Raw genomic sequence first — 115,343 nt, forward strand, 5'->3', positions numbered from 1 at the left:
GCCCCTCCGCTCCTCTGCTGACCACAACGCAAAGTTTCCTTTGCAGACTACTAGCCCCTATTTCCCAAATTGAGCAATTTTTAATAATATCCTGTTACAGATTCTCGGAAGTCGAAGGTAGAGTATAGGTCTTAATCATCTATATTTTGTAACTCTCCATGTTTCGACAACCTGCTTTTGGCATCGCTTTAAGTACGCTTGTCCTTGCTAGTGGATTCATTACCACTCCAATTCCCAGCCACTCGTCTACCAACAACACAACTCAGCAGTTTGCTTCAAGTCAGTTGGCCTCATCAACTACTACCTTTAACACGGCTGCATTAGAGAAATCAGTTTTTGAACAAATAAATCGCTATCGATCTGCTAAAAAACTGCCCAAGTTAACTCTAAATGCCAATATCTCTCGACAAGCCAGGATTCACAGTCAAAATATGGCTAAGGGGAAAGTTCCTTTTAGCCATCACGGATTTGAAAAGCGTGTCATGGGTACTTCAATTCGCTTCAATAGTGCAGGCGAAAATGTTGCAGTGAACCAGGGATACAGCAATCCTGCTAGTCAGGCTGTGATTGGTTGGTTAGATAGTCCTGGACATTTAAAGAATATCAAGGGTAAATACAACCTAACTGGGGTTGGTGTGGCGACTAATCAGCAAGGCGAAGTCTACTTAACGCAAATTTTTATTCTAACTAGATAAATTTACTGGCTGAAATTATGTAGTGTCTAAGGGTATTCTTTTGTGGAAGACACTGCATTTATTGTTGAGTAATTCATGACATTACCAGATTTTCAGGTTTGCGATCGCGATATTAATGACTCTACCCTCAGTGAGTACTTAAAAGCCGAGGCGATCGCTGTTGATACAGAAACTATGGGATTATTACCACAGCGCGATCGCTTGTGTCTCGTGCAGCTGTGCAACTCGGATGGTAAAGTCACAGCCATTCGCATCGCTAGAGGACAAACCGAATCACCCAATTTAAAACAACTCCTCGAAGCAAAGAATGTGCTGAAGATATTTCACTTTGCTCGTTTTGACGTTGCTACTTTACGCCACAACTTAGGGATTTACGTCCAGCCTGTTTTTTGTACTAAAATTGCCAGTAAATTAGCCCGGACTTACACCAACCGTCACGGACTTAAAGAGGTAGTACAAGAATTAGAACAAGTAGAACTTGATAAAAGCGCCCAAAGTTCTGATTGGGGTAATGCGGCTAATTTAACTGAAGCACAATTAAGTTATGCTGCCAATGATGTCCGCTATTTAATTAATGTCCAGGATAAACTACGTGAAATGCTCCAACGAGAAGAACGTTGGGAACTTGCACAACAATGCTTTCAAGTTCTACCAACAATCGTTGCATTAGATTTATTACAGTTCAAAGATTTATTTGAGCATTAAACTAAAAGTCAATAGTCAAAAGTCCACAGTAAAAGCTACCTTAGCACCTTTGTCTACATATTAGGCTACCGTGTACACACAAGTCGGAAATTTGCAGTCTGAAACCGTATCCCGCCTAGAACTAAAGTTCCAGGCTCATAGCCAAAGTCCACAAAGCGTGGACTAGAAGACATTTTTGGTTGAGTCATCTTCAGATGACTTGCGCTATGAGACTCGGAATTCATTCCGAGGTGGAACAGATGCACTACACAAATATTTCTGTGTACACTATAGACATATTAGGAGGCAAGGTACTTAAGGTATCAGTAAATGATCAAACTTAGACAGCACAAGTCTCTTAACTCTGTCACCTGCTTATACCATTGACCATTGACTATTGACCAAAACCTATACTTCTTTTTGCTGATTTTCTGCGTGGTTTTTCAGACGAGAAACCACATTATAGTCATCTGCACCTGCGGGAGTTCTAGATTCAACGATACCTTCTGTGGGGCCGCCGATCGCTTTCCATGCACCTAGACCACCCTTAAGTTGAGATATATGCTCAAAACCAGCAGAACGCAGAACTTGTGCAGCTTGAGCAGATTCTTCATCATTACCGCCGTAAACATAAATATCACGGCTTTTATCTAAAGATGGTACTGCGCGGTCTGCTAATTCATCAATAGGCATGGGCATTGCTCCCATGATATGCCCTTCGTTATATGTGGGGCGATCGCGCACATCTAAAATTGTAAAAGCTGGTTCGCCCCATTCCAACCGAGACTTAAGAACATGAGCTTCAGATACAGGCTCGATTGGTGGCTGTTGAGGAATAATACCGCCTACTAAATTATTCATAAATATCCTTAACTGACTTTGCTAACAGCAATTTAACGAGATTAAGCTGTTTAATTGCTCTTTCTCTGGTATGAATATTATGAAAGTCTTTCTTATGGCATATTAATTAATTTTTTAGGGTTTAAATCTAGAATAACAACTCAAGATTTACTCCCTACTAAATACATATAATTTATTCTTTTATCTGGGCGATAGCTAATAACAATTTTTCTTCAATTTCTTGTCTAATTGCTGGTGAAATATTATTGGCAACATTTAGACAATTTATCAGTAACTTATTAGCAATATAATATTGCTGAATTAATTCTATTTGCTGTTTACTAAACTGCCAGTCGTGACAAATATTGCGATATTTAACTAAGAGTTCTCTAAAGTTTTCATTCCAGAATTTACCATGTTCTATCCACCATTTACGAAATTTATGGTGATGACTGTGTGCATTTGGCAATTGTTTTTTCAGATTTTGGAGAAATTGCTTAAACTTAGATTCAACCACTAAATTCAAAGCTTTATCAAAGGCAATATTTAAAGCATGAGCATAGTCAAAAACAATACCATCATTCAAGATATAGTTACAGGCAAATTCTAATTCACCAGCACAGGCAAAAGTACTAGTGAGAAACTCATCAATAGCTAGGTCTGGGTTAAATGCTAAGTTGCCAATCATAGCACGCTCCAGACCATAGCTAGATGAATGGCAGAATACTTGGTGTTGAGGAAAATTACTACCTTTGAGAAACACCTCTAATGAACGACCAACACAAACGATATAAAAAGCACGAATAGCGCCTGGTTTATATTGAGTAGGAACTGAGCTTGATTTTTGTTGCAGCCATAAAAGAAAATCTTGGATTTTCTGGTCATTAGCAACTAAAAAATCTATTTCTTGTTTCATTAAAATTATCATTTCTTCAGCATCTGGCAAGATACTTACAGTTAGTAAGAAAACATTTTGCCAGCGTTTATCAGTGATATGACTAATTAATTTATTTACAGCCTGTTCTTGGTAATTTAAAACAATATTTTTTGCTGTTAGATATTCTTGTAAAGTCAGGTGAGAGAAAGAATAAATTCCTTGCGATCGCTCCACCAATAAACCATACTCTAGCTCAAGTAATTTTAATAATTTTTCCTCATCTGGAATCAATTTTGAATTATTTGGACAATAGTAATTGTATTGAATTAAATACTGGGATATTAACGAATGTATTTTTTCTGGCTCAAAAAAATAATCCCCTTGCTCAAAAGTAACAGCAGCAATTTGAGCAAGTAACTTCTTTACATTTGCTAAGTTCAGATTCCAGTCAATTGAATGCCTCTCAATACCTCTGATTTCATCCCATCTACTTAGCAAAACATTTAATGCCTGCTCATATAACTTAGCCGGCTTAAATGTAAATTCAGATTTTGCTTGAAAGAATAAACAAATTAAATGTAGCAATATCGGTGTTATAGCTAATTCTCGCAGGTGCTGATTTTTTGGTAAATGTAGTTGATGAATAAATAAATTTCCGATAGCTTCCCCATCCTCCCTAGACTTATGAGCAACCGCTACAAACCAGTTTTTTACAAAAGCTTCGGCTTGTTGCATATCAAAGTCAGCAATTTCGATTTCTGTAAACCCCGAAAGTTTATACTTTTGAGCCGCTATTCGACAGCTAATCACAAACTTATTTTTGTAATAATTCTGACAAAAGCGACGAATTTCTTGATTAATCTGATCGATATTTTCTGCTTGTACTTCATCTAATCCATCCAATAAAATTAACGCTTTTCCTTCAATTAACACACTTAATGTTGATTCTGCTTCAATCCCACAACTCAGAAAATCTTGGCTAATATACTTCAACAAACTAAAATCACTATTACCTTTAAAGTCTTCAGCAAAGTCTTTGAGGTTGATAAAAATAACTACATGATTCGGTTGTAATTCCCCTTTATTACACTGAAGCGCTAAGTATTTTAAAAAAGTTGTTTTACCTGCACCTGGTTTACCCAACACCATTAATTTGGCGTAAAGCGATGCTGCTTCTAACCCATGAATTTTTTTGCTCAACTGATTTTGTCCCAGTCGGTTAAAGCCTGATGCAAAACAAAAGTTTTTTAACAAATCCTCAATATCTAGCCATTGTTGGCTAGTCATATTTTTTAAGACATAAACGGTAGTATAGATATCAACTAATGGAACTATCTGAGCAATATCTAACATTTGCAAGGTACCGCATTGGTCTTGAATTTTGTCTTGACGCTTTTGACGTATTTCCTGCACCAATATAGTTAAATCTTTATTATTAGGATGTGATTTAGCAGTTGCATCTGAAGATATATCTTCTGGTAGACCAGCAATCTTTTGCCAAGATAATTCTAAATGTTGACAAATTTGGACAAAGCAACTGCGAGAAACTGGCTCACCTGCAAAAAACTTAGATACGGGTTGACGCGTAATACCTAAAGCTATTGCTAATTTATGTTGGCTTAAAGTTTTGTCAGTTAAAGCTGTTTTTGCAGCTCTAATACCTTCTAAGGAAGCTCTTAGTCCTTGGCTTGTCATACAATCAGCTTTTAAAGTGTTCTTGGTTACATAGATGAATGTAGCTGCACGTAGACACACCCTGGACAGATAGCTGTACTTCTCCTAAACAAATAGTTGGGGAAAGTTGAGAGTTAATTATCTTACCAGATTTCTACCTGCAATCAGTTGAGGCTGGCTTGGTGAGCAATTTACTTTCTGTCTGACGGGTATTTGTTCTTGGAAAATAATCAAAAAATTTAACTTATTTTGAATCTAGCAGTATTAAATGATACTGTGCTTTTCTAAAACATACAAAAATCATACAAAACTCATACATTCGGTATGCACTATGATAGCTGAACTTTTCGGAAATTTAATAGAAAATTAAGTGTATCTCAGTAGAATAGTGCCAATGCCTGACTAACATCTGTTTTATGTCTAAGTACTCAACTTAGGTAAATGTCAATAAAATTTAAAAAATTTTTGTAATCCAAACTTCTTTCGAGTGGCTTCTCGTATTGTCAAAAAGTTATCTCAACTGCGAGTTGCCAGATGAATAATAGGCTAGAACTGTATGGTTATGCTTCCTGCTACAAATCCCAAAATTCTTGTTGTAGATGATGACTTTGGTGTCCGTAATCTTATTTATCGTTTTCTGAGTCGAAAATATCAAATAGAGTCGGCGGCGGATGGCAAAACTGCTCTATCTTTGTTTGAGCAATTTAATCCAGCTTTAGTAATTTTAGATTGGAATTTGCCAGATATCAGCGGCTACAATTTGTGCGAAGAAATGCAGAGCCGGAATAATGTCTTAGTAATGATGCTGACAAGTAGAAATGCGGAAGAAGATAAAATTAAAATTCTTTCTGCGGGTGCTGATGACTTTATAACTAAACCGTTTAGTTTAGCAGAGGTGGAAGTCAGAGTACAAGCGCTTTTACGACGTGTCCGTTGCATCAATCCTTCTCCTGTACAGCGTTTGGTATTCAAACAACTAGCAATTAACCCAGAAGGTAGAGAAGTTACACTCAATGACAAACCACTGAATTTAACAGCATTAGAGTTCAATATTTTACATTTTTTAGCGAGTCATCCTGGTCAAGCTTGGAGTCGTTCGCAACTCATCCAAAAAGTTTGGGGTTGTGACTATGTAGGCGATGGACGCGTTGTAGATGTACACATTGGTCAATTACGTAAGAAATTAGAAGTTGATCACAATGTACCTGAGTTTATTAAGACGGTTCGCGGCTACGGTTATAAATTTGAAATGCCAGAAGTAACAACTGTTTAAGAAAAAGTTAGTCATTTATCATTTGTATTGATCGAGGTGTGCTAGTAGCTAGTGGTTTGGTTGGAAGAAAAACATAACAAGCACAATATTTTGTTGGGTTTTGCGTAGGCAAAGCCAGTCGTTCGCGGATCGTCTCGTAGAGAAGACATCGCTCTACCCAACCTATAATTATTCTCTTATCTCACCTTAATTTTTCAAATTTAAATCTCCTTTGAATAAACTGTATTCATCATTGTTGAAAATGATATGAAAGTCGATTGATGATGAATAAAAAACCTGTAATAACGCAAAATTTCACGTTCATACAGGTTTTTAAGTGATTTACTGGCAAATTTTGTTAACTTGCTGCTTCTGGGGATACTTCTGATTTTTCTGGCTTGAGTAAGGGGAAAGCGATGACATCCCGAATACTGGCAGAGTCAGTCAATAACATGACTAACCGATCAATCCCAATACCTAAACCGCCTGTAGGTGGCATTCCATATTCCAAGGCGGTGAGAAAATCTTCGTCTACGCCTTGGGCTTCTAAATCACCAGCGGCTTTGCGGGCGGCTTGGTCTTCTAGGCGTTCTCGTTGGTCGATGGGATCTGTTAATTCTGAGAAGCTGTTAGCGGTTTCCCGTCCCACAATAAATAACTCGAATCGTTCTACCAACCCAGCTTGAGAACGGTGAGGTTTTGCGAGTGGCGAAATTTCTACGGGATAGTCAATGACAAAAGTAGGTTGAATTAAGTTTTTCTCTACCTTCTCTTCAAAAGCTAAACTGAGTAACTTACCAATTGATTGGGTCTCATCTACTCCAGGAATCCCCTCATTTTTAGCTACGGCTTTGGCTTCTGCCAAACTTGGGAAAGAATTAAAGTCTAAGCCTGTGCTTTCTTTGACGACATCGTGCATTGTCACCCGCCGCCAAGGTGGTGTTAAATCTACGGTTTCACCTTGATAGGTGATTTGCAATGTGCCGAGTACATCTTGGGCGACGGTGGTAATAATTCCTTCCGTCAGCGCCATCATATCGTTGTAGTCGGCGTAGGCTTGGTAAACTTCGATAGAGGTAAATTCTGGGTTGTGACGGGTGGAAATTCCTTCATTGCGGAAAATCCGTCCCAATTCAAACACTTTTTCAAAGCCACCAACAATCAACCGCTTGAGATGGAGTTCTGTGGCAATCCGCAGATACAATTCCATTTCGAGAGTGTTGTGGTAGGTGACAAAGGGACGCGCATCTGCACCGCCAGCCTCACTTTGCAAAACAGGTGTTTCAATTTCGAGAAAATCTCGCTGTTCTAAATAGCGGCGAATACCCGCCGTGATTTGGGCGCGACGGCGAAAAGTTTGCCGGACTTCGGGGTTAACAATCAAGTCAACGTAACGCTGACGGTAGCGTTTGGCAACATCTGTCAATCCATGCCACTTGTCGGGTAGGGGCAGTAGGGATTTTGTGAGGATGGTGTATTGTTTGACGTAGACTGATAATTCGCCCTTTTCAGTCCGTTTAATCGTGCCTTTAACTCCCAGAATATCGCCTGCATCTGTGAGTTGCTTGAGGTGGTTGAAAGCTTCAGCATCAATTTCTGCCATGCTTTCTTGAATGCGATTTTTCTCCAGATAAAGCTGTATGTTGCCGGTTTCGTCTTGCAAAGTGAAGAATGCCAACTTACCAAAAACACGCCGCGCCATAATCCGACCGGCGATCGCCACTTCTAAATCAACTTCTTCACCACTGGCTAAATCAGCAAATTTTTCTTGCAATTGGGCGGCGTGATGGGTGGATTCCCAACGATAGGCGTATGGATTACCGCCTAACTGCTTAATCTGGTCTACTTTTTCCAGCCTTGCAGCACGGATATCTTCTTCCGACATGGTAACGAACTAAATAGGGCAAGATTAATTATAGATGCTGTAAAAGTAGACAGTGAGAGATTTTTCCGAGTGGCAAACCGGAATTACGCATCAAGATTGTCTGTGAAGAATGGGTGTAAGGGTTTTGAAAGAGTAAGATGCGATCGCCAACGGAATCCCAGAGGACAAAAACCAATAAAGCAATTAATTAAATCCGCGAATAACGCAGACGTACTCTCAAAAGACGCAACCATCGCAGCCAAACTTGTGCAGGTTGCTCAAAGAAAGTAAAAATATCGCCAAAGCCCAGGTTAGTTTTATGATGGTGTAACCAGTGTCTTTCGGGAGTTGTAATGAATAGAAATTGGCAAATAATATTGATGATATTTGGAGTTTGCCAACCTAAAATACTAACGTGTCTCCACCACACATGAAACTGACCTAATAACAATCCAGAAATCACCCCAATGGGAGAAAAAGGCCAAAGAATAACTGCCATAATTAAATAAGGCAAAGCTCCCAAAATACCATCTAATAGTACCTGAAGATTTAACGTCAATATGGCATAGTGGCGAAAGTCTTTCTTCCAAGAGTGATGTGTTCTCAAGTGGAGGCTACCAAAAACATGCTCAGGTATGTGATAAACAAATGTCGATAAAAAATCACCAAAAAACAATAATAGCCAAGCAACAACGATAGCCTCAAACATTTATACTCCTCACATTCAATCAAAAAATCCACACAAAAAATCTCAAGATGATGGTTGATGCTGTGCAGCATCTTGTCATTTTATTGGTCTAGACTTCAGTATTTGAAAGTTTTAGTAATGTGCGATTTTTAATTGATTCAACCGCATGATTATCTCCCATTTAACTTCTGTCTGAAATTAATTCGATAAATACAACTAAATGTTGATATATTTAGTGTATTTTAGCTTTGTTACCCCATTATCTTCTGATGAAGACAGACAGTATGAGCAAAGGATGAGTTAAAATTAGTACAAATTTAGGTTAAGATTTTCCGCAAGATTATTCAGTAAAGATTAACTGTGAATAATCGGGATTTTGCGGAGATTTAGCCAGTAAAAAACTATGAAGTTACAGAATTTATTTATACAGTGTAACTAGGGACAAATTACTTGTACGGTAAAGTGAAAAATATCAGATTTATTTGGATTTAACTAAGATATATCTAAAATTTGATGTGTCTAATATTACAGCAAAAATCAAGTTATGAACATTACACAAATTGGAGATGACGGACAGCAGCAGATTCCGATTATCGATATCAGTGCCTTAGTGACAGGAAGTAGCGATCGCCATCTTACCGCAGATCAAATTGGTCAAGCCTGTCGGGAATATGGGTTTTTCTATATTGTCGGACATGGTGTAGATGAGGATTTGCAAGCAAGATTAGAGGATCTCAGCCGGGAATTTTTTGCCCAAGATTTAGCAACCAAACAGCAAATCCCTATGGCTTTAGGGGGAAAAGCATGGCGAGGTTACTTTCCCGTCGGCGGTGAACTGACATCAGGTAAGCCTGACTTAAAAGAGGGGATTTATTTTGGTACTGAATTGGGAGAAGAACACCCACAGGTAAAAGCTGGTACACCGATGCACGGTACAAATCTTTTTCCACCTGATATGCCACTATTTCGTGAGACAGTGCTGGAGTATATGACAGCCATGACCAAGCTTGGACATATTTTGATGAGGGGTATTGCCTTAAGCTTGGGATTAGAAGCATCTTACTTTAGCGATCGCTACACTGGTGATCCATTAATCTTATTTCGTATTTTTAATTACCCCCCGGACGAATTACCAAGTAATGGCGAAATGAGATGGGGAGTTGGGGAACACACAGATTACGGCGTGTTGACAATTCTCAAGCAAGATAACTTAGGTGGCTTGCAAATCAAATCAAAGTCATGCTGGATTGATGCACCGCCTATAGCTAATTCCTTTGTCTGTAATATTGGCGATATGCTTGATCGCATGACAGGCGGACTATATAAATCTACACCGCACCGTGTACAGAATGTTGCTGGACGCGATCGCTTGTCTTTTCCCTTCTTTTTTGATCCCAACTTTGATGTGGAAGTTCAGCCAATTAAATTAGATCAGGTAGTACAAGAAGATTGGCAAGAACGTTGGGATAAAGCCAGTGTTCACAATTTTCAGGGAACCTACGGTGACTATGTACTGAGTAAAGTATCTAGAGTTTTTCCAGAGTTGCGGCGTACCGTTTTGTAAATCCAGCCGTTGAAACTTTACAAATGACAAATGACAACCAAAATACATGAAAGCGTTACCCTAGATGGTGAAGCTACAATCTAGACTATGACACCTGAAGAAATTGCGGTAACACTGACAGAATTATTTGGTGCAGAAACAGTGAATGCGATCGCACCTGGATCTTGGCAAATAGACTCATCGAGTTTTCGGCTGTTAGTGTTGCTGTCAGAAGACCAAACTTGGCTGCGAGTGTTATTGCCGATTGTGCCTTTACAAGAAGCTGAAACATTTTTAAAACAATTTTTAGAAGCTAACTTTGATGAAACTCAGGAAACCCGCTACGCCATCTATGACGGGGTAGTTTGGGGAGTATATCACCACAACAGCGGTACATTAGCAAGTGCAGATTTAGCAAATGCGATCGCCAGATTATTATCTCTACATAAAACTGGCTTAAATGATGTCTTCAATCACTTTATTGAAAACCGCCTCCGCCAAATTATCCAAGCAGCAAAACAGCAAGGACAATCTCTACAAGCCACAATGCAAAACTTAGATAGATTTTATGCCGAAGGCGTAATGGGGGAAATTAATCAATCTGTTGATGATAGAGAACAAGTATTAGCTACTTGGCGCTATCAACTAGAACGGCTTTGGAATGAAGTGTGAAGTCTGAAGTCTGAAGTGTGAAGTCTGAAAGTCTGAATTTAGTCTCCTGCCTTATCTCTACAGCAAATATTACAATAAAGTGCTTATTGATTATGGATATTATCGAAATTCTCAAAGATGACTATCAAAGATTTCCTGAAAATCAAACATATTCAATTTACGCTGAAAATGTTTATTTCCAAGACAAGGTTTTTAAATTTCGTGGGATCAAACTTTATCAGTGGATGATTAAATTTATCAAGACTTTCTTCTTCAATCCCCAAATGGATTTGCACAACATTCAACGTTTAGGAGACACCATCAAAACTGAGTGGACACTAAGTTGGAATAGTCCCTTACCTTGGAAGCCCCGCATTTCTATTTCTGGCTGGAGTGAATTACTGCTCAATGCTGATAATTTAATTATTTCTCACATTGATTATTGGAATTGTTCACAGATAGACGTACTCAAACAGCATTTTTTTCCCCAGTAAAAAAGTAGAGATGCGATCGCATCTCTACCAAAATAAATCCAAAACTAACTAAGCACTCATTTCTAACATTCGTTGCATTGGACGCAGCGCCGCCAGACGAATATCCTCTGACATAGTAATTTCAGGAGCGCGGTTTTTCATTGCTAAATACAGTTTTTCTAATGTATTGAGGCGCATAAAAGGACACTCATTACAGTTACAGTTATTTGTCGGTGGCGCAGGAATAAACTGCTTATTAGGAGCAAGTTTTTGCATTTGGTGAATGATTCCCGGTTCTGTCGCCACAATAAATTCTTGAGACGCGCTGGTTTGACAATATTTGAGTAAAGCTGCTGTCGAGCCAATGTAGCTGGCGTGGCGCAAAACGCTAGTTTCACATTCTGGGTGAGCGATCGCCTCGGCTTGGGGATGTGCTATTTTTAACTGGACTATTTTCTTTTCCGAAAAGGTTTCATGCACAATGCAGCTACCTTGCCACAGTACCAAATCTCTACCAGTTTGTTCCATTACATAGCGCCCTAAATTCCGGTCTGGCGCAAAAATAATCGGCTGGTCTTTTGGTATCTGCTGCACAATTTTAACCGCATTAGAACTAGTGCAGATAATATCGCTCATAGCTTTAATTTGAGCCGAGCAGTTGATATAGGAAATCACCAGATGATTGGGATGCGCTGCTTTAAAAGCCGCAAATTCTTTTGGTGGACAACTATCGGCTAAAGAACAACCAGCCGCTAAATCAGGCAACAGTACTAATTTATCAGGATTGAGTATTTTGGCGGTTTCAGCCATGAAATGTACACCCGCAAAGACAATTACATCTGCATTTGTCTCTGCTGCGGCTTTCGCTAGTTGTAATGAATCACCAATAAAGTCTGCAATATCTTGAATGTCTGGTTCTTGATAGTAATGCGCTAAAATGACCGCGTTGAGTTCCTGTTTGAGATGCTCAATAGCCGCAAATAAATCGCGTGGTAGTTCACCCAGTTGGGTTTTGTCTGTTGGTGCAAATGCAGTTGTAAACACAGTTAGGAGTTACTTTCAGTTGCAAATGTTTTGTCCTGTGGATTCAATTATAGTAGTTTTTACCAAAAATGTGAGGCAAAAAGATTAAAGACTATATGAGGCTGTAAGGGTATAGGGGAGAAGATATGTAATTATTGACTATAATTGCCAATTTACCAATCTGGCATAAACGTAGGCGATCGCTTCACTGATGACTACCCGCACGCCTTGGCTAGAATTCCACCATTTTTGCAGCTCATAATCTTGGGGTTTGGCAGAAATAATCCCGACTTGAATTTTGGGAGCAAATATCTTCTTAAATATCAACCAGCTTCTACGAGCATGAGCATCAGTTGTAAATAAATTAATTGACTCTATCGGCAAATTTTTATCTGATATATACTGCAATAATGCTACAGCAGAAGCATTAGTTCTATCCCTCACTACATTAATAGCAGGAACAACAATCAATTTCTCTTCGGGTACGCCTAATTTAGATAATGTACTAGCCGCAATTTCAGCAAAATTCTTGTATTCAGACAGATAAAATCCTTGTTCTATTTTTGAGCCAATAGTAAATATTTGGCGATAAGAACCAGTCTTAAATTCGGCGGCTGCTTGTTCTAAAGCGTAATCTGATATCCAGCCATCAATAACTAACACATCGGCTGATTTAATTGGAGAATTTACAGCCAGGAATGGGTACAAATTATGAATGATAAAAAATATTGCAGCAGCCGAAACTGCTAACAATAAAGACCATCCCTGCGCCGTAAGTGTCCAAATTTCTTGGCGTTGAATTAACCGCATTAAACCTTAGCTGAACCTTGGGCTTTTAAATAGGCAAACACAGATTTATCACCAATATCTGCGGGAATTGCTTGGAAGGTTTTCCGCAAAGCAAATACTAAAAATAAAGTTGCCCAAACTCCTAAGAAAACCTGTTCTAACTGAATTGGTAAAACTCCGACAAGGTGTCCTAACAAAAGTATGGGAACTGTAAAAGTTAAAGCTTTAGTTTCTAAACGGTTAAAGCAAAATGCTTCTTTAAAATAAATACCTGTCAATGCGGCAAAAGTGAAACCTATACCTAAAATAGTCACCGGGTTTGTGTAGATAGTCAAAGCAAAAGGTTGACTGTCAAAATGAGCAAATATAAACGCCGAAATACTCCCAATTAACCAAAAAACTTGTAAAATTCGGTGCAGAGTAACCATGTATATATGAATAGTTAGCAAACTGACACCGAGAGCTAAACTAAAGCAGGTATATAAAGGGGTAATTGCTTGGATGGTAGCTGGGTTATTGTAGAACAATGCCAAAACTGTACCCGCAGCAAAGCTAAGTGCAGCTACCATTAACCCAGCGCGATAAATAATTACACCAGTGCGATCGCTTTGATTAATGGTAAATTCGCCAAATTGGCCTTGATACACTGGTGATGGAGATAGAGTTTGCGTAGTCATAGTAAGCAAAAATATTTAAACTAAGACAAGAACATCTTAACAAAAGTGTCACTGAGAGCGATCGCACTTTGTTGTCTGTTGTGTAATCTCAACTTGTGTAATTTTAAGAATTAATATAACTTATAAAATTTTATAACTGAAATTTGCTAAATCTTGCAATCTTCTAGCTGAGGGCCATTGTTTTGATATAAACTACCTCTGTATAATATCTTACAGAGATTTTTTGGCTGATTATGGTTTCTACTTCACAGAATGTTTGGCCGATTGGCAGGACATTAAATAGCATCTATACTGTTGTCCAAACCTTGAAAAAGAATGATTTCATTAACACTTATCTTGCCGTAGATGGGAATCAACATAATGTAGTCATCAAAATATTAAATGGTTCGGATTTTCAAGACTTAAAGCAAAATAAACCAGAGGCAAGTATTGATATAGAAAGAAAGTTTCAGGAATTAGGAAATACTTTATACCGATGTCAAAATCTTCATATTGTTAGGGCTTTAACCCAACCATTTTCAACATCTGATGAATATAACCAGCAGTGGTGGTGTATACCATTTATATTTGTCCAAGGCTCTAATCTAAAAGATTATGTGCAAACACCTTTATCTGAAAATGAGGCAATAAAATACATCAAGCAAATTGCTAGAGGACTGAGTGAGATTCACTCTCAAGGAATACTACACCTAAATGTAAATCCAGAAAATGTCATTATACAGAATAATAGTAGGGACGCTGTTTTAATTGGCTTTGGTTTTATAAACGGAATTAGAATAGAGCATACTTTGCCTGATTTTAAGAATGATGACGCAAAATTTTACCCTATGAATTATTCACACAAAAGCAAATACCAACGCCTAGAAGTGATATTTATTCCTTAGCAGCCACACTGTATTTTTTACTGACAAAAGAAAAGCCAAATTTGTCTACAGATAGAATAGGTAATATTGTTAATAAACAAAATGATCCCTTACGTCCATCGAGAGAAATAAATCATCATATTACTTCTCATATAGATGCAGCAATTTGGCAAGGAATGTCAATAAATGCTAATGATAGACCAGAATCAATTCATAAATGGTTAGATTTGTTGGAACCGTCATCACAAAATCCACCGAACACATCCTTTTGGATAAAGTTATGGAACTCTTGGGATAGATTAGGTCTTGACAAAAAAATAGCTATACTAACAGTAGTTGCATTAATTCTAGGAAGTGTTGGGAGTTTCCTCCAAGGAATAGGAGGTATTGCACCTATTTTTAAACCTAGCACTACCTCTTCTCCTGTTGCATCACCTAGCAAAAGTCCATAGAAAGTCAAAGCTACTAACTAAAGACAAATAGTTATAGCAGGAAAGTGAATTAAGACTGTTCTATTGAAATTAATCGCAATGGTTACAAGATTATGGTTTGGGATGCTGGGCAACACTTAGAAGATGGTAAATATACAATAGTCAAAACACTAGGTGTAGGTGGTTTTGGTACAACTTATCTTGCTCAAAAGTATCAAAGTTATTTTGTTGTCATTAAAACCTTAAATGAAAGATTAAAATTTGATCCTAATTTTGAGAAGTTTCAGCAGTATTTCTTAAAAGAAGCATCCGCTTTAGCTAGATGTAGCCATCCTCATATTGTCCAATTTTATGAAGTTATCAAAGTAGATGATTTTCCCTGCATAGTTATGGAATATGTTCCTGGTGAAAATTTATATGCAATTGTCACTAAAAATGGGGCATTACTTGAAACTGAAGCAGTGCAAATTATCACCCAAATCGGAGATGCTTTATCAACACTTCACCAGCAAGGATTGTTGCATGGGGATGTCACACCTCACAACATAATTTTGCGTTCAAATAAATTAGAAGCCGTTTTAGTTGACTTTGGTATTAGTCGCAAATTTATATCAAATACTACAGATAACAGTGTAGGATTATCTATTGGCTATTCTCCACCTGAGCAATATACAACGAACTTACGCCAAGGCCCGTATACCGATGTTTATGCTTTAGCAGCAACGTTGTATTTTTTATTAACAGGAATTTCCCCTATCTCTTCTCTAGATAGAATAGCTTGCAAGCTTCCATTAACCCCACCAAATGATATAAATAAACATATATCTTATGGTATCAATTTTGCAATTTTGAAAGGGATGGAATTAACTGTAGAACATCGCCCTAAATCAATAAAGTCTTGGATTAAATTGTTCAACTGTAAACCTACTAATACTAATAAGTTTACGAATACTTCGCACAAAGAACTTCAAAGAGTTATTGATAAAATTGCTATATTACTTGTAATATTCATTTTTATAGGTATTACAATACGTACGATAATATCGTTCATAGTTGCAGTGATGCGCTAGTTTTATTTGTAGCATTATAGTGGCGAATACTGATTGATTTCATTAACAAATACAAATTAATGAATACATAACAACAAACTCCGCATAACAAAATGTTCTAGAAAATCTACAAAAATAAAATTTCTAAAGTATCTTGCCAGTTGATCTGCAACTGTGAATGTGCATTTCCGCCATTGATGGCAATTTCTACCCAGCCATGACTACCAACTAAGGCGACAGCTGCGCCAACTTCGCCATCACTGTACGTTTCAACCCCTGGTATTGTCAATCCCGCAATTTGCACTAGCCAAGTTTTACCTTCTGCATAATTGCCGGGAATATTGCTGATTAAGTTACCAAAGTGATCTATATATTGAATATGTCCCAAAACACCACGGCTAGTTTTTTGATATTTGCCCATACCTAGCTGTAATAAAGTTGCAGGATTGATTTCTTTTCCCAGATATTTCAAGGGAACACCATTAGCTAGGTTTGCTCCTACTGGTGCAAAAATATCTCTACCGTGAAAGGTGCGGCTAGGTTGGGGAGTTCGCCAATATTCAGAGTTTGTCAGTTCCACGGCTGCGACTGCGGGAGTTTGACTGAGTACACCGCTAAATATGCCATTATCGGGGCCGACTAAAAACCCACCTGCAAATTCTACAGCGATCGCTCTCCGGTTTCCACCCACTCCCGGATCAACCACGGCTATATGTACTGTTCCATTGGGAAAGTAGGGATAAGCATTCATTAGGCAAAATCTAGCAGCCGCAATATTTTGTGGTGGAATTTGGTGTGTTAAGTCTACAACCCTTAACAGCGGGTTGATTTGGGCAATTATACCTTTCATCACCCCAACATAAACATCGCGATCGCCAAAATCGCTGAGTAACGTTAGGAGTGACGCTTGATTGAGTTGACTCTTTAACATCGGAAATTTATTAAAATATATATAAAGACATAATTTTCTGTAGCAACAGCTACAAAATATATGTTATGTTAGGAGAAATAGACATAAAAAAGCTTAAAGAGGTAATCACTATGAGTCAAAATAGATTGCAAGCTGTGAGACAAACCAAAGAAGTCCACAGACAAAACCTGAGAAAAAATCTAGAACATCGCTTAGAAGTAGCTAGATCTCAAGGTGATGAAAGGTTGATTAACCAACTAGAAGCAGAAATGAAATACCTTGGCTAAATCCCGAAAGCAAGAGTTGATTGTTTATAGTTTTGTTGTGTGGAAATCCCCGCTTCGGCGGGTTTTTTGTTGAGTACTGAGTTTTGAATGCTGAGTTGTCAGTCTTCCCTCTCTCCCTGTTATGTATGGATAATATTCAAAATATATTTAATAAATGGTTTGCTCGATGGCAAATCACCTTACCAGAAAACAATTTACAAGAGCGTCAGAAAGGTTCAAGTTTTCAAGCTGGTTGGAGAATAAATTTTATTTTTGGAATTGAAAATAATTTTGAATATCTTGAATTCTACGCCATGCACCGCAGGACTAATGACCGTCACACTGTAATTTATGAAAATGGAGAAATCAAACACTTAGAATGTTTAAATCCTCCTTTAGAATACAGTTCACCTATTGATAAAAACCAAAGGGAGCATAATGAAAAAAATCGAAAAGTTAAAGAAGAATTAATTAATAAAGGCTTACTTTAACTTTCTCTACTCCCTTGGGCTTCGTTATGACTTTGGCTTGTATGTTGAAGCAACGTGCAATTCTTTCAATTGCTTCCCATCTACCCCAGAAGGTGCATCTGTTAACAAGCAACGGGCTTGTTGTGTCTTGGGAAAAGCAATGACATCACGGATAGATTCTTCCCCAGCCAGCAACATCACCAAACGATCTAAACCGTAGGCGATACCACCATGTGGCGGTGTACCGTATTCAAAAGCTTCTAAGAGGAAACCAAATTTACTTTGCGCTTCTTCTGGAGACAAGCCAATGGTTTCAAACACCTGTTCTTGAATTTCCCGTTGATAAATTCGCAGACTACCACCGCCAACTTCAAAGCCGTTGAATACCAAGTCGTAAGCTTGGGCGCGGGCGGTTTTTAAGTCGTGTATGTCGTCGGGATGGGGTGCGGTGAAGGGGTGGTGTAATGCTTCCAGGCGCTTTTCGTCAGCATTCCACTCAAACATCGGGAAATCAACAATCCATAACAAATTGAGTTTTTCTGGATTGATTAAGCCAAATTCTCTGGCGGTAAATTGCCGTAATCTATCTAACGTTTTATTAACAGTCGCAACATCACCAGCAGCAAACAATAACAAATGTCCGGCTTTTGCACCTGTGCGGCGGAGAAGTTCGGCTTTTTGTTCGGCGGTGAGGTTGTCTTTAATTGCACCGATGGTATCAATTTCGCCATCTTCCCTGACACGAATGTAAGCTAAACCTTTTGCCCCGGCTTCACTAGCTTCTCTGAAAATGTCGCCACCTGGTTTAATACGGACGTTAGAAATTTTGTCGTTACCGTTGGGGATGGGAAGAATTTTGACAATACCACCATGAGCAACAGCATCCTTAAAGACTTTGAAACCAGAGTCTTTGAGGATATCGGAAACATCGACTAATTCTAAATCATAGCGAGTGTCGGGTTTATCGCTACCGTAACGTTCCATCGCTTCGGCGTAGGTTAAACGGGGGAAGGGATGGGTTAACTCAATCCCTTTAACGGTTTTGAAAATCTGACAAACTAATTTTTCGTTGAGTTCGATAATTTCTTCTTGAGACATGAAACTCATTTCCATGTCTAATTGGGTGAACTCTGGTTGTCTGTCGGCACGTAAATCTTCATCCCGGAAGCAACGGGCAATCTGATAGTATCTATCCATACCAGATACCATCAAGATTTGTTTAAATAGTTGCGGTGACTGAGGTAAAGCAAACCATTCGCCAGGGTTGACGCGACTGGGTAGAACATAATCCCGCGCACCTTCGGGAGTAGAACGTGTAAGAACTGGGGTTTCCACTTCGATGAAATTTTCCCCATCTTCTAAATAGCGACGCATCGCTTTGACGACTTGATGACGCAGCTGCATATTTTGCGCCATGCGATCGCGCCGTAAATCCAAATAACGGTATTTTAGTCTTAAGTCTTCCCGTACCGATTCGGTGTCAGCACTGGAAACCTGGAATGGTAGTTGCTTACGGACAGCATTTAACAAGGAAATTTTATCCGCGTAAATTTCCACTTCACCTGTAGGAATGCGGGTATTGAGGGATTCTTCGGGACGTTGCGTTACCCTACCTGTAATTTCGACGACGTATTCATTCCGCAAAGCATTGGCTTGCTCGTAAGAATTGGGGGTGCGTTGCGGATCGCTGACAATTTGGACTGTGCCAGAGCGATCGCGTAAATCTAAAAATATCACGCCCCCATGATCGCGGCGACGGTCTACCCATCCGTACAAGGTAACAGTTTCTCCAATATCTTCTTTTCGGAGTTCGCCGCAATAGTGAGTTCGCATAGTAGTTAATCTGTTCTTCCGGGCTAGATGGGTCAATAAAAGTCAAAGCTTTCCCATTATCTAGCATCAATAGTATCTAATAGAAGAACCAATGACACAATATCTTAGCAGAAGGCTAGGGGTAAGCGGCAGATTGCTTGTGTTTCGCCCGGTTCTAGGGCTGAAATGCTTTATCGGTGAAGGTTACAGATTTAAACGTTCTAAGTTTTATAGCCATAACCCAACAAATCTAAAATTTCATTGCAAGTTTCCTGTAGTGCCTTATCTTTTGTGTATACCGTAAACTTTGCCAGAAGATAATTTGAGGGATGACGAAGAAAGTGTTCATTAATGTTGGGACTGCCATCAGTTACATATTCGTTGCGATCGTTCAAAATTTGCAGCGACTCATGTAAATCAGGTGATGGTAGCAAAAGAATAACATAAGGTAATGGTTCTAAAACTTTTTGTACTCTTTGAAATAAGGACGTATCTTCGTAAACAGAAGGACCTGCGCCAAAATCTATCACACAGTCTTTATATTCCGATACTAATCTTTCTACTGCATGAGCTTCAAAAGGTTTCCAATATTGGTAAACACTATATAAGCCTTCAGTTTCGCGTTTTTGTTGTGCTAATTTTTCATCATATCCAATTTCTTGGTAGTAGCCCCATCGTAATTCATCCATTGAACATTGGGGAATACCAAGGTGATTAGCTAATAATTCGCCAATAGTAGATTTACCAGCACCTATAGGGCCAATCAAGATAATATTTGATACCATATTTTTTTGATTTTGGGTTAACAAAAAAACGGGTAGGCTTTCCGGCCTACCCTACAATAAATTTATCAATGAACAAAATTAATTAATGATGATCACGAGGGGCGTTGAAAGCTTCCCAGGCAGCTTTAGCTGCACTTTGGAAGCGATCGCCAAAATCAGCAAATTCTTTCCACAATAAGTGCCAGTTTTTCTCAGCTTCTTCTTGGATGACAGCCCAAGCATTTTCCAGGCGATCGCGTTCAATGAGTTTTTCGCCTTCAATGGCTTCTCTTGCTTGGCGCACAGCATTTAAATAAGTTTCGCGGGTGAGGGTTCCGGCTGATTCTGCTTCAGCTTGGGCGCGTCGTTTGAGTGCTTCAATTAAAGCTTTGGTTTCGTTCTTCACTTCATCAGTCTCCCCAGCCATTTCCGCTTCTACCATTTCGTTAGTTTGAGAACTGATTTGTACAACTAAAGTAGATTCAATGGATTCAAAATTATTACCAGTCATAGTTACAATATCCTCTCAATTCAGTTTCCCACAAAGGAATAATGATTAATATTTTGTAGACAGTTGCTGTTCTAATTTCAGCAATTGTTCAACCCGTGATTCTGTGTCAGGATGACTCGAAAACAAGTTACCTAAAAACTTGCCAGAGATAGGATTGATAATTAATAAAGGTTCAAAAGCTGGATTCGCATCTAAAGGTAACTGTCGTGCTGTGGCTTCTAATCTTTGCAAAGCGCGGGCTAAAGCGCGGGGATTCCCGGTTAATTTTGCCGAACCAGCATCAGCAGAAAATTCGCGAGTACGAGAAATGCCTAGTTGAATTACTGTTGCAGCTACTGGTGCTAACAATACAGTTAACAATATTCCTAACGGATTACCACCTCTGTCATCATCTCGTGAACCACCGCTAAACCACAGGCTGTAACTCACCATTTGTGCCAAGAAAGAAATTGCACCGGCGATCGTCGCAGCTACAGCTTGGGTTAAGGTATCACGATTAATAATGTGGGTTAATTCGTGGGCAATCACACCTTCTAATTCATCTTCTGGCAGAATACTTAAAATACCTTCAGTCACAGCCACAGCAGCGTGTTCTGGATCGCGTCCTGTGGCAAAAGCGTTAGCCGTTTGACCGGGAACAATATAAACTGCGGGCATAGGGATGTTAGCGCGTGCAGCTAATTTCTCCACCGTCCGATAAAGTCCTGGTGCTTCTGCGGCACTCACTGGCTGGGCGCGATACACTGCTAAGGCAATTTTATCTGATTGATACCAGGAAAATAGATTAGTTACTGCTGCTAAACCAATTCCTATAATTAAGCCACTAGTGCCACCAAGTACCCAGTAACTTATAGAAATTAATAACCCACTGAGTGCAGCCAGCAAAGCAACTGTTTTAAATTGATTTCCCATATTTATGCTCTCCTATTAATGCTGTATGGAACGTTTTTCAGCTTTTCTCAATCACAGCATTACTTAAGCTACACATAAATTTTAGCTATCCAAACACATATCTATCAGGTAGCAATTGCGCCCCAATTCAGTACGGTTTTCCCACTCAAGTTAGCAAATAATGACTAGCTGGAAAATAGAGGCTAGAAATTAGGGCTAGGGATGAAAAAAGAGTGTTTTTTATGTTTGGTTACGAGATTTTCTTGTGATTAGCTGACTGAAAAAATAAATCAAGAATTTAGCAGTTAGTTAGGATGCGATGGGAATCATATTTGATTTGGAGAAAAAACTCAGTATACCTCTGTTACTTCTTTTCCTGTTCCCTGTTCCCTGCCTATCGCGCTTGTGGTGCGCGAAGCGCACCACACAAGTAATTTCAATAATCAAGTCGGATTCCTATAGTACAGTGCGCGACTTTAACGAGTTAGCTTTATTTGTACAAACCTACTTAGTTTTCCTTTTAGTACTATTGAGAAGATTGTGTCCAAATTTGGCTGAGTTTCCTATGCTGGAGATAGACAGCAAGGAAAGCGGCATGACCAGTCAGAAAAAACAATCAAAAACTCTCAAAATTGCTGTAGTTGGAGATATTCACGACCAATGGGAAGTGGAAGATGCCCTTGCACTCAAGCAATTGGGTGTTGATTTGGTGCTATTTGTGGGAGATTTTGGTAATGAATCAGTGGAAGTGGTGAAAGCGATCGCTTCCCTGAATATCCCCAAAGCAGCAATCATGGGCAACCACGACGCTTGGTACACTGCTACAGAATGGGGACGAAAGAAATGTCCCTACGATCGCTCTCAAGAAGACTGGGTACAAGAACAACTTGATTTACTGGGTGCAGCCCATGTTGGTTACAGCAAGTTGGAGTTTCCCGAATGGAATTTAACCGTAGTTGGTGGTCGTCCTTTTAGTTGGGGTGGCCCAGAATGGAGATTTGCAGACATCTGCAAAGAACGTTACGGTGTCACAGACATGGAAGAATCAGCAGCTAAAATTACGGCTGCGGTCAAAACTGCTGCTGGCGATGCAATTATTTTTCTCGGACACAACGGGCCGAGTGGCTTAGGCGATCGCCCCGAAGACCCCTGTGGTAAAGATTGGCATCCCATCGGCGGCGATTTTGGCGATCCAGATTTTGCCGAAGCTATTTCTCAGACGATCAACCTTGGTAAAACCATTCCTCTAGTTACCTTTGGACATATGCACCACACTCTGCGGCACACCAAAAAAGTGTTACGCACATCAGTGTTTAGAAATCCACAAGGCACAATTTACTTAAATGCAGCCAGCGTCCCCAGAATTATCGAACATGATGGATACAAGCAACGGAATTTCTCTATTGTCCACTTAGAGGCAGGTGTAGTCACACAAGCTGCCTTAGTTTGGGTAGGCAAAGATTTACAGGCGATCTCAGAGGAAATTTTGTATGAGCTTTCCCCTAGTAAGTTGTAGATATTTACTTTCAGTAGTGCAACCTGCGTAGATGTAAGATATATTATTATCTGTCAGCTTTGTTGCTCACCAAAGAATATAGGGTAAGCAGTTGCTCGACAGTTTTACTGGAGAGGTGGCAGAGTGGTCGAATGCGTCCGACTTGAAATCGGATGAACCGAAAGGTTCCGGGAGTTCGAATCTCCCCTTCTCCGTTGTGACATTAAACTAGCCGAAAAAAAGATTAGGGTAGCAACCAGTATCATGTTCGCTACCCTAAAATTTATTTATATTACTTAATTACTACAAACAATTACTTAACTTCGTTAGCAGGAAACTTCTCAACCTTGCCTTTTTTCACAGCTACAACTACATCAAAAGTAGAACAGTAAGAAAATGTCACATCGTTAGCTTTGTTGTAGAGATTAACTACATGACCTGCACCACCGGGTTGAATTCCGATAGGTTCAAGGTCGCCAAAGAAGAAACGACGCAGCTGATCACCATTACCAAAAACACCCTTGTTCTTAGTGATCAAATCAATTTTTTGTTGAGCAGACAAACCTGTAGCATCCGCCGCTGAGGCTGGAAGTAGTGAGATTGAAGGTTTTACAGCCTGAAATGTAACATTTCCAACTGACAATAAACCAGCTATGGCAACACCTGTAAGTAATGAAGAGGCGAATTTCATGGGTTAATTCCTTATGTTTGAGCTTCGTAGCTATTCAGAGCATCTCAGATACTACTGAAGCTCATCTGAAACTTAGCCATAAATTGTCTGAATTTATTCCTTAATAAGATTCAGTTTAAACTCAGCATTTTCTCAGGTAATTGTGATGTCAAAAATATCAGCTAATTTTTAAGGCTGTTTCAGCTTGTTCTCACCTGGACTTAAGCTAAGATTTTTAGTATTGTTGACGTGACTTCTATTGCAACTGCAAGTGGTATTGCTGTGACTAGCCTGAGAAGATGGCATCGTTTCATTGACAGAATTCCTCACCAAGCCTATCTCTGGGTAGCAATCCTCATTTTTGGCGCATCAGGTGCAGTTACGCGCAAGTTAACAGAAATTGGTTCGCAAAACTTAATAAATGGGAGAAATCCCATTTCTCTGTGTAATGTTTTGTTCGTTGGCAATATCTGTGCATTGCTGGTGCTGATTATCATCTATCGGCAACAGTGGAACAAAACAGCATTGAAGCAAATATCAGTGAATAATTGGCTAGTGTTGTCGGTAGTATCAATCTTATCAGGGGCGTTGGCTCCTGGGTTAATTTTTCAGGCACTAGCACTCACCAATGTCAACAATGTGATTTTAGTTGGTAGATTAGAACCGCCACTGGCTTTAGCTTTATCAATTTGGTTATTAAAAGAACGGGTAAATATTTGGGAAATTATTGGGGCGATCGCAGCTTTTGTGGGTGTCGCACTGACTGTCTTACTCCAACCAGCAGGACATACCATAATGAATACGCCAGGGTTTCATTTGGGTACAGGCGAAATTCTGACAGCAGCCGCATCAGTAGCCGCAGCAGTAGCTACAGTTCTAGGTAAAAAATATGTCTTCCATATTCCTTTAGGAATTTTTACAATCTATCGCACTGCTGTAGGAACTATAGTATTTTTCTTTCTGGCTTTACGGCTATATGGTCAACATCATTTTGCCGAAGTATTTTCGCCTTTTTTGTGGCGGTGGATGTTGCTTTATAGTGTGGTGATTGTAGTTTTAGGTCAGTCGTTTTGGTTTAAAGGTTTGAGAGCTACTACGGTATCTGTCGCTTCCTTAGTTGGCTCATTTACTCCCATTGCAGGTATTGTGGCTGCTTATTTTATCTTAGATGAAGCCCCAACCCTACCTCAATATATAGGTGGTAGTTTGATTATCGTGGGGATATTAATTAGCCAACTGGGAGTTATGCGTCACACTCGTCTTACCGCAGCGGCCGATCAGGTAAACTCTACACAAGTACAACAAGTAGAAAGCGAGATGGGATTTAAAGGCATTTAATATTTTCAACCTACCCAGATGTAGATTCTTGTGGAAGCATTTCTCCCTCTTCACCTGCAACCGCAGTATTATCATCATTAGATACAGCAAAACCATCGGCAACATCTTTAATAAAACCAGCCACTGGTACAGCAATAATTAATCCCAACACTCCACCAATATAAGTTCCCACCAATAAAGAAATTAACACCCAGATTGGTCTTAACCCTGTGAAACTGCCTAACAATCGCGGTGCGATCGCTTGGTCAATCAACTGATCAATAATCACAGCTACTGCCAGCACTTTTACTGCTAACCAAAAATCATGGGTAGCTATAATTAAAGTGATAACAATCAAACTCAACACATCTCCAAAGGGAATCAAGCTTAAAATTCCCACTCCCAAACCAAAAAGCAAGCCAAACTGGACTTGAAACAACAAAAACATTAATGTTTGGGCAAGTCCCATCAGTAAAGCTAATGTTCCTTGTCCAATCAAGTAATTTTGAAAGTTTTGTTGAATAGATTTACTAATTGGTTGGGCGAAAGCCCAAGGAAACTTTTTAAATATTCCCTCCCACAGTCTTGGCCCATCTAACAACAAGTAAAAACTTAAAACTACTGTAATTAATGCTCCTGAAACACTATCAATTGTATCGACAATAATGCTTAAAAGCTTATCGGAAAGATACTCCAATTCATCAGGAATTTTATCAGTAACTTTAGTAAAAATTTGACTGAAATCTATTCTACTACTCTGGCTAAAAGCCCAATCATTTAAACCCTGTAATTTTGCCTCACTAGAATCAATCCATTGAGGCAGTAATTTAACCATTTCATTAAATTGCTCGGAAACTATGGGTAATAATGTAATTCCCAAAGTCACCAGAATAAAAGTAGCTAAGATAAAAACTAGTGTGACTCCATAGTTACGTTTAACGCCTTGTCGCTCCAGTAACGAAACAGGGTAGTTTAAAATAAAAGCAAACAAAGAGGCTAGGACAAGAATAGCCACTAAAGGTTGAAAATATTGAAAAAATCGCAATAATAACCATCCATTAAGAAAAAATAGGGGAAATAACAACGTTAACACTAGCCATTTTAGAAGTCGATTAACTGATAAATTCATAATTATTCCTAGCTTTCAGTAAAAGCTAAAAGTTGCTCATCATTGATTCTTCCTGCTTGGTACAAAGTTTTGACGATTTGGGAAATAGTGAAAACTGCATAACTTCGATAACCATTTTCTCTGAGTCTGGCTTGCACTCCTTGTTCATGGTCAATTAAAACCACAATATCATGCACATTTAAGCCAGCAGATTTCAGTTTTTCTGCTCCTTCCATCACACTTTTACCACTGATGAGAATATCATCTACTACTACTACTATTTCACCAGCCAAGAAATTGCCTTCAATTACCTTACGTGTTCCATGTGCTTTCACTTCTTTACGGGGAAAAACCATTGGACAATTCAACCGCAAAGCTAAACCAGTCGCAGTTGGTAAAGAACCGTAAGGGATACCTGCCAATCTATCAAAATTCAGGTTTCTTAAGATTTTTTCATAGGCACTCAGAACTTGATTAAAAACTTGCGGATTAGAAATAATTTTGCGTAAATCTATGTAATAGGGAAATATCGCTCCTGACGCTTGCACAAATTTACCAAACATAATGCAACCAATATCATAAAGTTGCAAAATTAAATCATTCTGGAGTTGCTGATCCTCAAAACGAACATCAGGTAGCCATACAGAACAGCTAGAAGCATCAGCAGTAATTTGACTTTTTGTTTGATTAATTTCTGCGCGTAAAGACTGGATTTCTTGTGATAAGTTTGAGTTTGCCAACATATCTTGAGGTACAGGAATTAGCAACCCATCACCATTACTATTTAACCCAGCTTCTAAGATTTGCTTGAGGTTACTACCCTCAGCCCAAATGCTACGTGCCATTATGGTTCGTTCTGGTGCAACTGCCCGAATTAAACCCAAAACGTCAGGATTAGTAGTTCCTACTTCTAAACCTAATTCTTCTGGAGTCCCCCAGTTTTTGGCTTCTTTGACCACCTGCAAATAAAGGGGTGAATCATTAGCAGGATATTGTTGTATGGTTTCGGCTCCGGGATTAGAAGTACAGCATAAAATAAACACAGCCTTATCAGGATAAACCAAAAACGGTGCCACATGATCTTGCCCTGGATATGGGCTGAGAGTAATTGCATCCACATCCCATTCTGTAAATACAGTATGGGCAAAAATACTACTAGTATTTAAATCGCTATGTTTGGCATCTAAAATAATTGGAATATGACTGGGGATAGCAGCTAAAGTTGTGTACAAAAGTTCTAAACCAGGAATGCCTAAAGCCTGATAAAAGCCGAGTGTTGGCTTATAGGCACAAACAAAATCCGCAGTTTCGGCAATAATAAATTGCAACCAATTTTCTAGACCAGTAATGATATCTTGAGAGCGATAACCGCTAGGCATCATCTCTGGGTTAGGGTCAAGACCTGCAAATAATAAGCTTTGGTTTTGTGCAATATTTAGATATAATTTATCAAAAAAATGCATAATCTATTTGTCAAGATTTAAAATAGGAGGTTGTTGGCAAAGTCTAATGTATTACTTACCTTTAAAACATCCTCTAAAATAGACAAGTAAATCAATAAAATTAATCACTAAATATATCAATTCGTTAAATTAGGGTTACACATCTATATTTTTGGAGAAATTGTAAATAGGCAGATATTAATATCTGATTTTCATCTTGCTCAAGTATAAAACAGTTATGCTCAAGCCTATCTCTAGGTAGAGAAATTTAATTTGCCGCTAGAAAATATGAGTTATTTTTCCGGCTGCTGATATTTAATGGTACACATATTTAGGGGCGCAATATATTGCGCCCCTATTAGTTGTCACCCAGTCCTCAAAATATTCAAGAATAGGAGTATTAACAAAGAGAGGTCAGTGGTACACCTAACCAACCAGCAAAATTTTCTTTTTGAGTAGTATTTGGATTGTTAACTAGAACTACCTGATACTTGCTGGGACGTGGTGCTGCGAGGGTGACAGAACAAGTGCGGAGTTCATCTTGATGAAAAACTGTTACCTGAATAGTGTCGTTTGCTTGGTAATCTTTTAAGCGATCGCTTAAAAGATGAGATGTTACACGTATACCAGCAATAGCCAGCAATTCATCACCTGCATCAATTCCTGCTAACTGCGCGGGTGAACCAAATTCGACAAACTTCACTATTTCCCGTCCATTCTCGGTATTTAACCTCAAACCAAAGTAAGGTTCTTCTTCTCTATCCGCAATTACTTGTAAGCCAAAAGGTTCGAGGTACTGATTAAAAGGCAATTCTTCAGTGCCATTAATGTAGCGATTGAAGAAGTCAGTCAAATCCATTTCGGCTACAGATTCAATTACTTCCTGTAATTCTTCTGGTGTGTAACCAATTTCTTGTTTACCAAATTTACGCCACATCAGCCGCATCACATCATCCAGAGAACGCTGATTTCTAGACCGCTCTCTAATCAGCAAATCTAGCAATAAAGAAACCATTTCCCCCTTCAAATAGTAGGAAACTTGAGAATTATTGCTATTGGCATCGGGGCGATAAAGTTTAATCCAAGCATCAAAACTTGACTCGGCCAGTGATTGCACTTTCCGTCCTGGCGTGGTTAAAAACCGCGAAATTTCCTTACTCCAATTATGAAAATATGACTTGGCATCATAAATTCCTGCCCGTAAGGGAATCAACAAATCGTAATAACTTGTAGTACCTTCACAGAACCACAAAGAAGAGGTATAATTTTCTCGGTCGTAATCAAAAACTTCTAAAGCTTTTGGGCGAATTCGTTTAACATTCCACAAGTGAAAGAATTCGTGCGCCACCAGTTGGATGAAGCGATCGTATTTATCTGGTGAACTAAACCCAAAACGCTGATAAATGAGGGAGCAACAGTTTTTATGCTCCAAACCACCATAAGCTTGGGCAAATAAATGCAGTAGAAACACATATTTTTCGTAAGGCAACCCGCCAAACATCTGAGCTTCTACATGAATGATTTTTTGAATATCGGCAATGATTTGTTGTGCTTGGTAATTTCCCTGCCCCCAAATAGCCAGTTCATGAGGTTTTCCCAAAACCTCAAAGTGATATAACTCGTGATAACCAATTTCAAAGGGACTATCTACAAGAGTATCAAAATCGTCTGCATAAAAGGTAGAAGACTGTCCATCAACTGAGTCCAAGGCAGTAGTCACCCGCCATTCAGGATGCGGCGGTATAATAGTCACCTGAATTGGCAACCCTTCACAGCCTCGTAATCTAAAAAACAGGGCTGCACCGTTGAAATAACCGTGGGTGCTATCCAGATGGTTTGTTCGTACCGATAGCTCATTGGCAAATATCCGGTAACGCACCGTTAATTCCGAGATCCCGTTTGTGTTTACCTGCCAGTGGTTTTTGCTGATTTTCCGCCAAGGCAATGGCTGTTCTCCAGCAAAAGCGGCAAAATCTTGTAAATTCTTGGCATATTCCCTGACTAAGTAGGAGCCTGGTGTCCAGACGGGCATTTTCAAGTCAAGTGTTGGGGATGAGTGATTAACCAGCTGCAAGCTCACCTCAAACAGATGGGTTTCTGGTTGGGGCATTGCTACCAGGTAATGAATCGCCGGTACGGTTTCCTTAACGCCAATTTCGAGACGAGGTGCTGTTGCTTCAGTCATTTGTAGTAGTAGACAGGAGTGATAAGTTATGAGTTTATAGTTATTAGTCAATAATTAATAGTCAATGGAGGGAGTTTGTAAAGAACTAGGAATAAAGTAGTCTGAACGTGAGATTGGAAAAAGATTTACAATTAATTAATATTTTATAGTTGATGTCAAAGTTTCAGGTCTTTTTATCCATAATTAATTAATTTTTACTCCCAAGTGTGTGTTTCCAGCATTTTTCATGCTCATAGGTTTTTCATGCACTATAGTCAATAGAGCTGGTTTCCAAACTTGTAGCTCAACATCTTAATGCTCAACACCATTGCTGAGAGTTGCATCTGCGGTCTCCTCTGTTTGTAACTTCGTAAAGGCTTTCTGACAAAGGCATCAGCCCTTAGCGAGTCACTGACTTGGAGAATTGATGACATTAATTACCGCAGCAGCTGAATTTTGGCGACCTTACACTCAACCCACACTTAGACTTTGCCTGCCAAATTCATCAATTGCTTGAAGTTAAGCAAGTGAATGATGTTATTAACATTATCAATTGTGATCCATCCCTTTTCATGTAATTTTTCCATGATTTTGGTGGTTTCTTCAACTCCGATTTCTGTCACTTCTGCCAAATCTTTAAAGGGAATATTAAAAATTTCTTTACCTTGTTCTGATTCTTGTCCATAGCTTTCACCTAAGCTGACTAAGGTGTGAGCCAGTTTTACAGCGGGTGGTGAAGAGCGAATCTGTAATCGCTGGTTAAATTGCCGGATTCTTCGCACCATAAGTTGCAGCATCCGATGATGCAATTGTGGATCTTTAAACAAGATTTGAATAAAACGCTCACGAGAAATGCTGAGTAACTTCACAGGCGAAAGGGCAATTACATCAGTTGAACGAGGGGATTCATCTAAAATCGCCATTTCGCCAAAAAAATCACCCCGACCTAAAATTGCGATCGCCACAGAATCTTCTCCTGAAGTACGGCGGACTTTCACCCACCCAGATACCACAAAGTAAACTGCGTTACCCCAGGCATCTTCCATCAATACGGCTCTTCCTACGGGATATTCGTGATCAATTGCAACATTGAGCAGCCATTCTAAAGTTTGTGGGTTGGCTGTACTCAGCAAGGGGAAAAGTTCACTAAAAACCTCAGTCTGCATGAAATATCTGTAAAAAATGAATTCAATAATGGAAATTTAAGTTGACTACTATAAGTTTTAAAACCGCCACCATAGTATTAATACATAGTAAATAGTAATATTTTACACTAACAGCCTATGGTTTTTCGGTCTGATGTTCCTTTACAACATAACAATTATGTCAGGGATCGAAATCAGCGGTTTTACTGACAGAATTGTGATTTATTATTTGCTCATTGAATCGCTATTTGCTGTGAGTATTTTGACTTGTTGGTCTAAATTTTCGACTAGGCGATTTAAAGTATCTAAAGCATCTGATTGCTCTGGTGTAAGGCTAGAGTTGAGTATGAGTCGTTGATTTAGTTCCTGTAACTTATAGCTGAGTTGTTGCGAAATACCTAAGACATCACGGCTAAGGCGCGCTAATTGTTGTTGTTGATGAAACTTTAAGGCGGCTCCGCGCAATACTTGAAGTGTAGCTTCTTCACCGTAAATTCCTGGCATTACTCGCAGGCGTAATAATACACGGTTTTGTTGATATACACATTCTTTTTCTATTTGTTTGGGTTCTGTAATTGTGGTGATAGGTAAGCTGGCAAATCGCTTTAATTCATTAAGTACGCCTTGAAAAACTGACAGCGGTAAATTGTCTAATACCGATTGCACAACACCATTATCACTCCAGAGTATTCTACCTTTGTAAGGTTGTCTTTCTAAATACAAGCGACCAATTCCGCCTCCTAGAACTCGACCGAGTAATTCTTCTAGGAGTTTTTTGGGTGGGAGTAATGCAAGCACTTCTACCGGAGTAGATAGTTCTGGTGCAGGGACTGGCAGGATAGTTAAATTATTGGTGAGTACTGCTTCGGTGATCTCTTCCTTGAGCTTTTTAGCTAAAGCCGAAAGGTTGGGTTCTGGAAGTGGGGGAAAATCTGTTAATTTTTGAGTATTTTTAGGAGTTTCCATGTTCGCCACCATTGATGCTGGCGGTTGCTGCTGATTTTGAGATGAGGTGATGTCAGAATGATTGACTGTTTTAGTATTTGAGTTAAGGGTATTTTTATAGTTGAGGTAGGCTGAGAGGATGCTGCGGTGGGTGTCAGTGGCAAGTTCTTGAGTCACCATCGTGCAGTTGACATAACATAAGATCCGATTCACGTAATCTAGTGCGCTGCTGTCTTGTGGATGCACCATACCTAGGCGTAATTGCTTCCCTTCTTCTAATCTAAAAGGCAAAATTTGGTGGTACAGACAAGCTTCAAAGGACAGGAGATGATCAATTAGCTGAAATATTTGTAGACGATCGCTTTCTTGCTCTAAGTTGATCGATATGTTTGATAGTACCTGTGGCCTACTGGCTTCGGTATCATTTGCTTTGTCCTCGGAAGACAACATAATTTTTGATTATTTAAAGTTTCCTTATATTTTATTTTGCTCTAAGTTAGTTGGCAGTAAATAAAGATACTTTGTTATCTTGGTAAAAATTAAATTAATTACTCTCAGTAAGATGATACTTAGTTGAATGGATAAGGGAGCAGGGGAAAGGTTGCTAGGTTGAAAAACCCTCCCAATTGCGTCCAGCAAAGTCCCCAATTTATTTAGGGGTAGGAATTGCGGCGATCGCTGATTATGCTCCTGATTCTTCGGTTCTCAACGATTGGGCTAGGAGATAAATTTTTGTCCATTCTCCCATTGCCTGATGGCTTTTGATATTTAACTTTTGGGCGATCGCTTCCAGGGAATTACCTGCTTTGCGTAAATCTAGTACCTGCTGCCCCAATGGTGTTAATTTTTGATAAAGTAGCTGCCATTGGTTAGGTGTAAGTCCCAAATTATGTTCTTCTAAGGAAATTGATAGCCAGCTATTGACGAGTTCTGGTTTACCTTTGAGGGCAAAGACACGAACTGCATGGTAGCTGACTTTTTCCCGCAGGCGGTAGATTTCCCGAATTGGCTTTTGCAGTTGCTTGGCAATTTCATCTTGAGATTTGCCTTGGAGATACAACTTCAGCCAATCGACAGCTTCTTGTCCAAGATTTTCTTGTAAGTAGTTGGCAAATTCTGTTTGCACCGATTGGCGCAGTGATTGTTGTTCTTCTAGTTGTTGTGCTTCTTGATATTCGGCGATCGCTTGCGTATCTACCAAGTTGACGCGATTATCATTGTCATCAGTGAGAATTTCTTCAGAAACTAGTCTCACCATGTCACTACCGGGTACTTGAGTTAAGCCACCACGCTGAGTCCGACGCAAGTAGTTGACAAATCTATAAACGAGTAAGGGTTGATTGCGGACTGGGCGCAAAGCATACTCTTCTACACTGGCAAACAGGAGTGTATCTTGTAGTCGTCTGTCGTTAGTAAATTCGACAATACAAGCCATTTGCTGCTGCATATAGGTGTCGCTTTGCAGTAATTCTTGGATCACTTCTTGTAATACATCCATGACACTGCGTTGGCGATCGCGGCTCAGTGCGACCCAAGTTTGAATTTTATGGCGTAAGCTAACTAAACTCCCTAATCGAGTGAGCAAGTTGCGATAAGCACGTTCTCGGCCAATACCTAAGTAACGTTGACGTAAAATTTTCCAGCGATATTCCATCGCTTGTTTAGCAATTTCCAGTTCTTTGGGATCTAATAGTTCAAATCGGTTTACGTCTTTTCCCAAGAGCCACAGAACAATACTCTCCCTCACAGATACACTTTGTTCTGGAATCTCTACAGCTAGGCGTTTATGCCAATACTGCGCTAGTTTTTCTCCATCTTTTGCCATAGTGAGATTGTATTCTTCAAAACCTTGCCGTAAAGTTTGCATCACAACCCCCGTTTATCGTCAATCACTCTTAACATCTTGGCTGGCAGTTGTCCATGAATCCGTCGCTTTCATGAAGACATTTCAGCGATTCTATTGTTATTACGTTTTTATTCCTAAACTTTATGCAGAAGTTTTCACATTGTGGTGTTGGCTTTTATTCTCTGAATAATATAAATTTCAGTATGAAGAAGTTTTGTTTCTATTCCTGAAAAGGTTTAATTTTTGTAAATCTATCATCAAGACACCCAAAAAGCCTATTTATCCAAAACCGAACTGATCAGGAGAAATTGCGATTAAAGTTCTTGAGTTAGTCAAAGCGAGAAAGTTTACGCTTCTGCAAAAGAACTAGTGAGATTTACCCATGTCAAAGACGTTATCTTAGGTAGATAAGTTTCACCTTATAAAGTCTTTTTTTAGGCATGGGGAATATGCTATTTGTTTTTATTAATTTCTACTAGTTTGTCTATAGCTTACAGACGTAAAAGCTATAGTTTACAGTTAACTCCTTAGTTTTTTTGGCTCTTGGCAAGTTTTTTAAGGTAGGGAAGCGATCGCTAACACTACAATTTTCTTAAAATTTAATACTCTTCGTAAGGAAATTTTTTTTAATTATATGCATATTTGACAACTAGTCGTACAAGTAATTTATTTCTCTTAAGAGTTACTTGTCGGCCGAGTCAAGGTGATGGTTTTGATTAACATCTATCTCAATTAAATCGGAACAACACATCTAGCAAAAAGTCAATAGTCTAGTCTCAATTATTAATCATCGATTAGCAATTAGACTGAGAACTTTTGACTTTAGCTGTTGGATGAATATGCTAATGAATCTAAATCTATCGTCCGTTACGAGACCTACCAATAATGGGATTTTCTACAGAGTCTCGATACTCTTGCACTTCTTCAGTATAAGCAATTGGTAAAACAGCCTCAACGTTTTCATGCGGACGGGCAATGATTACCCAAGATTCTAATGTTCCACCATAAACATTTTCTGCTGCTTCTACACCGGCAGCCATCGCGGTTTTGACTTCCGATACATCTCCGCGAATATTTACTGTAAAACGTGCGCTACCAACTCTGATATAACCAACGAGAGTAACTCGTCCAGCTTTTACCATTGCGTCTGCTGCTGCAAGCACAGCAGGAAAACCTTTAGTTTCCAGCGAACCAACGGCTTGTAATGACATTAGCAATCTCCTGTATAAATAAACGTATGTGGTAACGCTACAAGTTAATTGTAGAAAGCTCCGTTACAGATTTTAATGGCAAAATCTTTTAGAAGATACGGAAAGGTTCTGATTTGGCGGTGAAGTTGATTGGTAGTATTGTTTCCACGTTTTCCGGGGGATTAGGAACTATATAATGGGTGATTACTGTTTCAGCCTTTACTTGCTCCCCAGCATTTATACCTTGTTCAACAGCTCTGTTTACTTCAGCAACATGTCCTCGGACAGCAACAATAAAGCGGCCACTTTCCGCTAGGCCATAATACACTAGCGTGACTGCGGCAGATTTCACCATTGCATCTGCCGCGGCTAACACAGATGGAAAACCTAAAGTTTCGATTACGCCAACAGCCATTGGCATGGCATTAGCTCCTGAGACACTAAAATAAGTAATCTTTATTTTACGAGGGTTTGGCTCCAATTGTGACATTCAGTACTGTTTTTTCAGTACACTAAGTCATCAGCAGGCAAATCAGTATTATTTTGGTAATGGGGTGCTGTAAATTATCAGTTATGTTTCCCAGCTTTTTACCTGTCGCAGTTAGTCAATTAACAGAGATAGAATCGATCGCCCTAGCGCGGAGTATTCAAAGTCAAGCGATCGCTACGCCTTTATCTGAGCAAGCAATTACCACTACCTATGCACAGCAAGGTAGTGGTGGTACACCAATTTTATTAATTCATGGCTTTGATAGTTCTGTATTAGAATTTCGCCGACTGTTGCCACTGTTGGCAGAAAATAATGAAACTTGGGCAGTGGATTTGCTGGGTTTTGGCTTTACCGACAGACTCGCAGGCATACCATTTAGCCCTGTCGCCATTAAAACCCATCTATATTACTTCTGGAAAACCTTAATTAACCAACCTGTCATTTTGGTAGGTGCATCAATGGGAGGTGCAGCCGCCCTAGATTTTACCCTCACTTACCCAGAAGTTGTTAAAAAATTGGTATTAATTGATAGTGCTGGGTTAAAAGCGGGTTCACCTTTAGCGAAATTCATGTTTCCGCCCTTAGATAATTGGGCGACGCAATTTTTGCGGAATCCTAAAATCCGCGATCGCATTTCTCGGACTGCTTATAAAAATCCTAGTCTGATTTCCCTTGATGCGGCATATTGTGGCGGATTGCATCTAGAAATGCCTAGTTGGCATTTAGCTTTAATTGCTTTTACCAAAAGTGGTGGTTACAGTGCTTTTAGATTTAAGCAACTGGCACAAATTTTGCAACCGACATTAATTCTTTGGGGCGACTCAGATAAAATTTTAGGCACGACAGATGCTAAAAGATTTAAACGGGCAATTCCCAACAGTAAACTGATTTGGATTCAAGATTCAGGCCATATCCCGCATTTAGAACAACCACAAGTCACGGCTAAACGCATTCTAGAATTTCGAGAGGAATCATAAAAGCATAAAAATAAGGTGAAAGGAATTCTACAAACATATCCTTTCACCCCAACATTGCTAACAAACCTAGATAAACGATCGCCTAGACGTTAACTTTTTCCTTTGACCAAACACCGTTTTGATCTTCATCAAAGCGCTGATGTACAGCTTCCCAAGCAGCTTGTTCAGCATTAAACTCATCACTGGTTTCATTCAATACAGTGTTATAACGCTCAATGAATGTCCGTTGAGCTTCTTCAGACAGATGTGAACGGACTTCAGGAGACAAATCTTCTGGACTGTTACATGGGCCAGGACAAGGATGAGCTAATGTTTTATCAGTTGTGTGAATTTCTTCAGCACCAGCACTTTCTAAAAGTAATTGAAATTCCCCAGTGCGATCGCTGGGGATTTCTGCCATTAAGAGAAATTCGCCAGCTTGTAAGCGGGTTTGGTAGATTGCAGCTTTATCTTCAGGCATTCCCCAGGCTGTGAGAGCCGAGACTAAACCAGCACCAGCACTACCAGCGATCGCACCACTCGCAGCACCTAATAGTAATGCACTGATTGGCCCCGCCGCGACAATTGGGCCAACAAAGGGAATAAACAGTACACCTACACCTGTAAGCAAACTGAGGAAAGAGCCAAACAGAGAACCAAAAATCGCCCCTGTTCGCAACCCACCTAAAATTACATCCCTCTTAGTAATGAAGCCCGCAATTCGCGTTTCCGACTGAAAATTTCGTCCCATAACCGAAATATGATCTCTGGGTACGCCTCTGTCTAGTAAACGTCGAATTACATCATCAATTTGCTTCTGTTCTTTAATTACAGCCGAGATAGTACGTTCTGCTTGATAGACTTCTGGCACTTGAATACTCCTGAAAATTTGCTTTTTTATAGTTGACTAGCAAAGAGACAAAGGCGGGAGATAAGTTCTTCCCCCAGCCTAGGATGTTCAGTCAGACTCTAAATTTAGGGATAAATCTGCGTTTAACTACACACCCACAGGAGTTTTTGCTCCTGCTCCTGGCTTATTTCCATCTGGCTGCAATTCTTGTCCTTCAATAAAAGAGCGCAGCATCCAAGCCATCTCTTCATGTTCTTCCATAAGTCCAGTTAAAAAGTCAGCAGTTCCTTCATCATGAAACTCTTCACTGGACTGATCTATATGCTCTCTAAGATTGCGAATAACTTGCTCATGATCTTCCACAAGATTGGCTACCATACCTGTGGCTGTGGGAACATCACCTGAATGTTCTTTGAGGGTAGCAATTTGTAGAAATCCTTCCATTGTCCCAATAGGGTAACAACCCAAAGCACGAACCCGTTCGGCTAGTGCATCAATATTGAGAGTCAGTTTTTCGTAGTGTTCTTCCCAAAGCTGGTGCAGACTGCGAAACTGAGGGCCGACGACATCCCAATGATACTTTTTGGTTTTTACTAAAAGTAAATAGGCATCTGCTAAATCTTGATTTAACAGGTTTGCTACACCTTGACGCTGTTCTTCAGTCAAACCAATATTGATCGCACGCATTGAGCTTAATTCCTAAATAGACTTATTTATAAGTTCACAAAATTCAACCATCATTTACATCAACCAGAGGAAAGATTAACAGAGGAAGATTATTTATAACTTAAGGTTAGAGGGTGTTTGAAAACTAGTTAACTGTAATTTTAAGCACTAGTTAATTCCGCGTAGCTCCAGGGCAAACGTATCTAAATTACTTTTGAGCAAAACCAAATTTGATTTTATTTCCAAGATACCGCTTTCTTTTTAATCTAGGCGATCGCTTTATAATAGGATATGAAAAACCAATCTCCATTATGTAAAAAATATGACACACTCTTCACCCGAAAGAATTGTCAGACGCGGAAGAGTATTCCCGGAAATTCAGTGGACAGAAGCCCAAAAAGTTGAAGATAGAGCCAGAAGACAAGCGTTTTATGAGCGTTCTTGGGCGATTTTTGAGCGTTTAAAACCAGAAATCCTAGATAAATATTATGGCTGGTATATTGCCATTGAACCTGATAGCGGCGATTATTTTATTGACCAGGATCAAGAAATAGCTAGTAAAATGGCAAGAGAAAAACACCCTCATGTGATTCATCATATTTTTGGCATTAATGAAACAGGTGTAAGTGGCAGAGTATGATTGAGGGAAGGTCTGGAGATAAAGGCCAAGTTTACTTTGAAATAGACTTGATTGGCGGGGATGGTTTGGGTTTTCCTGTAGAAACAATCTTAGATACAGGATTTACTGAGTTTTTAGCCATGAACAAGCAAGATGTACAAAGTCTTGATTGGTCTTTTTTGCGCCAGAATAAATTAAGAACTGCTCAGGGAGAAACTGAATTTGATGTTTATAGTGGTAGAGTTATCGTAGATAATCAAGAATGGGAAGCTCCTGTATTTGCTGGAGATGAAATACAGGAAGTTTTATTAGGTTCTCGATGGATGAAATTATTTATTTTAGTTGCTGATTATAGTCAAAATAGAGTCACATTAGATTACATATAAAATATGTGGCGTTGCTGAATAAAAGGATGAATTAATTTATTTAGTGTGATTCTGTGAATCGCTTCCACGGTTATAGTCTTAAATGCGATCGCTCTTTTGGTCAGTGATGGCAAGAAAAAACTACATCACCTAAATTGCCAAGCTTAATAATTGCCTTTTTACCGAAAAAATACTCCCCAGAACCAGTTAAAACATACGGAACAATTTTCAGACATTTCTCTTTGGATATCTCAAATTTTTGGAATTCTTGGAAAGCTTTGATTACTCTTTGACTACCGACAAAACCTGGAGTAAGAGGGGAAATACTTTGCTTCTGATAATTAATAGATGCTTCTCTCATACGAGAGTAACTTAAAAGGAATATACCTGTTGATCTAGCTGGTATAGTGCCAGGTACGCCTACACATTCAAGAGTTCCTACTGCACTTTTATGACCTCTCATATGTAAATATGATTCAGGTAAATCAACCAAATTTATTAATTTAAATTTCCACCAACACTTGTGGGGAATTTTAATTCCTACTTCATTAATAACAACAGGAGAAATGCCTTGGTTATATACCTCAAAAAGCAAAAACTCTTCTTGAGGGTGTTGAAGTATGAGAGGCCCATTTTGAGCGCGTTTGACAACTACACTTACTCTCGTGGTATCTTTCTTGAGATTTTTCCAGCCGACTATTAACCCACCAATTGCAGCAGATGCACTAATAATCGCAGCAAATGCAGTAATTGACTTAATTGGATCACTCGACAGAGCAGACAAAATCGAATCGGATGTATTGAGCAAAGAACTTATACTCCTGTTATGAATCTATCTTTATACCAATTCCCAATACTAACAATTCTTTCAATTAATGTGGTTATCCTCGGTTAATCTACAACAATTGACCAGTATAAATTCTTAATATCAATTTACAAACGAAAAATTGAGCGCAGGAAACCAACGCTCAAGACTTTTCAAAACCGAGTTTTTCCTATTGGATGGATTTACAATAACTTGGAGCCAAAGTTATTGAGAGTATCACGTAAGTTTTTACATCCTTTGAGATAGCCTAGGGTGGCAATTCTCTCGGCAGAGTGTTCTAACCAATCACCAGCGACATTGATGTTTTGTTCGGTGTAGAACTGTTTAAAAGGAATTTCACCATAGCGCGATCGCAGGCAAAATTAATTGTATCCCGTAGTTTACCTAAGATTAACTGTTATTGTCCTTGAAAATTAATGGCTATTTGAATTAGCGATCGCCTGACTTTCCTCTCTTGACGTTTCTTTAGAGACAGCCTCTAAGCGATTAGATATTGATGGAAAATTTCTGATGATATTCACCAATAAAAATAGACACCTTGATCAAGATAATCAAACAAGGTGTCCAGATTGAGTAGAAAATATAAAGAAGGGAGGAGGAGTATTTGTCCTAACTAGCAGTCAAAGTATTTAATTGGTAAATAATTCTCATTCAATATGAATCGGAACTACCAAATATGCTTACTTGAATTACTTTTGAAGCTGCTCATCAGTCTCATTAAATTCTTACTTCTTATTACCTGTGACTTTTTCTAACAAATTTTCAACTTCATCTTCAACAGTAGTTGCTGCTTGAGAATTTTCAGGACGCTTCATTTTATCAATGTCAGCATCTCCTTGAACTTCGTTGAGTCCTTTATTAGACTCTTCTTGCACCTTTTTCAGTCCCGGAGGTGCGGATCTACCAATTTCATCAGTTTTCTTTTGTGTTTCTAGTAATTGTGTTGTAGCTTCTGTAGGGTCACTTTTATAGCTTTCAATTGCAAAAGCCGGGAAAGCATTAGACACTAACACTAATGCACAGGTAAAAGCTACAATTAAAAAACGGACTGGACGCAGTAGAGATAAAACAGAAGTCATATTCTTCATTTGAATTCCTCAAAAACAACGTTAACAACACATAAGTTATATTTTTCCAACAAAGCTAGACTGAGCCATCATCAGAGAAAATGGTGGCAGAAAAAATTAGTCCATGCTTTACTAGTAAGTTATTTTTAGGTAGATATTTGCTGGGAATTATTGTGATGAATTAATCTCACTGTGGCCACATAAAATTTCATATAGCCATCAATTATGGTTACTTTCTTCACAACAATTTTTCTAGCGCATTTCACCTAACTTATATTTAATGCGAATCATCCTACTTTGGGATCGACCTGTAGAGTGAAGTTTATCGCTTATGAGTTAGAGATAAAATCAACCTGTAGGTAGAGTGGCTGAATATAAGGAAATTTGGCTGTTTATTGCTTTTATCTGGCATTGATGAGGTGCAGCCGTTAGATTTGCCTGTGTTATTGGTATAGGAATCCGATTTGATTACTGTTTCCAGAGATAACAAAAAATAGCAAAAATAAAAAGTAAGAAAGATTTATCTGAGCGTGCTATTGATAAATGATTAAATAACTCTCATAAAATCAGCGATGTCTAACGACAAGCCGCTTTGCGTCTACGCACCCATTAAACTAGATTTTTCTCTCCATATATTATGAAGATTTATCAACCTCATACTTGGCCTCAAACCCTAGAGGAAGCTATCAATATTCAAGAAAGTTTGCGTGACCAAGTAATTACAGAAGATAAATTGACAGAACCTATCAGTTATGTTGCTGGTGTCGATATGGGTTTTGCCGCTGATGGGACAATTAGTCGTGCAGCTGTGGCGGTGCTGAGTTTTCCTGATTTACAAGTCGTAGAAACAACCCTCGCACACCGTCCGACTTCATTTCCTTATATTCCTGGGTTCCTGTCTTTTCGAGAAATTCCGGCTGTACTGGATGCTTTAGCAAAAATTCAAACAGTACCAGATATTATCCTTTGTGATGGACAAGGCATTGCCCATCCCCGCAGATTTGGGATAGCCAGCCATTTAGGGGTAATTTTAGATATGCCGACAATTGGTGTAGCTAAATCACTGTTTATTGGCAAACATCAGGAATTGCCAGAAACTAGAGGGAGTTGGCAACCACTCATACATCAAGGTGACACCATTGGTGCAGTTTTACGGACTCGTGTTGGCGTTAAACCTCTGTATATTTCTAGTGGTCACAAAATTAGCTTGACTACAGCCATTGATTATGTGTTGCGCTGTACACCAAAATACAGGCTACCAGAAACTACCCGTGTGGCTGATAAGTTAGCCTCTAACAGATAATCAGCATTAATAGTGTTTAGCCCTGTGAAACATTCTAAAAAGCCAACATTGCAACATGAATGACAAAAAAGATACGCTGGAATAGTGTAGAAATGTATAGAATCTTGTAAAGATATAAAATATAGTCTTTTTTAAGATGCAAACATTACAAGCTCTTTCTTCAATGCAACTGTCTTTAGCCCCAAATCAATGTCAGTCTTTGAAGATTGTCGCTCTTGGAGACAGCATAGTTTACGGTTTTGGTGATCCTGAACATGGTGGTTGGGTAGAACAACTGCGACGATGGTGGATGTTGCCTAGTAGTGCGGGTCATGTTTTATATAATTTAGGTGTTAGAGGCGATCGCACACAACAGGTAGCCCAAAGACTAGAAGTAGAATTTCGCCATCGAGGCGAACTCCGCAACCGCGTTCCCGATTTAATTATTCTTTCCGTCGGGTTGAATGATTCAGCGCGGTTAGGTCGCCCCAATGGCAAAAATTACACAGATTTTGCCACTTTTGAAGCAGATATCGCCCATCTGCTAGATTTGGCGCAACAACTTTGCCCAGTTTTATTTGTGGGGATGACACCCGTAGATGAAACCAAGATGCCATTTCTTGATTGTTTTTACTTTAATCACAGTGACCAATATCGTTACAAAGAAGCTACGCGCCTAGCTTGTAACCAACGCCAAATTCCTTACTTGGATATTTTCGACCAATGGATGGGACGCGGTGAAACTTGGTTACACCAACGGATGAATACTGATGGTCTACATCCCAATACATTAGGCTATCAAGCTTTATTAGACGATGTGCTGAAATGGGATGCTTTAGCACCATATCATTCCCAACCAGAATATCAACTGAGATAATGTTAGTGTGATAAGTTAAGCGCGATTTCGGAGAAAGGTATTTTAGCAATAAGTCGCACATTGCGTTATTTAAAAATCCTAAATAATTTGTGAACAACTAGAAGCCTAACTTCTTGAAGAGTCGGGCTTCTGAAGTTATTAGTGTTTACAAATCAAATAGGAAAGTTTTCTATCAGTAATGACCTGTTATTTCCATAGTATTAATCACATTAACATTAAGTAAATTTCTAGAGAATATTTCTGATCTGGTTGTCAAATTGCATTTATCAACGCTTAAGCAATAATCTCAAAGATATTAGGAATAATATTTGATTTGGAGAAAAAAATCAGTACACCTCTGTTACTTCTTCTCCTATTCCCTGTTCTCTCTTCCCTATTACCTACCTACACAAGCAATTTCAATAATCAAGTCGGATTCCTATACGTCTAATAACTGTTAACTAATCACTAATATTTATACTGCTATTTTGCTAATTATTCTCTGAATATCTCTTAAATTTAAGCAATTAACTGCTGATTAAGATGATTATGTTGTAACAAGAATTAATATCCTAATCGAGCATATATTTATATGGAATATGCTGAATAAGGTTGACAATTTACCATTCCGTAAAGAATTATCTTAGGGAAACCAGATAGTCATTTAGAGGAAACCATGCACACAGTTATTCTCGTTCTGATCGAGGTGCTGATTGTTATTGGACTGTCCCGGCTCATAGGTCTGGCATTCAAATCAATTAAGCAACCTTTAGTAATTGGTGAGATTGTTGCCGGGATTATGCTTGGCCCATCTTTATTCGGCTTGCTTGCTCCCCATGTAGCAGCTAGTTTATTCCCCCCAGAAACTATTCCATTTCTCAATGTTTTGTCTCAGGTGGGATTAATATTTTTCATGTTTTTGATTGGGTTAGAACTTAATCCCAAATATCTCAGCGGAAACATACAAGCAGCGATTCTCACCTCTAACGTCAGCATAATTGTGCCGTTTTCTCTGGCGGCTATTTTATCTTTAATGCTGTATCCTCTGGTTTCTAATGCTAGTGTCTCGTTTACGGCTTTTGCCTTATTTTTAGGCGCAGCAATGTCGATTACGGCTTTTCCAGTATTGGCACGAATTATTACAGAAAATAATTTGCAAGGAACACGCTTGGGAACCTTGGCATTAACTTGTGCAGCCGTAGATGATGTAACCGCATGGTGTATTTTAGCAGTAGCGATCGCAGTAGCACGAACTGGTAACATCGCTGGTGCTATACCCACAATTATCGAGAGCATAGTCTACATTGGCTTTATGCTGACAGTGGGGCGCTGGTTTCTCAAAAGATTAGCCACTTACTACCGTCGGACTGGGCGTTTAAGTCAGTTACTTCTAGCTGTAATTTACATGGCGGTAGTTGGTTCCGCACTAATTACCGAACTTATTGGGATTCACCTAATTTTTGGGGCATTTTTATTGGGTGCAGCAATGCCCAAGAATGCAGATTTAGTTCGAGAATTAGCGGTTAAAACCGAAGATTTTGTCCTGATATTTCTGCTACCAATATTTTTTGCCTATAGTGGCTTGCGGACGCAGATAGGTTTACTCAACCGTCCTGAATTGTGGTTGTTATGTGGATTGATATTGCTAGTAGCGATCGCCGGTAAGTATTTTGGCACATATATTGCCGCTCGTGTCAGTGGCATTAATCAACGAGAAGCCTCAGCCCTCGGTTGGTTAATGAATACACGCGGTTTAACCGAACTAATTGTTCTCAACATTGGTTTAGAGTTAGGTGTAATTTCCCCCTTAGTCTTTACCATGCTGGTGATTATGGCATTGGTGACAACATTTATGACCTCACCACTGCTGGAGTGGACATATCCCAAACGTCTCATCAAGTTGGATGTAGTCGAACCAAACTTAGACACAGAAACAACTACAGAAACTACTACATCTGCGGCTGAATCTGCGCCTAACTACCGAATTTTAGTGCCAGTGGCAAATCCTAGCACGCAAAAAGGGTTGCTGCAATTGGCAGTAACCTTAGCAATGAACTACAGACAACCTGCTGTAGTCAATCCTCTTAGCTTAATTGAACTGCAAGAAGATTATGCTTTTGAGAGTACCCCAGTAGAAGCGGAACGATTAATTCTTCAGCGTCGCCAGCAACTAGAAGAATTGATTAACACATTAGAACCGCCAATTGCTCGTTCCTATGTGCATCCCATTATTCGCATATCGAGCAATGTCGCACGGGAAACAGCCCAAATCGCCCAAATTGAGCAACCTGATTTAATTCTTGTGGGATGGCACCGTCCAGCTTTTAGTAACAATCGTTTAGGTGGCAGAGTTGGGCAAATTCTCAGCATCGCACCAGTAGATGTTGCCGTATTTGTAGACCGGGGATCAGAACGCTTAGAAAGCTTATTGGTTCCTTACTCAGCAAACATCCATGATGATTTAGCCTTGATTTTAGCTTTGAGACTATTGATTAACCGTGATACCTGTATGTTGCAGATTTTACAGGTACTTAGGGAAAACCATAACCAAGATGAGTTGAGTTATGAATTGCACAAAATGATGGAGCAACTACCAGCTAGTGTACGCGATCGCATTGAAATTAAAACTGTCGAATCCCCAGAACCCATTCAAGCTGTGGTTGCAGCTTCCGAAACAGTTGACCTGACAATTGCTGGCACCAGTCGCGTTTGGGGAATTGAGCGTCAAACCCTAGGCAGATACACAGATGCGCTGGCTATTCAATGCCGTTCCTCGCTCCTTATTACCCGCCGTTACAGTCAAGTTACCTCTCATCTGGCTTCTGTACTGCCGGAAATTAGCAACTCAGAATCAACAGTCAAACAATTTTAGATTTTGACTTTTAGGTTGACCTCTCAGATTTATCTGAGAGCTTCTACCATCAAGAAATTATTGGTCACTAGTTAAATCAATGAATCATTTTAATCTCAAGTCTTTGACTTTCTATGGAGTAGCTATAGCTTCAGTGTTAGTGTTATTTAAAACTGTCACAGCTTATGGAGAAAGCAACCTTAAAGCACCTCCTGTAGTTGACGGCCGCTACATTCTCACTCTAGGGACAAACTTACCCATCTGTGAAAAAGCAGACTCTCTGATATTAAATATCCAACAATCCGGCATTTATTTAAATGCCTCTTTATTGCCCGTAAATCCCAATGCAGAGACTGAACAACAGCTTTCGCTCACAGGAATCTTCAAAAATCAACAGATAAACTTTTCTGGAAAAATCGCTCCAGAAATTCTTTGTCATCATCCAAACTCGCAACTTGACTCAAGTAAATCAGTTGCAATGCAAATACAGCTGATAGATCAAGATAAAATGACAGGCAAAATAGCAGTCAATGGCATTCCCCAACCTCTCAGATTTACTGCCACCAAACAATCAACTCCAGAAAAATCACAAAAGTTAAATAGCCATTGAAATATGGGCAAATTATATCATTCAGGAATTCGATCAAGACTTATACCAATTTTCTGAGAAGCTGCATTCAATAAATTATGTAGAGACGTTGTATACAACATCTCTACATCAAGCTATAAATTGCATCTTTATCAAGAAACGGTATAAGGTACAAAAACCAAAAATCAAGGGTTTAGCTGGTGAAAGGGTATAGTGTTCAAAACCCTTACACCTTCCCTAAATAAATAGTCTTGTTGCATCAGCTTTTTTAGCAATTTCGCAAAACTCACTGATGTCTAAATATACAAGGAATAAAAATAATGTACACAAGCCCAAGACTTAAATGGTTTTTTTTCTGGAGCCAGCGTCTATTTAGTATCAGCTTGCTGGGATTTTATGCAGCAATTACTTTAGAAACTGGTAGTAGTAATGCAGCACCAATCGCTAAATTGAATGATTGGCGATTTTATCCAGAAGCAGCACAACTTGAATTTACGTTGTCAGCAGGTACAAAGCCGCAATACTTTTACCTTTCTCAACCGCCACGTCTGGTTATTGACCTGCCAGATACTAAGTTAGGTTATGTTGTTACCAAGCAAAGTTATCCTGGCGCAATTCAACGAGTTCGGGTTTCGCAATTGAACGCCACCATCACTCGTATTGTCCTAGATTTAGCCGCCGGAACATTTATCGACCCCAAACAGGTAAAACTGCAACCTGTATCGAGAAATAATTCCACACGCTGGGTATTACGCCCTTTTACTTCAAGTAAGAATCTCTCTATTCAACCAGCAAACATCCAGCCTAGGATCAATAGCCTACCGCCAAATTCATATAACTCCTATCCTCAAACACCCACTAACTTAAATCCCAACCCCAATTCTCTCCAGTTACCTAGCACTCTACCGCCCATCACGACTAACCAACAGCAGCCATATATCACTGTACCTCCTCTAACTTCTAATAACCCTGATAAAATCCAAGGCTCGATTCTTCCTCCAGCTAACTTTCCCAATCAACCTGGTAATTTAAATAATTTTCCGCCCGTAGCAAGTCCTAATTTTCCCATTCCCACAATCCCCAGCACACCCAATTATCAATCTAATGAAGTCCAAATCCCAGTGATTGAGTTTGGACAACCTCTGCCTAAACCATAAGTTAAAAGTGCTGAGTGCTGAGTGCTGAGTAACAATGCTAGTCCCTAGCCTCTAAGGCTATAGCTTCTCTTTCTTCTCACACTAAAATCTGTCTGTGTCTTGAGGTGATCCCACGGCTCCTGGTTGAGAGGTGAAAAAGTTTTGCGCTGCGTCGTTTTGATAAATACATCTAATATCCGGTTTTTCGCTATCTAAACTACCTGTAAAACCAAAGGTATTGAGACGATTTTTACATTCTCTTACTTGGTCAGAGGTTACAAGTTTGCGCTGTTCTAAAATTGCCCAGTTATTTTGACGCAATACACAGCCTGGACGCATACTTGGTTGGGCAACATAAACATTAAATGGGTTGAGTGTGACAAATAATCTGGCATCCATCACCATTGCACTAGCACCGTACTGTACACAAATCTCTGGGTTTGGCGCTCTTGTATCAATAAATTCCCGCGAAGCCACGTTTGATGGCGATAAAGTGGTTGTGGAGCTAAAAGCAATCCCAATCCCAATACCCAAAACTAGCACCCCTCCCAAAACAGCGATCGTGGTGAGGTTGAACAGAGAAGGCTGAAAAGCCGTAGGCTTAGATGTTGTAGCTGATCTACCTGTCGATTTACGTCTCATTTTTACTTGACACCTTCACATTTTGGAAAGCAGGGAGCTTTCTAAACTGCTCTCCCTATTTCAGTATGCCGATTCTTGACGATGATTGTCTGCAAAATTTAGCAAAGCGATTATTTTATATTTAGTGATAAATAATACATTGAGTGAAAAAAGAGTATTTTTTATTACTAGCATTAATTGAGTCAATTAAAATTGTAAAGTATTCTTACAAAAACTTTGATCAGTAATTGCAATAAAGTGATATCTCAAAAAGTATTTCTCTGGGGAAAAAGGTTTCAAACTACACAACTTCCACTTCTACTTGCGGATAGTCTGACGATTTTCTGGGGAGAGTGGTTGAAATTACGTGCCAGAATTACACAAGTTGCCGCAACGGGTTTAATATCTCCATTAATATATATTTTGGCTTTTGGCTTAGGACTGGGTAGCTCAATTAGACCAGGCTCAGGTATTACCGGGAACTATGATGGTTATTTAGAATTTATTCTGCCGGGGATGGTGGCTTTATCGTCGATGACCATTAGCTTTGGCGGGACAACATTTTCAATTTGTGGAGAAAGGCTGTTTAGCAAAACTTTTGAAGAGATGTTACTGGCTCCCATACATCCTCTAGCACTACACGTCGGTAAAATGTTGACGGGAGTTGTGCGAGGTTTAATGACATCCGGTTCTGTGATTTTGGTAGCAATACTGTTTACCGGGAACTGGAATTTTCTTCATCCATTATTTTTGCTGTTGCTGGTGCTGAATTGTGCCGTATTTGCAGGTTTGGGAGTAATTGTCGGGTTAAGTGTGCGATCGCTCGAATCGGTGGGACTATATAACAACTTTGTGATTGTGCCGATGTCGTTCTTAGGTGCAACCTTTTTTGACCCCAGTACCTTACCAGTCGCCTTGAAATGTGTAGTTTACTTGTTACCTTTAACTTACGCCAGCACTGGTTTACGGGCAGTTGTTTACTCCCCTTTATCGGAGTTTCCTTGGTACAGTATACCGATTTTATTAGTAGTGGCGATCGCGCTCTCTGTATGGGGTAGTTACAAATTTTCTCGGCAACAGGATTGATAGGACATATTTTGAGGATAGTCATTTGATAAATCACAGCAACTCTGATTATCTGGGGCAGTTTTAGATTTGTGCCAAGTTCGGTAGAAAATTAAGTTTCAAGGTGTGATTAAGAACATACATTGTGGGCAAACTAACCTAGTCGTCAAATTCTATCTGCATTACTAGGGCAAAATTCAATGGAGAATACCACAATGTACGCATCTATTAATCTTGATGAACAAAGAAATCATAACCTTGCTTCCGAAACACCTTTTCAACACCAAATCGAGGCATTTGCAGCCCTAAGTAAAACCTTTAAGATTGGTGGTGAAAAACCGGGTAGTGGAATTTTAGTACTGCCTACAGGTGCAGGCAAAACATTTACGGCTGTCAGGTGGTTGTCCAACCATGTAATTCCTAAAAATATTAAAATTCTTTGGTTGGCTCCTTCGTTTTACTTATTAGATCAAGCATTCGATACATTTAGAAAAAATGCTAGAGATATTCCCGAACCTAAAAAAACATTAAATATTCGCTGTGTTTCTAGTCATCCTTCCCATGCTAAAGCCTCATCCATAGAACTAACAGATGATATTGTCATTATGACAATCCAAACAGCTATTAAGAATTTACACACTGATGCTCAAGATAGATTTGGTGATAAATTTGAGACGGCTTTTAGAAAATTTATAGATTTTTGTAGAGAAACAGGTGTCTTTGTAGTAGTTGATGAAGCCCATCATTCACCTGCATATGGTTGTAGAAACTTATTGATTGGTGAAAAAGATTCTGCTTTAGGTCTTCGAGGGTTACTTCCAGAATTAAATCTGCTTGGGTTAACAGCTACACCAACCCACAACAATAATGCTATCAAAGGATGGCTGTGGAAAATATTTGAAAACGGAATTATTTATGAGGCTAATAAAGAGAGTTTAATATTACAAAAAATATTAGCTAGACCTAACTATATTGAAATATCAACTGGTAAAGAATTGGAAGTTGATGACAAATTATATAATCGATTAGTTAAACAACATCAAGATCTGCCTGAATACATTATTGAAAAACTTGCTAATGATAAAGTCAGAAACAATTTTATAGTAAATACTTATTTATCAAATAAAGCAGCTTATGGCAAAACCATTATATTTGCTGACCGTTGGTTTCAATGCGTCTACATAAAAGAAAAGCTTCGTGATAAAGGAATTAAAGCAGACGCAATTTATTCACATATAGATGCAGATCCTGGCTCTGCTGAGGCACGTAATAAACGTACTCAAGATGATAACACAAAGATTTTGAAGGAATTTAAAAACGGACAAATCGATGTTTTAATCAATGTAAGAATGTTAACTGAGGGTGCTGACGTTCCAAATGTTCAGAGTGTATTTATTACTCGTCAAACAACAAGCTCTATATTGATGACTCAAATGATTGGTAGAGCATTAAGGGGCGAAAAAGTAGGAGGTAGTAGTGAAGCGAATGTTGTCTTATTCTTCGATAATTGGAAACGGTTAGTTGATTGGGCTAATCCAAAAGATGGCGATACTCTAGATTCAAAAATAATTTCTGTAAAAGGTTACTACCCACTTGAGTATATTTCAATTCGTCTAGTAGAAGAACTGTCTAAGTCGATGGAATGTGGTGGAGATTATTCAATCCCTGAATTTTCCAAAATTATTCCTACTGGTTGGTATAAAACTGAAATTGTCTATACTGACTCTGATCAAGAAAATGAAACAATGGAAGCGTTTACTGAATTTGTAATGGTATATGAACAGACAGCAGTAAAATTTAATGCTTTTATTAACCTCTTACTTTCTACAAAATTACCGGATGAATGGTCTAAGGAATATCTTGAAGATAAATGGATGCCGCCTCAAGTTGAACAATGGATAAATAAATATTTTGACCTAAAATCTGATGATATTGGACAAAGGCTTCAGTCAGATTTAATTAAGATTATACGTCACATTGCCCAAAACCAGTCAGCACCTACGTTTCATGCGTTTGAGGAACGGGGAATTTATGATTTAGATAAAATGGCGGAAAAGGTAATTAATTTCCCATCTCCTGAAAAATATGAATACTTAAATAAAGAGTTTTCTAAACCGGGGACACTATGGAAAACTTTTTACAGTAACTTGAATCGATTTGAAACAGCAGTAGATCAAGTTATTAAAAATATTATTCATAATCAAAGATTTGCCAAAGAAGAAATTGATTCTATTCCTGATACTGTTATTCCAGAGAAGAGAGAAGCAACCGAAGAAGAAAAAAAAGAAATTAAAGCACGAGATGGCAATGCTTGCCTATGTTGTGGAGTAAATAGTAGAGAAGGTTACTTACAGATTGATCATATTCTTCCATTTTCTATGGGAGGAAAAACATCTGTGGAAAATTTACAAACTTTATGTAATATCTGCAACAGATGTAAGAGCAATAATGAAATTGATTTTAAATCGAAGAAAACACAATTAAAAGAACCCAAGAACCTTGACTTATCATTTCCATATCAAAGTCAGAATATTAAAAGAGTTCTAACAAGAATAGTAAACTTTTTTTACCATTGTAAAGCAGTTTACAAAGTTAATTTAGGTATTGACTTAACTTGGGAAATACATTTGTATTCTGGTAATGATCCTAAATGGTTACTGAAACATAAAACAAAACTTCTCAAGTTCCTTCAGAATGAACTTGGTTATCATGTGTATAAGATTAAGATTATGGTTATCAATGAAAGTTAAGCAGATTTACACTCTGCGCCTTTGCGTCTCTAGGTGAAATCATTACCCATACATAAAAAAGCGGGCTAACCGCTATAGTGTGGTTAACCCGTGCAGCTTTGGGAACGCGCAGAGAAATTACTATTGCAATACCAACTTAACGTTAGCGTTTTGCAAACCGCGCTGTTTTACTTCAGCCAAAGTTTTGTTAACTGCATATTTTTGATTGATGGAGTTGATTAACTCGGTTTGGTTGTGCTTTTTAGCAACGCCCCACAGGTCAGCGATGAGGTCAAAAGAACCATCGCTATTGCGAGACCAACCTAGATCATATTCGCCTTCCAAAACAGCAACGATGTCGGAACGAACACGCTGACCGTTATAACCGCGTACATCAGCTTCTGTCTTTACGGTAATACCCAAGTCGCGCAGAGAAGCTTTGAGGATTTCTGCATCGGTGATTTTGGTGCGAAGAGTGCTAAAGTGAGACATTTGGGTTTCCTCCAATGAGAAGATTGAGAAAAAAACAACGGTTTATCTTCAGCAAGCCGCGCTTATAGAGAGGCGGCTTTTTCTTTTAACTGCTAGTTTTTGGGACTAGCCTTTCCCCCTGGGTTAGCAAGGGAAAGCTTTTAGAACTCCATACGCTGGTATTCAGCAACGGAGGCTGCGGCTGGTCTTGCCCGCTGTCTAGCCCAGTCTCTGAGGGCTGTGACCTGTTCTTGCATCGTGCGAGACAGGGGCAATGTGGCCTTCAATGCAGCAATAATATCTAGTTGTGTGAACTCGCGCTCTTGGGCAAAAGCTTCGTACATTGCCGCAATAATCGCTTGTTCAATTTCTGCGCCAGAAAAACCATCAGACATCTTGGCTAGTTGCTCTAAATCAAACCGAGCAATGTCTTCAGGACGACGCTTAGTTAAATGGATATTGAAAATATCGCGCCGTTCTTCAGGAGTAGGCAGATCCACAAAGAAAATTTCATCAAACCGACCTTTCCTCAAGAATTCTCCAGGTAAGCGTTCGACTCGGTTGGCTGTCGCCATCACGAACACTGGAGATTTCTTTTCTTGCATCCATGTGAGGAAAGAACCAAAGATCCGGCTGGATGTCCCACCATCGGAATCACCCGAACCCCCGCTTCCCGCAAAGGATTTATCTAACTCGTCAATAAACAGAATCGCTGGAGAGATAGATTCTGCTGTTTTGAGGGCGTTACGCAGATTTGCCTCACTTCGTCCCACCATTGAGCCGTCGTATACGCGTCCCATATCTAGGCGTAACAGCGGTAAACCCCAAAGCCGGGATGTTGTTTTGGCTATCAATGACTTACCACAGCCAGGAACTCCTAAAATCAGCATCCCTTTTGGTTGGGGCAAACCATACTCTCTTGCTCTTTCGGTAAAGGCATTTGAGCGTTGCTTTAGCCATTTTTTTAACTCTTCTAAGCCACCTATTGCGTCAATGGTTTCATCTTCTTCGATGTATTCTAATATCCCATTCCGCCGAATTAGCTGCTTTTTCTCTGATAAAACTATATCAACTTCTTCTTCTGTCAGCCGCCCTGTGGTGACTTGTGCCTTGCGATATACTTTCTCAGACTCATCTTTGGTTAAACCTAAAGCGGCTCTGAGAAGCTTTTCTCTCGCTTCTGTGGTTAAACGTCGCCCACGGTTATTATCTAAATGAGAAGTTAAAACTTTATTCAATTCCGCCATATCTGGTAGTTGGAAGTCTAAAACTACTACTTCCTTCTCCAGTTCTATGGGGACTTGGTGCATCGGCGACATTAAAATAATATTTTTTTGTTGCCCTTTAAAACTGGCGATCGCATCTCGCAACGATCTTGTTGTTGCAGGCGCATCGATAAATGGGTGTAAATCTTTAAGAATAAAAATACCAGGCTCTTTTTGCCGAATTATCCAATCAATCGCCGCCTCTGGGGACACTGTGTTGTGTTGGCTAACATTCCGGGGTTGACCATATTCCACGATGCCATGAGTTACTGTCCATACATAAACCCGGCGCTGGGGTTTCAAGACTTGCGCGATGGTGGAGATTGCTTGCTCTGCCCGCTCTTCCTCGGAGGTCACAAGGTAGATTAGAGGGTATTGAGCTTGAATTAGAATATTGAGCTCTTCTTTCATACAATCGACCTACTTGAGACCTTATACAGTAAAGAACAGACTTCGTTTGTAACGATGGCTAAAATTATGAATTAAGTGATTCATAATTCTTATCTAGCAAGGGACTAGCTCTTCCTCACTCTTGGGATGGGTTTCTACTGGCTCCATTTCATCAATGGATAGAGGCTCTTGCCCAATTAATCCAGGTTGATTGCCTAAAGCAATTAATTCCCCATCACGTAATGCTAGTGAACTTTCACAAGCGGGACAGGCGTAAACTCTATGAGTTCTCCCATAAGCAGAAGCTTCTAATTCTTCTACTAATTCTGAATTCGCCAAGTAAAAGTAGAGGGCGCGTTCGGCAAGCTCTGACATTGGCTCAGAATCAATTGCTGAACGAATTTTCAACCTTTTGTGCAGTTCTGGCGATATATAAAAAGTAACCTTTTGCTTAGTTTGCGTTTGCATATAACTCTTTGGCGGTCTTACCCGGGTATGTATAACACGTTATCGGCTCCTTCATTTGTTGTCAAGCCATTAAAACGGTTTGACGGCAGTTTTGTTACATTTATTCACATATTTTGGCTATCAATAAAATACGCTAAGTTATATTTAAAACATAAGCGAACTTTGAGTAAATACGAGTTATTCACAGAATAAATCTGCAAAAACTTTCGTCAAAGCCAAATGTTATAGATACTTTTATAAACTTAGCAAGATTAAACAAAAAGATGTAATTATGTCTGCCACTTCAGTGAAAACTTGTAGTTATACCAAAAGAAATTATACAAAATATTCGGGTGTGGTAGGTGCGATCGCTTTATCCTTGCTGTTGTGGGGATGCAGCAAACCGTTTAGCGTCTCCGATACCCAATGGAAGACTTATAGTAATTCTCGTTATAGCTTTGAATTTCCTTATCCCAGCAATTGGACTGTTGTAGCAGCACCAGAAAATGATGACGGGATTGCTTTAGTTTCACCACGCAGCCAAAATGTAGAAATTAGAGCATGGGCAAGTAATCGTCTGCCAGATGTTGCAAATGCAATCCAGCCTAACTTTCAGACAACTCAAGGGATATCTGGGGTTTTGTTAGTAGAAGTTGATCAGCACGTTGGTTTGATGAAACTGACCTTAACTCAAGGTCAAGTTACATATTACTGGCAGGGAAAAAGCCCCAGTCAAGAATTTTCTAAATATTACCCGTTGTTTTATTACATCGCCCAGCAATATCGGATAAAAGTATGAAGTCTGTAGACGCGCAGCGTCACCCGAAGGGCTTGCCGCAGGCTAGTGTAAAGTATAAAATTTCCCTTCTGCCTCCTGTCTCTTGCCTCCTGCCTTTTAACCAATGACCAATGACTATTGACTGATCACTACTTTTGATGGTTGAGCAGGTACAGAAACCTGATAGATTTAGCTATCAGCGAGTAAAAACTGGTGAAAATGAAAGTCCTGGTTATTGGTGGCGATGGGTATTGTGGTTGGGCAACCGCACTTTACCTCTCCAATCGAGGTTACGATGTTGGAATTTTAGATAATTTGGTGCGGCGGCACTGGGATAACGAACTAGGTATCGCAACTCTGACTCCGATCGCACCTATTCAGCAACGTATCCAGCGCTGGCAAGATTTGACCGGCAAATCGATCGACCTATTCGTAGGCGATATCACTAATTACGAATTTCTGCAAAAAGCTTTACATCAATTTGAGCCAAATGCGATCGTGCATTTTGGTGAACAGCGCTCCGCGCCATTCTCGATGATTGACCGCGAACATGCAGTTCTTACACAGGTCAACAACGTTGTTGGCACACTGAACTTACTGTATGCCATGCGTGAAGATTTCCCAGACTGTCACTTAGTCAAGCTGGGAACAATGGGCGAATATGGTACACCCAACATCGATATTGAAGAAGGGTATATCACCATTGAACACAACGGGCGCAAGGATACCTTACCTTATCCTAAGCAGCCCGGTTCAATGTACCACTTAAGCAAAGTGCATGATAGCCACAATATCCACTTTGCTTGCCGAATTTGGGGATTACGTGCCACAGACTTAAATCAAGGGGTTGTTTATGGTGTCTTAACCGAAGAAACGGGAATGGACGAACTGTTGATTAATCGCCTAGATTACGATGGCGTTTTTGGTACAGCATTAAACCGATTCTGTATTCAAGCTGCTATTGGCCATCCCCTAACTGTATATGGTAAAGGTGGACAAACCCGTGGCTTCTTGGATATTCGAGATACAGTCCGCTGTATGGAATTAGCGATCGCCAATCCGGCTGAACCTGGAGAATTCCGCGTCTTCAACCAATTTACCGAACTATTTAGTGTTGGTGACTTGGCATTGATGGTGAAAAAAGCAGGTAACTCGTTAGGATTGAATGTCGAAATCAACAACATAGATAACCCTAGAGTCGAAAAAGAAGAACATTACTTCAACGCTAAAAATACTAAACTGCTAGACCTCGGTTTGCAGCCACACTACCTCTCAGATTCATTACTTGATTCACTGCTGAACTTTGCCGTCAAGTATCAGCAACGAGTTGATAAAAAGCAAATTTTGCCAAAGGTTTCCTGGCATAGAAAGTAGGTGAAAACTCTAAGGGGCTGGTGAAACAACCAGATTTCCATCTTGTCAATCACTAGCCTCAAATGATCTGCCGTTACGATGTCAAACAACAAAAACAAAATCTAAATTGTAACTACGCAGAATTGATCACAGTACAGGAGAAGGTTTACCCTGTTTTTGATAGCGAAATCCAAAAAAAGCTGGGATTAACTGCCTGGACTAATTTTTTATGAGAATAGCCCTATTCACCGAAACCTTTTTGCCAAAAGTTGATGGCATAGTTACACGCCTACGCCATACAGTTGATCATCTCCAACGTCATGGAAATCAAGTTTTAGTCATCGCCCCTGAAGGTGGTATCACAGAACACAAAGGAGCAAAAGTTTACGGCATTAGTGGCTTTCCTTTGCCTCTGTATCCAGAGTTGAAAATGGCACTACCTCGCCCAGCAATTGGTTATGCCTTAGAAGAATTCCAGCCAGATGTGATTCATGTTGTGAATCCAGCCGTTCTTGGATTATCAGGCATTTTTTATAGCAAAGTTTTAAAACTTCCCTTAGTTGCTTCTTACCATACCCATCTACCGCAATATCTCCAACATTACGGTTTAGGAATGTTAGAAGGCTTATTGTGGGAATTGCTCAAAGGCGCTCATAATCAAGCATTGTTGAATCTTTGCACCTCTACAGCCATGATGACAGAACTGTCATCACATGGCATCGAACGAGTAGACTTGTGGCAGAGGGGAGTGGATACAGAATTATTTCAGCCAGATTTAGCCAGTTGGGAAATGCGATCGCGTCTTTCACAAAATCACCCTAAAAGCCCTTTGCTGCTTTATGTTGGTCGCCTATCAGCCGAAAAAGAAATTGAACGCATTAAACCAATTTTAGAAGCAATCCCCCAAGCGCGATTGGCTTTGGTAGGAGATGGCCCCCATCGTCAAGCACTCTTAAAACACTTTGCTGGCACAAACACTAATTTTGTTGGCTACCTTATGGGGCGTGAGTTAGGTTCAGCCTTTGCTAGTGCAGATGCTTTTATCTTTCCTTCCCGCACAGAAACCCTAGGTTTAGTCTTATTAGAAGCAATGGCCGCTGGGTGTCCGGTAGTTGCTGCCCGTTCTGGCGGCATCCCTGATATCGTGACAGATGGTGTCAATGGATATCTTTTTGACCCCAAAGCTGACATTCAAGATGCCATTTCTGCCACAATTCGCCTCTTGGAAAATCAACAAGAACGAGATATCATTCGTCAAAATGCTCGCAAAGAAGCAGAAAAGTGGGGATGGGCAGCTGCCACACGCCAGCTGCAAGATTACTATCAAAAAATAATCTTGGCAAAACAGCCAACAGCAGTAGTTTAAATAGAGGCTTTGAATTGTGGGGCAGTTTTGCTCCACAATTACAGGAATAACGATTTAATGATCAGTAGGTCGTCATAAATATTTATAGTCAAGATCAGGCACAAGGCAGTGGTTTGACTTCGATCACCAACCAGACAGGAGGTAGAAGTGATGAGAGTTTTAGCCTAGTTTATTGTGATTCTCATAGTTCTTTTTTCCCGATGTTCTACTTAGATAAAAGCGAAATTTCAGCTTTAAAATCTAAAATCTAAAATCTAAAATCTAAAATTCCATGACTCTTCCCAATCCTGGTAGCGTCTTGGCTACATTAACCGAACTTACGCAAGTTAATCGCACCCACGCTTTACTGCGCCGTGTTAAAGACCTTTCTGTTAACGAATTTGTTTGTTTGCTTGATTTTATAACAGCTGAGTTCCAACAATTTCTCAGAGCAATTGAATTAATCAATAATGAAGCTCTAGAAACAATGTTGGAGAAGGTACTAGAAGCAATCACCCTGAAAATTGGTCAAATTCTGCAAGCCGAACACACAGCTATTTTTTTAGTTGACTATGACAAAGGTCAATTGTGGTCAAAAGTTCCCCAAGATAATAGTCAAAAATTTTTAGAAATTAGAACGCCGATTAATGTAGGAATTCCTGGTCATGTGGCGAGTACAGGCCAATACTTAAATATTTCCGAAACTGCGACTCATCCTTTATTTAGCCCAGATTTGGAAAAGCAAATGGGCTACAGAATTCGTAATATTTTATGTATGCCTGTTGTCAGTAGTAAAAGTCAAACTGTCGCTGTAGTCCAACTAGCAAATAAAGAAGGCGATATTCCTTTTAATTATGAAGATGAAAACTGTTTTCGGGATTTTGCTGCTTCTATTGGGATTATTTTAGAAACCTGTCAGTCTTTTTATGTCGCAGCCCGGAATCAACGGGGCGCAACAGCATTATTACGGGCAACTCAGACACTAGGGCAAAGTTTAGATTTAGAAGCAACTTTGCAAATAGTCATGGAGCAAGCGCGAATTTTAATGCAAGCAGACCGCAGTACGCTGTTTTTGTATCGCAAAGAAATGGGCGAACTCTGGACAAAAGTAGCCGCTGCTGCTGCTCAAACAGACGTTTTAGAAATTCGGATACCGGCAAATCGTGGTATTGCCGGCTATGTGGCATCGACAGGGGACGCATTAAATATTCCTGATGCTTATAAAGACCCTCGTTTTGACCCTAGTACAGATAGAAAAACTGGCTATGTAACTCGAAATATTTTATGTTTGCCAGTATTTAATTCTGCCAATGAATTAATTGGAGTAACCCAGTTAATTAATAAGCAAAAAGGGAGTTTTACTGCTTCTGATGAAGAGTTTATGCGGGCTTTTAATATTCAGGCAGGAATAGCATTAGAAAATGCACGATTGTTTGAAAATGTCCTGTTAGAAAAACAGTACCAAAAAGATATTTTACAAAGTCTTTCAGATGCAGTAATTTCTACTGATATGATTGGGAGAATTGTCACAATTAATGATGCTGCCCTAGAATTATTAGGTTGTCCGTTAGGAGATACTAATAACAAAAGTAATAAATTACTATGGGAACAAAATTTAATTGGGCGCTTTGTTTGGGAAGTGGTACCAATTGAAAATTTACAAATGCGTTTAGAAGACAGTTTGACATCTGGGGCGAGACATTATGTGCCAGAGCAAAGTCTGATAGTGGGTTTATATCAAGCATTGACTTTAGACCCTCAAGATGGGTTAAACGCTCCGTTACCGCTAACAGCACTGAACGAGAAGTTGCAAAACGGGTTTTCCTCTGGGCAAACGGCGATGACTCACCAGTTAATTTTGGCAGTGTGCGATCGCACTAACCCTGATGTTTTCATTCCCTGGAATTTACTGTTAACTCCCCCATCCCAGTTAATCCCTACTAGTCAGGTAGAACAGTTAGAACGCAGTATTAACCTGACAGTTAATCCCCTCACTAACCCAGAAGGCGGAGTTAGAGGTGGTTTGGTAGTTTTAGAAGATATTAGTCAAGAAAAACGCCTGAAAACTACAATGTATCGTTACCTCACTCCCCATGTAGCCGAACAAGTGATGGCTTTAGGGGAAGATGCCTTGATGGTGGGTGAGCGTAAGGATGTCACAATCTTATTTTCTGATATTCGCGGTTATACAACCTTGACAGAGAATTTTGGAGCAGCGGAGGTGGTATCGCTGCTAAACCAGTATTTTGAAACAATGGTAGAGGCGGTTTTTAATTATGAAGGCACTTTAGATAAATTTATTGGCGATGCCTTAATGGCTGTATTTGGTGCGCCGCTACCACTCACCGAAAACCATGCTTGGCAAGCGGTACAGTCAGCCTTGGAGATGCGCCAACGTCTGGAAGAATTTAACCAACGGCGAATCATTCAGGAACAACCACAAATTCGCATTGGGATTGGAATTAGTTCTGGGGATGTGGTGTCTGGAAACATTGGTTCTCACAAACGTATGGACTATACAGTGATTGGTGATAGTGTCAACTTAAGCGCCCGCTTAGAAGCCGTCACCAAAGAATATGGCTGTGATATTATTTTGAGCGAATTTACCTATCAACTGTGCAGCGATCGCATTTGGGTGCGTGAGTTAGACCAAATTCGCGTTAAGGGTAAACACCAAGCAGTCAATATCTACGAGTTAATTAGCGATCGTCAAACTCCCCTTGATGCTAATACCCAAGAGTTTTTATTTCACTACCATCATGGCCGAGCTGCTTATTTAGCCAGGGATTTTGCCGGTGCGATCGCTTGTTTTACCGCCGCTAAACATCTTCGCCCTAAAGACCAAGCCGTAGACATTCATTTAGAACGCGCTCATAATTATCATCAAACACCACCGCCAGATTCCTGGGATGGTGTTTGGACGATTGTCAGCAAATAAAACCAGATTTTTCTGTATTTTTGGCTACGAAATATTGGCAAGCAGCAAAGAAAATCTCCAATAATCAGTAAAAATTAATTTTTACGCTTTTTACTATTTATTGCTGTTAATATTTTTCTTTATTCCGCCGCTTCTCCCCCTTCATCTTGAAAAGGATTTTCACCAATTTGTAGCTGTTTTTTACTATGCTTTAACTGTTTCCACAATACTCTAATTTGCTCATAAGCTGCTTCTGGGGGGATTTTACCGCCTGTTTCTAAGCTACAAACATAACTAACTTTCTGAGCAAATTCCTGAAGATTTGCATTAAATACTAAATTTTCTGGTTTGACTTGACCATAATAGCGGCCATGAGGGTAAAGAAAATCATCTTTGTCCACTATCCGATGCTCCACTTATGAAACTCCGTTATTGTTTTTATATCTGAATTTCAGCCATCACTTATGCACATATCCTAATGTCTAAAGGTAAAAGGGCTTGATCAGCATTTATCTAGAAATAATAGTTTTGCAGAAATTTCTTATAGTTTACCCTTATGCTAATTGTGAATTGACATTCTGCCAAATTAAATACCTATCAAATTTACCAGGTTTTTACTGGGTCATATTTTATACCTTATATTTATTTTCTAGAAAAAAATTAGGTTGATTGGTAAAAAAATCTACATTTTACTGTAATAATTTCCTAGGCAATTTACCTCTACTAGAGGTCATATACTATATATCCGAGAATCAGCTTTAGGTAATTAATCTTAACCAAAAGTTGCTGCGTCTAGCTAGTAGAAGTTAATTAACCAAAAGCTGCTTTCCTCTAGCTGTCTAGAGGTTATAAACAATTTTATGAGGGATTTTTTACTTTTAAGGAGGTCTAAGTACACAAGCTTTTATAGCAATAAATTTAGTTATAGAGATAATAAAAAATTTCCGGGTAAATACCCAGCAATATTTAGATAAAGCTACTGTAGAAAACCCGTAAACATTATGTAATCAGTTATGTTGAATCCTATTGATTGCTCACTCACGATTGATTGGCTAATCTTTGTTAACTAAAGATAAAATGGTTAAGCCCGAAAGGACACAAGTCTCCCATTGCTGAAAACTTTACCTCCTACCATGTCTGTTCATTCCAAAATCTACGAAGGCAAAGCAAAAATACTCTATACAACAGATAATCCAGAAATCTTGTTGGCTGATTTTAAAGATGATGCGACTGCTTTTAATGCCCAAAAGCGTGGCAACATCATTGGCAAGGGAAAAATTAACTGTAGTATTTCTAGCCAGTTATTTAAACAATTGGAAGTAAACGGTATAAGAACTCACTTTATTGACAGCCCAGCCCCAAATCAAATGCGGGTGAAAGCAGTTAAGATTTTACCATTAGAAGTAGTTATCAGAAATATTGCAGCTGGTAGCCTCAGTCAACAAACAGGTTTACCAGTAGGTACAGTTTTAAAACAGCCTTTGGTTGAGTTTTATTACAAAAATGATCAATTAGGCGACCCGCTGTTGACAAGCGATCGCCTACTCTTGCTAGAACTAGCTACCACGGAACAAGTAGACCTAATTAAGAATCTAGCATTGCAAATCAATGAGTTTCTGCAAAGCTTTTGGCAGCAATGTGGCATTACCCTAGTAGACTTCAAATTAGAATTCGGCTTGGACTCACAACAGCAGATAATCTTGGCAGATGAAATTAGTCCAGATACCTGTCGTTTGTGGGACACAGCAGAAACTGACCCTAACCGTCGAGTCATGGATAAAGACCGCTTCCGCCGAGATTTAGGCAATGTAGAAGACGCTTACCAAGAGGTTTTACAACGAGTGCTACAAACAGTAGACAGTAAAAATTAAACTGATGTACCTTGTCATTGGTTATTGGTATTGACAAAGGACAAATGACCAATGACTAATGACTATTAACTAGTGTGTGATTGTGTGCGGAAGTGAAGAGGAATATAAAATGCGTTTATCTCCTATATTAGTAGCAGCTGTAGCAATTGCAGCGCCATTAAGTGGCTCTCTCAGAGCGAATGCCCAAACTGCTGAAGGGTTGTTACAACAGACAGCTAAAGTTGTCGAACCCTCGACAAGTCAGCCACAAGAGAAGGACGCAGGCCAAAGTTCAGCCAGGGAAAGTTTAAAATCTGCGATCAACTCCCCAGAAGCTAAGGTACTGGAAGATACTCAACCCAAATCTGTGAAAGTTTTGCCAACGCAGTCAGCCGCAAAACTAAAACAGCAAGTGATAGTACCCACATTAACAGTACCAACAATTGCCCAAACTCCAGAAACAATTCCCAATCCTGATACTCAACAGCCTAATACCGTTCCTGATAGTTCATCTCCAGCTACGCAACCAACCCCTGAACCAGAGAACACCACCCCGCCAACGACAGAACCCGCATTTCCCACAACTCCTGGTAACACTCAACCAGGAAATAACATTCCATCGACGATAGAACCTGCTTTTCCGACAACGCCTGGTAATACTCAACCAGGAAATACCATCCCATCGACGATAGAACCCGCATCTCCGGGGAATACTCAACCAAGTAACACTCAACCAGAGAATACCACTCCGCCAACGATAGAACCTGCATTTCCCACATCTCCTGGTAACACTCAACCTAATGGCGCTGCCGAAACAACAGAACCAAGGGTGTTAGTCTCAGAAGTAGTTGTCAGACCCCAGACAGGACAATTAACACCAGAACTAGAAGAAAAAGTTTATCAAGTTATTCGGACTCAACCAGGCCGGACAACCACCCGTACACAGTTGCAAGAAGATATTAATTCTATCTTTGGCACTGGTTTCTTTTCCAACGTTCAAGCATTGCCAGAAGATACACCCTTGGGCGTGCGGGTTAGCTTTGTTGTCCAGCCTAACCCCGTACTGACAAAAGTAGAAATCCAAGCTAATCCTGGTACTAGTGTCGCTTCTGTTCTTCCTGCTAATACAGCAGATGAAGTGTTTAAGGATCAGTATGGCAAAATTCTCAACTTGCGGGATTTGCAAGAAGGCATAAAAACTTTAACCAAACGTTATCAAGACCAAGGTTATGTGTTAGCCAACGTGATTGGTGCGCCCCAAGTTGGGGAAAATGGAGTTGTAACTCTGCAAGTAGCAGAAGGCGTAGTTGAAAATATTAAAGTCCGGTTCCGTAACAAAGAAGGTCAAGAAACCGACGATCAAGGTAGACCAATTCGCGGACGGACACAAGAGTATATTATTAAACGCGAAGTAGAATTAAAGCCAGGACAAGTATTTAATCGAAATACAGTCCAAAAAGACCTGCAACGGGTATATGGACTGGGATTATTTGAAGATGTGAATGTTTCTTTAGATCCTGGTACTGACCCCAGCAAAGTTGATGTGGTAGTGAATGTAGCCGAACGGAGTAGCGGTTCTATTGCCGCCGGGGCTGGGATTAGTTCTGCCAGTGGATTATTTGGTACGGTGAGTTATCAACAGCAAAACCTCAACGGGAGAAACCAAAAATTAGGTGCAGAAGTGCAGGTGGGAACCAGAGAATTACTGTTTGATTTGCGCTACACCGACCCCTGGATTGCCGGCGACCCCTACCGCACTTCCTACACAGCCAATATTTTCCGCCGTAGTTCCATTTCCTTGGTATATGAAGGCACAGACGACAACGTTGAAACCTTTAGAAATATTGGAGATACTGATGGCGATCGCCCCCGTGTGCTGCGGTTAGGTGGTGGTGTTACCTTTACCCGTCCTTTGTCTAGTAATCCCTACGAGCGCTCAGAGTGGACGGCTTCTGCTGGTTTGCAATATCAAAGAGTTTCTAGCCGCGATGCTGATGGTAATCTCCGAAGATTTGGGACAGTGTACGATGACAATAACAATAACCAAGCTGGAGAATTAATTCCCTTAAGCTTGTCTAGTGAAGGTCAAGACGACTTATTGCTATTACAACTGGGAACCCAGCGCGATCGGCGGAACAATCCCTTACAACCTACTAGTGGTTCTTTCCTCCGCTTGGGAGTTGATCAGTCCGTGCCAGTAGGGCTAGGTAATATTTTACTAACCCGATTACGGGGGAGCTATAGCCAATACATTCCCGTTAAATTCACTAACTTTACTAAAGGCGCACAAACCCTAGCTTTTAATATCCAAGGCGGCACTATTTTGGGTGACTTGCCCCCTTACGAAGCCTTTACTTTAGGTGGTAGCAACTCTGTTCGTGGCTATGAAGAAGGTACATTGGCCAGTGGACGCACTTACGTGCAAGCATCTGTTGAGTATCGCTTCCCAGTATTTTCTATCGTGAGTGGCGCACTCTTTGCTGATTTTGGCAGCGACTTAGGTAGCAGTACCAGAGCCGCAGAAGTCCTCAACAAAAATGGGACTGGCTATGGTTATGGTCTGGGCGTGCGTGTGCAATCCCCCTTGGGGCCAATTCGGATTGACTATGGTATTAACGATGATGGTGATAGCCGCATCAATTTTGGCATCGGCGAAAGATTTTAAACAGGCTGAAGTGTGAAGCTTAGAAAACGCTAATTTCCTACTTCACACTTCATACTTCATACTTTCTCTTGACTCTTGACCCTTAACCCTTGACTATTTATTAAGGTGTATTAAATTTTTGCCGATGCAACAGCACACCATCGCCGGGGAAGTCTGCCAAACAGGAGTTGGGTTACATAGCGGCATAACTACCAATGTGCGGATATTACCAGCCCCAGCAAACAGTGGGCGTTATTTTGTGCGGGTAGATTTACCTGATTTGCCAATTATTCCTGCCCAAATTGCCGCAGTTAATGAGACTGTTCTCTCAACTCAATTGGGTAAAGGTGAAGCATCAGTTCGGACAGTTGAGCATTTATTGGCAACATTAGCAAGTATGGGTGTGAATAATGCCCGGATTGAAATAGACGGGCCAGAAGTGCCGCTGTTGGATGGTTCAGCACAGCTTTGGGCTGCTCAGATTGCTCAAGTTGGTTTAGAAGCACAATCAGTGAATGATAATCAAGAAAACTTGACAGTCAAAGAACCAATCTGGATTTATCAAGAAGATGCTTTTGTTGGTGCTATACCAGCAGCCGAAACCCGCTTTAGTTATGGGATTGATTTTGATTTGCCGGCAATTGGCAACCAATGGCACAGTTGGTTGCTGGCTACTGATGTGAATGAGGCGGCTGATAGTTTTGCCGCGGAAATTGCACCTGCGCGGACTTTTGGTTTATTACATCAAATAGAATACTTACAAAAGGCTGGATTAATCAAAGGTGGCAGCTTGGATAATGCCCTCGTTTGCGGCTCGGAAGGATGGCTAAATCCGCCATTAAGATTTGCAAATGAGCCAGTCCGTCATAAGATATTGGATTTAGTAGGAGATTTGAGTTTATTAGGAATTTTCCCCCAAGCTCATTTCTTAGCGTACAAAGCCAGCCACAATTTACATATACAACTCGCGCAAAGGATTTTAGCGGTACAGCAAAATCCCAATGACAAAATCTGAGAGGATTTTAGCGCCATCCCATTTAAATTTCTACAGTCAAAGTCAAACTAACCGCCAATGTCAATTATTGCAGAAGTGAATAGTAGCGATGCGATCGCATCCTCATCTAGTGCCACCCAAACTCCAACTGCATCTGAAGTGAAAACAACCTTCACCTCAGAAGAAATTCAGCAGTTGCTACCCCATCGCTATCCATTTCTCCTGGTAGACAAAATTATTGACTATGTACCAGGAAAAGTGGCTGTAGGCGTTAAAAATGTTACTATTAACGAACCTCAATTTCAAGGACATTTCCCCGGTAGACCACTTATGCCAGGTGTGCTAATTGTCGAAGCAATGGCACAAGTAGGCGGAATTGTGTTAACACAACTACCAGAATATGATGCAGGTGGACTGTTTGTATTTGCTGGTATCGATAAAGCCCGCTTCCGCCGTCAAGTTGTCCCTGGAGATCAGCTAATCATGACAGTGGAACTGTTATGTATCAAACAACGTCGGTTTGGGAAGATGCAAGCTCGGGCCGAAGTTGATGGACAACTCGCCGCTGAAGGCGACTTGATGTTTTCGCTTGTTAGTTAACAACTTGTTGTCTGAGTACAACCGTGATGTACCTAGACTCAATCCTGATAAAGGATAACAAGTCAACAACTGCCCAAAATAGTATTGGAAATTTGAAAATTTCTTGATTTTCGCTGCCCTCTCTGACGAGACGCTACGCGAACACACTTAACTTGCTTCGCCCGACACACTTTCGACAGCTGAAGTTCTACCAACTCAGCAACGCCAGGTGCTATCAAAGCACTGGCTTTTCAAGACAGTTTTGGAGATTCACCCTTGAAGACTCTTATTCATCCAACGGCTGTAGTTCATCCTAAAGCAGAACTCCACCCTACAGTGCAAGTCGGTGCCTATGCTGTGATTGGAGCGCACGTCAAAGTTGGCCCAGAAACAATTATTGGCGCTCACGTAGTGCTAGAAGGGCCTTGTGAAATTGGGGCGCGAAATCAGATTTTTCCAGGTGCAGCTATCGGCATGGAACCCCAGGATCTCAAATTCGTGGGGGAACCTACCTGGGTAAGAATTGGTGACGATAATTTAATTCGAGAATATGTCACCATTAATCGTGCCACAGGTGAGGGAGAAGCCACAATTATCGGCAGTAATAACTTGCTGATGGCTTATGTTCATGTGGCGCATAACTGCATAATTGAAGACCATGTAATCATTCCTAACTCGGTGGCCTTAGCAGGTCATGTCCATATTGAGTCTCGTGCCAGACTAGGTGGAGTGTTGGGAGTTCATCAATTTGTGCATATTGGTCAGCACTCAATGGTCGGTGGAATGTCACGGATTGATCGGGATGTACCGCCATATATGCTAGTGGAAGGTAATCCTGTACGGGTCAGAACCCTAAATTTGGTAGGTCTGAAACGCTCTGGGATGCCAGCCAGTGACCTGCAAACTTTGAAAAAAGCCTTTCGCATTCTCTACCGTTCTAACTTGACTTTTAAGGAAGCATTAGAACAGTTAGAACAGCTAGGAGATACAGAACAACTACAGCACTTACGTCGCTTTATCCTCCTGTCGCAAATGCCAGGAAGACGTGGCTTGATTCCAGGGAAAGGTAAAGCCAACGCGAGTGATGAATCCTAAGTTATGTAGGAGAAATTAGGAGTTATACCATTTTGGATTGAAGATGTTGGGTTTTATGAATCCATTTATCTAAATCAATTTTGAAATTGGTACTATGGAACTCCTAATTTCTTGCAGGAAAATTTGAATTAATTGTTAATTAAAATGCGGATATTTATCAGCACTGGCGAAGTGTCTGGCGATTTGCAAGGGTCACTGTTGATTGCAGCGATGCAACGCCAAGCGGCTACTGCTGGGTGGGAATTAGAAATTGTTGCCCTCGGTGGCGAAAAAATGGCAAAGGCAGGGGCGACAATTTTGGGCAATACCAGTGGTATTGGCTCAATGGGTCTTTTAGAATCTCTGCCATATATTGTACCGACTCTATTGGTACAACAAAAAGCGATCGACTACCTCAAGCAAAATCCGCCTGACTTAGTTGTGCTGATTGATTATATGGGGCCAAACCTCGGCATTGGGACTTACATACAGCAAAATCTGCCTGATGTGCCTGTCGTATATTACATTGCCCCGCAAGAATGGGTTTGGTCAATGAGTCTGCGGAATACATCACGGATTGTGGGATTTACGGATAAACTCTTAGCCATATTCCCCGAAGAAGCACGTTATTACCGAGAAAATGGGGGAAATGTTAGCTGGGTAGGACACCCGTTAATTGATCGGATGCAGGATGCACCCAATCGTCAGGCGGCGCGTGCAGAATTGGGAATTGCACCAGAACAAATTGCGATCGCACTTCTGCCAGCTTCTCGTCAGCAAGAACTCAAATATCTTTTACCCATAATTTTTCAAGCGGCTCAGACAATTCAAGCCAAGTTACCAGAAGCACACTTTTGGATTCCCCTCTCTTTAGAAAGCTTTAGACAACCAATTGCAGCCGCAATTCAAAGTTATGGTTTGCGAGCGACAATCCTATCTGGTCAACAAAAAGAAGTGTTTGCGGCGGCTGATTTCGCCATTACCAAGTCCGGCACAGTTAACTTAGAACTGGCGCTGTTTAACGTACCACAAGTTGTAGTTTATCGCCTCAATCCTATCACTGTGTGGATTGCGCGGAAAATTCTCCAAGGTTCCATCCCCTTTGCTTCACCAGTCAACTTAGTGGTGATGCGGGAGATTGTGCCAGAATTATTACAAGAAAAAGCTACACCAGAGAATATTACCCAAGCCGCGATGGAAATACTGCTGAATCCTGAACGCCGACGGCAGACATTGACAGAATATGCCCAAATGCGAAAATGTTTAGGAGAAATTGGTGTATGCGATCGCGCTGCTCAAGAAATTTTGCAAATGCTCAATAAATCATGAAAGATGAAGTATAAATTATGAAGTGTGAAGTCTGAAGTCTGAAGTGATGAGTTAAAGCGCAGTTAAATTGTTTACTCAGCACTCACACTTCGGCTTCTCCTATCGGAGACGCTGTGCGAACGCTCAGTGTACAGACACTCAGCACGGGCTAAACGCCCCGCTATCGCTCTAAGCGCAGCCATGCCCGCAGGGCTTTACAGCACTTTTAACTCAGCACTCAATGAGAAAACGACGACCAATCGCAGTTGATTTGTTCGCAGGCGCAGGTGGTATGAGCCTTGGCTTTGAACAAGCTGGCTTTGATGTATTGGCAGCCGTCGAAATTGACCCCATCCACTGCGCCACCCATGAGTTTAACTTTCCCTTTTGTACAGTATTGTGCAAAAGTGTAGAAGACACCACAGGAGAAGAAATTCGCCAGCGTTCCAAAATAGGCGATCGCGAAATTGATGCTGTTATTTGTGGTAGTCCCTGTCAAGGCTTTTCACTCATGGGTAAACGGGTTTTTGATGACCCACGAAATTCTCTAGTATTTCACTTTCATCGGTTGGTCTTAGAATTACAACCAAAATATTTTGTGATGGAAAATGTTCGCGGAATTACAGTTGGCGAACACAAACAAATCCTCAAAAGTTTAATTAGTGAGTTTAAAGCTCACGGCTATCAGGTAGAAGAAAATTATCAAGTTCTTAACGCTGCTCACTATGGTGTACCACAGTCCCGTGAGCGCTTGTTTCTTTTAGGCGCTAGACGAGATGTCAAATTACCCAAGTATCCCAAAGCAATTACCCAAATAGCCAAGCCCAATCAGTTAATTAAAAAAAATGCTTTACCACTGAGTCCGACAGTGTGGGATGCCATTGGTGATATCCCAGAAGTCGAACAATATTCAGAATTATTAGATAAAGATTGGGTATGTGCTGAATACGGCAAACCCAGCAATTATGCCTTGACACTGCGCGGTATCAAAACCTTAGCAGATAATTATGCCTGCGATCGCCTCTTTGATGCCCGGATTCTTTCTTCTAGTTTTAGAACTAAACACTCACCAACAACAATTCAACGTTTTCTAGAAACTCCCCAAGGCGAAAGAGAACCCATTAGCCGCTTCCATAAACTGCATCCTGCTGGTGTCTGCAATACCTTACGCGCCGGAACAGATAGATACAGGGGTTCCTTCACTTCTCCACGACCAATTCATCCACACACACCCCGCTGTATCACAGTTAGGGAAGCCGCCAGACTGCATTCTTACCCAGACTGGTTTAGATTTCACATCACCAAATGGCATGGCTTTCGCCAAGTAGGTAATTCCGTACCACCCCTATTAGCAAAAGCTGTGGCCAAAGAGATTATCCGCAGTTTAAAAGTCATTCCCATCAAACCCAGTTTTACACAGCAGCTAGGAGATGAAAAGCTATTGCAATTGAAAATATTCCAAGCAACACAACGTTATTTAAATGCTTAAGTTTAAGGAATATATCCGGCGATCGCTTCACTTAAGATTAGTCGCCTTTTTTGAGCATAACTAAAATTACGTTGATATTCAATAATTTTTGGCTAACAACTAAATCCACCTGTATACACTAAATCTAAAAACTTTATTTTTTCAAACTGTTCTCAATTTAGTAGTAGAAACTTAACATCCATAAGCCGTGACTTAGTTCGGTTTCACTACATTCCAACACAATTTTACTCAAGTTAGAAAACCCACCTACATAAGTGGCTGTTCAACCTGGAGATTTTCACATCTCTTAACAAAACTACAAACTAGCTCCTGACACAACACACTGAAGAGACTAGTCGTAAAGTAACTAAAACTCCGCTTATTTTTGAGATTTACGCCAAAAAAACTTATTAAGTTCCGAAGTTTATGACTTTGTAAGAATAAGCTATAAAACTCAACCTGTTATCTCAGAGATTTATAGCAATTGGTTAGCTTGGTTTAAAAACTTACCATAATTTACTATTTACATCCTATATCTCAAGGTAGAGAATAATGATTAATATTGATTTGGGCAACCTGAGCGAATTTCTATCTTAAGGGTGTTTGCTCAAACAGAGCCTGCCTAATTTATCTCCAGTGCAACTGAGGTCAAATGACGCAATCATTCAATCCAGTCCGAGAGTGGGAACAACGTCGTGATCAAGCAACCCGCTATTACCAGCAAGGTAAACTTCAAGAATCACTCGCTCTGGCAACCAAAAATCTAGAATTAGCTAGAGCAATTTCTGATCGAGCCAAAGAGGGTTACACATTAAACGATCTGGGTTTAGCTCACCTTGGTTGCTGGCAACCTCAAAAAGCATTAGAGTGTTTTGAGCAGGCACTTTTAGTTGCTAAAGATATAAGTAACGCCAGAGCAGAAGCAACTGCCCTCAGTAATATTGGTTCTACTTACAGCCGTCTCGGAAAGTTTTCGCAAGCACTGAAATATTTAGATCAAGCCCTGGAAATTTTTAGAAAATTGCAAGATACTGAGGGTGAAGTTTCGACTCTCAACGATGTGGCACTAATTTACACTAAATTGGGAGAACCTAAACGTGCGCTATTGTTACAACACCAAATTCTCTCAATGCGGCGGTTGTTAGGCGACTTTTCTGGTGAAGCAACAACATTAAATGGTCTTGGGTATGCTTACAGTATCTTAGGCAAGCATGGGCAAGCTCTAGAATATTTGCAAGAAGCACTTTCTATTCAACGAGCCGTCAAAAATCTTGTTGGTGAAGCCACCACTATGAATAATATTGCTTCTGTCTACAGCGATTTAGGGCAACCTAAACAGGCACTGCTACTTTACTATCAAGTACTTTTGTCTCGCCGCGCACTCAAAGACCGTTCAGGTGAAGCAACAACCCTAAACAACATTGGTTATACCTATAACATCCTGGGTAATAACTGGCAGGCGATGAAATTTTATAAACAAGCAATTGTAATTTATCAAGAATTAGGCGATCGCCTCGGAGAAATTTCCACCTTGTTGAATATAGGTAACTTATACGCCTCAACAAAACGCAAAAAGAAAGCGCTATCTTGCTACCAAAATGCCCATGAATTATCTCAGCAAATTGAGTATCAACCACTCTCAGAGAAAGTACAGCAGCACCTAGATTCTCTGTAGAGTTTGATTGAAAGTGAGTGGTAGAGGAGTCGAACCTCTCTGTTGCGGATTAAAAGCCCGCTGCACCGCCGCTATGCCAACCACCCATGTATGAAATAAGGAGTGGGAAGTAATCCACCAGGAAGGTACTGCCCCTCCTATGACTGTGTTATCAGCACAGCGCCTCACTTTTCGGCTTCTGGTGGAAGGCGGAAGATGGAGGAATTGAACCACCAGGTTTTACCCTGCTCTAGTTTTCAAGACTAGTTGCCCTCCTTTGAGCAGCATCTTCCATTCAGGGGTGTCCGACGAGACTTGAACTCGCTATGACTGGTTCCACAAACCAGTGCCTCGACCGCTTTGGCTTCAGACACCATCAATGGAATCAATGGGAATTGAACCCATAACTTCCTGCTTGCAAGGCAGGCGCTCTAGCCATTTGAGCTATGACCCCATGAAGAAAGTAAAAAGAGCAAAGTAAAAAGTAAAAATTTAATTTTTGTTTTGCCTTTTAACTTTTAACTTTTGACTTGTTCAGGCGAGAGTGGTAGGACTCAAACCTACAACCTTCGAGTTAGAAGCTCGATGCTCTCTTCGATTGAGCTACACTCCCAATGATTGGTAGTCCTGGCAGGAATCGAACCCGCAACTTATTGCTTGTAAGGCAATTGCTCTACCGTTGAACTACAGGACTACGCAAGCTTCGTACGCTGAATGTGGCGCACTCAGATGCTACCGATTACATCACACCCGCAAGTTTCAGAGCGATCGACGAGACTCGAACTCGTACCGTGAGTTTGGAAGACTCTGATGCTGCCATTACACCACGATCGCATCGTATTCTGGGGCTGGTGACAGGAATTGAACCTGCAACCTACTGATTACAAGTCAGTTGCTCTGCCAGTTGAGCTACACCAGCACTCAATTTTGGTGACGGGGGCAGGAGTTGCACCTGCTGATATGAGGCTTATGAGACCTTTAAGCCACTCTTGCTCCATCCCCGCATTTCACCAATGCCCCTGACTGGATTTGAACCAGTAACCTCCTCGTTCTAAGCGAAGCGCCTCTTCCGGTTGGGCTACAAGGGCATACTCTGATTTTGGTACTCCCGACAGGATTTGAACCTGCAAAAAACTAGATCCTCGGTCTAGTGCGTCTTCCGTTCCGCCACGGGAGCTTAGTACCCCTGACAGGATTTGTAGACGCGAAGCGGCTTCCCGAAGGGTAGCTGTAAAATCTGGACTCTGATTCCAGCACGTATGCCAGTTCCGTCACAGGGGCATATCGGGATGGCAGGATTTGAACCTGCAACCTTCAGCTCCCAAAGCTGCCGCGCTACCAAGTTGCGCCACATCCCGTTGGTACTCCTGGTGGGAGTTGAACCCACACAATTAACAGATTTTAAGTCTGCCGCCTCTGCCAGTTGGGCTACAGGAGCTAGTTTTGGTACTCTTGGTGGGATTTGAACCCACAACATACCGTTTTTGAGACGGCAGCCTCTTCCAATTGGGCTACAAGAGCAAAGTTTGGCAGCCCTGCCAAGGGTCGAATCTGGAATCTTCGCCTTCAAAGGGCGGGATGTTGCCAATTACACCACAGGGCTTTATTGCCAGGGCAGGGTTTGAACCTGCAACCTCATCGTTCAGAGCGATGCGACTTTCCAATTCGTCCACCCGGCAATGAATGGCTGCCTCGGCAGGGTTTGAACCTGCGACCTTTCGCTTAACAGGCGATCGCTACTACCACTGAGCTACGAGGCAACGCAGCCCCCCAGGTCGGAATCGAACCGACGACCTCCTGTTTTTCAAACAGGCGCTACTACCAACTGAGCTACCAGGGGATAAGAAGGAGAGATGGGTAATTACCCCGTGGACTGGTTTAATTCAACTTGAATCAGCCACTCCACCACCTCTCCTATGTAACGAGAGCGGAGGGATTTGAACCCTCAAGTCTTCAGTTTCGTAGACTGAGATGTTATCCAGTTACACCACACTCTCAATAGAGATTAGGGGCTAGAGACTAGGGCTAGTATTGTTACTCAGCACTCAGCACTTGTCAGGCGGAGAGAGAGGGATTTGAACCCTCGACGGATATTAACTACCCGTTTCCTCTTAGCAGGAGGATGCTTTTAGCCACTCAGCCACCTCTCCACAGTGGGTCGAGCAGGATTTGAACCTGCGAACAAAATAGAACAGTTTTACAGACTGTCGCCTTTAACCAGACTCGGCCATCGACCCATAATTCCCCCGACGAGAATTGAACTCGCATCTCCGCTTTGAAAGAGCAGCGACTTAACCGTTCGTCCACGGGGGTAAGAATAAAACGCAGGGACTAGGATTTGAACCTAGAACATCGGATTTGGAGTCACGAGGTGTTGCCGTTACACCATCCCTGCATTGGTGGCAGTGGTGGGAGTTGCACCCACATCAACCAGGGTATGAACCTGGTGCTTTGCTAGTTAAGCTACACTGCAATACACCAAAGGCTGAGGTGAGAATCGAACTCACGATATCGGTTTTGCAGACCAATGCCTTCAACCACTTGGCTACTCAGCCTTATGGGAGCCTTGACGGGAGTTGCACTGAGAGGCACAGCGACTTATCTAGTCGTCCACAAGGCTACACGGGAGTAACGAGACTTGAACTCGCAACCTATCGCTCGACAGGCGATCGCTCTAACCATTTGAGCTATACCCCCATGTTTAATATCTGTGCCTATTTTGTTAGGCTCACAGGCACAGATATTTGATGAACTTGCCCATTCCTTATTCAGTTTTCAAGGTTCGGAAAAATTACTTTGCTTGAGAAAAGCTGTTAATTAAATAACTGACGCTCTAAGTAATAAACCTGTTGTGTATTACTGATGTATGCGGCGGTTTTCGCTTTAGCCCACTGAGAACTTTTGGCTTTGATGTCCTCTACCTCAATTTGTTTAGAAGTGGGAGAGGCTGGTTTTACTGGAAACTTGTTTTTGTTCCAGTATCTGTTCTGTATTTGGATGTAGAACATGACTTTTATCCTTGGGAGGCTTTGTCTTTCACCTCACTACATAAATACTACAATTATGCTACAAAAAATGTCAAGGGGTTGAGGAAAATTTTTTTGAAATTGCTGAAAACATAGATGGTGCTGGACTTACAGCTTATTAAGCTCCCTGAAAAGTAAAACTACAAGCTTATGATTGGCTGAATATTTTAGGAGTCTGATGTGACAAATAAAATCCTGAAGCAATACCGAATATTTGGTTTTGTGGCGATCTCCTACTTTGTAACAGCTTGTAGCACATTCCCACAATTAACTATTCATCAGCCAATCAGCAAAGTCTTAGCTACAAAAGTTCTAGATAATTGGGTACAAAGCCAAATTGAGGTTCAATTACCCTTATCAACCCAAATAGAACAAGAAAGCTTGACCATTCCAGCTAAATTTCAAGGAAAAACTTTATATAAGGTAGAACCTGGTAATAAAGATAAAGTTATTGCTTTGACAGTTGATGATGGCCCTTGGCCAAAAACAACCTTACAAATGCTGGATATCTTCAAAGCAAATAATGTTAAGGTGACATTTTTTTGGGTAGGAAGTGCTTTACAAGCAAATACCGAAATCGCCAAACAAGTTGTAGCTGAAGGACACGCCATTGGCAACCATACTTGGCATCACTGGTATAAACAAATGGATGAAGCTACAGCCAAAAAAGAAATTGACCGCACATCTGATCTGATTTACAAAACTACAGGAGTCAAAACTACGCTGTTTCGACCGCCTGGAGGTTTTTTAAATAATGGATTAGCGGCTTATGCCAAAAGCCAGAAATATTCTGTAGTTATGTGGTCTTTGACTTCAGCCGACACTGATCCTCACGCCAAACCCCAAGCATTTGTTAACAATGTGTTGAAAGGCGCAAAACCAGGAGCTATTGTTTTAATGCACGATGGTGGAGGCGATCGCCATAGAACAGTAGAAGCACTTCCACAAATCATCACCGGGCTGAAACAGCAAGGCTACAGATTTGTGACAATACCTGAACTACTACAAGAAAGTGGAAAGTAGAAGTATGAAATTTCATACTTCATATTTTTTTACTCGCTCATCACCGAGGCGCAAGCTTGTGCTTCTTGCCAAAGTTTATGCACAAAGAACTCAGTGCGATCGCTCATTGTGGTGATGAACACACCTACAGAATCTTCAGCACCACTTGTTAGCCAAGAACCCCGCAGAGTAACTTCCACATATTCGCTATCGCAGACACATAAGGCCATGACTTCCCGATCGTCTCGTTTCACCTCAGCCTTGAGTGCATCTACCCCTGGCAAATCAACAGGTAGCAAAAAGGAAGCAGTACTTGGTTCAACACACAGATTTTGTCCAACGCGCATGGCGAAAATGACTCGCTGCGTTACCCAATCCTCTAGTGAATGAGGAATACACTCTAAACAAAAGCTCCTTTCGGTGTAAGTTAATTTCAGCATTCCTTATGCTCTCCTGCTATTCCAGGTTTGCTTGCACATTTGTCCAAAACTGTTCTGCAAAAGCGATCGCTGGGTGGATTGGTGCTTTTGGTATTTTCCGAAGCTGCATTCCAGCCTCAGACAAAGTGCGATCGCTTTTACGGGAGTTACATCTTTCACAAGCTGTGACTACGTTATCCCAAGTATGTAAACCACCCTTAGATCGTGGAATCACATGATCTAACGTCAGGCGTTTGCTGCTACCGCAATATTGACAAGTATGATGGTCTCGCCGCAAAACTTCCCGGCGATTTACTGGTGGTACTTTCCATGTCCGCTCTCTGGAGCCAATTTTCAATCGGATGTGTTTTGGCACTTCAATTACTAGACTAGGTGAATTAACTCGCCACCCGCCTTCCGAAGTAAAACCTAGTGGTTCTGCTTTGTTTGTTACTAATAGCACAATTGCTCGCTTGATATTTACCCGACACAGTGGCAAGTAATTTTGCGAGAACACCACTACGGATTGCTCTAACACTTGCATTGCGGTCGTCACAGCTTCACTCCTTATTAAAAAACCCCCGCTTCTTGTCTAGGTGAAGCGGGGGTTATAAATTTACCAAAAACTCTTCTGGTTTTATATCGGTACAGCATTCTCTTGTCTGTACCTCCCGCTTATTTGGTTCAGTTGTGGTTTTGCATTCAGCACGTCTATGCCGAGATATCTAAAATCATAATTCCCCTCTGTGATTAGCCGATGAATTTGGCTACCATCGCCCATAAATAAATACTCCACTCCCATAGCAGCTGATTCCCAACTAAATCGGCAGTTGGCAGCACGCAAGGCAGTAGAGATGGGGTAAATGGATTTCACAGAAAATTTCACCTATTGAACATTCCTTTAAACATACTACACTTGTATTACTATCCTGTCTATACCTTTAAGGAGAAAAAGTCATGCATACCATTACTCGCACCCCAACTACCGATATGGAAGTTACCAGCATTCGTCTGGAGCGGGAACTCAAAGATAAACTCAAAGAAATAGCTGGCAATCAGGGCTATCAAGCCTTAATCCGCGATATTCTCTGGAATTATGTCCAACAAAAATCTGGTGAGTGGAAACCGCGATTTTCCAGAGCCGATATTCGAGCTAGTATAGCCGCCACAGCCCAGCAGGAAGAACGTTGTGTACTTACAGGTCAATTGATTCAAGCTCAACAGCCTATGTTACTAGGACTCACGAGGAATGGGGATATGGTTCCTCTGAGTGTCGAAAGTTTGGCTGGATAGTTTCTACTTCAACCGAGGGCAGCTGAGTTCTTCATCCAGGTAACTGGGCTGCCTTCAATATTTATTATTTAAAATATTTATATTTATTTGTTAAGCTTCAAGCACAGCAGGCAAGTTCAACAGCAAACTGGAATTTTAGTAACAGGGATGCTATAACGCTTGATACAGTAAATGACCAACTTTATCACTACTTCATAAGTATAGGCAGAAGCTTGATATTACCATCTACAAACTTTTTACAGAGGGGGAAAAGCACTAACAGAGTTTTTTCTGAGGTTCTGTCATAATAGAATTTAATTTTTGGCAAACCCTTAGAAACGTACTTAGCACAAGAAAAAAATTTAGCAATAAATATTACTAAATTTAATGTAATTAACAGTATTAATGCCGTAATCATTTTGAGAGTTTTGATCTTAATTCCAGAGAAATTACGGTTTATGTATAGTTACCGACAAGCTATCCTAGGCCAAAGTCTAGTAGTTTAGGTCTGCGTCACAGCCCCAAATCCTTTTGTAAGCAGTACCTTAATATATTTTAGATATTTTTCTATACCCATGTATAAATTAGTTTAATATACCAGTTACTTAATCATCTGCAAGAGAAAGGGGCTATAACAGGTGAGAGAAAGTCTCGATAAAAAATTTGCCACTGTTAGGGTGCAGCAACATAACTAATGAAGATAATATGCCAAGAAATTGGGTGCATACGATATGAGGTCATTATCTAAGAGCGTGCCAGGAATGAAAAAACGTTTATCATTGCCGCCACAGTGTCCAGATGACCTAGACCGACCACAATCATACCCACTCAAGCTGATGCAGCATCAGAAAGAGCCAACTCTTCAGTTGGTACAGAAAATTAATCACATCATCGCCAACAACTCAGCAACGACATTGATGCTGCAAGAAATTGCTCGATTGCTAGGAGATGCCTTCAAAGTCGATTGCTGTTGCTTAGTTACAGTATCCACCAGCGAGGCATCTGCTGAATCAATCGCTGTAAATTGGTGTTCTGATGAGTATTTGGCAATGCCTCACCCAAGTCAATTGTTCTCCACAGATCAACTGCTGATGGACTTGCCTGTAGTGCAATGTGCGGCTGAACCCTTTACCATTGAGGATATTTCAACTATTCAAAATAGTTTGGTAGTGGGCTGCCAACACCTGCCATTACCAATAAGATCTGTTTTGGCAATCCCTACTCGGTTTGCTGGACAAAATAATGGTGTGATTAGTCTGATCAAATTCCAACCATACAATTGGAGTGAGTCAGAAAAAGAACTGTTAAATTTTGTTGAGTCATCTTGTGCGATCGCTTTTTCTCAAGTCTCACAAGTTCAATTAATCGCCGCACAACAACAGGATCTGCAAAAAAGCGAGCAACATCAAAGTTTGATCAAGCAATTAACTATATTAAGTCGGAGTAATTTGGAGCTAAATCAAATGCTCCAGTTAGCGATTTCTTCTACTGCTGAATCTTTACAGGCAGATAGAGGGTTGCTCATCTTGCTCAAATATACAGATCCTTTATTTAGAACTCAACCGAAAAAGCAAATTCCCAAAGCAAAAGCCACCATAGTTGCCGAGTGGAACCGAAATACACCAAGTGCGAGTAAGTCAGATGTGGCACCGCAGTCATTTCTGATTTCTGAGTGTGGCTTATGCCAACGTGTATTCACAGACTCAGGCAAAGCAGTAATTATTGATGATTCCACAGACCTTCAGGATACCTTGACAGCTGTTTCATTGTTTACACTGGATGTCTTGCCTGCTGTGCTGTTGGTACCATTAGAAAACCAAGGTAAAGTTTTAGGATTTATTGTTCTTCAGCAAGCAACAGCCCGTAACTGGCAATTACCAGACTTAAACCTTGTGGAAATGGTCTGCGCTCAAATGAGCAATGCCATTATTCAATCACAAACATTACGGCAGGTACAGACCTTGGTAGATGAACGGACAGCAAAACTCCAAAGCAGTCTGGAACTCCAAGCAAAATTGCATGAAAAAACACGGCAATATGTTGAGCAACTGCGAGAACTCAATCATCTCAAAGATGAATTTTTGAGTAATATGAGCGATCGCCTACGTTATCCACTGACAAATATGCAAATGTCAATCAAGAATTTGCGTTTGCCGGGAATTCAACCAGACCGTCAAGCGAGATACATGGATATCTTAGAGCAAGAATGTACTAAAGAAATTAATTTGATCAATGATTTGCTGACACTCCAGAAACTAGAGTCTAAGCAAGAACGTCCGCAATTTGAAACTATAGATTTAAATACTAGAATTCAGGCATTAGCATCGAATCTCAACGCAAAACTAGCGGCTAAAACCTTAAGTATCAATCTGGATTTACCCCAAGATTCATTGAAAATACAGACCGAATTAGAAAGTTTTAACCGCATCCTGCAAGAATTATTAACTAATGCGTGTACATACTCAGAGCCGGAAACTGTAATTCATGTGCAAGCCTTTCACCGAGTTGAGCAACTGATCGATCAAGTTATTATTAAAGTAACCAATATAGGAAGGGGCATCTCTGAAGAAGAAGCCACGTACATATTTGATCGGTTCCGGCGTGGTAAAGGTGGACGATGGACTCCGGGAACAGGTTTAGGACTGGCTTTAGCCAAGTCTTTGGTACAGCATTTGAATGGGGCGATCGCTGTTGAAAGTACTCAAATCCCAGATTCTCAACAAAGCCAAGTTTGTTTTACCTTGACATTACAGCAATTTTCCGACGAAAGCGAACCATAACTCAGACCGTGACTGAACAAAACAATTCCACAGCCAACCTTGATTTCAACGCCGCTATTGATGATGACACTAACCTAGAAGACAATTTGGCTGTTGATTCAGCTAATTTGCCTCCTGTAGCCATCCAAATCGAGAAAATAGCAGAGCGACAGCGACAAATTTCCGCCAAAATCCATATTCCTCATCCTGTGGAACGGATATGGCAAGTGTTGACAGATTATGAAGCCTTAGTTGACTTCATCCCCAATCTAGCTAAAAGTCGTTTAATGGAGCATCCTAATGGTGGTATTCGACTTGAGCAAGTAGGTTCTCAACGCTTATTGAATTTCAACTTTTGTGCGCGTGTAGTTTTAGATTTGGAAGAAGATTTTCCCCAGCAAATTACGTTCTCTATGGTGGAAGGCGATTTCAAAGGCTTCTCTGGTAGTTGGAACCTAGAGCCTCACTCTCTTGATGGAATTACAGGAACTAATCTTTGCTACACCATTAAAGTTTGGCCAAAACTAACTATGCCTGTGACCATTATTGAACGTCGTCTGAGTAAGGATTTACAGTTGAATCTTTTAGCCATTTACCAGCGTATAGAACAGTTGGTATAGACGAAATGATTAATTATTTATCAAGTTTTCCTGATTAACAAGCTTTGAACAGGAAAGCTTGACTTTTCAGTTAACACCAAATTTACTTAAAATACCCCCAGGGGAATTCGAATCCCCGTCGCCTCCGTGAAAGGGAGGTGTCCTAGGCCTCTAGACGATGGGGGCATAAGACTTCCGACTGTATATTAGTTTGATGCTGCCTTGCTGGTAAAGTACCCCCAGGGGAATTCGAATCCCCGTCGCCTCCGTGAAAGGGAGGTGTCCTAGGCCTCTAGACGATGGGGGCATGCAATCAAACCTTTTATAAATTAACTAATTTTCCTAGTGATGTCAACAGCTTTTGCAAAAAAACAATTTTTGTTGCAGATAAACTAAGATCCAGGAAAAAAGCCAATAACTAATGACCATTGACCATTGACTCTTGACCAACAGACAATAGAGTATCTTACAAAACCAAGTATGAAAGAAAATCCCATTTTAATTAGGTACAAAGAGTGTAATGCTGTACTCTGGAGAAGTCATCTTTACACTCCTTTACAAGAGATTTTGAAATTTATCACTCAAAATCTACAACATGGAAGCATCTCTTGAAATCACCTTACAGATGGTGATTGCTGTTGTCGCAGGTATTAGCGCCCAAGTGATAGCTGCATACTTGCGTGTACCCAGCATCGTTTTATTGCTCTTCTTGGGCATTATCCTTGGCTCCGACGGTCTGGGATTGTTGCACCCGCATTTGCTAGGTACAGGACTAGAAGTCATTGTTTCTCTAGCGACAGCTATCATCCTGTTTGAAGGTGGACTGAATTTAGATTTGCGAGAATTAGGCAAGGTTTCAGTTAGCTTGCAATTACTCGTTACCCTAGGAACCCTGATCACCCTATTGGGCGGCAGTATGGCGGCTCATTGGCTGGGTGAATTTCCTTGGAATATCGCTTTCTTATATGCTTCGATAGTTGTGGTTACAGGGCCAACAGTGGTTGGGCCTCTGCTCAAACAAATTAATGTAGATCGACAGGTAGCTACACTCTTAGAAGGAGAAGGGGTTTTAATTGACCCAGTGGGTGCTATTTTGGCCTTTGTGGTCTTGGATACGATTGTTAACGGTGATGCTGACCCAGTTAACGCCATTGTTGGTTTGCTGATGCGTTTGGGGGTGGGTGCAGCAATTGGTGCAGTTGGTGGCTACTTGATGAGTTGGGTTTTTAAGTATGCCACTTTGCTGTCGTTTGAGTTGAAAAATCTTGTAGTTTTGGCAATACTTTGGGGTCTGTTTTCTCTCGCCCAGACAATTCGCAGTGAATCGGGAGTGATGACAACAGTAGTAGCAGGAGCCGTATTTGCCAATTCTTCTGTACCGGAAGAACGTCTGTTACGCAGCTTTAAAGGTCAGTTAACAATTCTCAGTGTTTCCGTTCTCTTCATTCTGTTAGCGGCTGATTTATCTATCGCCAGCGTATTTGCCTTGGGTTGGGGTAGTGTTTTAACTGTTTTAGTACTGATGTTTGTGGTGCGGCCAATTAATATCTTGGCCTGTACTTGGAACAGTAACCTCAACTGGCGACAAAAATTATTTTTAAGCTGGGTGGCTCCGAGAGGAATTGTATCTGCTTCTGTGGCTTCATTATTCGCCATTTTATTGACGCAACATGGGATAAATGGTGGTGATGCCATTAAAGCTTTAGTATTTTTGACCATCATTATGACGGTGGTTTGCCAAGGGTTAACGGCTGGGGGAATTGCTCAGTTATTGCAAATCACCTCCAAGGATGCAACTGGAGTGGTAATTGTCGGTTGTAATTCCTTGAGTTTATTAATTGCTCGCTTCTTTCAAGAACGCGGAGAGTCTGTGGTGATGATTGACACAGACCCAGAACGCTGCGAAAAAGCCGCCGAGCAAAATATTCGTGTGATTGCTAGTAGCGCCCTAGATACCGGAGTTTTGGAAGAAGCAGGACTAGCTTCTATGGGGACTTTTGTGGCGATGACAAGTAACGGGGAGGTAAATTTTGTCTTGGCACAACGCGCTGCTGAAGAATTTAATCCGCCGCGTGTGTTAGCTGTTTTTCCCCGTGATCCCCAGGCGAGTAATGGCGGAAATCAAAAGACGGTAAATCAGGCTTTTATTAACGAATTAACAATTAAGACTTGGAATGAGTACCTCAATGACGGACGCGTGAAGTTAGGAACAACGACGTTAGATACAGCAGATTTTGATAGTCAACAAGAACGCATCCAAGAGAAAATTCGGACTGGGGTATTGCTACCGCTACTGTTAGAACGAGAAGAACGTCTCCAAGTAATGCCAGCCAATCAAGACTGGGAAGTAGGCGATCGCATTATCTATTTATTACACGACCCCAGACCAAATCTGTTAAAACGCTTATCTGGTGCTAGTCAATCTACGCCTTTGGCTGTAGAAAAATTACCAGAACTAGAAGAAGTTGCTGTATCAACTTTGGTTCAACTCTCTACTAGTGAAGTTTCTGGAAGTTGATTTGACGCTATATAAATTTGCTGTTCTTGCCACAGGAGCGCCAGTAAATGCACTACAGCCAGAACTAGGGTAGCCGTCGCCACAATATAACTGTGGATGGTGTAAAGATGTTCAACGGTGAGGGTGTTAATCGCTCCACCACCAGTCAGGATATTTCGCAGTTGCTCACCAATCAAGGGAATGGCTTCGATGGTTCCCAACTCAATGCTAAAACGCCAGTATCCTGCTTGTGTCCAATCAAGGAGCATGGCTGTCCAATCTAATCCGATCGCACTTAAGGTGAGTAATATACCACTAACCCAAGCTGCAAGCCAACTCTGGCTAAATTGTCGCCCTAAAAACATCACGATAATTTGCACAAGGGCGATCGCAATTAAACCATTACCTGCTATCTCATGGGTGCGGTAGAATAACCACCCATAAGGTATTTGAGTATTAATCATCTTTAAGGAATTATAAGCACCACCTGCTGTTGGTTCGTAGTAAAAAGACAGCAAGATGCCCGTGGTGGTATAAATCAAGCACAGGGTCAGAATTACGACTGATAATACCGTTGCGAGTCGCCGCAAAATTCTATCAAACTGGGTGCTTTGCATATTCACCCCTCCTGTTCTTTATTAAATATGTATTTTTACTACATTTTAACTAAGAAATATTTATATTTGTTGCATTTATCAAAGATATATAAAATTTTTAAATTAAATATTTCACCCAAATCTTTAGCGGTTCTGGGGAGCCATACCAAATTCCAGGGCTTCTAGGTGAGTGTCTCACACCTTCAATAATCAGATTCTCTGCCCCTTCTAGATGAGCAGATGCAATGGGAGTAATGCCATCTCCCCAAGTGTTACCTTGACCACAGGTTAATTGGTAACTGCTGTAGGCTAACCAGCTACCAGGCCGCCGTTCGCCCAAAATAGTTTTGCCGGCAACACAAACATAACGGACATTTTTGTAAAATGCTCCGGGATAGTTATTGGCTACAAAGTCAAGATTCCAGCGCGTCCAGCGTTCTTGACTAATATGAGGAGTGCCTAAAGTAATGAGAGTCGCAACTAAAGGATGAGCATTCCAAACAGATGGATAAGCTTGATTGCGGGGAGTATACGGCTTTTCTCCTAAATAAATCCGGGAAATCCAACCACCAGCTGAATGACCAATTAGATTGATTTGTGTGGCTTGATATTCCTGCAATATTTGTTTAACAGTCAGGTCAAGCTTTTGCAAAATTGGTGTGACAGGTCTGCCACCAACAGTAGGAAGCCAATCACGCCGCCGCAGTGGTACTGTAACTGTGGGAAATCCCAACTGTTGCAGGGATTGTTCTAGGGTCTGGTAGGCGATCGCGCTTTCTAAATATCCAGGTACAATAACTGTAGGTAAGGGCATTTTATGATTAAAATCAAAATTTTATGGTGGGAAATGATGTCATTAAAATATCAGTAATTATGCAGCCCTTGTTGATCCTCATCTATTAGCGAAAAAGCAAATTTAGCCACAATTAGCAACTAACTGATGTGATACCATGTCATCTGTATGCAATTTTTAGCAAACAACAACCTAACCATCTATTACAAAATCTCTACTGACAGAGAAACAGTTATATCAATAGTTGGTTCTGGTAGATCCTAGATGGATATATCTTTAGACCGATGCGTTCAGTATCACGGGCAACTACTGTAATTGTCAGTTTGAACTGCGTAAATCTATACGCAACATAGAAATTAGTGAAGTGATAAGCATTTAATGTTCTGATTTGCAAGTGCAACCAAAAAAGATAAAATTGCGTCATTAAAAAGTTAAAACCACCAAAACAATCTAACTCTTGTCTTTTTGAGTTCTACCCAAAAAGTTATTCTCTTTAGAGGGATGCATTTTGTACCACCAAGATAATATTGATTTGCTAATAAACTGCAACTGAGCCGAGTGAACGATAACAGATATGTCTTACGTCTCCCTACTAAAAAATATACCTGAAATTTTAAGCCAGCCAACTGGAATTGCCGCTATTGCCTCAATTGGTATTCATGGTGCTATTGCGTTAATTGTGCCATTAATGCCTGTAGATCCAAATAAACCTAAAGATACAGCATCTGCAAAATCAGTTGGCATTTTGGAATTAAGCCAAGCTGATCAAAATCGTTTACCCCAAACTCCAGGTGCATCTCAATTTGCTGTGCAACCGCAATTACCTAGATTGTCGCAGCAACAGCAATTAGCACTACAACCACAAGTACCACCATCTTTTAATAGCCAGACAACTGTAATACCTCCCCTTCCACCATCTAGTTATACACAGTCAGCACTGCCATCTTTACCGACAACATCTAATAACTACGGTGTTTCCTCATTACCTACAAAGCAGTCTATACAGTTTCCCAAACAAAATTTTCGATTTGACAATTCTGGGTTTAAAGCTGGAAACCAAAAATTTACCGCATCAATTCCTAATTTTGATGACAAGCCTGTAATTCCCGAAAAGTCGCAACCACTTCCAGTCGACAAATTACCTGATTTACCCCCAGCGACAATACCACCAGAAATACTGAATAGCCCAATTCCCAGTCGAGCCTCTAGCTCAAATATTACAACGGCAAATAGCAGAATTACTCCTCAACCCACACAGCCTGAGCCAGAGAATAATGCAGCGGTTACGCCAAACCGGACTTTAGAAACTGGTATTCCGCAAACGCCGAAGGTTGGAGATAATACAACTTCGTCCACAGCAAGTCTCCCCCCTTTAAAACCAATCACAACGCCTAGTTTGCCCACAAAAGCTACCAACCAGACGCTAATAGCTCAAGCAGAATCTTACGCAGAATTGAGAAAAGCACTCCAGCAGCAATATCCCAATTCCGAAGAAAAAGGAGTCATTCGGGATACTATTGGTGTGAGCAAAGCAGGTGTGGAAGGTACAGTCTTAGGCGTTTTAGTAGTAGATCCTGATGGCAAAGTATTGGATATTAAATTCCAAGATAAATTGCTTTCTCCAGTACTGCAATTAAAAGCAAGGCAATATTTCAACGCCAAGTCTTTAAAGGGAGAGAAAACAATTAGCCGTTATCCATTTAACCTGCGTTTCCAAGACAGTAGCAAAACTGCTGGTGATATTTCTCAGCCAATCCAGACACCTTCAGCGACAACTCAACCCGCAACAGGTAGCCAGCAAATAATTATACCAGCAGGTAATAGTAATCAGCTAAAGCCTAATCCAACAGTGACGGCAAAACCCTTGTTCACACCCGAAAGTAATAGCAATCAGCGAGCAGTTTCTCAAGAACCTGATCGTCAACTAATCCAAAAGTTGCGTGAAGTAAAGGAAAAAAGAGAAAATTCTAATTCAGAAAAGTAACGTTGCTAGTTTTCTGGAATAGCGATCGCTCTCATTTTACAGTAGCCACTGATGTATGAGAGCGAATCACTAGATTCAATCATTTTTTACTGACTTGGACAACTGCTTTTTTAGCCAACGCCAAAAATCTTTAAGCGTTGCGTTTCTAGCTGCGGTTTTATTTTCGTCATAGCTTGCTTGGTACTACTATAATTCACAACCAAAAAACTTCACTAAACGTCTTAACTCTTACCAATAACTTTTATAAACGCAGTATAATTCACCATAATATCTGCACAGGATAACTCTCAAACACACTGTCTTTAGTAACTATAGGTATGCTCTGCATCAAAGATTGAGAAATTATCAGCCTATCAAATGGATCTTTATGGTAAAAAGGCAGCGTTACTAACTCATATAAATGTTCTGGCTGTATTTCAAGTAATTCAATTGCGTTACCATAAACCTGTTGTTTAACCAACTCAGTAAAAGTCATATCTAGTTCTAGCTTGCCAATACTGACTTTGATAGATATTTCCCAAAAACTTGCTATGCTCAAAAATCTTTGATTTTGCTGATCTTCAATGAGGTTTTTTGCTGTATCACTGAGATTTAAACTGCCTTCAATAAACCATAAAAACGTATGGGTATCGAGCATGAGCCTCATGGAGCGTATTCCTCAAAATCTGCCAATGGCTCATCAAAATCATCTGACATTTTCACTAAACCCTTAGCACTACCGAACTTTGGATGTGCTTTCACTCCTCCAATCGGCACAATTTTAAAAGATGTCCCATCGTTGCGTGTGATAATCACTTCTTCTCCACTAGCTACCTCTTCAATTAGTTCGGCTAGGCGAGTCTCAGCTTCTTTTAAATTAATTTGGTGCATTGATAGTCTTTCCCAGTTCTCTGGATTTTGGTGGTTTGCATCTATAAATTTATAATTGTATATGATTAGATTATGGAATGTAGGTAGAAGGTAAAAATATGACAATTACTACCAACTTAAAACAAATCTATGAAACCGATGAAAATTTATGGCTAGAAGAAACTATTAAATTATTAAAACAAAGGCAGTTTACCCAACTAGATATAGAAAACTTAATTGAGGAATTAATCAGTTTGGGGAAAAGAGATTTAGCTAAAGCTAAAAGTCTTTTAAGACAAATTATGATTCATATATTATTACTCCAGTATTGGCAGATAGAGTATGAGAGAAATTATCATCATTGGCTTGGAGAAATTAAAACTTTTAGATATGACTTAAATAATCATCTAAACACAAATTTAATGAATAAATTGCAGGATGATTTAGAGAATATTTATCAAAGTGCAATTGATTTTGTGCAAGTTAAAACAGATTTAACAATTTTCCCCGAAAAATGTCCTTACACTCTTGCAGAATTATTGGATGACAATTATTTGCCTTGATTTGACTAAAGGTGTGGTAAGAGTGAGCGCTTTTTAAACCTCTCCAAACAACTTTTATTCTTAGACTGTTGACATTGGGTAATTTTAGATGCTTTTTAAATTTATTTAAATTAAAATAATAATCTTAAATTTTTCGCTGCAACCACGCAAAAACTTCATCAACAGAGAGCGTTAAATTCAAATCTTCTAACACTGGTAAGATATCTTTTCCAGCTAATAAATCAGGTAAACAATTAGGCTGGTAAACTAAAATAGAACGTTCACTGGGGTCAATCAGCCATCCGAGCTTACTGCCGTTTCTTAAACAATGTAAAATATTGCCAGTGACTTTAGTTTGACTTTGAGCAGGAGAGAGAATTTCTATTATCCAATTCGGCGCAAAATCAATGCCACCGCTAATAATTTCACCGCTATCATCAAGTGGTAATAGATTTTTAGAAAGAACCACCACATCAGGAACTACGGAACGATTACCAAAGGTACAGCGCAATTCTGGGAAGGCTTCGTAATTACTATCTAGATCATCAATTATTGCAACTAGACGTTTTTGCAATAAGCTGTGTTTACCTCCTCCCATAGGTTTCTGAATTGCCTCTGCGTTAATATATTCCCAAGCTGGTGACTCTTCAATGTATGGAAGTTTTAAGAACTCCTCTAGAGTCGTGCTTTCTGGTACTGGGATTCTCCCTGGTGTCAACTTAACATTTTTCATCTTTAGGTTTTTAACTCATAAATTCTATGACTTCATAAACAGTGATAGTTAGATTTTCTCAAATTAACTTGGCAAAATGCGATTAGCGACAATGTGGGATTACACACTCAAACCGATGAAGTTCAGTTAGAGTTGATTCAGGAAACACAGCAAGTAGTATTCATCTAAAATGCAGATTTTTTGATGATTAAGGAGTGAAATTCAATCTATAGATCCAGGGTGATCGCACTGTATATTTACGGGTTTAATCGCTAGGATGTGCGGATTATCATAGACAATGTAGCATTTCGAGTTATTCAGAATGAGTATTTGCATCGAATATATTGAGAATCTACTAATCAAGGGAGAATGGAAAAAAGCAGATTTTGAGACTGAAAAGCTTATTTTCTCATTCTGTAACTCAGGAAAGCAGTTATGGTTAACACTTGAGGATATTGATCATATTCCTCTTGAGATTTTGGCTTGTTTAGAGAAGTTATGGGCAACTCATAGCCAAGGGCGTTTTGGCTTCCAACTTCAGGAACAAATTCACAATAGTGTTAGGGCTGATGTTAGAAATAATACACGAGATATCATCAAAGGAATTATATCTAATGTTTTGCATGGTAATACTGACTCTATGAGTGATAAAGAAGTTTTGATGGTGCCATACTTTTTCGGTGTCAAGGTGGGATGGATAGAAGGGCATCCTATGGACTCTTTAGGTGCTTATGGAAGAGATAAAAATTATGAAGAGTTGACTTTTGATTTGAGTGCCCCAGCAGGACATTTACCCTGCCTAATACCGTTTCACTTTAAGTTTGATACAAATAGGCCGCAGGGGGGCAGAGGAGCAGGGGAGCAGAGGAGAAATTATTTGTATCATTTATTTGGTGAAATGGTATAACTTGGTGGTCACTAAATCATCACTCAAAACGGATTAATTTAGAAACACTGTTCAAAAAGTATGGCATTCTTGGAATTTCAGGAAGTCTTGTTAAGTATACCTGTTCGGTTCAACTTCACTTTTTTAAGCGTGTACGATTAGCTTGTAGCTAAAGCAAAAAGCCCGCATTTGCGGGCTTTCAAAATCAATTAAGCAGATTTACTTAGCGTTTTGCCAATTTCTTCGACATCTTCCGTAGGCGAATAGATTGGGGTGTAACTTCCACTAATTCATCGGGGCCGATGTACTCTAACGCCCGTTCTAAACTCATGTCGATTGGTGCTTGCAACTGAACCAATTCATCACCACCAGCGGCGCGGTGGTTGGTTAATTGTTTGGTTTTGCAAACATTCAATTCCAAGTCTTGAGGACGGTTGTGTTCACCGACAATCATACCTCGGTAAACTTTAGTACCTGGAACAATAAAGAATGAACCTCTATCTTCGGCGTTCTTCATGGCGTAGAAAGTAGAAACGCCTTCTTCAAAGGAGATGAGAACGCCTTTGTTACGGGCTTCAATATCACCACTGAGTTGACGGTAGTCTAAGAAACTGTGGTTCATGATGCCTTCACCACGGGTCATCCGCATGAATTCACCACGGAAACCAATCAAACCACGGGCGGGAATGACAAACTCTAGCTGGGTGCGATCGCCACTTCCCGGCTGCATATCTTGCATTTCGCCTTTGCGTTGTCCCAAACGTTCAATACAGCTACCAACTGCATCAGCAGGAACGTCTAAAACCAAGAGTTCATAAGGTTCGCAAGGTTGACCGTTGATTTCGCGGTAAATTACTTGTGGTTGGGATACCTGGAATTCAAAACCTTCGCGGCGCATGGTTTCGATTAAGATACCCAAGTGCAGTTCTCCACGACCGGAAACTAGGAATTTATCGGGGGAGTCGGTTTCTTCAACGCGTAAAGCCACGTTGGTTTCTAGTTCGCGGAATAGGCGATCGCGTACTTGTCTGGATGTTACCAATTTACCTTCTTGACCAGCAAAGGGTGAATCATTTACCCAGAAGGTCATTTGTAAGGTAGGCTCATCTACTTTAATTAGTGGTAAGGCTTGTGGTTCGGTTGGGTCTGTGATTGTTTCACCAATGTAAGCATCAGCAAAACCCGCAACCGCGACAATGTAACCTGCGGTTGCTTCTTCCATCTCTACCCGCTTCAGACCTTCAAAGCCCATCAGCTTGGTGATTTTGCCTTTGACAATAGCGCCACTCTCTGTTACCAAAGCCGCTTGTTGTCCAGCGCGGATAGTACCGTTGTGGATTCTGCCAATGACAATCCGTCCTAGGTATTCAGAATAATCTAGGGTTGTGACTTGCAATTGCAGGGGCTTGTTGATGTCGCCTACTGGTGGTGGAACGTGTTGGAGAATCGCATTAAACAGGGGTTGCATATCAACCGCTTCTGCTTCCATGCTTTCTTTGGCATAACCTGCCATACCGGAGGCGAACAGATAGGTGAAATCACACTGGTCTTCGTCTGCGCCTAATTCCAAGAACAGATCCAAAACTTTATCAACAGCAACGTGGGGGTCAGCTTTGGCGCGATCAATTTTGTTGAGTACGACAATGGGGCGCAAACCTTTTTCCAGAGCTTTTTTCAACACGAAGCGGGTTTGAGGCATGGGGCCTTCATTGGCATCAACAATTAGCAGACAACCATCAACCATGCCGAGTACACGTTCAACTTCACCACCGAAGTCAGCGTGTCCAGGAGTATCAACAATATTGATCAGCGTCTCTTTGTAGCGAACTGCTGTATTTTTAGAAAGAATTGTGATTCCGCGCTCACGTTCGAGGGCGTTGGAGTCCATGACGCAATCCGGAACGTCTTCGCCTTCGCGGAAAATGCCGGATTGTTTGAGGAGTGCATCAACCAAGGTGGTTTTGCCGTGGTCTACGTGGGCGATAATGGCGACGTTACGAATTGGGAGCGTCATAGAGGCTTATTGTGAACTCTAGAGAGGTTTTGTAGATTTACATTTAAGTGCTAGGCTGTTTTAACAGAATTAGTGTTGTTATGCAAATTCTGTAAAGAACCTTTAACAATTCTAGCTTAATTGAAACAATTACGATGCGTTTTGTAAATGCTGCTGAGGCAAAAATTTGGCGATTTTTAAAATAGCAGCATTAAACTTACAACCACTCTAAGTAATATTTACATTTTGTTGAGAGTTCAATATCCCAGAGGCTTTTGTAGCTAATTCTTTTTGTATCTGGCTAACAACAAATAATTTGCATTTATTTTACATTTATACTACTTAGAAGAATCGCAACTAGTAGGAATTAGGCAGAAGGCAAAAGGCAGAAGGCAGGGGAAAAAGTCTTACTATTGCTTTCTTAACATATCCGACCACCGCTATATATATTTTTTTCCCATAAAAAAGCCTCCCAATATTGGGAGGCTGAAATTTTAGCGGAGACAACTGTTTAGCCTAAACAAATACAACAGCGATCGCCCCACCAACTGCGGCGAAAATAGCAGAAACGACGGCTGTGGCAAATAACCACCAAGCGGCTGAGGCTGCGGCTTTGCGGGTTTCTTCGGCTTGGCGTTGGGCTTGATGTTTGACTTCTTCGAGGCGGCGTTGGGCTTCGTGTTGCAGGCGTTCAGCACGTTGCAAGACTGTGTTACGGGCGCGTTCTACTTGATCAATAATCCGATTGGCATCTTCCTCAGAAATATCCTCACGGGAACTCATGATGGAAACTAGGGTATCACGGTTGAATGCAGATAAGCGATCGCGCAAGGCATCAAATCCGGCCTGGGGATCGTCAAATAACTGCCGTACATCGCGCTTAACTCCATCGTAATTAAGTTCTGGACGATCTAAGGAGTTGAGATAGTTGCGGATACGACCAAAAACTCCATCAACGACATCTTGTATCCGTCGTTGAATACCCCGCACTTGCTCGACAAATTGCTCCCGTACCGAGACAATATTATCGGCAATTTTGGCGGCTTCTTCATCGCTCATATCTTCCCGAATCTTGAGCAAAGCGATGATGGTGGAACGGTCAAAATGAGCCAAGCGATCGCTCAAACTTTCCACCCCTACCCGTGGATCATGCAACAATAATTGCAAGTCCCGTTTAATGCCTTCGGGGTTGAGTTCTTCTTTGCCAGTTTGGCGCAGATATTCTTCTAGATAAGCTTTGAATGTATCCATTCTTTGTTGTGTACGCGTCGCTAGACGGCGTGGCGCACGCACAAAGTTGCGGATGGATGTTTGCACAGAGTCAATCACTTGGTTGACTTGTTCTTCACTCAAGTCTTGACGTTGACTCAACAATTTGACTAAGGTATCTCGGTCTACCTGAGATAACCGCCGCCGCAGGGCTACTGCACCTTCTTTGGGGTTGTCAAACAACCGATTTAAATCTCGTTGAATTCCTTCGGGGTTGAGTTCTGCTTTCCCCGTGTTCCGCAGATAGTCTGTAATTGTAGTTGTTACAGAATCATATTGCTGTTTCGCCTTATCTGCTACTGCTTGCGGTGCATGGCGAAGACTGTGCCAAGAATCTTCAACAACATTAATAATGTCATTAACTTGGTCTTCGTTGAGGTCTTGGCGCTGACTTAACAACTGTACTAAGGTATCACGGTCAAAGCGAGACAATCTCGTTTGAATAGCACTCATCCCAGCTTGGGGGTCTTCTAATAATCGCTTGAGGTCGGCGCGAATAGCATCAGGATTTAATTCGGCTTTGCCTGTGTTACGCAGATATGATTCAACATTCAACCACAGGGTTTCTGCTTGATATTTTGCCTGTTCGGCGATACCTTGCGCTTCAATTAAAACGCGATCGCGCTGTTTTTCTAATTCATCTAAAATTGGTTCAACTTCGTATACTTGCACATCGTTGCGTTCTAGGAGGATTTTCCGCATTTCCTCACGGTCAATCACTGCTAGGCGGCGTGACACAGTTTCAAAATCTGCATCGGAGTCTGATAACACAGAATGAAAATTTCGTTCAATTCCTTCAGCATTCAAATCTGATTTTGGTGTCACTAACAGATAACTTTCGACTCGCCGTTGCAAATCTTGGGTAATTTCTTTTTCTTCTTCAGCTGTGACTGTGACTAATACAGATTGACGCACAGCTTCTAGGCGATCGGCAATCCGTTGAATTTCGCCTTGGGTAAGTAATCCCCGTTGTTGGAGGATATTCACAAAATCGTTGCGCGAAAGCCGTTCTAATTCTCTTTTAATGATGCCAGGATCGGCGGCTGGGTCATAGATAACATCGCGGAATTCTTGGGCGATTTTTTCTTGACTTAATTGCCAAGCATAGGTGTTATGCAGATAGTTCTCAACATCAGCGCGAATTGGGCTGTATGGTTGGGATGGGGTAGGAAGACCTAGTTTATCTGCTTGTTCTGTGACTTTATCTTTAGCAGTAGAGAGAGATTGCCAGATTTTTTCGACATCGATATCTGACAAATCAGTACGTCCCAAAACAATCCCCGTTAGGGCGGTGAATCCTTGTTGCAACGTCTGCTGAATGAGTCCGGGGGCGGTTTCTTGGGTTGTTTCTTTAGAGGAACGAGTTTCGGCGATTAACTGTTCTAGTTTGGCGTTGAGTTCGTCTGTTTTGGTTTGTCCTGGGGGTAAGGATTTGAGATAGTTAACTAATTCCCCTAAACGGTCTGGAGTCGGTTGATGTTCTCCTACTGTTTGTTGCCAAACGCTATACAGTGTATCTGCAATGCGCTTAACGTCGCGTTTAGAAAGGTCAGTCCGACTGCTGACTAAATCAATAAATTTTTGGCGATCGATGTTGCGTAAATCAGGACTCCCGGAGATCGCTTTTAATTGTGGATCGTTGAGTAATTTTTCAAATTCACCACGTATTCTTGATACATCCAGTTCAGGGGGACGCAGTTTTTCTAAATAATCTTCGACATTTTCCCGAATGCTGATGGGGTCTATCGCACTGCCTAATTCCCGACGTACAGCAGCGGCGGCAGCTTCTGCGGTGGCGACTACTTGCTGATTTACGGCTTTAGCGCCAAGGGCGGCGGTTGCAGTTCCCATAATGGCTTGGAACCCAGAGGTAGCAGTATTAACCACTGAACCGATTAAGGAACCAACAGTAGTGGAACTTACCCATACTAGTAATAAGAAGTATGCGCCCCAAATTACTAAGCCAAGAATTGCTCCTAGTCTGGGATCGAAGATAACTAAGCTTAATTTTACTGCTAAGAAACTAGCGATTAATAAGGCGATCGTGACGGTGACTAGTGTCCAAATCCCGACAGCTGTGCCAATTTTGCGAATCGTTCCGCCTAAACTGCCACTTTCTCCATTATTTGAATCGGAATCAGATGAATGTCCGAGGTAGGAAATACCCGCTGCAACAGAGAGGTTTGTTAGCACTAGTTGAAAAGCAAAAGCGAGAATCACGCCGGAGATTAAGGCGACAAAAAAGCGTGGGCCGGATGTCAGCACCGATGCCTGCGCTGGCGTGACGCTGGAGGGATCTACAGAAATTTGTGCTACCCATAATAATGGTTTGTAGAGTCCCAACATAATTCCCGTACTTTGAATCATTTTATTTCCTTCTTTTAATGTTTAACTTTGGAGGGATTTAAGAATGGTGTGAGCAGCAACTATGTAATTTATGTCTGTAACTATCGCCATACCTAACTCTCGTAAATCTCAGAATCCTGGAATTTAGGCGATTTCAGCATCCATCTGAAGTTTGAACAATATATCTAGCGTCGGGTAGAAGTTTGATTATCCGTAAGGTTTAATTTTTGTGATATTGAGGGAATTTATGCAGTGAAATGCTGATTATTCCTGGATTTTTAATGTTTATTTTATATATATTAAAACTGGAATAATTACGATGATTTAATCATATCTTTATCAATCTTTAGTTAACAGCAATTTACATTTATTTACAAATATGATTTTTATCACCATCTGAAGATAGATATGTTGACACTTTGAGTTTTTTTTTAATCGTCCACAAGAAGTGCCTAGAGTTTGTATCTACAGACAGAAAGCAGTCTAGCGATAAATAGCTAACGTTAAGTTAAGTAACAAATGAATTGGGAATCAAAAAATGGAAACTCGCTCCTCCACAAATTTGCCAACAGTTGCTCCAGAATATAACGGCATTGATCGCAATGCGTTTATTTTTGGTTGGACTCCTCAAGCGGAAATTTGGAATGGTCGTTTGGCTGCAATTGGTTTTGTGGCTTATTTATTGTGGGATTTAGCAGGTTATAGCGTCCTACGCGATGTATTACACCTAATTGGTTACTAAAGAAAAATTCAGAAAAACTAGCTGACGTAATTTTGGAGAAAAATCATGGAAACTCGTGAAACTCGTTCCTCTACTGATTTACCAGCTGTTGCGAATGCGTATAATGGCCGCGATCGCAATGAATTTTTGTTTGGCTGGACTCCCCAAGCCGAATTGTGGAATGGTCGTTTAGCAGCGATTGGTTTTCTCGCTTATTTACTGTGGGATTTAGCAGGTTATAGCGTCCTGCGAGATGTATTGCACTTGATTGGTTATTAAATCTAGGGAACAGGTTACAGGAAACAGGGAATAGTAGATGAGGGTAAGAGTTTTACTTACTTACACTCTTACACCTCTAAACCTCTAGCCTTGGGAAGGCGGAACCAAAATCGGGAACCGCCTTCTTGACGTACTGAATAACCAATATCTCCTCCCCAACGCTGAATGGTCATCCGGCAAAAATAAAGACCTATGCCGCCTCTACCAGAGTTATTTTGACCTTGGGAAAACTTTTGAAATAAATTATCTATCATCTCTGGTGATACACCTTCACCTTCATCATCGATAGTGAAGACGATATGTTCTGCTTCTGTTTCCAAGCCAATAGTTACATTAGAATTTTCTGGGCTGTGGCGATAAGCATTTTCTACCAAATTTGTGATTACCCGATCTAAGCGTGATTGTTCACCAACAACTTTCCAATCGGCTGTGATATCAACGTTAGTGGCAAGCTGTAACTGCTGATTAGTTATGGCAAAACTAGCGTTGAATAGCTCTATAGTTTCTTGCACAGCAACTAAAATATTGGGAGCCGTCTCAATATCTACTATAAAAGTTTCTAGCGATCGCACCTCAGATGAAAATGCATCTAATATATTTCTAATTAACATTTCTTGTTTGATAGATTGCTTTCTAGCAATTTCTAAATGTTCTTTACCTCTATCTGTCAAATTTTCAAATTCTAGTAAAGATAAACAGCAATTGATCGCATTTAGTTGCCCTGCTATATCGTGAATAATGCAATTTATCAATACTTCTTTTTTTTGATTATCTTTTACTAATTGCTGATAATTTAATTCTTGTTCTCTCCCTATTTGGATTAAATTTTGCTTATATTGAAATTTATCTTGTGATAATTCAATCAATAACATTTTACTGTCATTTATACACAATGCATACGCTTCAAGCTGTTCTTCATAACCATGTAGATTGTTTTCACTCCATAGACCAGAACTGAGCTTGCCAATGCTATTGTTAGACCAAAATTCTTCGGCATCAAACAAAAAATTTTCTAAAAAAGCAAATTCCTCTTGGGGAATTAACATATTCATGCCGAATTTTAACTCTTGGCTACAAAAACGCCTCAACCAATTCGGTGGTTTAGCGGTCAATCTAAATAATCCAATATCTACCTTTTCTAAAACTAAAATATTTAATGCTAAAAATAAATCAGATAATATAGTTTTACTCATAAAATAAACGTACAGAATAAAATTATTTAGTCTCTAGGGGGCTGATTGATTAATTTATCAGGGTTTTCTTGTAACAAGCTGGAATAATTAGCTTCTTGTTGCATCACAGCGAGATGCTTTTCATCTAAAATACTATTGATGAATAAAATCCAATCACCTTCCTCTGAGGGAAAAATATGGATATCGGCACAGATACCAACCTCCATTTTAATTAAGGGCAAAAATAAAGGAGAATCATCTAAAGGTAGTAAACCTTCTAGGAAAAAAACTTGTTCACATACAGATATTTCTTGACTGAGATTGGTAATACCATACTCAGATAGTTTTCCACCCCAAGCTACCAGACAACCATCCTTTTTGACTAATAAATAGGCAAGCGATCGCTCTTCTATAATGAAGTTGAGAATATATAAAATCACAGCATGGGGAATGTCTAGCATTTATCCATTTAAGATTTTATTAGTAAGAGTTTGAAATACTTCTTCCACACCCTGTCCAGTTTTAGCACTAGTATTAATAGCAGTCCAACCTTTCTGAAGAATGGTATCTAGCTCATGAGTTTCGATTTCCCATTCATCGGTCATATCCCACTTATTACATACCAAAATAAAAGGTACTTTTCCAATACTTACTTCTACTTTGTTTTGTAGCTCAAAAGCTTTATCGAGAGTATGTCGCCGAGTCCCATCTACAACTAATATATAACCAGATGAACCTCTAAGGTAAGACATCCGAACTTTTTGAAAGTCGTCTTCACCATAAAGATCCCAAAGAATTAGATTGACATTATTTCCTTGTAAATCTATAATTTTTTTATCAATTTTTACGCCCACAGTAGTATGATATTTTTCCGAAAAAATACTGGAGACAAATCTTGAAACTAAACTTGTTTTACCTGTAGCAAATGCACCTACCATACAAATTTTTTTCTGAAGCATATCTATTTATTTTTATCGATGATTAATACCTGAAAAGACACTCGGCGATTTAGCTGTTCAGTCTCTAAATTCAATTCACTCTGGTAAGGTAGCTTAGAACCTACAGCAAAAAGTTTAAATTTATTGATGTTAATTCCTTGAGTATTTAAATTAGCTAAGATTTTATTAGCACGGGATTTGCTGATAAATAAGTTTTGTCGTTCTGTACCGGTCGTATCAGTGTGTCCTCTAATTTGAATTTCTACATTCATATCTAGAGAATTGGCAGTCTTTAAAAGCTGCTGCACAATTTTGCGTAAATTGGGTAACTTGTTACTTTCTCCGGAAATTAATACATCTTTGCCTTCTTCAAATAAAAATACTGTTGCTTCAATTTGCTTCTTAGCTAACTCTAATTCCCTGAGTTCATTTGATAAAAGATTTTTGTCTTGAAATTGTGTTATGCCTGGAATAAACTGCCATAGTTTATGAACTTCTAAAATCCATTTTTGTGGTGCATAGCCGGTGGCAGAAAGAATGCCGTTATGATCAACTTGTAAGACTACAGTTTTTGGTGGTTGCAGTAGTTTGACTGTTCTTTGAGTGATTAGTTGTGGTTCTAAAGATAAGTAAGATTGCCACTTACCAATTACCGTGTCAGGGTTGAGATTTGTAGGTTGTATAAGTGTGTTGGGATCTACAGCCAAAGGATCGCGCATTCCTGAAATGAAATGTTTCCCGTTGTAGTAGCGAGTATTCACCACCACAATTCCTGGCTGAGAGTTGAGTTTATAAAGATAAGTTTGCCAACGGATGTTTTCTCTAATAGTCAAAAAGCCCCAAATTCCAGATGCGATCGCTATGAAACCTAAAAAAGCCCAGGCATAAGTATAATTTCTCTTAGAAGAAGTCTGATACTGCACGGCTAAACAGTTGTCTAAATAAGCTTCACTAGCTTGAAATGGCTCTGTTTCTCCCTCAAAAGTATGTAGTTCTATTCCTAGTTTGAGATGAATTTTTTCGATTGCTGCTTGAAAAACTTCACGTAATTCTTGCGGGGGTTTACCGCGAACAATCCCGGCGATGATTGCTTGTGGCCCGGCTTCAATCCAAATTGTCAGTTCGCCAAATCGCAAACTGTGTAATGTATCTTCTTGGCGGACACTAAAGGAATCTTTGACAAAATCTTGAATAGCTGTCAACATTGCCGCCACTAAATCTGGATCTTGAGCGGCTACTTGCTGTAACATTACATGGTGGAGTAATAAACCCGTTTGTTTGTGAATCAAAAATATTTGTTCAACGCGGTAAACTAAAGTCCGCAGCAAGACAATTTCGGTAAATGATTTCCCTGTACGTCGCGCTTCTAGCCTCCACTTAAAACTTTGTAGCGATAAGCTATGTTCTAGGGTTTGATTCAGCGATTGCATCATCTCATCTAAAACTGTGGCGATCGCTTTTCGGGAAGCTGGCCCGATGATGGGAAAAAAGGCTTCTGAAAGGACATTTTCGTCTTGCTTCACCGAGGCTTGAATTGCTTCTTCCACGGTAGAAACCATAGCTTCTACTAGCTGTGTATCTTGCTTGGAACGCAAAACAACAGCTTCAGGAAGCAAACGACTAATATCCTCTGGTTGAATTTGGGGGTTGTTTAATCTTTCGTAGAGTTTATTCAGTTGGTTCGGTTCAACACCAAGCAGAACACTACGAAGTACATTCAGTTCATTTTGATCGAGAGAATCTAAATGAGAAGATTCTCCATTGCTGCCGGCTTCTGGAGATACTCGATTTCGGGGATAGTTATTCATTGCTAAAATCCCCTAACTTATAATTAACATACAGTCGCATTTTATTAAATAAACTAACAAGACAATTAACTTACAATTTCTCTAGTGTAGTTTTACTACTAAATTAATAGTCTTTGATAGGGAACCGAATAAAGAAGTATGATTCAGGAATAATGCGAAAAAATTAGCTTGATGTTCTATTGACTAAAAAAATCTGAAAATTCAGGAGTTATTATCTGTATTCAGGCGAATTGCTAATTCTGTAAACAAGGCTGCCAACTTAGAACGGTCTGTTTTATCTTTTTGTAGTTCTTGCGTTTCGCGTTTCAGCACAGTTAAAATCTCTTCATACTTTTGCTGAAGATCATCCTGTAAATTTTTGGATTGATTCAGGATGTGTTCGCGCAATTCTCGTTGACGGTTGGTAGTTTGTTCGTCAACTTGAGCAATTTTATTTTCTAAAGATAGATTAAGATTTTTCTGCTCGTCAGAGTGCGATCGCATCATTGCATCACGTTCTAGTTGCTCTTTTTTTAACTGTTCTGTTAAAGAATCAACCTCTTGTCTCACATAACTTTCTAAAGCGTCTAAACGTTTGCGCGTCTCATCTCGCATATTCACAAGTTCACTAATCAAACGTTCTTCTAAACGGGCAAATCTTTTGTCAACGTCGCGTATCTGACTACCAAAAAGAATATCTCTGACTTTATCTAAGCTGTTAGTTTCGCCAATCCCATTAGTACTAAATTGCAGCTTATTGTTGACTTGATTTGACCCCCCTAGCCCTAGTTCGGACGCATTCTGATTGATATATTCTTCAGGCGGGTTCATAAGTTTGATCCTTCTTGAAGCTGAATTTGGTTTTGTTCTTATACTTATGATGCTACATTTAGAGCCTATACAAAACCATACAACTAAGTATATTTAAATACATTTTAATAAAATCATCCTTCTTAAGGAGTATATATTATTGACTTATGTGTCTTTTAAATCAGAAAACGCACTAACACATATAATCCCGACGTTACCAATTGCAAGAACATTACAGGAATACCGTAGTGCAGAAAAGTTTTAAATGAAATACGGCGACCGTGCTGTTCGGAAATCCCCGCGGCAACTATATTAGAAGATGCTCCAACAAGTGTACCGTTACCCCCCAAAGTTGCACCAAACATCATGGCATAAAACAAAGGTAAAACTTCTGCCGGAAATTGCCCTTGAAAGTCTTGTGCTAATACTTCTGCTGGTGCTAATCCTACAGTGACAAGATATTGCTTAATTAAAGGAACCATCGCTACCACCAAGGGAATATTCGGTACGACGCTAGATAATATCCCCACCAAGAACAATAAAACTAGGGAACCGAGAACAATATTTGTCCCTAACAGAGTTGCCAAAACTCCCGATAAACAATTAATTACCCCTGTTTTTTCTAACCCGCCAATCAATACAAAAATACTCATAAAAAATATTAATGTACTCCAATCGACATCCCTCAAAATGTTATTAACAGTATCAATGCGGCTGTGATGAGATAATAACAACGCCAAAGCAGCACCTAATAAAGCCACAGCCGCCGGCGAAATAGGAATTGGTAAAGATTCACCAATTACAAAAAATATTAATACAAAGGCTATAATCACTGCCCCCACAATTAAAACTCGTGGATGATTAATTTGGGGATGTGGCAGTTCTTCAAGATTATCAAGTTTAGTATGCCAAATTTTGCGAAATAGAAATGGTAGTGTAGCGATAATTGTAATAACTGCAATGACTCCGCCTAAACTTAATTGCCATAAATATTCTGTAAAACTGATATTAATAGCATCTCCAACAATAAAAGTAGCAGGATCACCAACTAAAGTTAATAGACCAGCACTATTAGCTATCAATACCATTAATATTAGTAATGGTACAAAATTGATGCCTATTTCTTCCGCCATTGGGGGAATCAGCGGCGCTAATAACATGACTGTTGTAGCATTGGGTAACACTGCACAAATAGGGGTAACAATCCCCACAATACTTAGTAACAATCGTTTGCCGTCGCCTTTAGCTAAGATGACAATTTGAGTGGCTAAATAATCAAATATTTTTGTCGGTTCAAATGCCCGCACAAGCACCATCACACCAAAGAATAAGCCTAATGTTCCATGACTATTGCCGATATAACCCACGGCTTCTTTTAATGTCATGACGTTGGTGAAAACTAATAGCAATGCTCCCAACAAAGCCGCAATAGTCAGATGTACCCATTCCGTCATAATTAGGAGAATTACACCCAAAAATGTGAAAATGCTTAGGAGAGCTTGCAAGTTTTCCACGTTATCCCTCTTGATTTGTGATTAATTGCATACTACAGAAAAAGCCACCTAAAGTATAGGTGACTATCCATAAATATTATTCAGAGAAAAAATTACTGCAATTTGCTACAGCAGTTATTCATCAATGCCATTGGGTATGCCTAAAATAGCACAAGGAAAATTAAACCCTAGCTTCTGAATAATTGCATGATTAATAGATCTACATCCCAAAAATAAAACATTAGCCGTCTCTAATTCCACAACTTTTGTCAATTCTGTAGCAACGTCACCAAACCGCAAATGCGATTTAAAAGAACCTTGCCATTCTTCAGCCAAACTTCGGGCTTGCCAAAGAATTCTATCTGCTTCTTCTAGAGGAGCTAAAATTTGTGCTTGTAGTTTTGGTTGAGTTAATACGGATGTTGCAGATTGGTATACATCACTTACCCCACATTCACAGAGGGTTAAATAATTTGCCCAATTTATTTTATCTGGATACTTATCACCCTGGTTTTGTTCTACAACATAAACGGCCTGGACTGTAACTTCCTGATTTGTCGCTAAACGAGTTTGATGGGCAATCCAAAAAGCGATATCTAGTGCGGTATGACTATTAGGTGAAGCGTTATAAGCAACAATTAAGTTGATTGATTGTGCTGTTTGATAGTTTGTAAAAGAAAGTCTTTTTGGCTCTGGTATCAATACCATTTGCTCAACTAAATCATTTCTACCTATGGCGCTTTGGAGGCGCACTAACATTGGCTTAATGTTCACAGTTTCACTTCTCCTAAAGGGAACTAATGATGAATGAGAAGCAGGGAGAATGAAGTATGAAGTATGAAGTGTGAAGTATGAAATTTATAGTAGTAATTTCATCCTTGAGACTTGATCCTTTCAGCTTCATTTTTGATCCTTTCTTTAAAGAAACCCCAATAACAACTGCTATTACAGCCAAAGTGTTGGGAGTTCCTTCCATTGCCGACGGAGTTAGCTGACGGGCTAAGACTGGAAGGTATCTTTCTTGAAGATTAGCCCCATATATTTGGTTCCTCCGTTTCAAATCATGATTGTTGATTGATTTGAATTAGGCGACCCGCTAAAAGAAATAATAAACTAATTTACTCATTTTGGGTGAAGTATTTATCCAGAAAATTCAAGGCATAATTACGCAATTCAAAATATTCTTGGGAATTACGCATAGCGGCTCTATCGCGTGGATGATCGAAAGGTACTTCTAATATTTCCCCGATATTAGCTGCTGGGCCATTAGTCATTAAAACGATGCGATCGCTCATATAAATAGCTTCATCAACATCGTGAGTAATCATCATCACGGCTTGGCGATTATTTTCCCAAATATCTAATACTTGCCTTTGTAATTTACCTCTAGTTAATGCGTCTAAGGCTCCAAAAGGTTCATCCATCAGCAACATTTTTGGACGAATTGCTAAAGCCCTGGCAATGCCTACTCGTTGTTTCATCCCTCCAGAGATTTCATCAGGATACTTATCGGCTGCCGGGGTTAAGTTTACCATTGACAAGTGTTCGTTAACAATGCTAATTTTTTCAGCGCGATTTGCATTTTTTAACACTTCATCTACGGCTAAACGGATGTTTTCTCTGACGGTTAACCAAGGTAATAAAGAGTAATTTTGAAATACCATCATCCTTTCTGCACCAGGCTTGCGGATTTCTTTGCCATCTAGCCGCACTGAACCAGAAGTTGCTGTTTCTAACCCGGCAACAATTTTTAACAGAGTTGATTTACCACAACCAGAATGACCAATTACGGAAATAAATTCATCTTCACCAATGCTGAGATTAACACCATCCAAAACCACAAAATTACCTTTATCTGGTGTCGGATATGACTTGACTAAATTTTCAATTTCTAAGAAGTTATTACGAGACAGAACTTGTTGATCAGTATTGATTGATGTATGTGTATATTTAGTCATCAAAGGCTCCTAAAAACTTTTAACTATTTGTTAGTCAATATTGGGAGTTGATACTTACGACATGAAAAAACGCGTGGGAGAATTTGCTCTAATTTCAAAACTATTGAGATAACCTACTGGGTTGCTAGGATCAAAAGGTTTTTTGTCTATAAATACTTCTGGTGGTTCGACTTTATAATCATCCTTGGGACACTCAATGCCCATTTCAGAGGTTATCTCTCGATATAAATCTGTTCTCCAACCTTGTGCGGCTAATTCCTCGGAATCCTTAGGAAATTCTTTGATTTGTCCCCATCTAGCAGCTTGCGTCATTAACCAAATACTTCTTGACTGCCACATAAATGTTGAGTGTTCGTTTGGTTCTTTGGGTAAGTTGTCGGGAATATCGTAGAAGATGGTGGTATCAGCAGATGCGATGGTGCGGTCTTTGCCATCAAAGCCACCATAGTTGTAACTTCCTAAAATGCCTGGGGCTGTAAATTTGGTAATTGGTGCGCCCTGTTTTTTCGGTCTCGCACCTGTAAAGGAACGGTCGGTAAGTAGTTCGGCGACTTCTTGGCGATTTTCTGGTTTGCTGCAATATTGGCAAGCTTCAATCATCGCCTTTACCAGAGAACGATAAGTTTTGGGATATTTGTCGATGAAGGGTTCCATCACACCTAATAATCTATCTGGGTGTCCTAACCAAACTTCTTTGCCTTGGGCGAAGGTAAAGCCAATGTTTTCGTTACCTGTAATGGCTCTAGTATTCCAAGGTTCGGCTACCATATAAGCTTGCATTGCCCCAATTCGCACGTTTGTCACCATTTGGGGAGGCGGGACGATAATGACGCGAAATTCTTTGAGAGGATCAACACCAGCCGCCGCAGATATGTAACGCACGAAGTATTCGTAAATCGCGGAACTCAGAACTACTGCCCAAACTTTATTTTCGGCTGGTTGTTTGTCAAAGTAGGCGCGGAAATCTTTACCAAAGGCTGCTAATGCGCCGTCACCATATTGTTGTTGATACTCATACCACGGACGCAAGCCAAAATCCCACATAGCTTTGTTCATCGTCATAGCGTTACCGTGGCGGTGAATGGTCATAGCTGCACATAAGGGTGCGTGGCGTGCGCCTTCCGCCCCAATTCTGGCGTTGGTGACAGCACCCGATACGACGGGGGAAGCATCTAAACGACCAAAAATTAGACCATCGCGGGAAGTTGCCCAACTAGCTTCTCGGTTGAGTTTGACGTTTAAGCCATACTTGCGAAAGAAACCTTTTTTCCAGGCGATCGCAAATGGCGCACAATCATTAACAGGAACGTAACCAACGGTAATATCCGGTTTTTCTAAGTCTTGAGATTTGACTACGGGTTGAACGGCTAAGGCTTCTTCTGTCAGTCCTGATGCAGATCTATCAGCGGAAATTCCACAGGATGATAAAGCAATTCCGGCTGTTGTTGTGCCAATCCCTAAGAGAAAGTCTCTTCTAGTCCAGATATTATCATCCATTTTTGTAGCTCCAGATTAGGTTCGCGCAGAGGTAAATTAACGTCAGTTGGATAAACCTCTCCCCAACCCCTCTCCGATGCGGAGAGGGGCAAAAAATATTTGTAGTTTATAGAAAGAATCAGGTTTTCAAAGCCTCTCCCACCGTGGGGGAGCCAGCGCCGTGGGCGGCTTTGCCGACTTGAGGCGACTGGCGTGAGAGGTTTGGAGAGGGGTTTTGAACATCCTTACTTTATGTATTGATTGCTGCTGAATTCTGTTATTTCGCTGTTGTTGGGCGATGAGTTACTAATTCTTGGAGTTTACCCACGGCGAAATCGAGAATTAGTCCAGTGACACCAATGACAAATACAGCCAAGAATACTGAACTGAGATTTAAGCGACTCCATTCATCCCAAACAAAGAAGCCGATACCAATACCACCCGTCAGCATTTCGACGGCGACGATAACTAACCAAGCTATTCCTAAACTAATTCGCAAGCCTGTGAAGATATAAGGCAAACTAGCAGGCCAAATAATTTTGGTGATTCTGCGCCAGCGTGGCATTTCTAACACCTGTGCCACATCTATATAATCTTTGGGAACGCTGGCAACTCCGAGGGCTGTGTTGATAATTGTCGGCCACAAGGAGGTGATGAAAATGACGAAAATTGCGGAGGGATCTGCCAAATTGAAGATTGATAAAGCAATTGGCAACCAAGCCAAGGGCGACACGGGTTTAAATATCTGAATGATGGGGTTGAGGGCTAACATTGCTGGCTTAGACATCCCAATGAGAAAGCCCAAGGGAATGGCGACGACTGCACCTAACAAAAAACCAATCAAAACGCGGCGGAGACTCGCAATTAACAGCCAGCCAATACCCAAGTTACCCGGCCCGCGTTGATAAAACGGATGCAAAATATAGTCTAAATTGGCAATTAAAGCTTCTGGTGGCGTGGGCATTAATTCATCGTTAATTAAAGCAACCACCCACCACAGCAAGATAATTCCTAAAAAACCTAAGATTGGTAAAAAGACGACATCCTTAATGATGACGGGCTTCGTTTTTTGCCATACAGCTTTACCGGCGATCGCCGCGATCGCTGCTAAATTTAATTGTAATATCATCTTTAACCCCAACAGGTTTTAGTACAGGTACAAAAATATGAGCAGTACCAGCCTTGGACACTGATGAGATCAAAACATTATCAAAATGCTATCTCTTCAGTCTCCTCTCAATGCCTACGAAGTTAGCTGACGGGCTAGGGCTGAGAGATGCCCCTCTCTTACAAGTGCTGAGTAATGAGTGCTGAGTTGAATTATTAATCACTCTGTACTTTTTACTTAACCTTTCTATGAGATACGCCCCAAAATTTGGTTCCTCCGCTTCAGCGTTTGCGTAATTTGACGCGCTGAATTAGGCTGACTTACTCGAATTGTCAATAATATAGCGAAATATAACATTGCTGTCTAGTAAAAACAACTTCTGAGGATAGATTCTATTTGTTGATGCAACCTAACTTAGGCACCGTTTGGGTTAGTAATAGCGCGTAACACAGATGCAGCCTTGCGCTTGATTAGTACTGATAGCCAGATTTACAAAAAACTCAAAACTAATAGGTAAAATCTATCTCTATGATTAGGTGATCTCTTTCTTGATGTAGTTGAATTATTCCGTTAAGTTTGCACAAAAAACTCTGTTCTCGATAAACTAGTTCTAGATCAAAATTACTTAACTAAATCTATACAAAATTTAACGTAATGGATTTTAGTCTCTTGCTGGCTGAAAATACTAACAGTATCATCGAGAAATGGATAGCAGCAGTCCGTCAAGATAGGCAGATTGAAAGTGCTGATGACTTGTCTTACACAGCGATTAAGAATCATATTCCTGATATTTTTCAAGCAATGATTAGTGTACTTGCAGAAACTCAGGTTAGTGATATCAAGTCCATACTCACAGCCAGTTGGCAGCATGGGTTACTCCGGGCGGAACAGGGGTTTGATCCGACAGAAATTGCGAGAGAATATCGTCTGTTGCGAATAGTAATATTTGATACTTTAGAGGCGGATTTATTACAAGGAAGTCCAGCGGAAATTGTGCGCTATATGCGTTTAATTGATGCTGTCATAGATGAAGCGATCGCGCGATGTTTTAAGAGTTATGTTGATGAGCGTTTGCGAGAATTAAAGCATCTACATTTATCATTAACTCTGCATAATGAAGAACTCTCACGCTTAATTAATGCCAATCAAGACACATTTTCCCAACTAGCCCACGAACTAAAACATCCCCTAACATCGATTATTGGCTATTCTGATTTATTTTTAAGACAACAAAAACGTAACTCTGACATAAAAGATACCTATACTAATTTAGAACATATTGAGCGTGTATTACGTAATGGTAGACACTTATTGCGCTTAATTAATGATGTATTAGAAGTATCCAGATATGATGCGGGTAAAGTACAGCTAAAAGTTTCACCCACCAATGTTCAAGAATTGGTAATTAATGTGTGTGAAATGTTAGAGCCTTTAGCAGAAGAGAAAGATTTACAAATTATTGTAGAGTGCGATCGCTGTCCCCAAAAAGTGCTAACAGATGAGTTTCAATTACAACAAATTATTAGCAATCTTGTCAGTAATGCGATTCGCTATACAGAGTCAGGTACGGTAACGATAGTATGTCAAACCTTAGATGGCGATAGCTGGTTATTTACCGTTGCTGATACAGGAATTGGGATAGCGCCAGAAAACCAAGAACGGGTATTTGAACCCTATTATCGTGTAAATAAAAGCGATCGCGCCTACTTCCCCGATAGTACAGGATTAGGGCTGGCGATCGTTTCTCGGTTAGTAAAATTACTTCAAGGTGAAATTAATCTCAAATCTCAGCTAGGCGTTGGTTCCACCTTTACTGTCACTTTCCCCTTAAAAATCAATATCTGACAGAACTAATTACATCCTTCACAAGTTCCTCAGATTTTTTGCCTAAATTAAAAACTGGACAATCATAACAGGGACTTGTGAGGCTTGATGATGGTTAATTACAGAGAAAGAATCATCGCACTTTGGACAGCATTTCTCCTAGGGATATTGTTTCACACTCAACTAGGATTAATGCCACTATTTCACGGCTTATCAGTAGCCGAATCACAACACGCCTCACAACTCAGCGATATTTCTATCATTATGTGGCTAATGCTGGGATTTTTTGTCATCCCAATGTTCGCAATAATTAGCACTTCTTTTGCTAATTCTAAGCGCGATCGCGTGTTGCATTTTGCATTGACTGTGTTTTATAGCGTTATGAATTTGCTTCATCTTGTGGCAGATTTATTTGTGCAGCCAATTCTGTGGTATCAGATAACCTTGATGGTGATTTTATTCCTCATCGGTTTGTTATTAAACCTTGTGTCTTTTCAATGGATGAAAGCACAACCAAAAAGTCATAAACCACAACCAAGGCTAACATCTTATCAATCTTAGAAGTTAGATAAATCTCTACAACTTACCTTCTTGCTTCAACTTAGCTAGTGCTTTTTCAGCAGCATCTTTTTCAGCTTCTTTTTTGTTGCGTCCTGTGCCTATTCCAAGTGGTGCCTTGTATCCTTCAACAAATACTTTAGCTCTAAATTCTGGTGCATGATCTGGAAGATCAGGTTCAGGAGATGTTTCATACTTGGGAGGAGTGGTAATATTTCGGCTATGTACCCATTCCTGCAAGCGATTTTTTGAGTCTACATTCGAGCGAGATACAATAGTTGGTTCAGGTACAGAGTCAAACAGTTTTTCAACAATAGGTCGTACTGCTTCAATATCACGGTTTTTATATATAAAATAAGCACCAAATACAGCTTCAAAAGCACTACTAAGTAAGTTATGATTGTCATGACCACCATCTCGAATTGCACCTTGTCCTAAACGCATTTCCTTTTTTATCCCTACATCAAGAGCAAATTTAGCTAATTGCTTTTCATCTACTAATGCAGAACGCAACCGTGTTAATTCATCCTCTCCTTTTTTCTTGTATTTATGATAAAGATATTCACCACTTAAGAAGTTGAGTATAGCATCACCAAGAAATTCTAAGCGTTCATTATGTTCTTTTTCTGGGTGTTCATTCACATAAGAACGATGGGTAAGTGCTTGATCTGAAAGTAACCGGTCTTTTCCTGTTAAGTCTTTTCCTGTTAAGTCTTTTCCTTTTAAGAAGTTCAAAAATTCGTGCATTTTTATATTTCTGGCGTTTGTAAATCGAATTAAGTGAAAAGGTGGGCAAGTATTAGCCCACTCACAAGAAGTATTTCTAAATTAGGGAGAACCTTTCAAAAAGTTCCCTAAACAAAACCTAAATAGGAAGGAGGACTGAAACTATCTCCGCGAAAATTATTGCAACGAAAACAAGCAATAACGAGATTATTATTCGAGTGATCTCCACCCCAACGAAGAGGAGTTAAATGATCTAAAGTCATTTCATATTCCCAAAGATACCGATTACACCAATGGCAGCAATCTCCATCTCTTTCTCTAATTTGCTGTCTCTTGCGGCGTTTACGTTGAGAATTCATTCTGCCCATTTTTCTGTAGATTCTTGATTTGTGCTTACTCCGCAGCTTTGGTAAATCAAGTATTTCTCATTCTAGAAATTTCATACAATTAAATTTCTAGTAAGCAACACTCTTTCGAGAATATCCACATCACAAAAATTGAATTTATTCCACTCTTGATGAGTAGAAATGTAATCGCTTCAAAAGTTAGGATATACATTAACAACTATCCACAAGGAAGGCGTAACAAAATCTAAAGCTACGCCCACCTAATGGGCTTTCGTTTTTCCAAAACTATCAGTTTGACCTTTTTAAGTTTAAAGGATAAATCCTAGACTGCGTTGCAAAAACTATAAACGTATAATTGTAGGAATGTCAAGTATTTACTTGTTATTTTTTATGAATCAATTTAAAAAAATTAACTTTTTGGCAGAAATACCTTGCTTAACTCTAGCGACAAATCAGGGAAACAGGGTAACGCTACTACTTGATTAGGTAAAACGATTCGCCTATTTAAATAACCATATTTATCATGATTATCTTGATAAGGTTCGCTGTAACACTCCAAATGATTATCGAACAAATTAAATATCCAATAATCTGAAATGCCAGCTTGAGCATAAAGAGGAATTTTCACATCTCGGTCATAACCTAAAGAAGAATCTGCTACTTCCATCACTAACAAAACATCATCAGGACTAGGGTGCGCCGATAGATAATTATCAGAGCGATTTTTAACAATGGTAAAATCAGGTTCTGGTTGGCTATTCGATGGAATGAAAATTGGATCTTGACACTGTAAAGTAGCTCTTTCTTCTACTAATTTTGGTAGTTCTCGCAATAAGTTTCTTAAACAAGTGGAATGAGCAGTACCTTTTGAGGCCATTTGAATAATTTCCCCGTAAATTAATTCAATGTGGTCATCTTCGTGAAAAAAGCCTAATTCTGTAAGTTTGTGGTATTCATCCAGAGTGAAGCGTTTAGCTTGAGTTATGGTCATAAATTTTACATCCAATAGAAATATAACTTCTTGATTGCTGTAACCATTATTTTAAAAGAATTTAAAACAACTAACTACGGTTTGTTTTGAGCGATCGCACTCTATACAATTTCTCTTATCTTGATTTCACTCGCCGGAAATCTGCACAGATATAGTTCTTTGGCGTGGCCCATCTAATTCAAAAAATAGTACAGCTTGCCAAGTACCTAAAGCTAAATCACCATCCACAATAGGAATTACTTCACTGGTATTTAACATCATTGCTAGTAGATGAGAATGGGCGTTCATTGGTTCATCTTCTGGAACATCTCGTAAATGCAAATCATTATGTAAATAACGGTCTGATTCTGGTGCTAGTTTGCTGAAGAATACTTTGATATCTTCTAATAATCTGACTTCATTTTCATTGATAGCTAAGGCTGTAGTGGTGTGGCGCGAAAAAACTAGAACTTGTCCGTTTTTAATTGATGTTTTAGCAATTAAATCTTTGATGTGCGGGGTGATGTTGTGAATATTAATTCCTGGTTCAGTGGCGATTTCGATTAATTGATGAATTATGGGCATTTTGGGGAATTAAGATAATGTTCACATACTGAATGACTGAAAGTCGCAGCGATAAAAACCAAGTCCATCTATGCAGACTAAAAGAAATCCTACTCAAAAATGGAGCGATCGCCTCATAATTAAGAAAGATTAAGCTATGGTTAAAAACTCAAAATGAGCCAAACAGCCCTAAATTTAGTAGCTATATCAATCTTTCTGATGACTTTTTCGGTATTGCTGGGGCCATTCATTAATTTATCGCCGACAATACCAGCACTCGCCACTTTCACTATCTTAGGAATCGCCACCTTAGACAGTTTTAGCTTGCAAGGTAAGGGTGGAACTATTCTAGTAGATTGGATTGCGGGATTTTCGAGTGAACACCGCGATCGCATTATCCGTCATGAAGCGGGGCATTTTTTAGCAGCTTCTTTGCTGGGTATTCCCGTAACTGGCTACACTCTCAGCGCCTGGGAAGCTTGGAGAAAAGGACAACCGGGACAAGGTGGTGTAGCGTTTAATGACGTTGAGTTAGCTGCACAACTAGAAAAAGGTTCCATTAGCGCCCAAATGCTAGATCGTTACTGCACAATGTGGATGGCTGGTTTGGCGGCGGAAGCTTTGGTATTTGATCGCGCCGAAGGTGGCGGTGATGATAAGGCTAAGTTAGCAGGAGTATTAAAAATCGTCGGTTTTTCAGAGTCAGCTTTTCAGCAAAAACAGCGGTTTCACATTCTCCAAGCAAAAACTCTCTTAGAAGAAAATTGGTCTAGTTATGAAGCCTTAGTTCAAGCCATGCAACAACGTGCTTCTGTGGAAGAATGCCAAAGTGCGATCGCTAGTACAACAAGGCAAAAGTAAAAAGGAAAAAGAAAGAATCGTAATACCACAAGTCTTTTAGCAATTCCCGATAGTCTGTTTATTTACGCCAACCTGTACTAACTAGTACAAAATAAAAATCAAAATAGAGACGTTATAGCAATTCCCAAGCACATGAAATACACCCCTCCCCAACCCTCCCCTTGCCAAGGGGAGGGTTGGGGAGGGGTAATTTTGTACCTCACTAGAGTCGGAAACGCTATATATATAAAGTCTCTACAGGGAATGTTTTGATTCTGAATTTTGGCTTCTGACTTCTGCTATCAACTATTAATTTAATCCTAAAAGATAGCCAATAGCTTTCATTACACCTAAATAGAAATTACCTTCTCTTTCGCGGAACAGTTGAAAGGGTTGCATGGGTGAACCAAAAAACGGTCTAAGAGTCCAACCTAATTGGCTACCCACAAAAGCATAAAGAAGCAGCCAAGATTGTAAGATTCGCTTGCGAGTTTTACTACCATCATCTTCTTGTTCTATAACTATATTTGCTGCTTGGTATAAAGCGGAAATACCAATAAATCCAGTGATGGCAAAGATTAATACATTCAATACGAGGATAAATTGATAGTTATTGGTGGTGAGCAAGAAAAAGAGAGTGATGGGTGCAAAACTAAATAACAGAACGCTGGTGACTGCAACGGCTGTCAGTACTAAAATAAAATGCTGTCCAAAAGTCCGTTTAGAACCAAAGATAATATTAGAGAAAAACAGCGTCGGGAGACAAATTAGCAAGGTAATTAAATAGAGGGCTGGTAGTTTTACAGCCGAAGAAATAGCCTGCATCCAACTATGAGAAGATCCAATAATTCCCCCATAAATGGCAATAAAAATAGAACTACAAACCAGCAAAGAAATTATCTTACTGGGGATTCTAACTCCTTGACGTACTTCTTCTAAAAAACCTTGGCGATCGCGCAGTAAGCCAATTAACACAGCAAAATATTTAATACTGCTAGATTTCCGTTCCATTATGTTATCCTCACACACATATTATTTAACTTTCATCACAGTAATCAGCACCAGAACCATACTTCCAGGCATCTACTAAACGATGCCAGTAATATTGCTGTTGATTTGGTTGACTCTTAATCCATGTTTCTAACACTGGACTAAGATTAAACAAGGCAGTGTAAACACCTAAATTTCCATAATGCAACAGCCAATCAAGCAAGTTAACTAAACCAACTTGGGGAATTATCTTAGCAACTAATTTTGGATGAGATAATCCAGTTTTAATTAATGTTTGTGTTAATGCCGAAAACTGCACTACATCTTGTAAAAATGGCTTGAGGACGGGATTACCTAGCTTTTGCATTTCGTCAAATACTGCCGAAAGCAACTGATTAATTTGCTCTGGCTGGATATTTTGATTTACACCCACACTCATAGCTTTTTGAAATAACCAAGTCACACTGAGATTTGGTTGATATGGTTGCAATAGCGCCAAATATTTTGCAGATAATTGATTGGTTTGTAGTGCAGCTTCCACCCCAAAAGTTAAACGCTGCAAATGACGCACCATTGCGCCAAAACCACCAAAACTTAAAGGTGATTGACTACCACTACTATCTCCCACTGGTAAAATCCGATTCCAAGGTGTTTTGAGTGGGCTATCGCGGTAAGTAGGAAAGAAACCAAATAACGCCCGTCGAAATTGCAATT

General features: G+C 40.2%; 106 protein-coding genes, 28 tRNA genes and 2 riboswitches (1 of these 136 running past the window's edge). Of the genes, 50 read left to right on the top strand and 84 right to left on the bottom strand.

The features are described 5' to 3' along the window. The first annotated feature begins 158 nt into the window (after positions 1 to 158). Entirely contained in the window at positions 159 to 695 is a 537-nt protein-coding gene (locus tag IQ244_RS02580; protein WP_193889527.1) for a CAP domain-containing protein, read from the top strand. Positions 696 to 770: 75 nt separating this feature from the next. After that, positions 771 to 1,400, top strand: coding sequence for a ribonuclease H-like domain-containing protein (locus IQ244_RS02585; RefSeq protein WP_193889528.1), 630 nt, complete (start codon positions 771 to 773; stop codon positions 1,398 to 1,400). Between the two features lie 387 nt (positions 1,401 to 1,787). Here IQ244_RS02585 and IQ244_RS02590 read toward each other — a convergent pair whose 3' ends face one another. Both IQ244_RS02590 and IQ244_RS02595 read right to left on the bottom strand, forming a co-directional pair. Next, positions 1,788 to 2,240 carry a rhodanese-like domain-containing protein gene (locus IQ244_RS02590; protein WP_193889529.1) on the bottom strand — a complete coding sequence of 151 codons (453 nt, stop codon included), beginning with the start codon at positions 2,238 to 2,240 and terminating at the stop codon, positions 1,788 to 1,790. A 172-nt stretch (positions 2,241 to 2,412) separates the two neighbouring features. Beyond that, on the bottom strand, positions 2,413 to 4,791 hold the full coding sequence (locus IQ244_RS02595) for an NACHT domain-containing protein (protein ID WP_193889530.1): 2,379 nt from the start codon (positions 4,789 to 4,791) through the stop codon (positions 2,413 to 2,415). 535 nt (positions 4,792 to 5,326) lie between these two features. On the opposite strand from IQ244_RS02595, the gene IQ244_RS02600 reads away from it, so the two are divergent. Continuing rightward, a complete protein-coding gene (locus tag IQ244_RS02600; RefSeq protein ID WP_193889531.1) occupies positions 5,327 to 6,043 on the top strand; it encodes a response regulator transcription factor in 717 nt (238 codons plus the stop codon). 337 nt (positions 6,044 to 6,380) lie between these two features. On the opposite strand, the gene lysS is transcribed toward IQ244_RS02600, so the two are convergent. Next, on the bottom strand, positions 6,381 to 7,907 hold the full coding sequence (lysS, locus tag IQ244_RS02605) for a lysine--tRNA ligase (RefSeq protein WP_193889533.1): 1,527 nt from the start codon (positions 7,905 to 7,907) through the stop codon (positions 6,381 to 6,383). A 187-nt stretch (positions 7,908 to 8,094) separates the two neighbouring features. Then, positions 8,095 to 8,595: a fatty acid hydroxylase gene (locus tag IQ244_RS02610; protein ID WP_193889535.1), complete on the bottom strand. Its 501-nt coding sequence runs from the start codon at positions 8,593 to 8,595 to the stop codon at positions 8,095 to 8,097. 523 nt (positions 8,596 to 9,118) lie between these two features. On the opposite strand from IQ244_RS02610, the gene IQ244_RS02615 reads away from it, so the two are divergent. The 3 genes from IQ244_RS02615 to IQ244_RS02625 all read left to right on the top strand — a co-directional run bounded on the left by IQ244_RS02615 (position 9,119) and on the right by IQ244_RS02625 (position 11,262). Beyond that, positions 9,119 to 10,138: an isopenicillin N synthase family dioxygenase gene (locus IQ244_RS02615; protein WP_193889537.1), complete on the top strand. Its 1,020-nt coding sequence runs from the start codon at positions 9,119 to 9,121 to the stop codon at positions 10,136 to 10,138. 87 nt (positions 10,139 to 10,225) lie between these two features. Further along, positions 10,226 to 10,789 (top strand): hypothetical protein, encoded by a 564-nt coding sequence (locus tag IQ244_RS02620; RefSeq protein ID WP_193889539.1) that lies wholly within the window; start codon positions 10,226 to 10,228, stop codon positions 10,787 to 10,789. A gap of 92 nt (positions 10,790 to 10,881) precedes the next feature. Next, complete coding sequence (locus tag IQ244_RS02625) at positions 10,882 to 11,262, top strand: DUF2358 domain-containing protein (protein WP_193889541.1); 381 nt, start codon at positions 10,882 to 10,884, stop codon at positions 11,260 to 11,262. A 48-nt stretch (positions 11,263 to 11,310) separates the two neighbouring features. On the opposite strand, the gene nadA is transcribed toward IQ244_RS02625, so the two are convergent. From nadA to IQ244_RS02640, 3 genes are all read right to left on the bottom strand, one after another. Further along, a complete protein-coding gene (gene nadA / locus IQ244_RS02630; RefSeq protein ID WP_193889543.1) occupies positions 11,311 to 12,285 on the bottom strand; it encodes a quinolinate synthase NadA in 975 nt (324 codons plus the stop codon). 138 nt (positions 12,286 to 12,423) lie between these two features. Beyond that, positions 12,424 to 13,074 (bottom strand): ElyC/SanA/YdcF family protein, encoded by a 651-nt coding sequence (locus tag IQ244_RS02635; RefSeq protein WP_193889545.1) that lies wholly within the window; start codon positions 13,072 to 13,074, stop codon positions 12,424 to 12,426. After that, positions 13,074 to 13,730: a DUF2301 domain-containing membrane protein gene (locus IQ244_RS02640; RefSeq protein ID WP_193889547.1), complete on the bottom strand. Its 657-nt coding sequence runs from the start codon at positions 13,728 to 13,730 to the stop codon at positions 13,074 to 13,076. The genes IQ244_RS02635 and IQ244_RS02640 overlap by 1 nt, the downstream gene beginning before the upstream one ends. Positions 13,731 to 13,963: 233 nt before the next feature. On the opposite strand from IQ244_RS02640, the gene IQ244_RS02645 reads away from it, so the two are divergent. The 3 genes from IQ244_RS02645 (at position 13,964) to IQ244_RS02655 (ending at position 16,094) form a co-directional block, all read left to right on the top strand. Continuing rightward, positions 13,964 to 14,614, top strand: a complete 651-nt coding sequence (locus IQ244_RS02645) for a protein kinase domain-containing protein (RefSeq protein ID WP_193889549.1) — start codon at positions 13,964 to 13,966, stop codon at positions 14,612 to 14,614. Between the two features lie 41 nt (positions 14,615 to 14,655). Then, entirely contained in the window at positions 14,656 to 15,045 is a 390-nt protein-coding gene (locus tag IQ244_RS02650) for a hypothetical protein (protein WP_193889551.1), read from the top strand. Positions 15,046 to 15,137: 92 nt separating this feature from the next. After that, the gene (locus IQ244_RS02655) at positions 15,138 to 16,094 is read left to right on the top strand and encodes a serine/threonine protein kinase (protein ID WP_193889552.1); all 957 of its coding nucleotides are present in this window, start codon (positions 15,138 to 15,140) and stop codon (positions 16,092 to 16,094) included. A 106-nt stretch (positions 16,095 to 16,200) separates the two neighbouring features. On the opposite strand, the gene IQ244_RS02660 is transcribed toward IQ244_RS02655, so the two are convergent. Further along, a complete protein-coding gene (locus IQ244_RS02660; protein WP_193889553.1) occupies positions 16,201 to 17,004 on the bottom strand; it encodes an SAM hydrolase/SAM-dependent halogenase family protein in 804 nt (267 codons plus the stop codon). Positions 17,005 to 17,114: 110 nt separating this feature from the next. Between IQ244_RS02660 and IQ244_RS02665 the strand changes: the two genes are divergently transcribed. Both IQ244_RS02665 and IQ244_RS02670 read left to right on the top strand, forming a co-directional pair. Beyond that, positions 17,115 to 17,270 carry a hypothetical protein gene (locus IQ244_RS02665; RefSeq protein ID WP_193889554.1) on the top strand — a complete coding sequence of 52 codons (156 nt, stop codon included), beginning with the start codon at positions 17,115 to 17,117 and terminating at the stop codon, positions 17,268 to 17,270. Between the two features lie 83 nt (positions 17,271 to 17,353). Then, positions 17,354 to 17,740 carry a hypothetical protein gene (locus IQ244_RS02670; RefSeq protein ID WP_193889555.1) on the top strand — a complete coding sequence of 129 codons (387 nt, stop codon included), beginning with the start codon at positions 17,354 to 17,356 and terminating at the stop codon, positions 17,738 to 17,740. A 24-nt stretch (positions 17,741 to 17,764) separates the two neighbouring features. Here the strand turns inward: IQ244_RS02670 and aspS are convergent, their stop codons facing one another. The 4 genes from aspS to IQ244_RS02690 all read right to left on the bottom strand — a co-directional run bounded on the left by aspS (position 17,765) and on the right by IQ244_RS02690 (position 21,718). Next, positions 17,765 to 19,552 carry an aspartate--tRNA ligase gene (gene aspS / locus IQ244_RS02675; protein ID WP_193889556.1) on the bottom strand — a complete coding sequence of 596 codons (1,788 nt, stop codon included), beginning with the start codon at positions 19,550 to 19,552 and terminating at the stop codon, positions 17,765 to 17,767. 200 nt (positions 19,553 to 19,752) lie between these two features. Beyond that, positions 19,753 to 20,316, bottom strand: a complete 564-nt coding sequence (locus tag IQ244_RS02680; RefSeq protein WP_193889557.1) for a shikimate kinase — start codon at positions 20,314 to 20,316, stop codon at positions 19,753 to 19,755. An 82-nt stretch (positions 20,317 to 20,398) separates the two neighbouring features. Continuing rightward, a complete protein-coding gene (locus IQ244_RS02685; RefSeq protein ID WP_193889559.1) occupies positions 20,399 to 20,806 on the bottom strand; it encodes a hypothetical protein in 408 nt (135 codons plus the stop codon). Positions 20,807 to 20,851: 45 nt separating this feature from the next. Further along, a complete protein-coding gene (locus tag IQ244_RS02690) occupies positions 20,852 to 21,718 on the bottom strand; it encodes a zinc metalloprotease HtpX (protein WP_193889561.1) in 867 nt (288 codons plus the stop codon). A 544-nt stretch (positions 21,719 to 22,262) separates the two neighbouring features. Here IQ244_RS02690 and IQ244_RS02695 point away from each other — a divergent pair. Continuing rightward, entirely contained in the window at positions 22,263 to 23,213 is a 951-nt protein-coding gene (locus IQ244_RS02695) for a TIGR04168 family protein (RefSeq protein WP_228058699.1), read from the top strand. A gap of 109 nt (positions 23,214 to 23,322) precedes the next feature. Further along, positions 23,323 to 23,407 (top strand) — tRNA-Ser (locus tag IQ244_RS02700). A 98-nt stretch (positions 23,408 to 23,505) separates the two neighbouring features. Here IQ244_RS02700 and IQ244_RS02705 read toward each other — a convergent pair. Then, a complete protein-coding gene (locus tag IQ244_RS02705) occupies positions 23,506 to 23,883 on the bottom strand; it encodes a hypothetical protein (RefSeq protein WP_193889565.1) in 378 nt (125 codons plus the stop codon). A 261-nt stretch (positions 23,884 to 24,144) separates the two neighbouring features. On the opposite strand from IQ244_RS02705, the gene IQ244_RS02710 reads away from it, so the two are divergent. Then, positions 24,145 to 25,200 (top strand): DMT family transporter, encoded by a 1,056-nt coding sequence (locus tag IQ244_RS02710; protein WP_193889990.1) that lies wholly within the window; start codon positions 24,145 to 24,147, stop codon positions 25,198 to 25,200. Between the two features lie 10 nt (positions 25,201 to 25,210). Here the strand turns inward: IQ244_RS02710 and IQ244_RS02715 are convergent, their stop codons facing one another. The 8 genes from IQ244_RS02715 to IQ244_RS02750 all read right to left on the bottom strand — a co-directional run bounded on the left by IQ244_RS02715 (position 25,211) and on the right by IQ244_RS02750 (position 35,440). Further along, positions 25,211 to 26,308, bottom strand: coding sequence for an AI-2E family transporter (locus tag IQ244_RS02715; RefSeq protein WP_193889566.1), 1,098 nt, complete (start codon positions 26,306 to 26,308; stop codon positions 25,211 to 25,213). Positions 26,309 to 26,316: 8 nt separating this feature from the next. Next, positions 26,317 to 27,750 (bottom strand): bifunctional orotidine-5'-phosphate decarboxylase/orotate phosphoribosyltransferase, encoded by a 1,434-nt coding sequence (locus IQ244_RS02720; protein WP_193889567.1) that lies wholly within the window; start codon positions 27,748 to 27,750, stop codon positions 26,317 to 26,319. Positions 27,751 to 28,129: 379 nt separating this feature from the next. After that, complete coding sequence (locus tag IQ244_RS02725; RefSeq protein ID WP_193889568.1) at positions 28,130 to 29,914, bottom strand: M61 family metallopeptidase; 1,785 nt, start codon at positions 29,912 to 29,914, stop codon at positions 28,130 to 28,132. A 461-nt stretch (positions 29,915 to 30,375) separates the two neighbouring features. Further along, positions 30,376 to 31,059 carry a Crp/Fnr family transcriptional regulator gene (locus tag IQ244_RS02730; protein WP_193889569.1) on the bottom strand — a complete coding sequence of 228 codons (684 nt, stop codon included), beginning with the start codon at positions 31,057 to 31,059 and terminating at the stop codon, positions 30,376 to 30,378. 204 nt (positions 31,060 to 31,263) lie between these two features. Then, positions 31,264 to 32,433: a pilus assembly protein PilB gene (locus tag IQ244_RS02735; RefSeq protein WP_193889570.1), complete on the bottom strand. Its 1,170-nt coding sequence runs from the start codon at positions 32,431 to 32,433 to the stop codon at positions 31,264 to 31,266. A 232-nt stretch (positions 32,434 to 32,665) separates the two neighbouring features. Then, complete coding sequence (locus tag IQ244_RS02740; RefSeq protein ID WP_193889571.1) at positions 32,666 to 33,850, bottom strand: HetZ-related protein 2; 1,185 nt, start codon at positions 33,848 to 33,850, stop codon at positions 32,666 to 32,668. A gap of 836 nt (positions 33,851 to 34,686) precedes the next feature. Beyond that, the gene (locus IQ244_RS02745) at positions 34,687 to 35,040 is read right to left on the bottom strand and encodes a carbon dioxide-concentrating mechanism protein CcmK (protein ID WP_193889572.1); all 354 of its coding nucleotides are present in this window, start codon (positions 35,038 to 35,040) and stop codon (positions 34,687 to 34,689) included. Between the two features lie 88 nt (positions 35,041 to 35,128). After that, positions 35,129 to 35,440, bottom strand: coding sequence for a carbon dioxide-concentrating mechanism protein CcmK (locus IQ244_RS02750; RefSeq protein ID WP_193889992.1), 312 nt, complete (start codon positions 35,438 to 35,440; stop codon positions 35,129 to 35,131). Between the two features lie 152 nt (positions 35,441 to 35,592). On the opposite strand from IQ244_RS02750, the gene IQ244_RS02755 reads away from it, so the two are divergent. Then, positions 35,593 to 36,486, top strand: a complete 894-nt coding sequence (locus IQ244_RS02755; protein WP_193889574.1) for an alpha/beta fold hydrolase — start codon at positions 35,593 to 35,595, stop codon at positions 36,484 to 36,486. A gap of 82 nt (positions 36,487 to 36,568) precedes the next feature. Here the strand turns inward: IQ244_RS02755 and IQ244_RS02760 are convergent, their stop codons facing one another. Together IQ244_RS02760 and IQ244_RS02765 are read right to left on the bottom strand one after the other, a co-directional pair. After that, entirely contained in the window at positions 36,569 to 37,336 is a 768-nt protein-coding gene (locus IQ244_RS02760; protein WP_193889576.1) for a ChaB family protein, read from the bottom strand. A 126-nt stretch (positions 37,337 to 37,462) separates the two neighbouring features. Continuing rightward, on the bottom strand, positions 37,463 to 38,002 hold the full coding sequence (locus tag IQ244_RS02765) for a Dps family protein (protein ID WP_193889578.1): 540 nt from the start codon (positions 38,000 to 38,002) through the stop codon (positions 37,463 to 37,465). Positions 38,003 to 38,303: 301 nt separating this feature from the next. Here IQ244_RS02765 and IQ244_RS02770 point away from each other — a divergent pair, with 301 nt between their 5' ends. Together IQ244_RS02770 and IQ244_RS02775 are read left to right on the top strand one after the other, a co-directional pair. Next, entirely contained in the window at positions 38,304 to 38,621 is a 318-nt protein-coding gene (locus IQ244_RS02770) for a hypothetical protein (protein ID WP_193889580.1), read from the top strand. After that, the gene (locus IQ244_RS02775; RefSeq protein WP_193889582.1) at positions 38,618 to 38,986 is read left to right on the top strand and encodes an aspartyl protease; all 369 of its coding nucleotides are present in this window, start codon (positions 38,618 to 38,620) and stop codon (positions 38,984 to 38,986) included. The genes IQ244_RS02770 and IQ244_RS02775 overlap by 4 nt, the downstream gene beginning before the upstream one ends. A gap of 100 nt (positions 38,987 to 39,086) precedes the next feature. On the opposite strand, the gene IQ244_RS02780 is transcribed toward IQ244_RS02775, so the two are convergent. Next, positions 39,087 to 39,773: a hypothetical protein gene (locus IQ244_RS02780; protein ID WP_193889584.1), complete on the bottom strand. Its 687-nt coding sequence runs from the start codon at positions 39,771 to 39,773 to the stop codon at positions 39,087 to 39,089. A gap of 743 nt (positions 39,774 to 40,516) precedes the next feature. Beyond that, positions 40,517 to 40,879, bottom strand: coding sequence for a hypothetical protein (locus IQ244_RS02785; RefSeq protein WP_193889586.1), 363 nt, complete (start codon positions 40,877 to 40,879; stop codon positions 40,517 to 40,519). Positions 40,880 to 41,495: 616 nt separating this feature from the next. On the opposite strand from IQ244_RS02785, the gene nfi reads away from it, so the two are divergent. The 5 genes from nfi (at position 41,496) to IQ244_RS02810 (ending at position 47,593) form a co-directional block, all read left to right on the top strand. Beyond that, positions 41,496 to 42,161, top strand: a complete 666-nt coding sequence (gene nfi / locus IQ244_RS02790; protein ID WP_193889588.1) for a deoxyribonuclease V — start codon at positions 41,496 to 41,498, stop codon at positions 42,159 to 42,161. A 136-nt stretch (positions 42,162 to 42,297) separates the two neighbouring features. Then, the gene (locus tag IQ244_RS02795; RefSeq protein ID WP_193889590.1) at positions 42,298 to 43,017 is read left to right on the top strand and encodes a GDSL-type esterase/lipase family protein; all 720 of its coding nucleotides are present in this window, start codon (positions 42,298 to 42,300) and stop codon (positions 43,015 to 43,017) included. Positions 43,018 to 43,672: 655 nt separating this feature from the next. After that, positions 43,673 to 45,868 (top strand): cation:proton antiporter, encoded by a 2,196-nt coding sequence (locus IQ244_RS02800; protein ID WP_193889598.1) that lies wholly within the window; start codon positions 43,673 to 43,675, stop codon positions 45,866 to 45,868. A gap of 79 nt (positions 45,869 to 45,947) precedes the next feature. Continuing rightward, entirely contained in the window at positions 45,948 to 46,457 is a 510-nt protein-coding gene (locus IQ244_RS02805) for a hypothetical protein (protein WP_193889600.1), read from the top strand. Positions 46,458 to 46,756: 299 nt separating this feature from the next. Next, on the top strand, positions 46,757 to 47,593 hold the full coding sequence (locus IQ244_RS02810) for an AMIN domain-containing protein (RefSeq protein ID WP_193889608.1): 837 nt from the start codon (positions 46,757 to 46,759) through the stop codon (positions 47,591 to 47,593). An 81-nt stretch (positions 47,594 to 47,674) separates the two neighbouring features. Here IQ244_RS02810 and IQ244_RS02815 read toward each other — a convergent pair whose 3' ends face one another. Beyond that, on the bottom strand, positions 47,675 to 48,214 hold the full coding sequence (locus IQ244_RS02815) for a DUF3172 domain-containing protein (RefSeq protein ID WP_193889610.1): 540 nt from the start codon (positions 48,212 to 48,214) through the stop codon (positions 47,675 to 47,677). Between the two features lie 237 nt (positions 48,215 to 48,451). On the opposite strand from IQ244_RS02815, the gene IQ244_RS02820 reads away from it, so the two are divergent. Together IQ244_RS02820 and IQ244_RS02825 are read left to right on the top strand one after the other, a co-directional pair. Next, positions 48,452 to 49,279, top strand: a complete 828-nt coding sequence (locus IQ244_RS02820; protein ID WP_193889612.1) for an ABC transporter permease — start codon at positions 48,452 to 48,454, stop codon at positions 49,277 to 49,279. Positions 49,280 to 49,473: 194 nt separating this feature from the next. Then, positions 49,474 to 52,008: a DEAD/DEAH box helicase family protein gene (locus IQ244_RS02825; protein WP_193889614.1), complete on the top strand. Its 2,535-nt coding sequence runs from the start codon at positions 49,474 to 49,476 to the stop codon at positions 52,006 to 52,008. 120 nt (positions 52,009 to 52,128) lie between these two features. Here the strand turns inward: IQ244_RS02825 and IQ244_RS02830 are convergent, their stop codons facing one another. The 3 genes from IQ244_RS02830 to IQ244_RS02840 all read right to left on the bottom strand — a co-directional run bounded on the left by IQ244_RS02830 (position 52,129) and on the right by IQ244_RS02840 (position 54,581). After that, on the bottom strand, positions 52,129 to 52,479 hold the full coding sequence (locus tag IQ244_RS02830) for a DUF1257 domain-containing protein (RefSeq protein WP_015113818.1): 351 nt from the start codon (positions 52,477 to 52,479) through the stop codon (positions 52,129 to 52,131). Between the two features lie 140 nt (positions 52,480 to 52,619). Beyond that, complete coding sequence (locus IQ244_RS02835) at positions 52,620 to 54,134, bottom strand: AAA family ATPase (RefSeq protein WP_193889615.1); 1,515 nt, start codon at positions 54,132 to 54,134, stop codon at positions 52,620 to 52,622. Between the two features lie 93 nt (positions 54,135 to 54,227). After that, on the bottom strand, positions 54,228 to 54,581 hold the full coding sequence (locus tag IQ244_RS02840; protein WP_193889616.1) for a hypothetical protein: 354 nt from the start codon (positions 54,579 to 54,581) through the stop codon (positions 54,228 to 54,230). 271 nt (positions 54,582 to 54,852) lie between these two features. Here IQ244_RS02840 and IQ244_RS02845 point away from each other — a divergent pair, with 271 nt between their 5' ends. From IQ244_RS02845 to IQ244_RS02860, 4 genes are all read left to right on the top strand, one after another. Further along, the gene (locus IQ244_RS02845; RefSeq protein WP_193889617.1) at positions 54,853 to 55,359 is read left to right on the top strand and encodes a hypothetical protein; all 507 of its coding nucleotides are present in this window, start codon (positions 54,853 to 54,855) and stop codon (positions 55,357 to 55,359) included. A 198-nt stretch (positions 55,360 to 55,557) separates the two neighbouring features. Then, positions 55,558 to 56,712, top strand: a complete 1,155-nt coding sequence (locus IQ244_RS02850; protein WP_193889618.1) for an NAD-dependent epimerase/dehydratase family protein — start codon at positions 55,558 to 55,560, stop codon at positions 56,710 to 56,712. 208 nt (positions 56,713 to 56,920) lie between these two features. Further along, on the top strand, positions 56,921 to 58,057 hold the full coding sequence (locus IQ244_RS02855) for a glycosyltransferase family 4 protein (protein WP_193889619.1): 1,137 nt from the start codon (positions 56,921 to 56,923) through the stop codon (positions 58,055 to 58,057). Between the two features lie 271 nt (positions 58,058 to 58,328). Beyond that, positions 58,329 to 60,974 (top strand): GAF domain-containing protein, encoded by a 2,646-nt coding sequence (locus tag IQ244_RS02860; RefSeq protein WP_193889628.1) that lies wholly within the window; start codon positions 58,329 to 58,331, stop codon positions 60,972 to 60,974. A 119-nt stretch (positions 60,975 to 61,093) separates the two neighbouring features. Here the strand turns inward: IQ244_RS02860 and IQ244_RS02865 are convergent, their stop codons facing one another. After that, a complete protein-coding gene (locus IQ244_RS02865; protein WP_193889994.1) occupies positions 61,094 to 61,357 on the bottom strand; it encodes a hypothetical protein in 264 nt (87 codons plus the stop codon). Positions 61,358 to 62,086: 729 nt separating this feature from the next. Between IQ244_RS02865 and purC the strand changes: the two genes are divergently transcribed. The 8 genes from purC (at position 62,087) to IQ244_RS02905 (ending at position 72,545) form a co-directional block, all read left to right on the top strand. Continuing rightward, positions 62,087 to 62,824 carry a phosphoribosylaminoimidazolesuccinocarboxamide synthase gene (purC, locus tag IQ244_RS02870; RefSeq protein ID WP_193889630.1) on the top strand — a complete coding sequence of 246 codons (738 nt, stop codon included), beginning with the start codon at positions 62,087 to 62,089 and terminating at the stop codon, positions 62,822 to 62,824. Between the two features lie 109 nt (positions 62,825 to 62,933). Beyond that, positions 62,934 to 65,468 carry a BamA/TamA family outer membrane protein gene (locus IQ244_RS02875; protein ID WP_193889632.1) on the top strand — a complete coding sequence of 845 codons (2,535 nt, stop codon included), beginning with the start codon at positions 62,934 to 62,936 and terminating at the stop codon, positions 65,466 to 65,468. A 124-nt stretch (positions 65,469 to 65,592) separates the two neighbouring features. Further along, complete coding sequence (gene lpxC / locus IQ244_RS02880) at positions 65,593 to 66,462, top strand: UDP-3-O-acyl-N-acetylglucosamine deacetylase (RefSeq protein ID WP_193889634.1); 870 nt, start codon at positions 65,593 to 65,595, stop codon at positions 66,460 to 66,462. Positions 66,463 to 66,519: 57 nt separating this feature from the next. Continuing rightward, the gene (fabZ, locus tag IQ244_RS02885; RefSeq protein WP_193889636.1) at positions 66,520 to 67,041 is read left to right on the top strand and encodes a 3-hydroxyacyl-ACP dehydratase FabZ; all 522 of its coding nucleotides are present in this window, start codon (positions 66,520 to 66,522) and stop codon (positions 67,039 to 67,041) included. A 255-nt stretch (positions 67,042 to 67,296) separates the two neighbouring features. Further along, on the top strand, positions 67,297 to 68,115 hold the full coding sequence (gene lpxA, locus IQ244_RS02890; protein ID WP_193889637.1) for an acyl-ACP--UDP-N-acetylglucosamine O-acyltransferase: 819 nt from the start codon (positions 67,297 to 67,299) through the stop codon (positions 68,113 to 68,115). A gap of 144 nt (positions 68,116 to 68,259) precedes the next feature. Beyond that, a complete protein-coding gene (gene lpxB, locus IQ244_RS02895; RefSeq protein WP_193889638.1) occupies positions 68,260 to 69,423 on the top strand; it encodes a lipid-A-disaccharide synthase in 1,164 nt (387 codons plus the stop codon). Between the two features lie 220 nt (positions 69,424 to 69,643). Then, a complete protein-coding gene (locus tag IQ244_RS02900) occupies positions 69,644 to 70,891 on the top strand; it encodes a DNA cytosine methyltransferase (protein WP_193889639.1) in 1,248 nt (415 codons plus the stop codon). A gap of 631 nt (positions 70,892 to 71,522) precedes the next feature. Then, complete coding sequence (locus IQ244_RS02905; RefSeq protein ID WP_193889640.1) at positions 71,523 to 72,545, top strand: tetratricopeptide repeat protein; 1,023 nt, start codon at positions 71,523 to 71,525, stop codon at positions 72,543 to 72,545. A 14-nt stretch (positions 72,546 to 72,559) separates the two neighbouring features. Here the strand turns inward: IQ244_RS02905 and IQ244_RS02910 are convergent. The 26 genes from IQ244_RS02910 to IQ244_RS03035 form a co-directional block, all read right to left on the bottom strand. Beyond that, a tRNA-Lys gene (locus IQ244_RS02910) sits at positions 72,560 to 72,631 on the bottom strand. Between the two features lie 103 nt (positions 72,632 to 72,734). Continuing rightward, positions 72,735 to 72,817: transfer RNA gene (locus IQ244_RS02915), tRNA-Ser, on the bottom strand. Between the two features lie 7 nt (positions 72,818 to 72,824). After that, positions 72,825 to 72,898: transfer RNA gene (locus IQ244_RS02920), tRNA-His, on the bottom strand. A gap of 6 nt (positions 72,899 to 72,904) precedes the next feature. After that, positions 72,905 to 72,978, bottom strand: a tRNA-Ala gene (locus tag IQ244_RS02925). An 85-nt stretch (positions 72,979 to 73,063) separates the two neighbouring features. Continuing rightward, positions 73,064 to 73,137, bottom strand: a tRNA-Arg gene (locus IQ244_RS02930). Between the two features lie 6 nt (positions 73,138 to 73,143). Next, positions 73,144 to 73,218, bottom strand: a tRNA-Val gene (locus tag IQ244_RS02935). A gap of 69 nt (positions 73,219 to 73,287) precedes the next feature. Then, positions 73,288 to 73,358, bottom strand: a tRNA-Gly gene (locus tag IQ244_RS02940). A 9-nt stretch (positions 73,359 to 73,367) separates the two neighbouring features. Further along, a tRNA-Thr gene (locus IQ244_RS02945) sits at positions 73,368 to 73,443 on the bottom strand. A 95-nt stretch (positions 73,444 to 73,538) separates the two neighbouring features. Further along, a tRNA-Leu gene (locus tag IQ244_RS02950) sits at positions 73,539 to 73,612 on the bottom strand. 12 nt (positions 73,613 to 73,624) lie between these two features. Further along, a tRNA-Leu gene (locus IQ244_RS02955) sits at positions 73,625 to 73,701 on the bottom strand. A gap of 107 nt (positions 73,702 to 73,808) precedes the next feature. Continuing rightward, positions 73,809 to 73,882, bottom strand: a tRNA-Pro gene (locus IQ244_RS02960). Position 73,883: 1 nt separating this feature from the next. Beyond that, positions 73,884 to 73,962 (bottom strand) — tRNA-Leu (locus IQ244_RS02965). 6 nt (positions 73,963 to 73,968) lie between these two features. After that, positions 73,969 to 74,045: transfer RNA gene (locus IQ244_RS02970), tRNA-Leu, on the bottom strand. Between the two features lie 6 nt (positions 74,046 to 74,051). Then, positions 74,052 to 74,127 (bottom strand) — tRNA-Gln (locus IQ244_RS02975). Between the two features lie 3 nt (positions 74,128 to 74,130). Further along, positions 74,131 to 74,203 (bottom strand) — tRNA-Gln (locus IQ244_RS02980). A gap of 5 nt (positions 74,204 to 74,208) precedes the next feature. Continuing rightward, positions 74,209 to 74,284: transfer RNA gene (locus IQ244_RS02985), tRNA-Asn, on the bottom strand. Between the two features lie 6 nt (positions 74,285 to 74,290). Beyond that, a tRNA-Phe gene (locus IQ244_RS02990) sits at positions 74,291 to 74,364 on the bottom strand. 82 nt (positions 74,365 to 74,446) lie between these two features. Beyond that, positions 74,447 to 74,521, bottom strand: a tRNA-Arg gene (locus IQ244_RS02995). 63 nt (positions 74,522 to 74,584) lie between these two features. Continuing rightward, positions 74,585 to 74,674, bottom strand: a tRNA-Ser gene (locus IQ244_RS03000). 4 nt (positions 74,675 to 74,678) lie between these two features. Next, positions 74,679 to 74,761 (bottom strand) — tRNA-Tyr (locus tag IQ244_RS03005). Positions 74,762 to 74,765: 4 nt separating this feature from the next. Continuing rightward, a tRNA-Glu gene (locus IQ244_RS03010) sits at positions 74,766 to 74,837 on the bottom strand. 10 nt (positions 74,838 to 74,847) lie between these two features. Further along, positions 74,848 to 74,919 (bottom strand) — tRNA-Trp (locus IQ244_RS03015). Between the two features lie 2 nt (positions 74,920 to 74,921). Beyond that, positions 74,922 to 74,997, bottom strand: a tRNA-Met gene (locus tag IQ244_RS03020). Between the two features lie 9 nt (positions 74,998 to 75,006). Then, a tRNA-Cys gene (locus IQ244_RS03025) sits at positions 75,007 to 75,079 on the bottom strand. Between the two features lie 68 nt (positions 75,080 to 75,147). Beyond that, positions 75,148 to 75,221, bottom strand: a tRNA-Asp gene (locus IQ244_RS03030). A 116-nt stretch (positions 75,222 to 75,337) separates the two neighbouring features. Then, entirely contained in the window at positions 75,338 to 75,532 is a 195-nt protein-coding gene (locus tag IQ244_RS03035; protein WP_193889641.1) for a hypothetical protein, read from the bottom strand. Between the two features lie 198 nt (positions 75,533 to 75,730). Between IQ244_RS03035 and IQ244_RS03040 the strand changes: the two genes are divergently transcribed. Further along, complete coding sequence (locus IQ244_RS03040) at positions 75,731 to 76,573, top strand: polysaccharide deacetylase family protein (RefSeq protein WP_193889642.1); 843 nt, start codon at positions 75,731 to 75,733, stop codon at positions 76,571 to 76,573. Positions 76,574 to 76,602: 29 nt separating this feature from the next. On the opposite strand, the gene IQ244_RS03045 is transcribed toward IQ244_RS03040, so the two are convergent. The 3 genes from IQ244_RS03045 to IQ244_RS03055 all read right to left on the bottom strand — a co-directional run bounded on the left by IQ244_RS03045 (position 76,603) and on the right by IQ244_RS03055 (position 77,857). Next, the gene (locus IQ244_RS03045; RefSeq protein ID WP_193889643.1) at positions 76,603 to 76,992 is read right to left on the bottom strand and encodes an alr0857 family protein; all 390 of its coding nucleotides are present in this window, start codon (positions 76,990 to 76,992) and stop codon (positions 76,603 to 76,605) included. A gap of 16 nt (positions 76,993 to 77,008) precedes the next feature. After that, on the bottom strand, positions 77,009 to 77,527 hold the full coding sequence (locus tag IQ244_RS03050) for an HNH endonuclease (protein ID WP_193889644.1): 519 nt from the start codon (positions 77,525 to 77,527) through the stop codon (positions 77,009 to 77,011). An 81-nt stretch (positions 77,528 to 77,608) separates the two neighbouring features. After that, positions 77,609 to 77,857 carry a hypothetical protein gene (locus IQ244_RS03055; RefSeq protein WP_193889646.1) on the bottom strand — a complete coding sequence of 83 codons (249 nt, stop codon included), beginning with the start codon at positions 77,855 to 77,857 and terminating at the stop codon, positions 77,609 to 77,611. 71 nt (positions 77,858 to 77,928) lie between these two features. Between IQ244_RS03055 and IQ244_RS03060 the strand changes: the two genes are divergently transcribed. The 3 genes from IQ244_RS03060 to IQ244_RS03070 all read left to right on the top strand — a co-directional run bounded on the left by IQ244_RS03060 (position 77,929) and on the right by IQ244_RS03070 (position 81,622). After that, positions 77,929 to 78,264 (top strand): hypothetical protein, encoded by a 336-nt coding sequence (locus IQ244_RS03060; protein ID WP_193889648.1) that lies wholly within the window; start codon positions 77,929 to 77,931, stop codon positions 78,262 to 78,264. Positions 78,265 to 79,004: 740 nt separating this feature from the next. Further along, entirely contained in the window at positions 79,005 to 81,023 is a 2,019-nt protein-coding gene (locus IQ244_RS03065) for a GAF domain-containing protein (protein ID WP_193889657.1), read from the top strand. Between the two features lie 8 nt (positions 81,024 to 81,031). After that, positions 81,032 to 81,622 (top strand): SRPBCC family protein, encoded by a 591-nt coding sequence (locus IQ244_RS03070; protein WP_193889659.1) that lies wholly within the window; start codon positions 81,032 to 81,034, stop codon positions 81,620 to 81,622. A gap of 92 nt (positions 81,623 to 81,714) precedes the next feature. On the opposite strand, the gene IQ244_RS03075 is transcribed toward IQ244_RS03070, so the two are convergent. Then, positions 81,715 to 81,787: transfer RNA gene (locus IQ244_RS03075), tRNA-Glu, on the bottom strand. 48 nt (positions 81,788 to 81,835) lie between these two features. Continuing rightward, positions 81,836 to 81,908: transfer RNA gene (locus IQ244_RS03080), tRNA-Glu, on the bottom strand. 288 nt (positions 81,909 to 82,196) lie between these two features. On the opposite strand from IQ244_RS03080, the gene IQ244_RS03085 reads away from it, so the two are divergent. Next, the gene (locus IQ244_RS03085; RefSeq protein ID WP_193889661.1) at positions 82,197 to 84,119 is read left to right on the top strand and encodes a cation:proton antiporter; all 1,923 of its coding nucleotides are present in this window, start codon (positions 82,197 to 82,199) and stop codon (positions 84,117 to 84,119) included. On the opposite strand, the gene IQ244_RS03090 is transcribed toward IQ244_RS03085, so the two are convergent. Both IQ244_RS03090 and IQ244_RS03095 read right to left on the bottom strand, forming a co-directional pair. Continuing rightward, positions 84,086 to 84,715, bottom strand: a complete 630-nt coding sequence (locus IQ244_RS03090; protein WP_193889663.1) for a cytochrome b N-terminal domain-containing protein — start codon at positions 84,713 to 84,715, stop codon at positions 84,086 to 84,088. The two genes, IQ244_RS03085 and IQ244_RS03090, sit on opposite strands and share 34 nt — an antisense overlap. Positions 84,716 to 84,812: 97 nt before the next feature. After that, a complete protein-coding gene (locus tag IQ244_RS03095; RefSeq protein ID WP_193889665.1) occupies positions 84,813 to 85,508 on the bottom strand; it encodes an esterase/lipase family protein in 696 nt (231 codons plus the stop codon). A 553-nt stretch (positions 85,509 to 86,061) separates the two neighbouring features. Here IQ244_RS03095 and IQ244_RS03100 point away from each other — a divergent pair. Continuing rightward, on the top strand, positions 86,062 to 87,471 hold the full coding sequence (locus IQ244_RS03100; RefSeq protein ID WP_193889667.1) for a hypothetical protein: 1,410 nt from the start codon (positions 86,062 to 86,064) through the stop codon (positions 87,469 to 87,471). Positions 87,472 to 87,730: 259 nt separating this feature from the next. On the opposite strand, the gene IQ244_RS03105 is transcribed toward IQ244_RS03100, so the two are convergent. Together IQ244_RS03105 and IQ244_RS03110 are read right to left on the bottom strand one after the other, a co-directional pair. Next, positions 87,731 to 88,108, bottom strand: coding sequence for a type II toxin-antitoxin system VapC family toxin (locus IQ244_RS03105; RefSeq protein WP_228058701.1), 378 nt, complete (start codon positions 88,106 to 88,108; stop codon positions 87,731 to 87,733). A gap of 5 nt (positions 88,109 to 88,113) precedes the next feature. Further along, entirely contained in the window at positions 88,114 to 88,341 is a 228-nt protein-coding gene (locus IQ244_RS03110) for a type II toxin-antitoxin system Phd/YefM family antitoxin (RefSeq protein ID WP_193889671.1), read from the bottom strand. A gap of 98 nt (positions 88,342 to 88,439) precedes the next feature. On the opposite strand from IQ244_RS03110, the gene IQ244_RS03115 reads away from it, so the two are divergent. Further along, the gene (locus tag IQ244_RS03115) at positions 88,440 to 88,883 is read left to right on the top strand and encodes a DUF29 domain-containing protein (protein WP_193889673.1); all 444 of its coding nucleotides are present in this window, start codon (positions 88,440 to 88,442) and stop codon (positions 88,881 to 88,883) included. Between the two features lie 124 nt (positions 88,884 to 89,007). On the opposite strand, the gene IQ244_RS03120 is transcribed toward IQ244_RS03115, so the two are convergent. Continuing rightward, positions 89,008 to 89,595, bottom strand: coding sequence for a Uma2 family endonuclease (locus IQ244_RS03120; RefSeq protein WP_193889675.1), 588 nt, complete (start codon positions 89,593 to 89,595; stop codon positions 89,008 to 89,010). A gap of 301 nt (positions 89,596 to 89,896) precedes the next feature. On the opposite strand from IQ244_RS03120, the gene IQ244_RS03125 reads away from it, so the two are divergent. Beyond that, the gene (locus IQ244_RS03125; protein ID WP_193889677.1) at positions 89,897 to 90,481 is read left to right on the top strand and encodes a GUN4 domain-containing protein; all 585 of its coding nucleotides are present in this window, start codon (positions 89,897 to 89,899) and stop codon (positions 90,479 to 90,481) included. Between the two features lie 202 nt (positions 90,482 to 90,683). Here IQ244_RS03125 and typA read toward each other — a convergent pair whose 3' ends face one another. Both typA and IQ244_RS03135 read right to left on the bottom strand, forming a co-directional pair. Further along, a complete protein-coding gene (gene typA / locus IQ244_RS03130) occupies positions 90,684 to 92,474 on the bottom strand; it encodes a translational GTPase TypA (protein ID WP_193889680.1) in 1,791 nt (596 codons plus the stop codon). A gap of 495 nt (positions 92,475 to 92,969) precedes the next feature. Further along, positions 92,970 to 96,089, bottom strand: a complete 3,120-nt coding sequence (locus IQ244_RS03135; protein WP_193889682.1) for an MFS transporter — start codon at positions 96,087 to 96,089, stop codon at positions 92,970 to 92,972. Positions 96,090 to 96,606: 517 nt separating this feature from the next. On the opposite strand from IQ244_RS03135, the gene IQ244_RS03140 reads away from it, so the two are divergent. Together IQ244_RS03140 and IQ244_RS03145 are read left to right on the top strand one after the other, a co-directional pair. Then, positions 96,607 to 96,810, top strand: a complete 204-nt coding sequence (locus IQ244_RS03140) for a high light inducible protein (protein WP_193889684.1) — start codon at positions 96,607 to 96,609, stop codon at positions 96,808 to 96,810. A 45-nt stretch (positions 96,811 to 96,855) separates the two neighbouring features. After that, positions 96,856 to 97,068 carry a high light inducible protein gene (locus tag IQ244_RS03145; protein ID WP_193889686.1) on the top strand — a complete coding sequence of 71 codons (213 nt, stop codon included), beginning with the start codon at positions 96,856 to 96,858 and terminating at the stop codon, positions 97,066 to 97,068. Between the two features lie 68 nt (positions 97,069 to 97,136). Here IQ244_RS03145 and IQ244_RS03150 read toward each other — a convergent pair whose 3' ends face one another. From IQ244_RS03150 to IQ244_RS03180, 7 genes are all read right to left on the bottom strand, one after another. Next, on the bottom strand, positions 97,137 to 98,261 hold the full coding sequence (locus IQ244_RS03150) for a sensor histidine kinase (RefSeq protein WP_193889701.1): 1,125 nt from the start codon (positions 98,259 to 98,261) through the stop codon (positions 97,137 to 97,139). Positions 98,262 to 98,287: 26 nt separating this feature from the next. Next, the gene (locus IQ244_RS03155; RefSeq protein ID WP_193889703.1) at positions 98,288 to 98,701 is read right to left on the bottom strand and encodes a hypothetical protein; all 414 of its coding nucleotides are present in this window, start codon (positions 98,699 to 98,701) and stop codon (positions 98,288 to 98,290) included. After that, positions 98,702 to 99,199, bottom strand: a complete 498-nt coding sequence (locus tag IQ244_RS03160) for a Rab family GTPase (protein ID WP_193889705.1) — start codon at positions 99,197 to 99,199, stop codon at positions 98,702 to 98,704. It lies immediately after the preceding gene. A 2-nt stretch (positions 99,200 to 99,201) separates the two neighbouring features. Then, on the bottom strand, positions 99,202 to 100,986 hold the full coding sequence (locus IQ244_RS03165; protein WP_193889707.1) for an OmpA family protein: 1,785 nt from the start codon (positions 100,984 to 100,986) through the stop codon (positions 99,202 to 99,204). A 201-nt stretch (positions 100,987 to 101,187) separates the two neighbouring features. After that, entirely contained in the window at positions 101,188 to 101,796 is a 609-nt protein-coding gene (locus IQ244_RS03170) for a hypothetical protein (RefSeq protein ID WP_193889709.1), read from the bottom strand. A gap of 155 nt (positions 101,797 to 101,951) precedes the next feature. Beyond that, the gene (locus tag IQ244_RS03175) at positions 101,952 to 103,289 is read right to left on the bottom strand and encodes an ArsB/NhaD family transporter (RefSeq protein ID WP_193889711.1); all 1,338 of its coding nucleotides are present in this window, start codon (positions 103,287 to 103,289) and stop codon (positions 101,952 to 101,954) included. 114 nt (positions 103,290 to 103,403) lie between these two features. Continuing rightward, on the bottom strand, positions 103,404 to 104,027 hold the full coding sequence (locus IQ244_RS03180) for a universal stress protein (RefSeq protein ID WP_193889996.1): 624 nt from the start codon (positions 104,025 to 104,027) through the stop codon (positions 103,404 to 103,406). A 92-nt stretch (positions 104,028 to 104,119) separates the two neighbouring features. On the opposite strand from IQ244_RS03180, the gene IQ244_RS32325 reads away from it, so the two are divergent. After that, positions 104,120 to 104,263: a hypothetical protein gene (locus IQ244_RS32325; RefSeq protein WP_228058702.1), complete on the top strand. Its 144-nt coding sequence runs from the start codon at positions 104,120 to 104,122 to the stop codon at positions 104,261 to 104,263. Then, a riboswitch (cyclic di-AMP (ydaO/yuaA leader) is annotated at positions 104,233 to 104,369 on the bottom strand. Its footprint overlaps the gene before it by 31 nt. A gap of 17 nt (positions 104,370 to 104,386) precedes the next feature. Here IQ244_RS32325 and IQ244_RS03185 read toward each other — a convergent pair. The 3 genes from IQ244_RS03185 to ntrB all read right to left on the bottom strand — a co-directional run bounded on the left by IQ244_RS03185 (position 104,387) and on the right by ntrB (position 107,831). Next, positions 104,387 to 105,226: an ABC transporter ATP-binding protein gene (locus IQ244_RS03185; RefSeq protein WP_193889713.1), complete on the bottom strand. Its 840-nt coding sequence runs from the start codon at positions 105,224 to 105,226 to the stop codon at positions 104,387 to 104,389. Between the two features lie 54 nt (positions 105,227 to 105,280). Further along, positions 105,281 to 106,723: an ABC transporter substrate-binding protein gene (locus IQ244_RS03190; RefSeq protein WP_193889715.1), complete on the bottom strand. Its 1,443-nt coding sequence runs from the start codon at positions 106,721 to 106,723 to the stop codon at positions 105,281 to 105,283. A 256-nt stretch (positions 106,724 to 106,979) separates the two neighbouring features. Next, complete coding sequence (gene ntrB, locus IQ244_RS03195) at positions 106,980 to 107,831, bottom strand: nitrate ABC transporter permease (protein WP_193889717.1); 852 nt, start codon at positions 107,829 to 107,831, stop codon at positions 106,980 to 106,982. Positions 107,832 to 107,927: 96 nt separating this feature from the next. Continuing rightward, positions 107,928 to 108,137: riboswitch (cyclic di-AMP (ydaO/yuaA leader) on the bottom strand. 327 nt (positions 108,138 to 108,464) lie between these two features. On the opposite strand from ntrB, the gene IQ244_RS03200 reads away from it, so the two are divergent. Then, complete coding sequence (locus tag IQ244_RS03200; protein ID WP_193889719.1) at positions 108,465 to 109,655, top strand: sensor histidine kinase; 1,191 nt, start codon at positions 108,465 to 108,467, stop codon at positions 109,653 to 109,655. 87 nt (positions 109,656 to 109,742) lie between these two features. Then, positions 109,743 to 110,195 (top strand): hypothetical protein, encoded by a 453-nt coding sequence (locus IQ244_RS03205; protein ID WP_193889721.1) that lies wholly within the window; start codon positions 109,743 to 109,745, stop codon positions 110,193 to 110,195. A gap of 15 nt (positions 110,196 to 110,210) precedes the next feature. On the opposite strand, the gene rnc is transcribed toward IQ244_RS03205, so the two are convergent. The 4 genes from rnc to IQ244_RS03225 all read right to left on the bottom strand — a co-directional run bounded on the left by rnc (position 110,211) and on the right by IQ244_RS03225 (position 112,820). Next, on the bottom strand, positions 110,211 to 110,939 hold the full coding sequence (rnc, locus tag IQ244_RS03210) for a ribonuclease III (RefSeq protein WP_193889723.1): 729 nt from the start codon (positions 110,937 to 110,939) through the stop codon (positions 110,211 to 110,213). A gap of 107 nt (positions 110,940 to 111,046) precedes the next feature. Next, positions 111,047 to 111,277, bottom strand: coding sequence for an HNH endonuclease (locus tag IQ244_RS03215; protein ID WP_193889732.1), 231 nt, complete (start codon positions 111,275 to 111,277; stop codon positions 111,047 to 111,049). Between the two features lie 397 nt (positions 111,278 to 111,674). Further along, positions 111,675 to 112,256 carry a Uma2 family endonuclease gene (locus tag IQ244_RS03220; protein WP_193889734.1) on the bottom strand — a complete coding sequence of 194 codons (582 nt, stop codon included), beginning with the start codon at positions 112,254 to 112,256 and terminating at the stop codon, positions 111,675 to 111,677. A 126-nt stretch (positions 112,257 to 112,382) separates the two neighbouring features. After that, a complete protein-coding gene (locus tag IQ244_RS03225; RefSeq protein WP_193889736.1) occupies positions 112,383 to 112,820 on the bottom strand; it encodes a secondary thiamine-phosphate synthase enzyme YjbQ in 438 nt (145 codons plus the stop codon). Between the two features lie 153 nt (positions 112,821 to 112,973). Between IQ244_RS03225 and IQ244_RS03230 the strand changes: the two genes are divergently transcribed. After that, positions 112,974 to 113,660 (top strand): ATP-dependent Zn protease, encoded by a 687-nt coding sequence (locus tag IQ244_RS03230; protein WP_193889738.1) that lies wholly within the window; start codon positions 112,974 to 112,976, stop codon positions 113,658 to 113,660. 288 nt (positions 113,661 to 113,948) lie between these two features. On the opposite strand, the gene IQ244_RS03235 is transcribed toward IQ244_RS03230, so the two are convergent. Next, complete coding sequence (locus IQ244_RS03235; protein ID WP_193889998.1) at positions 113,949 to 114,653, bottom strand: actin-binding WH2 domain-containing protein; 705 nt, start codon at positions 114,651 to 114,653, stop codon at positions 113,949 to 113,951. Between the two features lie 22 nt (positions 114,654 to 114,675). Then, on the bottom strand, positions 114,676 to 115,343 hold the end of the coding sequence (locus IQ244_RS03240) for an FAD-dependent oxidoreductase (RefSeq protein WP_193889740.1). 886 nt of this gene lie beyond the right edge of the window; 668 of the gene's 1,554 nt are visible here — the last part of the coding sequence; its start codon lies off the right edge, out of view; the stop codon is at positions 114,676 to 114,678.

Origin of the sequence: Nostoc sp. LEGE 06077 (genome assembly GCF_015207705.1) — a bacterium.
Classification (GTDB): Bacteria; Cyanobacteriota; Cyanobacteriia; order Cyanobacteriales; family Nostocaceae; genus Nostoc_B.

What these genes read in the sequence shown, in the direction of transcription:
- ntrB (WP_193889717.1), bottom strand. Translation starts at nt 107,831, where the DNA reads ATGATATTACAATTAAATTTAGCAGCGATCGCGGCGATCGCCGGTAAA.
- IQ244_RS02770 (WP_193889580.1), top strand. Translation starts at nt 38,304, where the DNA reads ATGACACACTCTTCACCCGAAAGAATTGTCAGACGCGGAAGAGTATTC.
- IQ244_RS02615 (WP_193889537.1), top strand. Translation starts at nt 9,119, where the DNA reads ATGAACATTACACAAATTGGAGATGACGGACAGCAGCAGATTCCGATT.
- IQ244_RS03045 (WP_193889643.1), bottom strand. Translation starts at nt 76,992, where the DNA reads ATGCTGAAATTAACTTACACCGAAAGGAGCTTTTGTTTAGAGTGTATT.
- IQ244_RS02810 (WP_193889608.1), top strand. Translation starts at nt 46,757, where the DNA reads ATGTACACAAGCCCAAGACTTAAATGGTTTTTTTTCTGGAGCCAGCGT.
- IQ244_RS02740 (WP_193889571.1), bottom strand. Translation starts at nt 33,850, where the DNA reads ATGCAAACTTTACGGCAAGGTTTTGAAGAATACAATCTCACTATGGCA.
- IQ244_RS02755 (WP_193889574.1), top strand. Translation starts at nt 35,593, where the DNA reads ATGTTTCCCAGCTTTTTACCTGTCGCAGTTAGTCAATTAACAGAGATA.
- IQ244_RS03135 (WP_193889682.1), bottom strand. Translation starts at nt 96,089, where the DNA reads ATGATTCAAAGTACGGGAATTATGTTGGGACTCTACAAACCATTATTA.
- IQ244_RS03170 (WP_193889709.1), bottom strand. Translation starts at nt 101,796, where the DNA reads ATGAACCCGCCTGAAGAATATATCAATCAGAATGCGTCCGAACTAGGG.
- IQ244_RS03095 (WP_193889665.1), bottom strand. Translation starts at nt 85,508, where the DNA reads ATGCCCTTACCTACAGTTATTGTACCTGGATATTTAGAAAGCGCGATC.
- IQ244_RS02745 (WP_193889572.1), bottom strand. Translation starts at nt 35,040, where the DNA reads ATGTCATTACAAGCCGTTGGTTCGCTGGAAACTAAAGGTTTTCCTGCT.
- IQ244_RS03035 (WP_193889641.1), bottom strand. Translation starts at nt 75,532, where the DNA reads ATGTTCTACATCCAAATACAGAACAGATACTGGAACAAAAACAAGTTT.
- IQ244_RS03190 (WP_193889715.1), bottom strand. Translation starts at nt 106,723, where the DNA reads ATGGATGATAATATCTGGACTAGAAGAGACTTTCTCTTAGGGATTGGC.
- fabZ (WP_193889636.1), top strand. Translation starts at nt 66,520, where the DNA reads ATGTCAATTATTGCAGAAGTGAATAGTAGCGATGCGATCGCATCCTCA.
- IQ244_RS02585 (WP_193889528.1), top strand. Translation starts at nt 771, where the DNA reads ATGACATTACCAGATTTTCAGGTTTGCGATCGCGATATTAATGACTCT.
- IQ244_RS02720 (WP_193889567.1), bottom strand. Translation starts at nt 27,750, where the DNA reads ATGCATTTTTTTGATAAATTATATCTAAATATTGCACAAAACCAAAGC.
- IQ244_RS02635 (WP_193889545.1), bottom strand. Translation starts at nt 13,074, where the DNA reads ATGCGGTTAATTCAACGCCAAGAAATTTGGACACTTACGGCGCAGGGA.
- IQ244_RS02590 (WP_193889529.1), bottom strand. Translation starts at nt 2,240, where the DNA reads ATGAATAATTTAGTAGGCGGTATTATTCCTCAACAGCCACCAATCGAG.
- IQ244_RS02835 (WP_193889615.1), bottom strand. Translation starts at nt 54,134, where the DNA reads ATGAAAGAAGAGCTCAATATTCTAATTCAAGCTCAATACCCTCTAATC.
- IQ244_RS03215 (WP_193889732.1), bottom strand. Translation starts at nt 111,277, where the DNA reads ATGAATTCTCAACGTAAACGCCGCAAGAGACAGCAAATTAGAGAAAGA.
- IQ244_RS03120 (WP_193889675.1), bottom strand. Translation starts at nt 89,595, where the DNA reads ATGAAAAATGTTAAGTTGACACCAGGGAGAATCCCAGTACCAGAAAGC.
- IQ244_RS02800 (WP_193889598.1), top strand. Translation starts at nt 43,673, where the DNA reads ATGCACACAGTTATTCTCGTTCTGATCGAGGTGCTGATTGTTATTGGA.
- IQ244_RS02620 (WP_193889539.1), top strand. Translation starts at nt 10,226, where the DNA reads ATGACACCTGAAGAAATTGCGGTAACACTGACAGAATTATTTGGTGCA.
- IQ244_RS02750 (WP_193889992.1), bottom strand. Translation starts at nt 35,440, where the DNA reads ATGCCAATGGCTGTTGGCGTAATCGAAACTTTAGGTTTTCCATCTGTG.
- IQ244_RS02680 (WP_193889557.1), bottom strand. Translation starts at nt 20,316, where the DNA reads ATGGTATCAAATATTATCTTGATTGGCCCTATAGGTGCTGGTAAATCT.
- IQ244_RS02695 (WP_228058699.1), top strand. Translation starts at nt 22,263, where the DNA reads ATGCTGGAGATAGACAGCAAGGAAAGCGGCATGACCAGTCAGAAAAAA.
- IQ244_RS03205 (WP_193889721.1), top strand. Translation starts at nt 109,743, where the DNA reads ATGATGGTTAATTACAGAGAAAGAATCATCGCACTTTGGACAGCATTT.
- IQ244_RS02805 (WP_193889600.1), top strand. Translation starts at nt 45,948, where the DNA reads ATGAATCATTTTAATCTCAAGTCTTTGACTTTCTATGGAGTAGCTATA.
- IQ244_RS03090 (WP_193889663.1), bottom strand. Translation starts at nt 84,715, where the DNA reads ATGCAAAGCACCCAGTTTGATAGAATTTTGCGGCGACTCGCAACGGTA.
- IQ244_RS02610 (WP_193889535.1), bottom strand. Translation starts at nt 8,595, where the DNA reads ATGTTTGAGGCTATCGTTGTTGCTTGGCTATTATTGTTTTTTGGTGAT.
- IQ244_RS03230 (WP_193889738.1), top strand. Translation starts at nt 112,974, where the DNA reads ATGAGCCAAACAGCCCTAAATTTAGTAGCTATATCAATCTTTCTGATG.
- purC (WP_193889630.1), top strand. Translation starts at nt 62,087, where the DNA reads ATGTCTGTTCATTCCAAAATCTACGAAGGCAAAGCAAAAATACTCTAT.
- IQ244_RS03125 (WP_193889677.1), top strand. Translation starts at nt 89,897, where the DNA reads ATGAGTATTTGCATCGAATATATTGAGAATCTACTAATCAAGGGAGAA.
- IQ244_RS02735 (WP_193889570.1), bottom strand. Translation starts at nt 32,433, where the DNA reads ATGTTGTCTTCCGAGGACAAAGCAAATGATACCGAAGCCAGTAGGCCA.
- IQ244_RS02705 (WP_193889565.1), bottom strand. Translation starts at nt 23,883, where the DNA reads ATGAAATTCGCCTCTTCATTACTTACAGGTGTTGCCATAGCTGGTTTA.
- IQ244_RS02905 (WP_193889640.1), top strand. Translation starts at nt 71,523, where the DNA reads ATGACGCAATCATTCAATCCAGTCCGAGAGTGGGAACAACGTCGTGAT.
- IQ244_RS03180 (WP_193889996.1), bottom strand. Translation starts at nt 104,027, where the DNA reads ATGTTAGTGCGCCTCCAAAGCGCCATAGGTAGAAATGATTTAGTTGAG.
- IQ244_RS02795 (WP_193889590.1), top strand. Translation starts at nt 42,298, where the DNA reads ATGCAAACATTACAAGCTCTTTCTTCAATGCAACTGTCTTTAGCCCCA.
- aspS (WP_193889556.1), bottom strand. Translation starts at nt 19,552, where the DNA reads ATGCGAACTCACTATTGCGGCGAACTCCGAAAAGAAGATATTGGAGAA.
- IQ244_RS03165 (WP_193889707.1), bottom strand. Translation starts at nt 100,986, where the DNA reads ATGAATAACTATCCCCGAAATCGAGTATCTCCAGAAGCCGGCAGCAAT.
- IQ244_RS02685 (WP_193889559.1), bottom strand. Translation starts at nt 20,806, where the DNA reads ATGACTGGTAATAATTTTGAATCCATTGAATCTACTTTAGTTGTACAA.
- IQ244_RS02730 (WP_193889569.1), bottom strand. Translation starts at nt 31,059, where the DNA reads ATGCAGACTGAGGTTTTTAGTGAACTTTTCCCCTTGCTGAGTACAGCC.
- IQ244_RS03085 (WP_193889661.1), top strand. Translation starts at nt 82,197, where the DNA reads ATGGAAGCATCTCTTGAAATCACCTTACAGATGGTGATTGCTGTTGTC.
- typA (WP_193889680.1), bottom strand. Translation starts at nt 92,474, where the DNA reads ATGACGCTCCCAATTCGTAACGTCGCCATTATCGCCCACGTAGACCAC.
- lpxB (WP_193889638.1), top strand. Translation starts at nt 68,260, where the DNA reads ATGCGGATATTTATCAGCACTGGCGAAGTGTCTGGCGATTTGCAAGGG.
- IQ244_RS02850 (WP_193889618.1), top strand. Translation starts at nt 55,558, where the DNA reads ATGAAAGTCCTGGTTATTGGTGGCGATGGGTATTGTGGTTGGGCAACC.
- lysS (WP_193889533.1), bottom strand. Translation starts at nt 7,907, where the DNA reads ATGTCGGAAGAAGATATCCGTGCTGCAAGGCTGGAAAAAGTAGACCAG.
- IQ244_RS03110 (WP_193889671.1), bottom strand. Translation starts at nt 88,341, where the DNA reads ATGCACCAAATTAATTTAAAAGAAGCTGAGACTCGCCTAGCCGAACTA.
- IQ244_RS02785 (WP_193889586.1), bottom strand. Translation starts at nt 40,879, where the DNA reads ATGAAGAATATGACTTCTGTTTTATCTCTACTGCGTCCAGTCCGTTTT.
- IQ244_RS02725 (WP_193889568.1), bottom strand. Translation starts at nt 29,914, where the DNA reads ATGACTGAAGCAACAGCACCTCGTCTCGAAATTGGCGTTAAGGAAACC.
- IQ244_RS32325 (WP_228058702.1), top strand. Translation starts at nt 104,120, where the DNA reads ATGAAATTTATAGTAGTAATTTCATCCTTGAGACTTGATCCTTTCAGC.
- IQ244_RS02860 (WP_193889628.1), top strand. Translation starts at nt 58,329, where the DNA reads ATGACTCTTCCCAATCCTGGTAGCGTCTTGGCTACATTAACCGAACTT.
- IQ244_RS02690 (WP_193889561.1), bottom strand. Translation starts at nt 21,718, where the DNA reads ATGGGAAATCAATTTAAAACAGTTGCTTTGCTGGCTGCACTCAGTGGG.
- IQ244_RS03100 (WP_193889667.1), top strand. Translation starts at nt 86,062, where the DNA reads ATGTCTTACGTCTCCCTACTAAAAAATATACCTGAAATTTTAAGCCAG.
- IQ244_RS03150 (WP_193889701.1), bottom strand. Translation starts at nt 98,261, where the DNA reads ATGAGTAAAACTATATTATCTGATTTATTTTTAGCATTAAATATTTTA.
- IQ244_RS02580 (WP_193889527.1), top strand. Translation starts at nt 159, where the DNA reads ATGTTTCGACAACCTGCTTTTGGCATCGCTTTAAGTACGCTTGTCCTT.
- IQ244_RS03060 (WP_193889648.1), top strand. Translation starts at nt 77,929, where the DNA reads ATGCATACCATTACTCGCACCCCAACTACCGATATGGAAGTTACCAGC.
- IQ244_RS02715 (WP_193889566.1), bottom strand. Translation starts at nt 26,308, where the DNA reads ATGAATTTATCAGTTAATCGACTTCTAAAATGGCTAGTGTTAACGTTG.
- nfi (WP_193889588.1), top strand. Translation starts at nt 41,496, where the DNA reads ATGAAGATTTATCAACCTCATACTTGGCCTCAAACCCTAGAGGAAGCT.
- IQ244_RS02775 (WP_193889582.1), top strand. Translation starts at nt 38,618, where the DNA reads ATGATTGAGGGAAGGTCTGGAGATAAAGGCCAAGTTTACTTTGAAATA.
- IQ244_RS03185 (WP_193889713.1), bottom strand. Translation starts at nt 105,226, where the DNA reads ATGACTAAATATACACATACATCAATCAATACTGATCAACAAGTTCTG.
- IQ244_RS03225 (WP_193889736.1), bottom strand. Translation starts at nt 112,820, where the DNA reads ATGCCCATAATTCATCAATTAATCGAAATCGCCACTGAACCAGGAATT.
- rnc (WP_193889723.1), bottom strand. Translation starts at nt 110,939, where the DNA reads ATGCACGAATTTTTGAACTTCTTAAAAGGAAAAGACTTAACAGGAAAA.
- IQ244_RS02830 (WP_015113818.1), bottom strand. Translation starts at nt 52,479, where the DNA reads ATGTCTCACTTTAGCACTCTTCGCACCAAAATCACCGATGCAGAAATC.
- IQ244_RS03145 (WP_193889686.1), top strand. Translation starts at nt 96,856, where the DNA reads ATGGAAACTCGTGAAACTCGTTCCTCTACTGATTTACCAGCTGTTGCG.
- IQ244_RS03220 (WP_193889734.1), bottom strand. Translation starts at nt 112,256, where the DNA reads ATGACCATAACTCAAGCTAAACGCTTCACTCTGGATGAATACCACAAA.
- IQ244_RS02645 (WP_193889549.1), top strand. Translation starts at nt 13,964, where the DNA reads ATGGTTTCTACTTCACAGAATGTTTGGCCGATTGGCAGGACATTAAAT.
- IQ244_RS02660 (WP_193889553.1), bottom strand. Translation starts at nt 17,004, where the DNA reads ATGTTAAAGAGTCAACTCAATCAAGCGTCACTCCTAACGTTACTCAGC.
- IQ244_RS03115 (WP_193889673.1), top strand. Translation starts at nt 88,440, where the DNA reads ATGACAATTACTACCAACTTAAAACAAATCTATGAAACCGATGAAAAT.
- IQ244_RS02815 (WP_193889610.1), bottom strand. Translation starts at nt 48,214, where the DNA reads ATGAGACGTAAATCGACAGGTAGATCAGCTACAACATCTAAGCCTACG.
- IQ244_RS02765 (WP_193889578.1), bottom strand. Translation starts at nt 38,002, where the DNA reads ATGCGTGCGATCAATATTGGTTTGACTGAAGAACAGCGTCAAGGTGTA.
- IQ244_RS03160 (WP_193889705.1), bottom strand. Translation starts at nt 99,199, where the DNA reads ATGCTTCAGAAAAAAATTTGTATGGTAGGTGCATTTGCTACAGGTAAA.
- lpxC (WP_193889634.1), top strand. Translation starts at nt 65,593, where the DNA reads ATGCAACAGCACACCATCGCCGGGGAAGTCTGCCAAACAGGAGTTGGG.
- IQ244_RS02855 (WP_193889619.1), top strand. Translation starts at nt 56,921, where the DNA reads ATGAGAATAGCCCTATTCACCGAAACCTTTTTGCCAAAAGTTGATGGC.
- IQ244_RS02900 (WP_193889639.1), top strand. Translation starts at nt 69,644, where the DNA reads ATGAGAAAACGACGACCAATCGCAGTTGATTTGTTCGCAGGCGCAGGT.
- IQ244_RS02600 (WP_193889531.1), top strand. Translation starts at nt 5,327, where the DNA reads ATGGTTATGCTTCCTGCTACAAATCCCAAAATTCTTGTTGTAGATGAT.
- IQ244_RS02665 (WP_193889554.1), top strand. Translation starts at nt 17,115, where the DNA reads ATGAGTCAAAATAGATTGCAAGCTGTGAGACAAACCAAAGAAGTCCAC.
- IQ244_RS02655 (WP_193889552.1), top strand. Translation starts at nt 15,138, where the DNA reads ATGGTTTGGGATGCTGGGCAACACTTAGAAGATGGTAAATATACAATA.
- IQ244_RS02875 (WP_193889632.1), top strand. Translation starts at nt 62,934, where the DNA reads ATGCGTTTATCTCCTATATTAGTAGCAGCTGTAGCAATTGCAGCGCCA.
- IQ244_RS02595 (WP_193889530.1), bottom strand. Translation starts at nt 4,791, where the DNA reads ATGACAAGCCAAGGACTAAGAGCTTCCTTAGAAGGTATTAGAGCTGCA.
- IQ244_RS02640 (WP_193889547.1), bottom strand. Translation starts at nt 13,730, where the DNA reads ATGACTACGCAAACTCTATCTCCATCACCAGTGTATCAAGGCCAATTT.
- IQ244_RS02845 (WP_193889617.1), top strand. Translation starts at nt 54,853, where the DNA reads ATGTCTGCCACTTCAGTGAAAACTTGTAGTTATACCAAAAGAAATTAT.
- IQ244_RS03105 (WP_228058701.1), bottom strand. Translation starts at nt 88,108, where the DNA reads ATGCTCGATACCCATACGTTTTTATGGTTTATTGAAGGCAGTTTAAAT.
- IQ244_RS02625 (WP_193889541.1), top strand. Translation starts at nt 10,882, where the DNA reads ATGGATATTATCGAAATTCTCAAAGATGACTATCAAAGATTTCCTGAA.
- IQ244_RS03140 (WP_193889684.1), top strand. Translation starts at nt 96,607, where the DNA reads ATGGAAACTCGCTCCTCCACAAATTTGCCAACAGTTGCTCCAGAATAT.
- IQ244_RS03200 (WP_193889719.1), top strand. Translation starts at nt 108,465, where the DNA reads ATGGATTTTAGTCTCTTGCTGGCTGAAAATACTAACAGTATCATCGAG.
- IQ244_RS03155 (WP_193889703.1), bottom strand. Translation starts at nt 98,701, where the DNA reads ATGCTAGACATTCCCCATGCTGTGATTTTATATATTCTCAACTTCATT.
- IQ244_RS02840 (WP_193889616.1), bottom strand. Translation starts at nt 54,581, where the DNA reads ATGCAAACGCAAACTAAGCAAAAGGTTACTTTTTATATATCGCCAGAA.
- IQ244_RS02825 (WP_193889614.1), top strand. Translation starts at nt 49,474, where the DNA reads ATGTACGCATCTATTAATCTTGATGAACAAAGAAATCATAACCTTGCT.
- IQ244_RS03065 (WP_193889657.1), top strand. Translation starts at nt 79,005, where the DNA reads ATGAAAAAACGTTTATCATTGCCGCCACAGTGTCCAGATGACCTAGAC.